This is a genomic window from Chitinophagales bacterium (genome assembly GCA_041392475.1).
GTDB lineage: Bacteria > Bacteroidota > Bacteroidia > Chitinophagales > UBA2359 > JAUHXA01.
Genome location: JAWKLZ010000003.1, coordinates 957,226 through 1,072,568, shown reverse-complemented (window position 1 = coordinate 1,072,568; position 115,343 = coordinate 957,226). Strand labels below are relative to the sequence as shown.

The following is a 115,343-nucleotide window of genomic DNA, read 5'->3' as shown; positions in this document are numbered from 1 at the left end:
TGCCTAAGTTGTTCGACCTATGTTCGACCTAAAAAATGCAAATCAACAATGGCAAGTATCAAAATAATCCAGAAAAATAGAATCTTAGCAAATGGTGAATCTCCTATCTATTTGAGGATTACCATTAATCGAAAGAAGAAACTTATCTCATTGGGTTTATCTTGTAAACAAAATCAATGGAATAGTTCAAGTGAGTCTTTTAGGAGAAATCACAAAAGCCACCAAGCAAGAAACACCTTACTCACCAATTACAAGAAAAAAGCATTAGACATCATTGATAGGTATGGATTGGATGGAAAAGAACTTACTTTGGTTCAGTTTGAAAATGAGTTTAGGGGGCAAAAAAAAACGGATGTAAGGAACGTTTACAGCTTTTGGAATGATAAGATTGAAGATTTGAAAAAGTCAGGGCAAACAGGTAATTCAACCGTCTATGATGAGACATTAAAATCATTCTTCAATTTCTATCCAAATAACAAAATAAAATTTGAGGATATTACAGCCACCATTTTAGAGAAGTATGAAATTCATTTGAGAAGTAGAGGAGGAACAGGAGGAGGCATAAGCGTAAAAATGCGAACTATTAGAGCCGTTTACAATGATGCTATCAAAAAGAAATTGGTCAAAAGGGAACATTATCCTTTTGAGGTTTACAAAATCTCCAAATTGAAAGGAGGCAACAATAAAAAGGCTTTGAGTCGTGAAGATGTTAGGAAGATTGAAAATTTAGACCTCCTCAATTATTCTCATTTGGTGGATGCTCGAAACTACTTTGTCTTTTCCTACTATACCAGAGGAATGAACTTTGTGGATATGATGAAATTGACTTGGAATAACCTCCACAATAATACCATCTTTTATACACGCTCCAAAACCAAAGGGAATTTTGTAATTAAGATACTACCACCTGTTCAAAAAATTATTGATTACTACCAATCACAAGAAAGACCTACTCAATATGTATTCCCAATATTGCTTCAAGATGATTTGAAACCCAATCAAATTGACAACCGAAAGAAAAAGACTTTGAAGCAGTATAACAAATACCTTAAAGAAATTGGTCAAATCATTGGTATATCTCAACCCCTAACAAGTTATGTTGCTCGACATAGCTTTGCAACCAACCTAAAACAAACAGGCATTTCTATTGCAGTCATTAGCGAAACATTAGGACATCAATCCCAAGAAATAACAGAAACTTACTTGAAAGCATTTGAAAATGATGTGTTGGATGAAGCAGTACAAGGATTACTTTAAAAGCATATTTTAGCTCTTTACTAAAAAAAAATGAATTATCAAAAAGCAAGCCTTTTGTTTTATCCACACAATGTTAGTAATTTCATAAAATATTTATTTCTTGTTTGGTTTATCTTTGCTTATAGTTAAATAAGGTAGGTTATTCTCTTACTTTAAAGTGGATGTAACTTGACAATATGAGCAAAACTATAAGGTAAGTCTCCAATATTATCGCTTTTGCTCTTATCCTTTCAAAACCTTGAAATTTATCAATAGATAATCATAGTAAAGTTCATACGAGCTATTAATTGTAAATAATTTTTAATTAAACCCTTGACCAATGAAATTACCATTCATTAATTTAAAAGTAACCAAAATTACCTCACCTTCATTTGAGCTTACCCCTCCCAAAGACTGTATTATTCCAAAGACTTTTCCAAACTGTTGTAAAAACCATAAAAGACTCCATAATGAGTTGAAATCTTGGATTAATGATTTTCCCAATTGTTGTGACTACCATAAAGAAATGTCAAAAAAAAGGACATTGAAAAAAGAAGATTTTCAGTATGTTCCTCAAAAAATATTGAAGCAGATAATGTTTACAAAGACACATATTGACCTATTCATTGATTCAAACAATTGGTATAAAGAAATCACTCATTACATTGATTTAAATAAAATAAGTTTTGGAAACCCTAATATTGGTTATGATAGATATATTGAAGGTGTAAAGCAGAATATAATAAGTAGAGATGAACAAATTATTTCTCCAGAGAAGAAAGAAAAACTGCTTAAATATATTACTCCTGATTTTTCTAATACTAAAGAAAAATGTAGTGTATCAGATTTGAACCTCCTCTATTTAGTTTTTCAAAAATGGTTAGAGACTTTTCCAGATTTGCAACACTTTAAAAAGCTGAAAATCAAATTTAAAAAGAAATTTCCTACATCAGTTATGTTTTATGACCATGATTATAATAGATATACTGGTTTTTCAACTTTTAAGGTTAGAACAAAGAGGGAACTTATTCAGATACTTAATGATGCAACTAAGCAACTTCTAATTGGATATAATAGCACCGAATTAATAAGAAAAAGAGTAATTGATGACGTTCATTCCCACAGAATTGATTTAGAAAATGAAAATCACAGGTTAATACAAAATAAACTTTTGAGAGGCTACTCCAATAAGGAAATGAAATACGTGCAACTGCTTGAAAAATGGCTTGATAATGAGTCAAGACATATAAATGAGATATGCAAAAAGATAGAGGTATTAAATAAATCGAAAAAGGTAGTAGCTAAGAGTAATGTCAGAAAAAAAGAAATGACCTTTTTAGAACTTTTCAGAAACAACCAAGATAGAGTAGATAAGTTTTTCAAAATTCTAAATAGTGAACGGATAGGTGCTTTGGATGAAAATAACAATTGGATTTACAAAAGTACCAAAAATAGTATAGTGGCTTGTTTTGAGGCTTTGGAGGATTTAGAAATAATTAGAAAGGGATTAACTAAAGCAAAACTTCAAAGAACAGTTAAAAGCGAAATTGATTTTGAAGGAAATGAAAAATTATTTAGAAATGGGTTTAAAAATGAGGATTATGAGGAGTTTAAAAGTGTATTTGAAGCCCATTTGATAAAAATTTAGTTCTTACTTGTCTTTTTTATTACCAATTATTACCGAAAGGTAAAAACGGTAAAGTGTGGTAATGGATGTTATGTTCTTTTGTATCAAATATTTTTTTTAAACGCATAAATATTTTGATACAATGCAAAACGTTATTTTATCTCCTATTTCAATAAGCGAAATTAGGAATCTACTAAAAGAAGTTGTCGAACAAGCCTTATTAGAACAATTCAAGCAACGACAAGACCAGACCAACCAAAAAACCATCTTCAATTTTATCGAAGGATGCCAATACATCGGTATCAGTAAATCACATGGTTATAAATTGACCAGTGGAGGATTAATACCTTTCAGTAAGAGAGGTAAAAGGATTTACTTTGATAAAGGGGAATTGGATAAATGGTTATTGGAGAATAAGGTAAAAGGAGTTGCAGAATTAGAGGCAGAAACCAATGATTATTTAACTAAAAAAAGGGGTGAATTATGAAAAACAGGAATTTAATCACCCCTTCTAAAAACACTAATTTCAATGGCAAAGATACTAAAAATGAAGGGATTAATCAAGTAGGTACAGATATATCTTTGCTCGAACTGGAACAGAATTTTGAACAAATAGAAAAAGAGTTTGAAACAATTGAACCTGTATATGGTATGTTCAAAATTCAATCAGCTAACAAATGGATGGAGGATGCAAATAAAAGACCTATTCCTAAAATGCTGTTTGATAGTTTTTGGTTTGAAGGAGAAATTTGCATCTTATTTGCAGATACCAATTTAGGAAAATCTATTGTGGGTGTTCAGATTGGAGATTCAATAAGTAGAGGTGAATATATCAGTGGTTTTAAACTTGAAGCTCAACAGCAGAAAGTCTTATACTTTGATTTTGAGTTATCGGATAAACAGTTTGAAAATCGTTATTCCATCAATTACCAAAATCATTACCAATTCCATCCCAACTTTGAACGTGCTGAAATCAATACAGACATAGAATTACCAGAACATTTTACCAATTTTGAAGCCTACCTTAGTTATAGTTTGGAGGAGGCTATCAAAAGAACAGGTGCAAAGGTTCTGATTATTGACAATATGACTTACCTCAAAACAGAAACCGAAAAAGCTAAAAATGCTTTACCTCTGATGAAGGAATTAAAGTCACTCAAATCTAAGTACAATCTTTCCTTATTGGTTTTGGCACATACTCCCAAACGTGACCTTTCCAAACCGATTACTCGAAACGATTTGCAGGGTAGTAAAATGCTTATCAATTTTTGTGATAGTTGTTTTTCTATTGGTGAAAGCACTAAGGACAAAGGTTTGAGGTATTTAAAACAAATCAAAGTAAGGAATACAGAACATACCTATGATACTGAAAATGTAATTGTTTGCCAAATAGACAAACCTGATAACTTTCTACGATTTGAGTTTCTTGATTATGGAACAGAAAGGGAACATTTGAAACAAATATCAGAAAGTGATAAAAAGGAGTTGGACAACCAAATTGTTGAATTAAAAAAAGACAATTCAAGTTTATCTAACAGACAGATAGCAAGGCAGTTGAATACAAACCATAATAGAGTTAAAAGGGCATGGGAAAGATATTTGAATGATACTGGTACATAATGGTACAAGTGGTACACCTGTACCAACTGTACCACCTTGTACCAATTTTGTTAATTTCAAATTCTTCAATCATGTATTCAACCCAACATAGATTTTCATTAGACCCAAGTTCCAAAAAATTCCTTTGTCCATCTTGTGAGAAAAAACGCTTTGTGAGGTATAGAGACAATGAGGAAAAAGACTATTTACCAGATTATGTAGGAAGATGTGACAGAGAACAAAGTTGTGGCTATCATTATACACCCAAACAGCTTTTAAATGATAATCCTGATTTCTTAAAAGGCATTGTGGAGGATTGGAGAAAACCCAACATTCCCAAGCCCAGAATATTGCCAAAACCCAAACCTCCAATCATCAACTATATTCCTCCTCCACTGATGCAAGGAACATTCAAACGATATGAGGAAAACCATTTTGTCCGATACTTGGAAAGTTTGTTTGAGAAACAAGTTACTCAACAATTGATAGAACGCTTCAATATTGGAACTGCAAGACGGTGGAGAGGTGCAACGGTATTTTGGCAAGTGGATATAAACGGCAATGTTCGACAAGCAAAGACAATGCTCTACAATCCAGATACAGGCAAAAGGATAAAGGAAGATGAACCTCCAAATATAGGACGTAGCAAGATATTTTTTGAAGGAAAAGGAATTTTGAAAAAGCAGGGTATAAAAGAACCCCATCTATCACAGTGTTTTTTTGGAGAGCATCAATTGAGCAAAGAACCTGATAAAATCATTGCCATTGTCGAAAGTGAGAAAACCGCTATCCTAATGACTGTAATCATGCCAAAATACCTATGGTTGGCAACAGGTGGTAAAAATGGTTGTAAATGGAAGAATATAAACGTTATAAAGCCACTAAATAGACGTAAGATTATCTTATATCCAGATTTGGGCTGTTATACTGATTGGAGTACAAAAGCCGACCAATTGCGTAAAATGGGCTTTAATATCCTTGTGTCGGATTTATTAGAAAAACGTGCTACCCAATCAGATATGAGTGGAGGTTTCGACCTTGCAGACTATTTTATCAAGCGAGATAGGGCTTTTGGTTGGGCCTTATCAGAAAATAACTACCCTTTGTTTTGGGATAAATAAATTTAAAGATAGCAAGGAATACTGTATAATGAATCTTCTAATAAGAAAGAGAGCAGCCTAATCACATACCTAAATTGCCATAGCAACCAAAAAAAACTGCCCCAGTTTGCTCCCTAAAATTGGAAAGGTCATAAATTAGGGGAATGAAAAAAATAATCTTGGTACTGCTCAATAACTACCTCATTCAAAATTTCACCTAAATCGGTTGGGTTAGCCTGTTTTGAATCATTATAGTTTGATATTGTCTATGATATGCGTGTAACTCATTTACCCTTAAATCGCTTTCTAAACCTGTGTAGTTTGTGACATTATATAAGGCATTGAGAATGTGAACTTGAAAACTGCTTTTACTGTTTTTTCTTTAATATTCATTGGACTAATTTTCAAATTTGTAAGGTTAATGAAAAAGACTTCAGTAATTTTTTGATTAAAAACCAATAAAAAAAAGACTTCTTATTGTCATAGTATTGCAATTTTGAATTAAATAGTTTATATTTACAATCATTCTTTAACAATAAAACATATACAGTATGGAAATTTTAGGAGTTGTTATAATCATAGGTCTTTATATCCTTTTTCGTGGTGGTGGAGGAAGCAACGAGAGTGATTTTCAAAAAGAACTCAGAAGAAGAGGTGATGGTGATTAATACCCCATTTCCATCCATTCAAATTATTTTTTATTGTTTAGCCAGTAAAAGGCTTTGACCAAAGCCTTGATTTTGTGCGCCTGTTTTACGCTTCATATCTGCAATCCCTCGCAATTCTCAAAGTGTATTCCTTTTCCTTACCATCTATTGCATTGATTCTTTTAATCTACCTCCCCTTACATTAAGCTTAATAACAAATAATTCAACTTTAGTTAAAAAATCCATCATGGTTGTATTTTAATGGTGTACGGTTCATTTGTCCAATTCTGCAATATCTTCTATTGTAATTTCTCTAAACTTACCTTGTCACTCATGTTTAAAAAGGAACGGTATATGCAATTCCTTAAAGATTTAGGTTATTTTTGTGCTTTGACTTCAAAAAAAACAACCATTACTCTATTGATATGCAGACCATTCAAAAATTCATCCAATATGTGAGCCGTTTGGACGGTGACGAAAAAGGAGAAGCACAGGTATTTTGTGATAGACTATTTCAAGCCTTTGGACACGAAGGATACAAAGAAGCAGGGGCAAGTCTTGAATTTAGAGTAAAAGGTAAGAAAAGTACCCGATTTGCAGATTTACTTTGGGGTGATAGGGTGATTATCGAAATGAAAAAAAGAGGTTCAAAATTGGATAGCCACCGTTCACAGGTGTTTGATTATTGGTGGAAATTGCGCCCCAATCAACCCCAATATTGTATCCTATGCAATTTTGATGAATTTTGGATTTATGACTTTAGCAAGCAAGACGAACCACTGGATAAAATCAAATTGGTCAATCTTGAAAAAAGACATTCTGCTCTAAACTTTCTTTTTCCTATTCCCAAAGAACCCATCTTTGAAAACAATCTGGTGGAAGTTACCAGAGATGCAGCCGACAAAGTGGCAAAGGTATTTTTTGCTTTGGTAGAACGTGGAGAAGATAGGCAGCGTTCACAGCGTTTTATATTGCAGTGTGTGTTCGCCATGTTTGCAGAGGATTATGAACTATTGCCAGAGGGCTTTTTTACCAACCTCCTCAATGAATGTTTAAACAATGGGGAAAGCTCTTATGACCTAATTGGTGGTCTGTTTCAACAAATGGCAAACCCCAAAGCTGCCAGAGGAGGTAGATACAAAGATATTGCTTACTTCAATGGTGGATTGTTCACCAATCCAGACCCAATCGAACTCAATAAAAAGGAACTATACGACCTACTGCAAGCAAGCAAAGCCTATTGGGGAAAGGTGCATCCTGCCATCTTTGGAACAATCTTTCAAAGTAGCATGGATGAAGGCAAAAGACACATCTTTGGCGCACACTTTACAGATGAATTAGACATTTACAAAATTGTTCACCCTACCATTATCCAACCGTGGAGAACCCGAATCAACAAAGCCGATTCGCTCACTGAATTGCTTCAATTGCGTAAAGAAATTACAGAATACCAAGTATTAGACCCTGCTTGTGGAAGTGGAAATTTCTTGTATATCGCTTATAGAGAATTGAAGCGTTTGGAAATGGACATCCTCAACAAAATTCACCTTGAATACCCCAAAAGTGCAAAAAAGGTAGGGATAATGAGTTTGGTCAGTCCAAAACAATTTCATGGTATTGACCTCAATCCTTTTGCCGTAGAATTGGCAAAGGTTACGCTGATGCTTGCCAAAGAAATTGCCATCAAAGAAACCCGAAACTGGATAGATACCCAACAAACTGAATTGGCTTTGGAGTTGGAAAAAGCTCTACCTTTGGACAATCTGGACAACAATATTATTTGTGCTGATGCTTTGTTTACCAAATGGCATGAAGCAGATGTAATTATAGGAAATCCACCGTATCAATCCAAAAACAAAATGCAAGAAGAATTTGGAGGCGAATATTTGAACAAACTTTGGAACGCTTATCCCGAAATTTCTGGTCATGCTGATTTTTGTGTCTATTGGTTTTACAAAGCACATAAAGTAATGAAAGAAGGTGCTTATGCAGGATTGGTAGGTACAAATACCATTCGTCAAAATTACAGTCGAGAAGGTGGTTTAGATTACATTGTAAACAACAATGGTACAATCTTCAATGCTGTTTCTTCACAAAGTTGGTCTGGTGATGCAGCAGTTAGCGTCTCTATTGTATGTTGGAATAAAGGAGAATATGAGGATAAGAAACTACTTTACATTGAAGGTGAAAAAGGCAAAATGAATGGTATAGAATTGGAGTACATCAATAGCAGCCTTAGTGTAAAAACAGATGTAACTAAAGCCAAAGTATTGAAGGTGAATAAAAATCCTAAAAGTGTATTTCAAGGTCAAACACATGGACACAATGGCTTTCTTTTATCCTCCAATAAAGCAATAGAGCTATTGAGCAAGGAAAAGAAAGCGAGTGAAGTAATGAAGCCTTTTTTAAATGGAAATGAGTTTGTTTCTAATTTCCAATCTCAACCTAAAAGATTTGTAATTGATTTCACACAAAAAGACCAGTTTGAGGCTGCATCTTACAAAATTCCTTATACAGTCGTAAGCCAAAGAGTTTTACCAGATAGGAAGAAAAAAGCAGAAGCACAAGCACTAAAAAATAAAACTCTATTAGAGAAGAATCCTAAAGCCAAGACCAATAAACACCACATTAATTTTTACAATAAATGGTGGCAAATATCCTATGGACGAAAGGATATGCTTCAATCTATTACAGATTTTAAAAGGTATATAGTTTGTTCAAGAATTTCATTAAGACCAATATTTGACTTTGTTTCAACAACAATAAATCCCAATGATGCTTTAATGGTGTTTGCCTTTGAAGATGATTTTACATTTGGTATCATTCAATCAAAATTACATTGGGAATGGTGGAAAGCTAAATGTTCAACGTTAGAAGGTCGTTATCGTTATACTACAAATACAGTATGGGATACCTTTCCTTTTCCTCAAAATCCTACCTTATCCCAAATCAAAAAAGTGGCAAAAGCTGCCAAAACATTGAGGGAAAAACGTACTGCCATTATGCAGAAATACCAATACAGTTTAAGGGATTTATACCGTATTGTCGAACAAGATGGAAGCAACCCTATCAAAACCCTGCATCAACAATTAGACAATGCAGTAATGGAGGCGTATGGTTTTGACAAAAGAAAAGATGTGCTTTCCCAATTGCTTGAACTCAATTTCAACGTTGCAGATAAGGAACTAAAAGGGGAACAGGTGCAAGCTCCTGGTCTGCCAGATTGGGTAGAAAACAAAGCGGAATTTGTGAGTGAGGATTGTGTAAAATTTTTGGGGTAGGTATTTCTTCAATCAGAAAATGACATCAATCCAATGAACCCGATATACCAGTTTGAAACAAACATTATCAGTCCACAGCAAGGGGCTATTTTTCGGATAACCCACATTGACAACCTACCATTCATTCTTGAACAGGGTTTGCATTGTCGATACTGCCAACCACAAGACCCCAATTTTGCGCCCATTGGTTCAGGCGACATCATTTCCAAACGTGATAAATTTCGTATTCCCATAGCTCCCAATGGTGTTTTGTCGGACTATGTGCCTTTTTACTTTGCTCCACGTTCCCCCATGTTGTACAATGTCTATTCCAAAAGTGACAGCCCTCCACTTCAAAGGGAAATCGTTTATTTGGTGAGCAAAGCCCAAATCATAGCAGATAGTTCCCTTCAATATGTGTTTACAGATGGTCATGCAATTATGAACTTTACCCAATATTACAACGATGTAAAGGATTTGGAAAGAATAGATTGGGATACCATGCGTTTGAAGTATTGGAACGATACACCAGAAGACAATGACCGAAAACGTAAGAGAATGGCAGAATTTTTAGTTTACAACCATCTGCCTATTGAGTGCGTTAAAATGATAGTGGTTTTGGATGAAAATATGAAAAACCATGTAGATAATTTGGTACAGAAAGCCAAAAGGAATATTATTGCACAAGTACGCAAAAAGTGGTTTTTTCCATAAGCCTAAGTATAAAGCCCACTGCCACCAACTAAAATCAACCTCCAACAATTTACACAATACAAACTTATGGCTATCAACTACAAAAAAGGCAACCTATTTGACGAAAAAGTACAAGCATTGGTAAACACCGTTAATACCGTTGGTGTAATGGGCAAAGGTATTGCCCTGCAATTCAAAGAACGCTATCCAAAGAATTTTGAAGCCTACCACAAGGCACACAAAAACGGAAAACTGCAAGTAGGCAAAATGTTGGTGACACCCACAATGGAACTCCAAAACCCCAAATACATTATCAATTTCCCCACAAAGCAACATTGGAGGGGGAAATCTCAAATGGTGTTTATTGAGGAAGGTTTGAAAGATTTGGTGGAGGTAATAAAGGCTAACAACATTCAATCTATTGCTATTCCTCCGCTTGGTTGTGGCAATGGTGGTTTGAAGTGGGAAGCCGTCAAACCATTGATGGAAAAGGTGCTATCTGAATTGACTATTGAGGTAGAAGAATCAACAATTGAAGTAGAGGTTATTCTTTTTGAACCTTCTGAAATAGCCTATACCTCCAAACGAAAGCGCACCAAAAAAGCCCCTGAATTAACCCAATTTAGGAGTTTGATTCTAAACAGTATCATTCGATACAAAGAACTGGAATACGACCTCACTATATTGGAGGTGCATAAATTAGCCTACTTACTACAAAGATTGGGTGCAAACTTAGGACTCCAATTTGAAAGACATCTATACGGGCCCTATGCCGATAATTTGCGCCATGCTTTAGATGATTTAGAAGGTTACTATTTAGACGGTACGAAATACAAAGAAGCAAAGGCATTTGATAGAATCAAGATAGAAGCCTCCAAGATTCCAGAAATAGAACAATCCCTTCAAAAAATCAAAAGGTCAGAAGATAAAGAAGCATTTGCCAAATTATCGGAATTGATAGATGGTTTTGAATCACCTTTGGGAATGGAACTGTTAGCCACTATTGATTATTTAGCCAATGAAGATAAAACTCTCCTACAAAATACGGACTTGCTTTTATCAGCAATTGCCAATTGGAGCAACCGAAAAGCAAAACTAATGAAACCTTACTATGTGGAGGCAACGGTAAGCCGATTGAAAGAGTTTGAAACGGCTTTATTGAACTAATTGATAGGTTTTGAAATTGCCGATTTCTTAAAGATTTAGGTCATTTTGAGAGTGTCTAAAAAATAAAATTATGGGATATTTTGGCACACATTCTACAAAAGTAGAAGATTGTTTGATACTATCTTTGAAAGACTTACGCAAATGGGGCTATTTAAAACCCGATAACTACAAATCTGGAATCATTACCGTTTCACGTAGAAAAACGGAAATTGCAAGGTATAATATTGCGGTTTCTACCTCAAAAGAGGATAGTTTCATTCAATTTCAATATACAGCGAGCCGTTTTAATGAAGTATTGAAGGAAATAGACTATCGAATACCATTAGTCACCGTACCTATGAACATTGGAAAAGGTGTTCGATATTACTTCCTTTGTCCAAATACAGGCAAACGCTGTTTGAAGCTCTACAAACCTCCACAAGAATATTATTTCTTACATCGTTCCTCCTTTCCTTATCTCATTTACGACAAGCAAACCCATACCAAAAAATTTAGGGCTTTGAATAGTGGGGTTATTGGAATGGGCATGAAGATAAGACGGTTGGAAAAAGAATTTATTTGGGATGCTCCCAAGTATCATCGAAACTATTACAATGGTGAACCTACTAAGAATTTTAAAAAGTTGTTGAAACTTAGGCATAGGTTAAATCAATATACAAGAGAGGATATGAGAGCGGAGTTGAAAAAAATATTTTAGGTTACTGCTATTTAGCCAGAGTATAGTTTTCCAAATCTTCTATGCTCATTTGAAAAGCATAGAAATAATGAAAGAAAGCAGCTTTGATTGGTTTGGTTAATTTGTATCCACCATTTACAATTAAACTCATCGTAGATTTATCCAAGCCCATTTGTTTGACCAAATCCTTGTTTTTGATTTCATACTTCTTTTTTTGTTCACGAATATAAGCAGCCGTAATTATATCAAAATTAGGTTGATAATCCAATGGTATCCAATTTGTCTTTTTATTACGGTCGATTTCTTCACCCCTCCTAAACTTTTCACTTCTTTCTAATGCTGCTTTTCCCGCTTGAATTGCTCTAAAACGGTCAAAAACTCTAAACAAATAAAAGTAAGCTGCCTTTGTATAGTTGGTCAAGCGTTCACCTTTTAAGTGGAGGCTTATAGTGGTTTTGTCTAAACCCATAAAATACACCAAATCAACTTGTTTTATATCATAGCGAGCTATTTTTTCTTTTATAAATGTAGAAGTAACTTTCGAGAAATCGGGTTTGAAAGTTAATGCTACAATATGAATCATTATTCCTCTTTCTCGAATTTTTTGAAAGAGTGACATAATACTTTCACAAATACGTTTAGAACTTCTAATTGTATTTTTTAATACTACTTGTTCTGCTCTTACCTTCAATATTTGTTTAGTATTATCATACTCTAAAATATCTACTCTTATGCCAGAAATAGCTGTGAACCTTCCCTTTACTATAACAAAAGACTTAGATTCTTCATCATTTGCAAATGGAATTAAGTTAAAGTTTGTCATTTTGTTTATATTTAATCGTTGTTCTAATAAAAAACTCCTAAACAATCAAAAAAGCAAAATAGTTTTCTATTTACAAACTTTTTATTCAAAGTGGTTTTTCAGAAAATTAGTTAGATGGTACTTCATTAGTAATGAGTAGCCCTCCCATTCAAATGATATATGAAAATGATGTTTGGTTTTAGCAAAACCATTAGGCAGATTTTTTTTTTCAAATATTGTGGGTGTTATTGATAGAGAGTAAAAAGCGAGTATAAGAGAAAAACAATAGTTGTTCGACCTATGTTCGACCCAACAAAAAAAGGAGCTACGAAAATGAATCGTAACTCCTTGATTATCTTGTGTCGGGGTAGCAGGATTCGAACCTGCGGCCCCCTGCTCCCAAAGCAGGTGCGCTAACCGGACTGCGCCACACCCCGAACTTTTTGTTTTTATTATCACTCACCATTAAATCAAGCGGTGAGGGCGGGATTCGAACCCGCGGTACCCTTTCGAGTACGTCAGTTTAGCAAACTGGTGGTTTCAGCCACTCACCCACCTCACCAAATTCTTAATGCGCCGCAAATATACACCAATACTTTTGATGTATCAAAAGTATTTTGAAAGTTTTTTTTCAAAAGATCAATTAATAGTGATGACTATGGCAAAATCCGCAAAATCTTAGTCACATCATAATCACCAGCCAGAATTGGAGTTTGTTCATTTTTAGTTACATACGACACCATCCCAAGCACATATTGATGCAGTTCGCCCAAAGTAATCGCTTTATCTCCATTATAATCTGCGCCTCCTTTCATACCTTGAAGCAAGTAGTAAGAAAAATAACCTTGCCCCACCTCCGACGATTCCTGTGAATATTGATTTGTAGTACTTGCCAAAAACAAAGCAATGCCGCTATTTTTGTAGCCATACAATAAATCCGATACAATCCCTATGTACCAAGATTCGTCCACTGCTCCCGCATGACAGGCATCTATTATACACGTTTTATTTTGAGAAGGGCTTTTTTTCAGAATGGATTTCACTTCCCAAAACTCCACTAAGTTTGTGACATTGTTGTGATCTATTGGCACCAAGCCTTGTTTGGCTCCATGACCTGCATAATAGAAAATAATTCGGTCAGTAGCTGTTGCAGCTCGTACTACCGCTTCCAAAGCAGCTATAATGTTGGCTTTTGTAGCCTCTCTATTCATCAACAAAATAATGTTTTCATCAGGTACACTGTATCCTGCCGAACTTCTCAAATGTCCATAGAACTTATAGGCATCATCGTCTGTGTAGTTCAACGAATTGGTAGGATAATCGGCCACTCCAACGATAACAGCATAAGTATTGGCAAATAATTCAGAAGGAGGCATTAATTTTATCTGTGCTTGAAGCAGACTACCAGTTAACAGAAAACTTAAAATGAACAATATTTTTCTCATGTAAAAGGTGATTAGTTAGGGGGATTGAAGTGTTCCTTATGGACGTTAGCTAAAATAAGGTTCCGATATAGACTCCCGAAATCTATTCACAAAAGATTGTGGATTATTCTTGACACCCAGTTCTTTTCAGAGCAAAAATTTAGGAAGTCTTTGTATTTTATTGGCAATCCTTATCTAACGCTAAAAGTATAAGAAAGCGTACCTGTTTGAACTTCAGGAGAATCATAAGATACATTGAATTTTGCTTTTTTGGCAGCATCAATGGCTTTGCGGCGAAGATTCGCATTAGCAGTTGTAGAACCAGATGATGTATAGGTGGCTTCCAATACATTTCCATTTCTATCTACTTTGATGGAAATTACTACCTTTCCTACTTCTTGTGAGTCATCTTGTGGCTTAGGGAGTGACAAAGCTCTACGTCCTGAAAGACTCACCCCTACCCCACCACTGCCTTCGCCAGAAGGAGTGTCTCCTGTGTTTGGGGTAATTTTCACATCTCCCATTTTAGAACCCAAATCTTCATCTTTAGAACCATCGGTTCCTTGACCACCAGAGCTGTTTTTACTGCCTTTAAACAATGCATCTGTATTGATGTCGGGTTTCGTTTCTACTGGCTCAGTAGGCTTTGGCGTGGGCTTATCTGCTTTTGGTGCGTCTGGTTTGGGCGTAGTTTTAGTAGGGGTAGGAGTTTTGGGTTTAGTAGGTGTAGGTTTCTTCTCTGTTTTTTTGGTTTCGGTCTTTTTGGGATCGGTTTTCTTATTTAAATCTTTCTCGGGAAGCGAAGGCGCATCCGTATTCTTAGCCGTTTGCGATTTATTTTCTGCAATAGGCTTAGGAGTTTGTTTTTCAGGAGTCTGTGGTTCAGGTGTAGATTCCTCTACATTTTCCGAAGTAGTTTCTTCTTCCACTACTGGAGGAGCATCTGTTGTTGGCTGTTCCTCACCAAATCCTTGGTCTGCATTGCCAAAATTAATCAACAAGCCTTGATGCTCTGGTTTTGGAGCAACGGCATTGAGGGTTAAAAAAAAGAACAACAATAGCAATAAGGCATGAATAATGGTCGTACCTATCACCCCCTTGGTGGAAATGCCTTCTTTATCTTGATCCAAATATTTCTGATTCATGGTACTGGGATTTTTTCAAAAAAAATTACGGTTATTTGACAAATATTGTGAAATAACCAAAATTACATAGGTATTGGACTTTGGACGAAGGAAGTAAGATGCGAAATATAAATGTTTACTTTTTGCATCTTTGCTCCTTGGTCCAAAGTCTAAATGTAAGTAGTTGGACAAGTTTAATTCGATCAAAGTTTAATGTGTTCACAATCAAAATATTAAAACTTTTCTTCTCTGTTCTGTCCTTCTACTTATATAGATGCATTTTACCTTTTTTTTGGTGTCTGGAACCTGCAAAAATTTTTTTTTTACAAGACTTACTCCTTTGGGCTGGTAGCCAGCAACATTCTCACATTCATTTCATTGGCAATATTCATCACCTGCACTACTTCATCAATCGGAACTGTTTTCTCGGCATTCAATACAACTGTCGTATTCTTGGGATCTTCTGAAGCTGCTACGGCTGCTGCAAGAGTTGCTCTCAAATCGGCAAAGTTCACCTTTTCCTGCCCCACATAGTATTCCAGATTCTGAGTGATAGAAACAGAAACCTTTCCCTGTACCATCGTCTGGCTGTTGGAACTTGGCAACAATAGGTTCAAGCCATTTGGCGTGACAAAGGTAGAAGTCAACATGAAGAAAATGAGCAATAAGAATATGATGTCGGTCAATGACGACATACTAAAATTGGGATTGATTTTGTTACTGGATTCCAGTTTCATTTGGCTATTTATATTTTATGGAAAAGAGAGTCTCTTTTCCGCTTATTGTTGTAGAAAATTCAAAACAGTTTCTTATTATTTTGCAGGCTCTTGCAGTAAATCCACAAATTCCACCGTAGTCGCTTCCATTTTATAAATCACTTTTTGCACCATAGCGACCAAGATATTGTAGCCAATAAAAGCTACAATCCCAATTGCCAAACCTGCTGCAGTAGTCACCAAAGCTTGGTAAATACCTCCCGCCAAAGCACCAGGATCCACATTATTAGAAGCCGTAGAAATTTGGAAAAAGGCACGAATCATCCCGACCACTGTTCCCAAAAATCCAATCATCGGTGCTGCACCTGCAATCGTAGCCAAACCTGCCAACCGTTTTTCAAGGTTTAACAATTCAAGTTTACCCACATTTTCAATTGCTACTTCAATATTACGCAAAGGTTTACCGATTCGGCGAATTCCCTTTTCTACCATGCGAGAAGTAGGCGTATTGGTCTGTTGACACAAATCCGCTGCTGCTCGAATATTTCCATTGAGCATGTGTTCACGAATACGAGTCATAAAATCTCTATCCACTTTTGAAGCAGATACAATAATAAAGTACCTTTCAATAAAAATGTAAATCGCTATAATAGAAAGAGCAAGAAGTATATACATAAATATACCTCCTTCCATCAATAACTCCAATACGGGTATTTCTTGAACGGTTTCGGCTGCATCCGCAGCATTGGTCGTAGCTTGCAATAAAAAACTGTGAATCATCGGATTAGTTATGCGTTTAAAAGGTTTTCGTAGTTAGAAATGACTGAAAGATACAAAATTTTGCATCAGTTTGACAAATTTAAAACTCTTTTTCATCGTATTAGATTGTTGAAGAAGATTATTTTTTAGAATGTTGTGAGTCTCGTGAGGTTTAGTACACAATAGAAATAATTATTTTTCGGTCTAATCAACACACTACAACATCAATACACCAATACTTCAACACTCCAAAACTTCAACTTATCAACACATTCTCCCCCAATCGATAACCTCTCAAAAAAGCATCCACCATCAACCGTTTTTTTCCCTGCAATTGAACCTCCTTCAAATCAATAAAGCCATCCAAAGTCGCTACCCGCAAAAAAGTCTTGCCATCCGACAGCCAAGTATCTGCCTCATAACCATGATTCTCCATAATTTTGGCACTGCTAAAAACCTTCAATGACTGCCCATCTAAATGCGTAAAAGCAGTAGGGTAAGGACTCATGCCACGAATAAAATTGTAAACAGTTTCGGTAGATTGCTTCCAATTAATTTCACAATCCTCTTTGAAGATTTTGGGAGCTTTTTTAGGCTCTCCTTCAAAGACTTGTTTCGTTTTGGGATAATCACCGTCTCGAATCGCATTCACCGTTTTCAAAAGCAATTTTGCGCCCACCTCTTGCAATGCATCGTGTAAATCTCCAGCAGTATCCGTTTCTGCAATCGGCACTTTGGCTTGAAAAATAATTTCCCCCGTATCTATTTTTTGCTCAATAAAAAAAGTCGTTACCCCCGATTCCTTGTCACCATTGATGACCGCCCAGTTAATTGGAGCAGCTCCTCGATACTGCGGCAACAAGGAACCATGCAAGTTAATCGTACCCTTTGGAGGCATTTCAAAAACAGAAGCAGGCAACATTCTAAAAGCCACCACTACTTGTAGATCAGCCTTCAATGCCTTCAATTCTGCCTGAAAATCTTCATTTTTTAAGTTTTTGGGCTGCAAAACATTCAAACCTTTTTCGAGGGCATATTTTTTTACCTCTGATTGCTGCAACTTATTTCCCCTTCCAGCCCTTTTATCCGTAGCCGTAATCACACCCACTATATCGTAACCGTTTTGAAGTAAAATATCCAAAGATGGCACAGCAAAATCAGGTGTACCCATAAAGACAATTCGCATATATTTAAGTCCTATTTTTTTGGCAAAAGTTAACAAAATCATTCCTGCCAAGTTTAATTTGAAGAAAAACACCACAAAAAAAATACTATTTTTTCAAAAAATAGTATTTTTCGCTTTCAATTATCCAATATACCAATTTCAATTTTACAATACCATGTTGCAAAAAACAAACCCTACTCAAACCAAAAGCTGGCAAAAATTGCAAGCACATTACAAGCAGATAAAAGACCTGAATATCCACGATTTATTTACCGCAGACTCCAAACGTTTTGGAGAGTTTTCGATTAAGTGGAAAGACTTTTTATTCGACTACTCCAAAAACCGCATTACCGTTGATACCCTGCAATTGTTCAATGACCTTGCCAAAGAACTGCATCTAGAGGATGCCATTAAGCAGATGTTTACAGGTAAATTTATCAACGAAACCGAAGGTAGAGCCGTATTGCATACAGCTCTACGCAATCGAAAAAACACGCCTATTGAAGTAGAAGGTAAAGATGTGATGCCCGATATCAATAAGGTATTGCAGCAGATGAAAAGTTTCACTAAAAAAGTGCGAAACGGCGAATGGCGAGGCTGTACCGACAAGCGCATTACCGACATTGTAAACATCGGAATTGGCGGTTCTGATTTGGGGCCACTAATGGTCGTTGAGGCATTGAAGCACTACCAACATCCCGAATTGACGGTGCATTTTGTATCGAATGTAGATGGCACACACATTGCCGAAACATTGAAGAAATTGAACCATGAAACAACTTTGTTTATCATTGCTTCAAAGACTTTCACCACACAAGAAACCATGACCAATGCAAGTACTGCAAGACTATGGTTTTTGAAGCAGTCAGGTACTGATTTGAAGGCCATCGCCAAACATTTTGTAGCCGTTTCTACCAACAAACAATCAGTAGGTGATTTTGGCATCAATACCGACAATATGTTTGCCTTTTGGGATTGGGTCGGCGGACGGTATTCGCTTTGGTCTGCTATTGGACTACCCATTGCTTGCAGCATTGGTTTTGAGCGTTTTGAAGAATTATTGGAGGGTGCACACGAAATGGACGAGCATTTCCAACACACACCTTTTAGCCAAAACATGCCTGTCATTTTAGCCTTATTGGGTGTTTGGTACAACAATTTTTTCGGTGCCGAAACCTATGCTATTTTGCCCTATGACCAATACTTACACCGTTTTGCAGCTCATTTTCAGCAAGTTGACATGGAGAGCAACGGTAAATCCATTGACCGCAGTGGCAATCGAGTAGGTTACGAAACGGGGCAAATTTTGTGGGGTGAACCTGGCACAAATGGACAACACGCTTTCTATCAATTGATTCACCAAGGAACAAAATTGATTCCCTGTGATTTCATTGCTCCCGCCCAAAGCCACAATCCCGAAGGAGATCACCACGAAAAATTACTCTCCAACTTTTTTGCACAGACAGAAGCCCTGATGTGTGGCAAAAGTGAGGAAGAAGTCATTGCAGAATTGAAGGCGGAGAAGAAATCGGCAGCCGAAATCAAAAAACTCACTCCCTTCAAGGTTTTTGAAGGGAACCATCCGACCAATTCTATTTTAATCAAAAAAATTACTCCCAAAAATCTGGGTAGTTTGATTGCACTTTACGAACACAAAATTTTCGTACAAGGCATTGTTTACAATGTCTTTAGCTTCGATCAGTGGGGTGTAGAACTGGGTAAAAAATTGGCAAAAAAGATTCTGGATGAATTGAAAACCAATCAACCCATCAGCAAACATGATTCTTCAACGAATGGATTAATCAACACCTATTTGGAGTGGAAATAAATTTAGATAGGGAAGTTTGAACTCTTTTGCAGTTACTTTTCACATTATCAACAGATTTACCAAAAATTTTCACTACCTTCCATAAGTTATTTTTCAAACACCATAAAGACATGAAATACAACCTAACTCTTTCTAATTCAATAATTTTTACACAAGGCACCTTTGCCCAATTCCTTCGATTTGCAACTTGTCAAATCACTTTGATACTGATATTGACGGGCTTTGCAACGCTGCCAACTTTCGCACAGACAATCGTTGAAGAAGGTACTTACGACCTTCAATTTGAAGAATTTGTGCAAGGTTGTGGAGCAGGCAACAACGACTATTGTATAAATCTACAAATCAAATCGGCTTCGGATGTTGAAAATTTTGCAATTGGGTCTTACACCTTTTACTTCACCTTCAATGAGAACGCTGTCAATAATCCAACTTACCAAGCTATCAACTTTGGCAACAATGGAACATGTGCAAGTGGCAATGCGGCTTATATGACTCCTGCTTTTTTTGCGGATACCTTCACGGGCGAAGCCAATGTTACCGCCATTATGGAACTCCCAAATCAGGGATGCCCGACTGTTGGCAGCAATTGGCAAAACATTGGTTTGGTTTGTTTTGAAGTGATAGACGACACCGAAAGCACACAGTTTGCTTTTGGTGCAAGTTTTACGGAAGTGAACAAAAACGACGACACACCTCGTCACAATCAAGGCACTTTCAGCGAATTAGATGTATTTCCTGTCGTATCCAACACACCTGCTAATGTGAACTTAGCCCCCAATGCACCCACCATTATAGCACTTTGTTCGGACGAAAGCCATAACCTTACTGCCAATGTGAACACTTTGAGTTTTGGCCCTCAAGAAGGCGAAAATCCTGTGGTCGGATGGGCCATCAGTACTACCAACCCTGACACTGCTTCTCCGTTGATTGCAGAGGGTTATACTGCGCTTGTATTGGCAGGAAATCCTCTTACAACAGTAGTCAATATTACAGGAACAGCCAATGGTTTAGACCCTTATGGCCTAGACGTTGCGACCCTTTGGTTTTCTCCCATTACTTATGTGAATTATGATGAAGATTCTGACACCTTCACACTCGATTTACAGTGTTTTGCTTGGGGAACAGCCGTTGAAGTCAATTATTTGGCAAATGGCACAGATGGTTGCCCTACAAGTTGCGCCGCAAATGTCGACCTCAGCGACCAAATTGGGCAAAATATTGGCATTTGTTCGGATGAAAGTGTGACACTTTTGGCGGATGTCAACACCTTAGATTTTGGTGAAAATGTAGGCGCAAACCCCGTTGTGGGATGGGCTATCTTTACCGACATTCCCGAAGGCGGCAATCCTTTGGACGATCCAAACTATACAGGGGGAATTGTAGCGGGAAATGCGATGACAACTGCATTTACTGTGAATGGAACCAACGACGGACTTGACCCTTTGGGCTTCAATAGCAGTTCACTCAGTTTTGTACCAATGACTTTTATCAACTACAACCCTGCTGCAATGCCCGCTCTTACATTGGACCAAACTTGTTTTGATTGGGGCGAAGCGGTCACGGTTAGTTTCTACGCAGATGGACAATTGGATTGTCCTTTGCCTTGCGATGCCAACGTTGAAGTAGCAGCAGATGTAAATTTGATGGCGAGTTTGTGTGTTGGAGATACATACATCTTGAAAGTCAATACGGTTACTTTGGATTTTGGAGTGACCGAAGGAGCAAACCCTATAGTTGGTTGGGTCATTTCTACGGCCAATCCTGGAGAACTTTCCCCTTTTGGTCAGGCAGGTTTTTCAGGTTTTGCACTTGCTGGCAATGGTACTAACAATTCGGTAACGATTGGAGGTACTGCCAATGGTTTAGACCCTTATGGTTTGGGAGTCTCTACAATTTGGCTAACACCTGTCACGTATATTGATTACAATACCAGTACACATACCTTCACCCTTGATGATGACTGTTTTGATTGGGGTGAGAATGTGCGAATAACCTTTGTGCAAGAAGGAACAGGCATCTGCAATCCTGAACCTGTATGTCCTTCAATGGCGGGAGATTTTTCGGCAAGTGAAGATTTATGTGATGGCGGCACACCTACTGTCCCCGGCAATGAAACGATTCTCAACAGTTTAGATGATGCGACCAATGCAGTCATCAATTGGTCTATTGATCCGACTTTGCCATTAACATATAGCGGAAATGGCTGCGAAATCCAAACAGTTGAATTTACGCTAACCATCACTTGCAGCGAAGACGAAACGGTAAATATTGAAGCGGGAACATTTACCATCAGTCTCTACCCTATTCCCGAAGCTCCAATAGTGGTTTTCAACAATGCCGAAATTTGCAGTTACACAGTCGTTCCCAACTGCCCCAATGACGTGGTTTCACCCGCTGAGGTTAGTGACCAAGTTCCTGGTTCAACCAATATTAGCCAGAGTTTTACGGTTACAAACGGAGGTTGTTCTGCTGTGGCTTTTAATGATATTTCGGTTCCTGATTGTCCCGAAATACCTATTGTTTGCCCTGCAAGTGTAGGCAATTTTAGTGGTTTGGAAAGTATCTGTGAAATGGGTTTGGCGAATGTACCAACAGATGAAACGATTTTGGCAAGTTTGGATGATCCTACAAATGCGGTGATTGACTGGTCTATTGACCCGACTGTGCCTTTGGTTTATGAGGGTGATGGTTGTACGCCTCAGCAAATTGACTATGTATTGACGATTCGTTGTACGGACAATATGGATGTGGTTTTGAATGGCGGTACTTACACGGTTTCTGTGTATCCCAGTCCGCAAGCTCCAACGGTGAATTTAGTTTCGGCTACCGAGTTTTGCAGCTATGAACTGATTACAAATTGTGAAAACGACATTTTAGACCCTTCAACGATTGAAAATCAAGTAGCTGGTTCGGGAGAATCGGTTCAAACTATAAAAGTAACGAACGGCGTTTGTTCAGACCCTATCTCATTCGATGTGACTGTTCCTGCTTGCCCTGCAATTTGTCCAACAAGTGCTGGATTTTTCAATACGACCGAAAACCTTTGTGATGGAAATAAGCCTAATTTACCAAGCAATGAAACAATTTTGGCAGGTGTAGATTTAGCTGAAAGGGCAACAATCAATTGGTCACCGAACCCAAATGATCCATTGATTTATACGGGTGACGGCTGCAATGCTCAAGCAATTATTTTTAATTTGACGATTGGCTGTCAAGTGGATGGCGGTGTTCAGATTGCAGGAGGTACACACATTGTGAACTTGTACCCCAATCCGCAAGCTCCAACGGTAGAACTGATTGAAAATGTGGATGGAATGTGCAGTTATTCGGTTGTTCCTGCTTGTACCAATGACATTGTAAATCCTTCAACTATCAGCGATTTACCTGCTGGATCCATGAGTGTTTTACTTTCCTTCAATGTTGCGAATGAAGGCTGTACAGGAAAATTGTTTGAAGAAATAGCAGTTCCCGACTGCATCCTAGACGATATTGATCCCATTAGCCTCCCCCACCAACTGCAAATGGAGGTTTCTCCTAATTTCTTGCAGATTGGAAGCAAGAGTAAAATTGAAGTGTATCTACCTCAAAGCAGTTTTATGGCTTTGGAGGTTTTAGACATCAGCGGTCGAAGAGTGAAACTATTGCAACAAGCTGAACTTCAACAGGGTGTTCATGGCTTTGAATGGAATGTGGAAGCGGTTTCGAGTGGGTTGTATTTTGTGCATTTGCAGACAGAATACGGACATGAGGTGAGGAAAGTGGTGGTTGAGTAAAAGCTGGTTTACTATCAATTTGAAATGAAAATGCCCCAAAGAAATCGATTTTTTGGGGCATTTTGTATTTTGAGAGATTCTCAACCTCTACCGATTCAACACCACCCTCAAACTCTTCACCTCGCCCTTATCCGTCACCATCCGCACCAAATAAACACCGTTCCGCAAACCTTCTGCATGGAAACCAAAACGTTGTTCCTCACCTGCCGAAAGATAACCTTCAAACAAAACGGCAATTTGCCGCCCATCCATTCCATACACTTCAATGGTGACGAAATCATCCGATGCCACTTGGAATTGAATATTGGTATGGTCGGTGAAAGGATTGGGAAATACAGTCAATTCTGTTGAGGTATTGAAGTCAAAGTCTTCTGCTTCCGCACTTTTTGCCGCATTATCTTCCAAATTTTCCTCCATTGAAGGCGTGAGTGTCACCAAAATTTCTTCTTCTGCAATCATTACAGGATTAATCGTCACCTGAACAGGTCTTGCAGTCGTACATCCCAAAATATTGTCGCTTGTTTGCACGTACAAAATATGCTCTCCCACGCCTAAATTTGGATTGAAAGTATTGTTGCCCGCAGTGTACGTTCCTGCCGAAGTAGAAAGGGTTTCGTCTGTAAACCAACCCAATATGGTGTAAATCATGTCGGGGTCATTGACGGCATTAGAGATAGGCTGACCGACTGTTCCAGTCAAAGGTTCGAGCAAATTGTAGTCCAAAATCGTTCCTTGGTCGTCAATGTTTTGAATGCCGTAAGTCTCGAAATATTCATCAGGGCGACCTTCAATGATGCCATTGTTGGTGAAGTTACCTTTGTTATCGTTGAAGCCATTGTAGGCGGTCATGATGATGCCGTTATTGACGAAATTGGCGTATTGGTGGTTTTTGATTTTGCCGTTGACTTGAATCACCGAACAAGTGCTGTTGGTAAAATTCAGAGGGCCGATTTTCAAAGCCGAGTTGTAAATATCTTCGTTTTTGGAATCCCACACTTGAATCGTTCCGTTGTTGGTGAAGTCAAAGGTGTCTCGATAATTTACATTTTCGATACCTTCTCGGTTGGCATTTCGAACCATCATCACACCACTGTTGTCGAAAGTCAAATCACCTCCATAATTGTTGGTTCTCAGTCCTTCTTGAAAAGTCGTATTGATGTCGATTTTACCCGAATTGTCAAAATCAAAGGTCACACTATAATCGTCGTTGTGTCGGAGGTTGAGGTTGCGGAGACCCTCTCCTTGTGCATTTTGAAGGTTAAGTGTTCCACTGTTGTTGAAGGTAAAATTCGTACCACTTCTATTGAAGTTGTGAATACCTGCGCCAGTCGAGTTGGTGGTGTTGATAGTACCTGTATTTACAAAATCAAGGCTGGTTGTGTCGCTTGAACTGTTGTTGTAGGTGTAATTGTAAATCCCATCTCGCCCTGTGAGGTTGGTATTGATTGTTCCTCCATTGCTGAAAGTCAATGCACTCCAATCATCGTAAGCATAGTTGAAAATACCTGAGGTGCCTGTATTGCTGACATTGATAGTACCGCCAGTGATGTTTACTTCAATGGTGTCTAAGTAAGCAAAATTATACATTCCTGCTTCAGTGATGTCGTCAATCGCAATCGTTCCTCCTTCCATATTGAAGTGAATTTTGGGAGAATAGCTACGATTGTATTGTAGGGTATAATTGACGATTCCATTGTCAAAAGAACGACTAATGTTGATGTCGCCTGCGTGTTGGTTGAAGTTGACTTCTTCCGATTGATAGCAGTAGTTTTGAATGCCTGCCAAGCCTGTGCTGTCAATGTTCACTGTTCCCCAATTGTGAAAATTGACGATGGGAGAATAGTCGGTGCTTGTATTGTAGGCATAATTGAAGATGCCGTATTCTTCGGCTTTGAAAATGTCAATCGTGCCATGATTGGTGAAGTTCAATATATTTCCACGATTGTTTTGGGCTTCAATGCTTCTAAATGGCACATTGTCAATGTCTATCAATCCGTGATTGGTGAAGTTGGTATTGGGTGAATAATTGGCGCTGTTGCCGTAGTTTTCGATTTCCAAACCTTTGTCACCTGTGTCTGCAATGCGAATAATACCCGAAGATTGGTTGACAAATTCATGGTTGTCAGCTCTATAATTGTAAACCTGCATTCCTGACCAGTCGGTATCTGCAATGTCAATCAATCCGTAGTTTTCTATTAGATTGTTGACCGTCATGGTGTCCTCGTTTTTGTAGAGATAACTGTGCCATCCAAATTCGCTGGTATTGCGGATGATGATTTCCCCATCTACTCCGTTGATTAAGTGGACATACCCTCGCTCACCATACGTTTGAAAACCTTCATGTCCCGTACTGTCAATGTTAATTGTTCCGTTGTTGACTATATTTAATTCGGTTGGAGGGGAATCTGCTGCTCCGCTTCTACGGGCTTGATTGTGCCAGCCTTCTTCGCCCGTAGTATCAATTTCAACAGTTCCATTGTTGATGAAGTAGAGCAAGGTATTGTTGTTGTCGGAGTAGAGATTCACTCCTCTCCAGCCTGTTTTGTTGATGGTGATTGCACCGTCGTTTACAAATTCAGTAGTATCTCGATAGGTGTAAAGATAGATTCCATCTTCGTTGATGTCGTTGAGTATCAAGTCACCTGTTGAAGTATTGGTGAAGTTGGATTGACATATTCGCTCACTATTTACTTGGCGGTTGTAGATATAAAGTCCTCTGTATAAGGTGTTCTTTACATCTATTGTTTGTGAATTGGTAGCATTGACTGTTCCGTTTGCAGTATTGAACATCAAACCATGTCCTTCCGTTTCTTCAATATTGATTATACCTGTATTGTTCAGTGTCAATTCGGTGGTATATTCATTTACTTGCTGTTCGGTGTAGTTGTAAAAGCCTCCTTCTGCATCGGCATTGAAAATGTCAATGGTGCCACTATTGTTGAAGTTTACAAAACCATCACGGGTATGGTTGTAAACGCCCACATTTCCTGTATTGTCAATATCAATTGTGCCATCGTTGGTGAAATTGACGGTAGATTCGTCGTTGGTGATGTTGTAAACTCCTCGGCTGCCGATGTTTTGGAGGGAAATGGTGTGGTTGGGGCGATTTTCAAAGGTAAACACACTTCCATAGTGTGAATTGTTTTGGATACCATGTGTAGTTGTTCCTTCAATGTTGATTGAGCCGTTGTTGAGGATATTGAAGGTGGCAGTCGAACCCGAACAATAACTATCTATTCCATGATTTCCAACATCTTGAATATTGATTGCTCCATTGTTGGTATAGTTGGTAGCAGTGCTGTATAAGTCAGTATTTGTGGTGGAACTGTAGGCAGCCAAACCATTGTATTGTTGGACGTTGGCAATGCTTATCGTACCATTGTTAAGCAAATTCAGTGTGCCGTTTTCATTGTTTGTCCACATTCCCGAATTATTGACAGTATTGATATCAAGTACATTGTTGTTGGTCAAATTAACTGTTCCTTCACTGCGAATCAAGTTGTACATTCCTTCAATGCCACAACTGTCTAAGTCCAATTCTTCTTCAAAGGTCAGATTGACAATAGCTGCCTCTGCCGCATAGTTGTAAAAACAACTTGAAGAAGTAGAATCTATCTTCAATGTTGCATTTTCTTGGTGGACGAAATCCAACTGACCTCCTCCATAACTATTTGTAGCCCAACCATTATTTCCTGTATGACTGATGTCTATGCTTGCTTCTGAAAAGTTGGTGAAGGTTCCAACCATATTGTTGGTGTGGGTATAAAACCCTTCATCTCCTGCGTGCCTGATGGCAATATTTCCACGATTCTCAAAAGTGAATGTACCAGAATAGGCATTGTCATAAATGTCGTTTTCATTGCTTACGCCATCTTCTCCAACATCGTCAATTGTGATGTTCTGGTGGTTGATAAAACTCAAGGTACCATTTTCGTTGTCGTTGATAATGCCGTGTGCTTGTGCTATATCAATGTCAATGGTGCTATTGTTGGTGAAATTGACAGTTCCACCTGAACGGGTGAGATTTCGCAAACCATCTGTCCCACAGCTGTCTATCGCCAAAATCTCATTGATAACCACATTGACGGTCGCACTATCGCTCGCATAGTTGTACATTCCTCTTTCGCCCACTGTATCAATTTTCAACAAAGAACCTGTCGCATACAAAAAATCCAGTTGTCCCTTGCCATACGAACGGTTGTAAAAACCATGTTCTCCTACATGACTGATATCGAAAGTTGCATTCGGATGATTTGTTACCGTTCCGTTAATGTTGCTCGTATGGGAACGAAAACCGTTGCTAAGTGTGTTTTCGATGCGAATCAAGCCGTAATTGTCAAAAGCAAAAGAACTGCTGAAGGCTTCATTGCCGTGGTCGTTTTCGTTGGTAATTCCACTTCCTCCTGCACCATTGATAAAGATTGCAGCATTGGCATTGTTGTTAAATTGAAGATTAGAGTTGTCGTTATTAGAAAAAATACCATTTGTTCCAACATTGTGGATGCTTATTGTACTGTTATTATTGAAATTCATTGTACTACTGCCATCTCGCAGTTCATTGTAAATGCCATTTGTACCGCAATTGTCAATATTCAAAGGGGCATTTAACTGCAAATGAATCGTGCCTCCATTGTTCAGATAATTGTACAGCCCTGTATAGCCTATGTCGTCAATGTCAATTATTGAATTGGCAGTATAATTGAAGGTCAAATCACCATTTTCTCCCTGACAATTGTTAATCCATCCATCATCACTACAATTGTTTATGTCAATGGTGGCATTTGGATGGTTGGTCACAGTTGCAGTATGGTTGTAGATATAGGTTCGGAATCCATCGTCACCACAATTGTTCAAGGAAATATTGCCATAATTGTCAAGCGTAAAAGCGGCGGTGTAATTTTCGGAGTCCAACAATTCACTGTCAGACGTAAAGCCATCGTAAAAAGTATCGTCAATGAAAATATTGCTGTTGTTGGTAAAAAACAAACTGCCATCTTCATTGTCGTTGTAAATTCCGTTTTGATTGGCGGTATTGATGTCAATTGTGTGGTTGTTGGTAAAATTCATCGTTGCGCCACTTCGAGTGCTGTTGTAAAAACCTTGGTTATTGACATTGTTAATGCCCAAATTGATGTTGTTCACAAAGTTGAGTAAACCACTGTTATAAGCACTGTTGCGAATTCCATCACTTCCGATATCCTGCAATGTCAGCACACTATTGGCATACAAGGTGAAGTCCAATTCTCCTGTATCACAATAATTGAAAAGCCCATGTTGCCCAGAATCGGTGATAAGGATAGTGCCATAATTATCAAATACAAAATCGTTGTTTGTATTGTAACTGCGTTCCAAACTATAATTGTAAAGCCCTCTTTCATTCGTGTTTTTGATGGCAATAGAAGCACTTGCATTGTTCGTAAAGGTCAAGTTTCCGCCATCCGCATTGTTGTATAACCCATGATAACTCGTGCTGTCAATCGAAATACTGCCATTGTTCACAAAGGTTAAAACCGAAGTAGTATCACCCTCTTGCGTCAACCTCGCCCGATTGTACAAACCCGAATTGTACCAATTGTTGAGCGTTCCTGTCGTATCCAAAATCATCGTACCATCGTTCACAAAGTTGAGTTCGGCATAGCCATTGTTGGCGTAATTGTACATCCCTGCTTCACCTGTCTGCGAAACATACAAAATGTGGTAATTGTTGAAATTGAAGGTACTGCCGTTGGTGTAATTTTGGATACCCCCATATTTCGTGTTTCGGATGTTGATGGTGCCATAGTTGTCAAAATTAGTTTCGGGCAAATACCCATCTGCTATGCGGTTGTAACTATACCAACCCCACGAATTGATGTTCTGCACATCAATGGTCGCATTCGTTTGGTTCGTAAAATTCAAATTTCCCTTATAATTGTCGTTGTACATACCATAGCTATAAGTGCTGTCAATCTCAATTATGCCATAATTGTCAAAATCCAATTGAACAGTTTCGCCGACCGTAGTTTGTTGGACTCGGTTGTAAATCCCTATTGCCCAAAGCCCTGTCGTATCTACCCTAATCGTTCCATGGTTGTCAATATCCACATACGAACTGTCTTGATAGGCATAGTTGTAGAAGGCATGAGATCTCGTATGCTTGAAATCCATCACCCCGTTGTTCTCCAACACCAGCGTATCTTTCCGAATTTCACTATAAAAACCATCGCTTCCTGTATTTTCAATGAGCAAGTTGCCGTTGTTCGTGAAATACATGATTTGGGAATTCGTGCCATTCGTGTAGTTGTAAATCCCTCGATAGGTCGTATCGTAAATGTGAATATCGCCGTTGTTGATTACCGAACCCTTCTCATTATAAATCCCTCCATTGGCGGTGGTATTAAGAATGTTCAAACTGCCATTGACTGCAATGGTCAAAACGGCATCTCGTTTAACATAAATCCCATTACACCATCCACAACCCGTTCCGTCAATAGTCAAATTACCATTGGCTGCAATGGTCAAGGTCGTTTCTGTTTGCAGTTCTACTGCCATCACCGTACCGACATTACTGTTAATAATCGGCATAACAGCAGCAGCATTGTCTATCAATGCGTAATCATCTGCATTGGGAACCGTATTCGTATCCCAATTTGCTGCCGTATTCCAGTTGCTGTTCACATCACCTTGCCAAGTAACCGTTTCGGCTTGCAGCAAGGAGGAAATGAGAAAGAAACAAAAGAAGAAATAAAATGAATACTTCAATGACCTTGAAGTAGATGTAATGGTATTCTGAAACAACATTTTTTGAAATTGGGTAGAAATAATGTTATTCATATTTTTTGGGGATTATTTTTATTCATTTAACTTGAAAACTATCGCTTCAAAACCTTCAAAACCTTCCTCAAACGACTCGTTTCCAGCACACACACATATACGCCCGACTGCAAATTGCAAGATTCATAGCGCACCTTGTAAGTACCAGCAACTTGCGGTTCATGTTCCAAAAGTTTTTTCACCTGTTTGCCCGATACATCATAGACCTTCAATGTCACCACATCCTCTTCCGCCAAATAATAGGCAATGGTCAAATCATCAAAAAATGGATTGGGGAAAACAATCAAATCTGTTTTGGCAGTAGTCAAATTTTTATCTAATTGGGCAGCCAAACTTTCATTCACTTCAATCGCTTCCCCTTCCGCAATTGCAGGAGGTTCTTCACACACTTCAATAGATGCACTGAAAATGCCCCCTGTTTCGGCTGAAAAACCAGGCTCCAAAATCACATATTCCCCCACTTCAAACCCCACATTTTGACCATTCAACACCTCCACACTTCCACCGCCTGTCAAATTTCCCGCCCGAATAAACGATTGCACTTGTGTTAATTCTGGAAGCGCATTGTCGTTTTCATATTCAATGAAAACCGTTTCGGGGCAGCAGTTTGCGCTTTCTACTACGCTAACAGTAGCCATTGAAGTACAGCCGTTTTCATCGGTAACGATTACCGTATAATCAGCTGCAATCGTAGCCGTAATTTCTTGTTGAGCAGAACCTGTATTCCATTCATAACTCACAAAACCAGCCGTAGCCGTCAAAATCGTTGTCCGTCCATTGCAGAGTTCTAATTCTCCTGCAATTTCTACACTCGGTTCAGGTTGTACAATCACTTGAATTTCGGCCCTTTCACTTTCACAACCATTCACCGTTTGGCTCACATAGAAATAAAAAGTTCCTGCAACGGATTGGTCGGGAATGGGTCTGATTGGAGAACCCACACCTCCCATTGCAGAATCGTACCAAAGCAAGTTTTCACCCATTGCCTCCAAATCACCGCTATCATTCATGACTTCAATCGTTCCTGTCATACCGAACTGTGCATGTGGAATACATTCATAAGGATATACTCCCTCCACCAAACCAGTTAGCGTATAAGTTGGATTGTTGCTGTCCAAAGGAAATGCGTCCCAAGCGATTGGGTCAGAAAGTGATTGTGTAGGATGGCTGCCTGCAATTTGCTGAAACAGTACATCGTCACCTTCTACAATCGTCAATTCACTGGGTTTATAAACTGGTCCGCCATCGCCCGCCGTAACGGTATGCGTCACTTTGTCTCGGCGGCAATAATAGGCAGGACTTGTGACCATCGGCATTTCAGGTGCAGCCGCTTGTGTAATTTCTACGCTAGTTCTCGCTATACAATTGCTACCATCTTCCACCGTCAAGGTATATGTTCCTGATTGATTTACTTCAATTTCTTGGGTGATTGCACCCGTATTCCAACTGTAAGAGGAGAAACCATTTGGGCCTGTCAATGTGGTCATATTGCCATCACATATCGCCAACTCGCCTGTGATTTGAATTTCTGCCAAACCGCCCGTTATTTCTATTTGATTGAAGGCAGTACATTGGTTGGCATCGGTGACAATGACTGTATAAGTGCCTGAAAACAAACTATTAGCAATGTTTCCTGTGGTTTCATTTGCATCATTCCACAAATAAGAATAAGGAGATAAACCTCCTGTGACACTTGCTTGAGCCGAGCCATCATCAAATCCCTGACAAGTGGCTTGATTGACATTCATGAACTCTACCGCAAAATTTACGTCGCAGCTACTCGGCTCTACCGAAATGCAAATATCACCATCCAAAGAATTGAAGAAACTACTGATTTGAAGATAGTAAGTTTGATTAGGAATTAAGTCTATTGCCGATAATACTTGCCCTTCGTCACTGCAAAACAATTCGGTCAAGTTGCCACAAGTACCTTCAAAAAGGGTGATGACATCCGAAAAATTGGCTTGGGTAAGAATCGTTGCGCCACCATCGGCAGGAGCTTCAAAAGAGTACCAAATTGAATGATCAGACTTGTCGTTGAGGCTTGGAATAGGGCCGTCAAAAGTTGCGCCTGTGTTCGTGCCAACCACACATTCAGCGTTGATAGTTAGCGGTATAGCATTGACACACAAATCGTTGGCAGGAGGTGCAGTTGGTGGATTGGTGGTTCGAATTTGCAGGCACAAATCCCCTTGCAGTTTGCCAAAAGAATTCCCTATACCACTGATTCTCAAGTAATAGGTTTCACCATTGTTCAAGCCAGATATTTCGGCATATTCTCCATCAAACCCGTAAATATCTTCATTGATGCAATGGATTTCGGTGAAATTGCCGCAAGTTCCCGAAAAAACATTCACTAAATCATCAAAATCAGCTTGAGTTTCAACAATCACACTGCCCGTTGCAGGGGCTACAAAAGTGTACCATATTGCCGACCAAGCACTATCAACGCAGGCTACCGTTGGACCTTGAAATATTGCTCCAATGTTGCTGCCCACAGTGCAAGGAATGTCTAAGGCAATCGGAGTGGCATTGCTGCAAAAGTCGTTGATGGGCTGCAATGCGCTGATTTTGAAGTTGTCAATTCCTGCCCAGTAGGTTCGGTAGCCATAGCCGTTTTCATTGCCGTCAATGGCATCGCCATCGCCATATTCAAAAATGACTCGCATGGTTTGGTCTCTGTATTCGCTGATGTCTATACTGGCGTGTACGTAGTCATTGAAGTAGTTGCCGCTGAAATTTTGGATTTGATAGGTAGCAATTGGCGTAATTTCGCTGCCGTGTTCGAGCAAGACATTCAGATAGTTGCGGTCGCCATAATCTCTGAAATGGATGTCGTATTGTAATTGCACATCCGAATAGTTGCGTCCGTCAAAAGAGGGAGAAAGCAATTGGTGAATCGAAGGTAGCTGATTCCAACCGATAGAATAATCGTCAAAATAGGCCATGTTGCTGCCTTCAATGCTGGTTTCGTCCGAAGCATTTGCAGGGCAAATTCCAAAGTTCCATTCTCCTGGCCCTGTTATTGCATTTTTACTCCAACCTATTGGTGTCGTACCATTGTTGTCATTGAAGTTTTCCAAAACGAGATAGGTTCGGTTGTCTGTGCCATCTATTTCGATATTGTCCAAACCAATTGACCCCGAATGAGTTCCTCCGTCATTGAAGTAAAAGCGAATGCTCATATTGGCATTGATATAGTCGCTTAAATCGACTTTGAAGTGTCTTGAAAGCGGATGATTACCTTCAAAACTATTTTCGTCAATGGTAAAAACGGTTTGAAAGGCTGTTCCGTCAAAAACTTGCAGTTCAAAAGTGGGTGTTCCCTGCGAAAAGTTGAAGAAATACGCATCAAAATCCAAATATACCGTAGAATAAGAGGATGCGTCAAAATTGGGAGAAGTGAATTGAACAGCAGATGCAGGGGCTGCTGCTCCCAGAGAGTCATCGCTAAAATAGGCGATACATTCTGGCACTATGGTTTCGATAAGATCGGGAAGACTATCGGTTTCCCAGTTGGCTGCGCCTGTGATAATTTCGGCGGTCCAACTATCGGGAAGTTCTTCGCAATTGTTAAAGTATTGACGTATAAGCGGATCGCTGTAAGCGGCTGTAGAATAGAAGAGAAGAGTTATGGTATATAGTAGGATTAGCGATTTACAAAGTACATTTTTGGGCTTCATACAGAGCTAATTTTATAGTTACTTGGGTGGTTGGTAAAGTCATCATTGCTGTTACTCCTATCAAATGACATGCTAAAAGATAACATTGTAGAAAAAAAATAGGTTTTACCTTCTTATATTCTCAAAATTCATTTGATTCATGATTTAAGAAGAGTTTAAAGATTTTGAAGGGAAAACCAAAATAAAAGCAATAAAAAAATAATTTGATTTTTTTCTATAATATTAACACTCAAATTAAAATTATCTTTTGTGTATTTTCTTTAAGTGCTTGATTTGCAATCACACGCAAATATACTATTTTTGTTCTAAAAATTGACTTTTTTCAACACAGACCCTTTTACTCTGTCACTGCAATGTCGAAATTTGATTTTTTCCACAGCATGACTGCAAAATAAGTAGTAAAATTGTGCTTCAAAATCTACTCAAATCAAATACAATATGATGCCAATAGACTGCATTAGAGATGGTATCGCCGAATATGCTCCAAGACCTTCAAAACCTTGGGACAGTCGGCGAATTGCTCACCTATACAATCGTATGGGATTCGGTGCCAATTACCAACAAATTACGGCTGCGCTTTCTATGAATCCCGCTGATTTGATTGACCAAATCATTGACAACGCGATTAAATTGCCTCTTGCGCCTAAGCCTTACTGGTCGGAATGGACTACAGACCCAGTGAATGATTATGCAGATGGGGAGACAATGGATATGAGTTTTTTTACACAAATTAGCAATCATCGCAAAGAATGGACAATTCAGTGGCTGAATGATATGTTAATCAATGGCTTTCGAGATAAGTTGATCCTGTTTTGGCACAATCATTTTGTCACCCAATTCAGCACCTATAATTGTTCGTCTTACCTCTACAAATACTACAAAGTGTTGGGGGATTATTCTTTAGGGAATTTTCGGGATTTTGTGTACGAAATCGGTAAAACACCTGCAATGGTGCAGTTCTTGAATGCTGACCAAAGCAATAAATACCACCCCAATGAAAACTATGCACGAGAGCTATTGGAGTTGTTCACCATGGGTGTGGACAATGGTTATACACAAGCCGACATTGTAGCCATTTCCAAGGCATTAACGGGTTTTCAGGCGAGAGGTTGCCGTGACACAGAGTTTCGCCCCGATTATTTTGATACGGACGACAAAACGATTTTTGGACACACAGGACCTTGGAACTACGACGATGTACATGATTTGATCTTTGAATACCGCCCCAACAATGTTGCCACCTATATCTGCACCAAGTTGTACCGCTATTTTATCAGTACAGACGTGGACACGACGATTGTAAATGAGTTGGCTACTACCTTCAAAAACAACAAGTTTGAACTGGCCCCTGTATTCAAACAACTTTTCAAAAGTGAGCATTTTTTTGACGACAAAAACATAGGTGTTCGGATCAAAAGTCCTACACAATATTTCATAAGTTTCATCCACCAAGGAGGTTTTGAATATGACGATAATCTGCTGAATGGCATACGAAGTGCCTGTGAAGTATTGGGGCAGTATTTATGGGAGCCAATTGACGTAGCAGGCTGGCAGGGGCAGCGTTCGTGGCTCAATGAAGATACTCTTACCCGACGTTGGGACTTATCAGAGCAATACCTGTTCAATGATATTTCCAGTATTTCATTGGACAATTTGGTAACTTTGGCAAAAGCTGTTTCAGGCAACTCCAATAACCCCGCTTATGTCACCCAAACATTTGTAGATCACTTTTTGCCTTTGGGCTTCAATGATGCCGAGGCTTACATCTCTGCAACAAATGTTTTCAAAGGTGAAATTCCTCAAAATTATTTCGATCAAGAATTTTGGAATTTGGATTGGTCAGTAGCTGGTGAACAGCTACTTGGTTTGCTTGTCTATTTGGTTCGACAGCCTGAGTTTCAGCTTTATTAAATTGTTTTATTGCTCAATGGCTATATTGTTGAATTGTTATTGTTTAAATCAATTCAGCAATGAAACAGTGAAACAATTCAACCATAAAACAATACAACAATGAAACAATCTAACAATAAGAATAAATCTCGTTTTGGCAGCAAATTAGAACACGGCAAAGCCCACGAACAAGAACACAAAAGTTGGAGTCGGCGTGATTTTTTGTATTTCACAGGCTTGGCAACGATTGGCGGTAGCATGATGCTCAACAACATTCCCGTTGAAGCTTTTGGACCATCCCCTTTGATGGGAGCATTGAGCAATGCCGAAACAGACCGAGCTTTGGTATTGCTGCGCTTCAAGGGCGGTTCGGATGGTCAAAACATCGTAGTGCCGATAGGTCAATATGATTTGTATTCGGCATTTCGCCCCAATATTGCCATTCCCAATGATAGTGACAACATGATTTCTTTGGGGGAAGGGGCTTTTGGCATTCCGAAAGTGAGCATGACCCCTGCTGGTGAATTGTGGGATGCGGGTAAAATGAAAATCGCTCACAGTGTGGGTTATCCGAATCAAAATCGTTCACATTTTCGCTCGACCGATATTTGGGCCTCGGCAAGTGACTACAATGAGTTTGTCAATTCGGGTTGGATAGGTCGCTATTTGGAGCAAGAATATCCCGCCTACTTCCTCGCACCTCCTAGTTTTCCCGCAGCCATCAAAATTGGCACACAAAACGACATGATTTTTAGAGGTGCGTCTAATCCTTTGGGTTTGGTATTCAATAATGTAGATGAGTTTTACCAAATCGCTCAAACGGGGCAACTCTATGGGACTGATAACCTGCCCGAATGTTTGTATGGCGAAGAGTTGGGTTTCATTCGTGAAATGTCCAACAATACTTTCCGCTATTCGCAAGCCCTCAAAGATGCCTACGATAGCTCTTCAACGGATGTGACCTATCCCAACAATGACTTGGCGAATCAATTGTTGATTGTTTCCCGATTGATCAAAGGGCGTTTGGGCGCAAAAGTGTATATGGTCGAAATTGGTGGATTCGATACACACTCCAACGAAATCAACGACTTACCCATTCTATTAGACCGTTTTTCTACTGCGGTCAAAGCATTTTATGATGATTTAGGTTCGGATTTTGAAAATGAGGTAATGACCATGACTTTCACCGAGTTTCACCGACGGATTGACGAGAATGGCTCAATGGGAACAGATCATGGTGAAGCTGGCCCAATCATGTTGTTTGGTGGCGGATTGCAGGGCAATGGCTTCATTGGTCAAGCTCCCAATTTGGAAAGTACCGAAAATGGCGGTGATGTGCGAAGTGGTGCGTATTTGGAACACCATACCGATTTCCGTTCGATTTATGCGACTTTGCTGCAAGATTGGTTGTGTATTGATCCTGTGATTGTGGATGCCGTTTTGATGGACAATTTTGCAAGGATTGAAAACATGGTGGATGCGTGTAGTCCTGGTGCAGGTTCTAACAATCAGGCGGTTTTGTTGGGCCATGAGCCTGTGAAGGGTGAAAACGGGGCAATTTATATCAAATATGCGATGCTTTCGGCGGGTACGGTTCGCCTCCATATTTTGGACAGTGCGGGTACAGAGATTGTATCGCTGCAAAATGGTTTTCAGGAGCGTGGCAGCTACAAGGCTTTGTTTAGACCGAGTGACCACGGATTGCCAAGTGGGGAATATGTGTATCAGTTGGATACGGGTGGTAGGCGAATGGTTAGGAGTGCTTTGGTGGTTTTTTAGGATTTTGATATTTGAACGCTACGAAAACACTTCTCTTAAAAAAACGAGGGATACCTACTCGATATCCCTCGCCAAAAAAATCAAATACAATTAATTACTTAAAGAGTTCATTTACTTCACAACCACCAACTGCTTCACAACCGTTACCCCTTCCGCAACCATTTGCACAAAATAATTTCCTGCAACCAAATCATTCGTTGACAACTCCAATGAATTTAAACCTCCCTTATAAGATTTATCCACAAGCGTTTGCACCATTTTCCCCGTTTGGTCAAAGAGCAAAATACGAACAGAAGAAGCATCTGAAAGATGGTACTTCAATGTGGCAGAACTATTCGTGAAATTCGGTTGAATAACCAAATCATTCTGTAAAATTGCTGAAACATCTGCATTGATAGGCAAGGCGATGTTGCCACCAGCATTGTTCACATAGGTAATGATAATCGGACTGCCATTGAATACACCATTTGTAGGAGCAGTGACAGAACCAGAATAGGAAGCACAGAAGCCAAAAGTTTTGTTGCCGCCTGCAGGAATATTGGCGTTCCAACTCAAATTGCTTGCCGTATAGTTATTCCCCGAATTGCTCCAATTGGCGTTCCAAAGATTGTTGATATTTGCATTCAAATTAAAGTTCAAAGTCCAACCGTTAATGTTTGCATTGGTATTGTTGATTATCTTTACAGTGGCACAATAGCCTGTATTCCAAACATTGTCGACTGTAAAAATCACTTCTACATCGCCACCACCTGTTGTTGGTTCATTCACCGTAATGACTTTGCTTTCTGTATCACTGCCTCCATTTCCATCATTGACGGTCAAGGTGACGGTGTAAGTTCCTACATTATTGAAGGTATGGCTTGGATTGCTGCCATTTCCTGAATTTCCATCGCCAAAATCCCAATTGTAAGTCAAACTTGCACCGGTTGGAGAACTGGAACAATTGGCATTGAAGTTAACAACCAAAGGTGCTGTTCCAGAAGTGGATGTTGCAGAAAAACAAGCAGTTGGAGTCGAGGAATTGACTACAATCGTTAAAGTAGTAGAGTCTGTGCCTCCATTTCCATCATTGACGGTCAAGGTGACGGTGTAAGTGCCGACATTATTGAAGGTGTGACTTGGATTACTGCCAGTACCTAAATTGCCATCCCCAAAATTCCAAGAGTAGGTCAAACTTGCACCTGTTGGAGAAATCGAGCAATTGGCATTGAAGTTCACAACTAAAGGTGCTGTTCCAGAAGTGGGTGTTGCAGAAAAACAAGCAGTTGGCGTGGAGGAATTGACGACAATCGTTAAAGTAGTAGAGTCTGTGCCTCCATTTCCATCATTGACGGTCAAGGTGACGGTGTAAGTGCCGACATTCGTGAAGGTGTGACTTGGATTACTGCCAATTCCTGAATTGCCATCCCCAAAATTCCAAGAGTAGGTCAATGCATCTCCGTCTGCATCACTCGAACCTGAGCCATCAAAAGCTACTGTCAAAGGTGCAAATCCCGATGTAGGTGTTGCCGTTGCAGCAGCTACGGGAGCGTTGTTGCCGCCTCCGCCAGTAGAACCGTTGGGTTCTGTTCCCCACGCCAAAACGCCATTGCAGTAAACGGTTACTTTGTCCCAAGTTTGGAAAGAGGAATGGTTCATATTATAGGAATAGTCGTCTGTTTCATCGTAGTTTGACCAATTCGTTTTTGCAAAACGGGTTTGCACTTCGCCGCTATTGCCGCCAGCCGAAATCGAACCTGCATTTGAAGTAAAACCGACTTCCAGATAGTGGTCTGCTCCTGTTGCAGGGGTTGCCATTTCCACAAAATTGGTCGTAATTTTACTGCTGCCAATTTGAGCATAATCAATCCAAACATTTTGATTTTGTGTGCCTTCTTTGGTGTACCAATAGCGAATGGTGATTTCTTGAAGTGAAATGGGGTCGCTGCCTAAATTCTCCACCAAAAAATGCGCTCGGATTTGATTGTCGGCTGCAGCACCCGAATTGGTGTCAGGCGTTTTGTACTTCAATGATAGATTGCAGGTTATCAGGCTAACATTGATACCCGTTGTAGCAGTATCTATTCCACCATTGCCATCATTGACCGTCAATGTTACCGTATAATTGCCCTCGCTATTGTAGGTATGATTGCTTGTAACACCAGTGCTTGAAGTACCATCTCCAAAATCCCAATTGTAGGTCAAATTGTCTCCATTGGCATCTATTGAAGCCGAAGCATCGAAGCTGACTGCGAGAGGAGGCTGCCCAGAACTTGGTGTAGCAGTGAAGCTGGCAGTTGGGGCAGTATTGGTGACGTTTATGATAGCAGTTTCGGAGTCTGTTCCGCCATTTCCATCATTGACTGTAAGGATTGCCGTATAAGTGCCAATTGCAGTATAGATATGATTGGTGCTTACACCTGTCGCTGAATTTCCATCTCCAAAATCCCAAGTGTAGGCGAGAGCATCGCCATTTGGGTCTGTCGAAGCAGAAGCATTAAAAGCAACATTCAAAGGAACGCCTCCACTTGTAGGATTGGCTGTGAAGTTAGCGGTTGGAGGTTGTGGTGTTGCGTCAATGGCAGTAATGTTCACCGTTTCAGTGTCTGTTCCGCCATTGCCATCGTTTACGGTCAGCATCACTGTGTAAACTCCTGAGTTGTTGAAGGTATGGTTGGTAATGGCATCTGTGGAAGTATTGCCATCTCCAAAATCCCAACTGTAAGTCAAAACATCGCCGTTTGCATCGCTTGAACCCGAAGCATTGAAGGCTACAACCAAAGGAGCATTTCCCGAAATTGGATTGGCTGCAATGACTGCAATGGGTGGAGTGTTTTGATTGCCGCCTGAAGGCAGTTCACCACAAAGCAATTGTCCATCATTGTAAAACGGAATGCGTGGATTGGTTTGCAGGCTGTTGTTCATTGGAGTGTTTTCTGCAATGTAATAAGACCAGTCGTTGGTAGCATCCCAAGCTGCGGAAGGTGCATTGTTGGGGAGTGCGATTCGCAATTGGGCTTCTTTGTGGGATTCGGATTGACCGCCTGGGTAAATGCTGACGTTGTTGAAACAAACTTCCACATAATAAACCGTTCCATCCCAAAGAATTAAATCGGAAACAGTTGTTCCATTTGGAGCGGTATTGATGGTGGTGGTGTAGTCGTTTGCAGCATATCCATTGGCAATTCCTTCGCTAATATCCACAAAGTAGCGGTAACAAACTTGGTCGGTTTCTGTGGCGTGCCAAGCAGAATGATTGGTTGCCCACACTGCAACTTCTGTAAAAGTGTTGCTCGAAGCGTTGATTTTCGACTCATTGAAGTATTCATCACAAAAATCATAGGTTTCGGGTTGTGGAAAATCTGCAAGGGCAGTGCCTCCAAGTTTTCCGAGCAAATTCGCAAGCGCTCCTGTAAAACCCGCATTGTAGTCACAAGCGACTTCATTGGCGATGTAATCCGTTCTGCTATCCGTGTATTGGTCGTTGGCAGAACTCGGTCCTCCTACCAATGCACCGTACAAAATGTGCCGATTGTTGGTGGGCGTGTTAATGTTGTTTGCCCAAGAACCATGTGCGGTTCGGTGGTGTGGATTGATGGGCGGATTGTTGCCAAATCCACAAACGTAACTGCGGTTGTTGGGATTGCTGCCCAAAGTGTAATTGATTTGATTGACTCCAAAATCAAAATAGGTTTGGCTTTTGCTGGGGTTCGTGTTGGCTATCAATTCACTGTACTGCAATGCGACAAAAGCGGTATTGGCTGCATAACGCAAAGAACCCCAAGTGTCTAAATGGGCTTGTCCTCCAGGAGAATACGAGATTTGTTGGCCATTGTAGCCTGTTGTCCAATAGTCCAACCAACGCTCAGTGTCATCTTTGTAGCTTTGTTGTCCTGTCAATTGTGCCATCAGTGCGTAGCAACCATAGGCTTTATCATCCCAAGCGAGTGTCCAATGGTAGGAAGGAATATTTGTTCCTTGTTCGGTGCTTAGATTTTGGTATTCGGTTTGGGCTTTTGTCAACCAAGTGACTTGATTGGTAGCACGATAGAGCCAAATCGCTCCCCAAACCAATTCGTCTTGATAACCACTCCATGAATTGTAAAAGGAGGCGGCATCGGTGATGGCATCGGAGTATTTTCCTTTGTAGGTGTCTGCAAAATTGTAGAGTGCAATGGCATTGTCCAACAACAAAGCACTGTAAGTTGGGTCGTTGTCTGCAAAAATCATGCTTGCGGCTGCAAGGGCTGCTGCGGTTTCACCTGTCAAATCGGAACCTGGGTGGGTAGCATCTACAAAATAGGCGGGGCGGTTCATTTGCATTACTTCGGCTGGTCCCCACCAAGCATGGTCAGCACCGCCATTGCCTACTTGACCGTAAAATTTGTTGGTAGAACCATCCGTATTGCGAATGTGGCACTTCAAAAAATAGTCGCAAACATGGCGCAGATTGTCCTGCAAAATTTCCCATTGTTCAATGGATTCGTAGGCTGTTTGGTCTTCAATGCCACTCCAAGCCAACATCGTTGCGGAGAATGCCATTGGGAAGCCAAATTTTACATGGTCACCTGCATCGTACCAACCTCCTGTCAAATCCAAACCCACATCTGAACCATCCTCCAATCCTGAATCTCCTCGCCAATGTACTCGGTTTTCCTCGGGTAAAGTTCCTGACTGTTGGGCTTCGTAGAAAAAGAGGGATTTCTGCAATACTTCTCCATAGTTGTAATCGGCAGTTGGTGGAGGGTCGTTGGAAATGGTGACAGTTGAAGTGGCTTCGGTGGTCATATTTTCATTGTCTGTTGCCGACACGCTGATGGTGTAAGTGCCTATTGCAGTGGGTGTCCAAGTAGCTGAATATATATTGCCGCTTGTATTGGAGGAGGAAATGGGCGTATTGTCAATGCTGATGATGACATTGGTAATTGTTCCATCATTGTCACTTGCTGTTGCGGTGATGTCAACATCGTTTCCCAATTGAAGGGTAATGCCGTCTGCAGGGCTGTTGATGGTGACAAAAGGGGCTTGTGGGCCTGGAGGGGCGACATTGAAGGGATTCCAAAAATTGCCTGTCAAGGCAAACAAACTAATGACTCTTAACGTATTGCCAAAATAATAAGGCGGAGAATCTTGTGTGGCTACTGTTTCGGTGTAAACGCTGTTCAACAAGGATTGGTAACTGTTGTTAGCTCCCATCAAGGCAACTGCCCAAGTCGAAACGAAAGCGGGACTGTGGTAGGCTCCGCCAGTTCCGTTTTGCGGCAATGGGCCTCGTAAGTTGCTCGCTCCAACACCCTGCATCCATGCCGCCATTTTGTTACACAAAGCAGCGGCATCGGAATCGTTGTGCCAAATCACATCTGTTCCCATTCGCCAAGGATTGCGGCAGGCATCCCAACCGTATTCATTTGCGCCATTGCAGCTATTGGGTGTACCGTTAGGGTCGCACCAATTGCTGACCAAGCCTGTTGTTGGATGGGCATTGGCATTGAGCAAAGTATAGCTTGCTTGTTCGCAATTGTCCCAAAAGGTGGATTGGGTGGGTAGAAATTCGCCAAAGGCTTTGTAAAAAGCGGGTGATTGATAGGACGGATTTCTGCAACTGTTTCCAAATCCCCAATTGTCGCCATTGTTGGTTTGATAAGGGCCTGTGGCTGTAGTGGGTTGGATTTCGTGGTCTTTGATGGCGTTGATGAGGTCTGTGGCATCTGATTCGTAGTCGTGGGGTGTGATGGAATTGGGCCATTGATGGTTGGCAACCAAAAGTGCCATTGCTGCATCGAGTTCGGCATCGGTTGCCCCTCCCGAACCAATGATTCCTGAGCAACCATTGATTTTCCAGTTCATGACTCCATTGCCGTTTGCAAAATTTTTGTAGTAGTCCCAAAGTCCGTCAAATAGGGCTTTGTCAGCTGCATAAGCGGCCAACAACATCCCATAAGCGATTCCTTCTGATACGGTTTCGGAAGGGTTGTCGAACTTGACACGAAAACGCTCGGGTGTGCCTCCACAAGATTGGACATAGTTGGATTTCCAAGTGTTGTAGGCATTGGCGGCATCTTGGGCTTGTGCATAAGTACCACTTGTCGGTAAATTGGTGGGCATGAGTCCGTTTGGATAGGTGGTGTTGCTACCAAAGGGCAATGCCGCAATTGAGGGTGTGTTGATTTGGGCATTTAGGTTTGAAGGAACAAATAACAATGTGAAAAGTAAAAATAAGAATATACTGTAGTTGAGGTAGGTGAAATTTCTGGGCATGTGACAATATTTTGTATGTTAAAAAAAGGATTCGTTGACTGTATTTTATAGTCATTCGATGGTAAGAAATATAACCTTCTTCCATATCAAAATCAATACGCCAAATAGCATATTAATTGAATGACACTATCATATACATAGCAAAGAATAAAAATTGACATAACATAATAGCCTTTCGTTACAACAAGAAAGACTAATTATTCGATGAAGATAGCGGGGGGCGTGCTACTTTAATCTTATATAGGAAAATGTTTGTTTTGATGAAGCTATAACGGGGTGTTGCACTTCATTGGTTGCGAATATAAGGTTTTTTTTTTTGATAATATGGAGTTTTGTGGTGGGATAAGAGATTTTTTTTTGAATGGAGATTGATGAAGAAAAAGTTTTTTATTGGATTATAATTGCTTCAATTGTCCTAATAGACTTGTTCAGCACGATAATCAATGAATAATGAATTGTTGATAATATCCAATGATTTATTTTTCATGTTCAAAATACTCATAAACAGAAATTTTGAAAAAAAATCTTATAATGTGGCTATAACAATTGTTTTTTTCTTGGAAAATAATTGCACACAACAAATTATTTTTCACATAACCATTTCATAATCAAATCCATGCAAATCTAATCTTCTTGAGCAATATTTTGTTGTTTTAATTCTTTTAGACTTTGGACGAGGGAGCAGAGATGCGGGAAGTGGGACATTAATCAATTGATAATGAATAACTTACGATTAAATAATGAAAACAAGCAAATCATTGATTACCAAATCTTTACATCTTGCTTCTCGCTTCTCACTTCTTTCGTCCAAAGTCCAAAATTCTTTGCAGATTAAGAAAAACACTGCAAGTGCTACCTGCATTGAGCCAGATTTCTTCTTGTTGGTAGGGAGGTAAATTAGTGCCAAATTGTTGGTTAGTCATTCCTATCAACCAATTGAAAAAAGGATATTGTACCATCAACAAGCCGATTGCAGACAGCATAAAACCCGATAAAGTCGCTACTGAAAAAAAAGCAAATCGCTCCCTTGTGTGTTTGACATAGCGGTAGTAAATCCAAACAATTACCGTGGCAAAAACGATGAGTAAGAAGATAATAGCAAAAAGGAAGGTAAAGATGTTTTCCATTGAAAAGAGCTTGTTGTTTGATGCTTAAAGATATGGAAAAATCTTTGATTTTATTTCAAAGCTTTTTTATAGTTTGGGAAAAATGGGTGGAGAGAATACTACAATATTTATTGTGCTGTCTTCCTTAGGCATTTTTGCCTATATTTGTAAGCAAAACCAACAAGAAATCTATGAAAACCTTCTACTTTTTGACACTCTTTTTCGTCCTTCAATTCCACAATTCTATGGCACAAAATCGAATGACCAGCAATCCTTATGCTACCCGCAGTGAGGTAATCGCACAGCAGGGTATGGCTGCAACAAGTCACCCTTTGGCGACTCAAGTAGCGATTGACATCCTCAAAAAAGGCGGCACAGCCGTAGATGCAGCCATTGCCGCCAATGCTTGTTTGGGTTTGATGGAGCCTGTTGGCTGCGGAATGGGTGGAGATTTGTTTGCCATCGTCTGGGATGCCAAAACCCAAAAACTCCATGCCCTCAATGCCAGTGGTCGCTCTCCCAAGAGCCTGACTTTGGACTACTTCAAAGAAAAAGGCATCGAAAAAATCCCATCATTAGGGCCTTTGCCTGTATCCGTTCCAGGATGTGTGGACGGCTGGTTCGAACTACATGGAAAATTTGGCAAGATGCCCATGAAAGACATTTTGCAGCCTGCCATTGACTATGCCCGAAATGGTTTTCCCTTGACCGAGTTAATTGCCTACTACTGGGGGCGTAATGTACCCTATATCTCTAAGTATCCGAATGTATTGGCAACTTATACCATTGAAGGAAAAACACCCCAAAAAGGGCAGATTTTCAAAAATCCAGACTTGGCGAATACCTTAGAGAAGGTCGCCAAAAAAGGCAGAGATGTTTTTTATAAGGGCGAAATTGCGAAAACCATTGATGCGTTTATGAAAGCCAATGGCGGATTTTTGAGCTATGAAGATATGGCGAGTCACCATTCAGATTGGGTAGAGCCTGTGTCGACCAATTATCGGAGTTATGATGTTTGGGAATTGCCGCCGAGTGGTCAGGGCATTGCAGCATTGCAGATACTCAATGTTTTGGAAGCGTATGACTTAAAAAGTATGGGCTTTGGCAGTCAAGAATATACACATTTGTTTATTGAAGCAAAAAAATTGGCCTTTGAAGACCGAGCGAAATACTACTGCGATATGGACTTCAACAATGTTCCTGTCCAACAATTGATTTCTAAGGAATACGCTGCCGAAAGACGCAAATTGATTGATGAAAAACGGGCAGCTCGTACCTTCAATGCGGGTGAATTGGAAACGGGTGAAACGATTTATCTCACCGTTGCAGACAAGGACGGCAATATGGTGTCTTTTATCCAAAGCAATTATCGGGGAATGGGTTCTGGAATGTTGCCTGATGGATTGGGTTTTATCCTACAAGATAGGGGTGAATTGTTCAGTTTGGAGGAAGGTCACTTCAATGTTTTTGAACCCAACAAAAGGCCCTTTCACACCATCATTCCTGCTTTTGTGACCAAAGACGGCAAACCCTTCATGAGTTTTGGAGTGATGGGTGGGGCTATGCAGCCGCAGGGTCATGCTCAAATTGTAATCAATATGATTGACTTTGGAATGAACCTACAAGAAGCAGGAGATGCACCTCGTATTCGTCATGAAGGTTCGTCACAACCTACTGGCGAACAGATGAAAGATGGAGGTACTGTGTATTTGGAGAATGGATTTTCGGAAGAGGTCATTCGAGAGTTGGCAAAAAAAGGGCATCAAATAAGTTATAGCGTTGGTGGATATGGGGGATATCAAGCTATCTTATTTGATGCCGAAAATGGGGTGTATTATGGAGCTTCCGAGTCGAGGAAGGATGGTTGTGCGATGGGGTATTAATACATCAAAAACGCATCGGTAAAACCTCTTTTGTGAATCTCCAATAACACATTGTAAGCAGCATCGTGATTGGCTAAGTTTTTGATAATCACCGTTTGGCTTCCATTTGACTGGTTATTTACCTGCAATTGCCCGAGGTCTTTGATCACATCTACATGGTCTTGGGTCAGCATGTAAAAATCGCCAACATTCACCTTCAACTCCCTGATGCTAGCACCATCAATGACCTGAGTGTTGGTGTTCGTATTCATAGTGTTTGCATTTGCGGCATACATATTGTTAGAAGACTGCGAAGAAACCATTGAATTGGAATAATTGGGATTGCTGTAATCAAATTGATTGTAGGTCATAAAATCTGCTGGTTTTTCGGTACTTGTGGTGTAAGTTTCCAAAGACGCACTACTTGAGGTATTGCTATTCCAAGTATTATACATGTTATTGTTCCAATCTTGATTGGCTTCAAAATTCTGATCAGGTGCAAGGCCTTCACTTGGATTCAAGACCACTGTTCTACCCAATTTTCTGGGGCCAGGCATATCACTTCTTTCGCTCAAAATAGCATCCATTTCGATCAATGAAGGATTTTTGGCAATGACCACGCCACGGGGATCAATGAGGTAAGCCGTAGGAACTGTACGCAAGTCCCACATCATCAATTCATTCTCACCATATTCGTCCTGAATTCGGGCATTGTTTTTCCAAACCATATTGTAGTCTTCCACAGCTTCATTCCAGTTGGCTTCTTTTTCATCGATTGAAACACTGTATATCTCAAAGCCATTCGCATCCACGAAATTTGCGTTTTGGTATTTGTCATACAAAAGTTTGTAGTTGGTAATGTGTGGCTGAGAGCAAGGACACCAAGATGCCCAATAATGCAGATAAACGTATTTATTGCCCATTGCATAGAGGTTGGAAGTTGTATTGTAGCGATTTTGAAGCACCAAGTTGGGAACTCTATCTCCAACTTGCAAACCACCTGCGTTTTCGTCCAAATGGATAGCCTCTACTATCTCTTGACTATTGGCATTTTGAGAAAAGAAAAACATCGAAAAACAAAGTGTTGAATAGAAAAAATAATTCTTTAGTTTAATGATATAACTCATGGATAAATATTGATTTGGGTGGATAAAAGAATTTTAATCAAGTTAGTTTTTAGAAAATATTCATGGTTTAAAAATGATTGGTGATAATAGCAGAGTTCATTTTAACTATTAAAATTAGGCTTTTTTTAATAACTCGCCAAATATTCATTTTGAAGTGAATGAACTGCAATAACAATTTAAGGATTGATTTATAAACTATTTTTTCTTTAAATTGTGTTTTATTTTATTATGCAGCCAATTGGATTACCATTGCATTTTTTGATAACAAAACTTTATTTATTAACTACCATTTTATTATACAACAAGACAATATTGTGTATGTATTACAAAATACTGGTTCAAATATTTTAACCATGTTTTAGCGTTTATTAAAATATAAAATAAAATTTATCTGCATTTTTTGATTACATTAAGTAGCTGTAAAATATGACGTTTCTGTGTCTTTATTCCTTTACAAACCGTTTGACGCTTCGTTTATTATGGCATGTAACTTGAAGTAAATAAATATCACTCGGTAATTGACTTATATCCAGATGTATGTTACTCTTTAGGCTATTTTGCAGAAGTACTTGTTTCCCTTCAATGGTGTAAATACGCCATTCGTATTGTGTACTTAAAGAACTGCTTGTTTCCTCCAATGTTGCTTCAATGAAAGACGTTGCAGGATTGGGTTTTATTTGCAGTTCATCATCCTTCTTATTTGGAAGTCCTGTATCTGCAATGTCCGTCAATAAGTTGTATTCAATAATGGAATCCAAAGGAAAGCTATACATAGAACGGGAATAAGTACCTGCAATGAGCTGATTATGAACAGGGTCGTAATCCATATCAAACACAAAACCATAAGGCATATTGCTGCCCAATCGTTGCCAATTTTCACCTGCATTCAAAGAAGCATACACCCCCGCATCTGTACCAGCAAAGAGAAAAACCTCTGCCGTATCTTCGGGCAAGGTCAAAATATCATTTACACCAATAGGTGGTAAATCACTTGAAATATCCTGCCATGTATCGCCATAATCCATCGAACGGTGAATGTGAGGTATAAAGCCATTTCCTTTGAATCCTGAGTGGGTAACATACAGGATATTGGGTTGGTGCAAGGAGGTTTTAATACTTGTCACATAACGTTCGGGCAAATTGTGGGTCACGTTTTCCCAAGTATCTCCGCCATCCAAAGTGCGCCAAACGTTTGCATCGGAAGTACCTACATACAGATGATCGGAATCAATGGGCGATTCGGCGATAGTAGTGATGGTGTGAAAATTCGGGCCAAAAATAATGCCGTCCGTCAAGTCGTTACTAATGGGTTGCCAATCTGCTTGTATTCCTTGTGTGTTTTTATACAGCCGATAAGTACCAGCATACAATACATCTGGATTATGTGCACTCATTATAAAAGGCATATCCCAATTGACCCTATCATTGTTGAAGTCAATTCCATTTATTGCAGGAAAAAAGTTGTGACCACCATCATTGCTCACAATCATTTTGCCATACTGCGTTTCTGCCCAAACAATGTTTTCATTTTCGGGATGAAAAACAACCTGAAACCCATCTCCGCCAAATGCCCTCTCCCATTCATTCATGCTCAAACTGTTGCCGTGAATCGTTCCATTATCTTGTGCCCCACCCCAATAGGTATCATTGTGAGGATTGTTGGCTACTCGGTAAAATTGGGTAATCGGAATGTTCTCAATGTCTTGCCACGAAAGTCCATTGTCGCTGCTTCGGTACAAACCACCATCCGTAGCCAATAAGAACGTGCTTTCGTCCACAAAAAAGAGGCTGTGTTTATCGGCATGAACAGATACTTCGTTTGCCTCTGAAATGGGTCTGTTCCAAATATTTCCACCATCTTTTGTTCGGTGTAAATCTACACCTAACAAGAAAATATCATCGTCACTTTGAGGACTGATACCTATCTTGGCAAAATACCACCCAAAACCGCCCAAGGGGTTATTGGGTAAGCCGAAGCCCTCGAATGTAGGAACAGTATTCCATGTCTCACCCTGATCTGTTGTTTTGAAAATACCGTGCAGTTCGTGCGAAGTATTCACATATACACTCACAATGACATTTGGATTGGTAGGTGAAATCGCTAGACCGATTCGAGACATATTTGCAGTCGGTAAACCTTCTGTCAAGGCAATCCAAGTATCTCCCCCGTCCATCGTGCGAAATATTTTGGCATCATCACCAGAGGTAACGCTTTCTTGATTGGTCCTGATACGGTTCCAAGCAGCAGCATAGATAATATCGGGATTCTCCCAATTCATCACCATGTCAATTACTCCTGCATCTTCTGCCACAAAAAGCACCTGTTTCCAAGTTTCTCCACCGTCTTTAGATTGGTAAACTCCTCTTTTGGTATTGCGCTCCAAAGGGTTGCCCATACAACTGGCATACAGGATATTGGAGTTATTGGGATGAATCAATATTTTGGAAACAATGCGTTCTTCGACCAAACCCAGATGTGTCCAAGTATTACCGCCGTCTTCACTCTTGTAAAGCCCATCTCCTACCGAAAAATTGCCCGAAATATTCAAATCCCCTGTACCGACATAAACAATATTCGAATCATTGGGATCTACTGCAATCGCTCCAATAGATAAGAACAATTGCTCATCAAAAATCGGAAACCAATTTTCACCAGCATCTATGGATTTGAAAACTCCTCCTTTTGCAGCACCTACATATAAAATATTAGAATTATTTGGATCAGCAATTACCACATTGATACGTCCGCCGATATTGCCGGGCCCTTCCAAGGACCAAGCAGTTGTAAACCCAACATTGTCTTTTTGTTGTAGCTGGATACCAGCCTGTTTTTTTGCCTTTTGCAGCACATTTGTATAGGCTTTCCAATCGAAGGTGAAATCGGGGTAAGTTCGTTGAAAATAAAAATTATCGTATGGAAAATGAATTGCCGCTTCTTTGTTTTCAAAGTGAGTATGTGTCGCTTCAATGGCTGTGTCCAACGCTTTTTCCTTCAAAATCAAAGCTGTAAATAAAATAATCAAACAAGAGCCAAAAAGTAGGTAAATACGTTTTTTCATCAATGCTAAATTTATACGTTTTGTGCTGATTTACTTCAAAAACTAAAATTACTAATTTTGCTCACTTCCTCATCAATAGCCTCTCGGCAATTTTAGCTAATGTCGGATGAGGTACATCTTTGAAGCACTACATTATAATCATGGGAGTAAACTCAAAAGAGTTGTTGCAATTATTTATTTTTTGCTTAACTTGACCTTCGTATTGCTAAAATGTAGAAAAAATTGCTCATACGAATCCACCATGTTATTGATTTAATTTTGATATTCTATGCTTACATTCGACTACACGTTTATTTTTGAAGACCAAAGCGAAAAGAAAGTCAGGGTTCAACTGGATGAAGAATCGCTCAATTTGGTAGAGGAAGAATTGTCCGAATATCCAGAATGGACAAATTTGGCATGCTCCAAACATCCACACTGCAAACACAATGGGGAAACCCTTCACCAATGCCCTGTGGGAAAGAGTTTGGTTGGCTTGATTGACAGTTTTGGCAACAAGCAGTCCTACGAAAAGGTGAAAGTGACCATCGAAACAGAAGAGCGAACTTTTCTACAGGATACGACCCTTCAAAGAGGATTGAGTTCATTGATAGGCATTTACATGGTCGCAAGCGGCTGTCCATTGATGGGAAAATTGAAGCCTATGGTGCGGCATCACCTGCCTTTTGCCACGATTGAGGAAACCATCTATCGGGTGATTTCTATGTATTTACTGGCGCAGTTTTTTCGGGCCAAAGAAGGGAAAAAACCAGATTGGGAATTGGCGCACCTTGTTTCGATGTACGATGACATTCAAGATGTAAACAAAAATCTATGTGATAAACTACTGAGTGCCACTACTAAAGACGCAAGCCTCAATGCAGTGGTTATCCTAAATAATTTTGCCAATATGGTTCCCTTTTCGATTGACGACGATGCTTTTGAAGAAATACAGCAATTGTTCAAATCTTATAGTGACTGCTCCCACCACTAACCTAACGGTATAGTGGGGGCATCATAGGCATATAGCCCTAAACTCTCCAGTCCGAGAGTCAATATGTTTATGGCTGCATTGTGGTCACGGTTTGCCGTAAAACCACACTCATTGCAGCTATGTGTTCTAACTGATAAGGCTTTCTTTACTGTTGCGCCACAACCACTACACTTCTGACTTGTGTACTGTGGCGCAATAGCTACGACTACCTTTCCAAGTTCCTTAGCCTTATTTTCCAAGATTACACGAAAGGAGTACCAACCTGCATTTGCAATAGATTTACTAAGTCCCGATTTCGCTTTTCTGCCGTTGCGAGTAAAATTACCTTCTTCGTCTTGCTTAGGCTTGGCTTTGCGAATCATGTTTTTAATAGCCAAATCTTCAATAGCTATCAAATCATAGTGTTTTAACAACCAATTCGCTACTTGATGATGAAACTCTTGCCGTTGCATTTTGACACGGTAATGCGCTTTCTGAACCGCTTTAAGTAGTTTGTAATATCTTGCGCTTCGTTTCTTAGCCTTGGATAACTTGCGCTGCACCTTAGCCAAATGCTTTTCTCGTTTTCGGTAAAACTTGGGTAGTGGTTCTGATAAACCGCCACTGGTATAAACAAAATCATTCAAACCCATGTCTATTCCTACTGAATGTGTTAGCAAGTCCTGTTTAGGCACTTCTTTAACAGCTTTTTCAAACTGAAAGGTGAAACAGGTAAACCACTTGCATCCATCCTTGATGATGGACATGGTTTTCACGACTGCTCCTTTGGGGAGTTCTCGGTGCCGTTTTATTTTGACAAAGCCTATTTTTGGAACAGGGATATGGTTATTCGCTTTTTCTTTACCGATTTTGCGATTCATGGTAGAAAAGTAACTTGGCATATTTCTGCCGTAATCGGTATAGTTCAAGCTATTCCACTGTCCTTTTTTCTTGTATTTAGGAAATCCTGTATCGGTGTTTCCCTCTTTCTTGGATTTAAAAAATGTAATGAGTGCTTTGTGTAGTCTTCTATTGGCGTCTTGCAGCACCATGGAATAAACATTCTTAAACCACGGCTTTTCTTCCTTTAGTTTAGGCAGTAGGTTTTGTTGTTCAATCATCGAAGGAAAGGTTTTGCTATCCTTGTACTGCTTCATCATTCCGCCTAAATGCCAATTCCAAACATACCGACTCATATTCATGTGGTTAGTCATCCTACTTTCTTGTTTTTGGGTAGGATAAATTCGGTATTTGTATGTTTTGGTGATTAGCATAAGATGGTGTAAATTTACATAAAATAGATGTTATTAAAAAATACATCCAATCACAAGGTCAATAATGACGTAGCTAAATTCCTCCCTCCACTAACCTTCGGTATAGTGGGGGAATCCTTTAGCTGTTTTGTTGAAGAAGAAGTTAGAAATCGTCAAAAAAGAACAAATAGAGTTTGAGAAAAGAGTTCAAATTGTACTCGAAGAAATGCAAATAAACAATTCAAACGAAATTGCTAAGTTGATGACAGGAAATGAACAGTAAAAGAAGATGCATACAATCGAGTAGACGGGCGACAAACTTATTAGTTATCAATGCAGGCTATGAATAGGTTTTCTCAATCCTCATAGTCTTCATCATCGTCAAAATCAAGGTCAAGATCGTCAAAATCAAAATCATCATCGTCATACTCCTCATCATCTAAATCAAGATCAAGGTCAAGGTCATCTAAATCTATATCAAAATCATCGTCTCCTGCCCCAAAATCAAATCCAAAGTCTTCTTCATCCAATCGTTCAATCGTAGGCTCAATCGAAGGTTTCGATTTATTTTTATCATCTTTTGGTGAATCCGCAGGTATTTGATCTTTCTGTTTTTCCTTCTCTTTTTTGCCATCACTCATTTCCTCCGAAAGTTTACCTCCGTCTTCAATGCCATCACGGAACAGGTCCTCGTCGCTTGTATCCAATTTTCTACTAGAAGGAAGACCTGCCTCTTCAAACAAATCCAATTGTCGAGAACCCTCTTTTTCGTTCTCCAATCTTCTGCCCCCCATTCCATCATCTTCCTCCTCATCGTCTTCATATTCATACATTTCATCATCGTCTAAGTCAAAATCCAATTCATCATCAAATTCTTCGTCTTCAAATAATTCTGACAATTCGGGTGCCAACACCTCTTCTATTTTTGGTTCAGGCAATGGAGCAGGACGACCGCCTTTTTCCATTTTCTTGGCAATCATATACATCACCAAAATAATTTTTTCAAACCGTCTTCTCTTAAAACCCATATTCAACACCGTCTGCTCAGTATAACTAAACACACCATTTTTGAACTCCAAATAACTATCTCGTGACAAAATGCCCTCGTTCAAAATTTCTCTCACAGCATCATCCAACAAACCACCAATATACTCCAAATCATCACTGTTCACATCAAATTTTCGATCAAAAGACCGATCTTCCGTCACCTTTTTTTTGTTATAAAAAAACTTGGTAAACTGCTTACCCAATGCCTCAGGACGAATGGCAAATGACCGCCCACCAAAAGGAGCATTGACGCTAATCGTCGTAAAAGGAACTTCACGTTTTCTATCCAAAACTGTCTGCGTAGTCGTATAAACCTGAATCCGACGTTGAAGATACTGCCCCTGCAAACTAGGATAAATCCATTCAAAGTTAAAAAGCCTCGTTTCAGGAATATCCAAATGAACCCGTAACTGCCGATTCAGGAAAGCAAATTGACGAATAACCCGGTTGTTGATGTAAGCAATAAATAAATTACTGATAAACAAACCCAACAATACCGAACTTACCAACACAATCAACCATCGTATATTGGCAAAGACGAACCAGAACACCAGCATAATAACTGCGATGCCTATCGTGATGAGGTAATCTTTTGAAATCTTTGGCATAATTTCAAAGATACAAATAGTTATTTTTTTTTGAAAGTTTCATTAAAATAGCTACATTTCCTTTTCGTTTATCACCATTAAAAAGAACCCATTGTATGGCAACATCAACCAAACACCATATCCTATCCATTTTGGCATTGCCCTTCAATGTGCTTATCACCATCCCCACACTGATACTCTATTTCTCACAAGACTTCAATTGGGGACTTGGCTTCAAAGGCAATCAAGCCTATTTTTTCTACTTACTCGCCATACTATTGATTTTTATTGGTTTGTATCTAATGTTAAGCACCATTCGATTGTTTGCCAATGTTGGAAAAGGAACACTTGCACCCTGGAATCCCACCCAGAAACTGGTTGTAAAAGGTGTCTATAAGCGTGTACGAAATCCAATGATTACAGGCGTATTGCTCATTCTATTGGGCGAAACTATTTTCTTTGGTTCCACATACTTACTTTTATGGTTTTTACTATTTTTCTTTGTCAAACACATTTATTTCCTTCTATCAGAAGAACCTGAACTTCAGAAGCGATTCGGTACAAGCTATGAACGCTACCGCCAAAATGTTCCTCGATGGTTGCCCAGATTGCAGCAATGGCAAGACGAAGCAAAGGAAGAAATGGAGTTGGAAAACAAAACGAATTGAAACACATCAAAACCCTAAAACATTAACACTTCAAAACACCAAAACTTCAAAACATTAACACAAAAAACATGCACTTAAACATAGACAAACAGTTATTCATAGTAGGCGGAGCCACCAGCGGCTTCGGATTAGCAGTCACCCAAGCACTCATTGCAGAAGGCGCAATCGTGATTGCAGTAGCAAGAGGCAAGGAGAAAATAGACGAATTGGTCGCTTATGCACCCAAACAAATAGAAGGCATTGTAGGCGATATTACCCAATCCGACACAATTCAACACATCCTCAACCAAGTTGGCGAACGTCATTTATCAGGTATGTTGGTCAATGCAGGGGGACCACCCGCCATGTCATTCCTCGAAACAACATTAGATGACTGGGACGATGCTTATCAGAAGGTCTTACGGTGGAAAGTAGAAATTACCCAAGCATTGGCTCCCAAACTCATCACCCAAAAATATGGCCGCTTGGTCTATGTAGAAAGTGTGTCGGTCAAACAACCTATTGAAAATTTAGTCTTGAGCAACTCCCTTCGATTGGGTGTAGTAGGTTTTGTGAAAACCCTCTCCGAAGAAATTGCCCATCATGGCGTAAACCTCAACATTCTCGCACCAGGCTACCACGCTACTCCAAGAATGGAAGAACTATTGAAGAAAAAAAGCGAAAATGAGGGAATCTCAATAGGTGATGCCCGTTCTACCTTTGAAGCCCAAACCAAAACGGGGCAAATGGGCGAAGCGGCTGATTTTGCATCATTGGCTTTGTGGCTGCTTTCACCTGTAAGTCGTTATATTACAGGTCAGACAATCAGTGTAGATGGAGGTTTGGTGAAGGGAACGATGGGGTAAATGGGAAGCAAAACATATTGGAAAAGGCTACAAAGATACGAAAACAAGCGATAGGTTTAAATACGATGATTCACAAAAATGAAAAAAAATCTGCCTGCATTAATGTTTTATCAAAAAAATCAACCTTTTTTTAATTAATTCTCAAAAAAGGAAAAATAATTTTGGTGGGTAAACAATTTTACTTTAGCTTTGCATTAATTTAGAGGTATATAAACACAAACCATCAATACCTAATTTACTATGAATATTTTTCAATATTTCCGACGGCATCGGTAACTCTATTTTTTTCTCATAACAAAGAGGTAGTTCCAATTACTCCTTTGATTCTCTATTCTTTTCATTCATTTTCAATTTTTTTTGCCATGTTATCAACAAATAATTGGTTAACAGAGCTTTACCCTTTCTTTTATCATGCCCATTTCTTTACATTAACAGACAATTATCGTCCTTATTATCGGCGGCTTCACTAATATTTTTTCTAAAAGAACTACAAACAATTACATTCTGATTCTCACAGAACTAACTGCAATTAAATGCCATTGGTTCTGTACAACTTACATCCTATTTTGACAAACAATCAAACCGAAACTTATCAGTAATCGGCAAAGGAAAGACTGTGTATTTTCGGTTTTGGCAAATAAAAAACTATGCAAACTATACATGTTGTAATAGCTGAAAATCATCATGCCTTATATGCACCTGCCATTTGCAAAATGATTGCAGAATCGGCTGCTCAAAGAGGTACAGGTATTGCGAAGCGATCTCCAGAAGAGATTGCGGCCAAAATCGAAGCGGGAAAGGCTGTTATCGCTCTCTGCGGAGAAGAATTGGTTGGTTTTTGTTATATACAAGAGTGGCAAGAAGGGGAGTTTAGTTCTAATTCAGCTTTGATTGTACATCCCCATTATAGAAGTAGGGGCATCGCCAAAGCCATCAAAGAAAAAGCCTTTGAATTGGCCCGTCAAAAATTTCCAAATGCCAAACTTTTCGGATTGACCACCAGTTTACCTGTCATGAAAATCAACTCAGAATTGGGTTACAAACCTGTTACCTTCAACCTGATACCATCAGATGACCAATTTTGGGAAGGCTGTAAAGGCTGCGTCAACCATGACATTTTGATCCGAATGAACAGAAAACACTGCCTGTGTAACGCTTTGCTGTTTGACCCCGAAAAAGAAGAACAAAAAAAGCTGGAAGAAGAAATTAAAAACCATCTTGAGTTTTTCAAACAAACAACAGAACAAAAAAAAACTGAACCATTATTGGTGTCATAACCTACATACAACTGCGCTTTATCTGCGTAATCAAATAAATCTGTAATATGAAAGTCGTATTAGCATTCAGTGGTGGATTGGACACTTCCTATTGTGTCAAATATTTGAGTCAAGAAAAAGGCTTAGAAGTACATTCTGCCATCGTAAATACAGGCGGTTTTTCAAAAACCGAATTGGAGGAAATTGAAGAAAGGGCATACAGTTTGGGCGTAGAAAGCCATGTCACTTTAGACGAAACCGAGAGTTACTACCAAAACTGCATCAAATACCTCATCTATGGCAATATTCTACGAAACGGGACCTACCCTTTATCTGTTAGTTCTGAGCGAATGTTTCAAGCAATCGCCACCATCAAATATGCCCAACTCATTGACGCAAAATACATTGCACACGGCAGCACAGGCGCAGGAAACGACCAAGTCCGCTTCGATATGGCTTTCCAAATTTTAGCTCCCGAAATCGAAATCCTTACCCCCATCCGTGACCAAAAACTCTCTCGTCAAGTCGAAATCGAATACCTTCAAAACTTGGAAGTAAAAGGTAATTGGGAAAAATCTCTCTACTCCATCAACAAAGGTTTGTGGGGAACAAGCGTAGGCGGCAAGGAAACTTTGACCTCCAATGAAGGACTGCCCAACGAAGCATTTCCGAGTCAACTGCAAGAAAATAAACCAAGTGATTTGGAATTGGAATTCGTAAAAGGAGAATTGAAGGGGGTAAATGGAACGTATTTTGAAGACTCCGTAGCTGCAATTCAAGAAGTCGAAAGATTGGGCAATGCCTATGCAATTGGGCGAGACATTCATGTTGGGGATACAATTATAGGCATCAAAGGTCGAGTTGGTTTTGAAGCTGCTGCTCCTGCATTGATTCTCAAAGCCCATCACCTGCTCGAAAAACACACGCTTACCAAATGGCAATTGTATTGGAAAGAACAGTTGGGCAATTGGTACGGAATGTTGCTACACGAAGGACAATATTTAGAACCTGTGATGCGAGACATTGAAGCCTTTCTCGACAATTCACAAGAAACGGTATCGGGTAAGGTTTTTATCAAACTCCTCCCCTATCGCTTTGAACTGCAAGGCATTGATTCACCGCATGATTTGATGAATGCCAAATTCGGAGCCTATGGAGAAATGAACAAGGCATGGACAGCAGACGATGCAAAGGGGTTTATTAAGATTTTGGGAACGCCATTGAAAATTCATCAGGCGGTGAATAAATTGAACGCTGAGACAGAGAGACGCTGAGATTTTTTCATTATCAACAACACTGAACGGAAACTTTGCCAACAATTTCCAATTTTGGCAACAGTTGAAGTGACTGCCGTTCAACTGTTGGCAAGGCGTGAAGCCGTTGCCAAAGTTTCACTCAATAAAACATCAATAGAAACAACAGTATCAACTAAGCATCCAAAGAAACCATAGAAATAATGAACATCAAAATAGGCATAGTAGGGGGAGCAGGTTACACAGCAGGAGAATTATTGCGCTTGCTATTGCAGCATCCATACGCACAAATCACTTGGATTCACAGCAATAGCCATGCAAACGAAGCAGTCTATTCTGTCCACGATGACCTATTGGGTGAAACTGATTTGAATTTTTCAAACACTGTTGACTTCAATATTGACGCATTATTTTTGTGTTCAGGGCATGGAAAATCCAAAGAATTTTTGGAGGCTAATCAAACTGCAATTGCAGCAAATAAAGAATTGAAGATTATTGATTTGAGCAGCGATTTTCGCCACAAAAGAGAAGGCAACGACTTTATCTATGGACTGCCAGAACTTCAAAAAGAGCAAATTCAACAACACTCAAAAGTTGCAAATCCAGGCTGTTTTGCAACTGCAATTCAGTTGGCATTGTTGCCTTTGGCAAAACAGCAATTATTGAAGAATTCGGTTCACATTCAAGCCATTACAGGCTCAACAGGTGCGGGGCAAAAACCAACTGCAACGGGGCATTTCAGTTGGAGAAACAACAACGTCTCGGTTTACAAAGCCTTTCAACACCAACACATTGCAGAAATCAAACAGAGTTTGCAGCAACTTCAATCCGCTTTTGACCAAGAACTCTACTTTATTCCCGTTCGTGGCAATTTTTCGAGGGGAATCATGGCAACGGTTTACACCGAATTTGAAGGAACATTGGAGGAGGCGAAAGCACTTTTTGAGAAATATTATGCAGACCATCCTTTTGTGTGGATAAGCGAATCGAATCCGCATTTGAAGCAGGTGGTGAATACCAATAAGGGCATTTTGTATTTGGAGAAGCACAACGGTATTTTGTTGATTATTAGCATGATTGACAACTTATTGAAGGGCGCATCTGGTCAGGCTGTTCAGAATATGAACTTGCTGTTTGGATTGGAGGAAACGGCGGGATTGGGATTGAAGGCGGTCGCTTTTTAAACAGGAACGGAAACTTTGCCAACAATTTCCAATTTTGGCAACAGTTGGAGTGAGCATCGTTCAACTGTTGGCAAGGTTTCCAACCGTTGCCAAAGTTTCACTAAAATAAATCAAAAAAGAAAACATGAATCTTTTCGACGTATATCCATTATTTGACATCGAACCCATCAAGGGAGAAGGTTGCTATGTCTTTGACAAAGAAGGCAATCAATACTTAGATTTTTATGGTGGTCATGCCGTTATTTCGATAGGACACAGCCATCCACACTATGTCCAAAAAATTTCGGAGCAAGTCGCCAAATTGGGATTTTACTCCAATTCAGTACAAAATCCGCTGCAAATAGAATTGGCAGAAAAACTGGGCGAACTATCAGGCTGCAATGACTACGATTTGTTTCTCTGCAATTCGGGTGCAGAAGCCAACGAAAATGCCTTAAAATTGGCTTCTTTTCAAACAGGCAAAACCAAAATCATTGCCTTTGAAAAAGCCTTTCATGGGCGAACTTCAGCGGCGGTCAATATTACCGACAACCCCAAAATCAAAGCTCCTATCAACAAAACCTTTGAAGCAGAACTCCATGAATGGGGCAATTTGGACACTGTTGCAGATAGTCTGTTGGAGGGCGATGTGTGTGCGGTGATTATTGAAGGGATTCAAGGAATTGGAGGGATTCAAGTCCCAAAACTTGATTTTTTGGTGGGCTTATCTCGCCTCTGTAAAATGCACGATGTGGTCTTGATTTTGGATGAAATTCAGTCGGGTTATGGTCGAAGCGGCAAATTCTTTGCGTATCAATATGCTGACATTCAGCCTGATTTGATAACGATTGCAAAGGGAATGGGCAACGGTTTTCCGATTGGAGGAGTTTTGATTCACCCAAAATTTGAAGCCAAATATGGTTTGCTCGGCACTACTTTTGGCGGCAATCACTTGGCTTGTGCCGCAGGGATTGCAGTTTTAGATGTGTTGAAGCAGGAAAATTTGGTGGAAAATGCGGCAAAAACTGGGGAATATTTGATGGTGCAATTGAAGGAAATTGAAGGAATAAAAGAGGTGAGAGGAAGAGGTTTGATGATTGGTTTGGAGTTCGATTATCCTGTTGGCGATTTGCGTAAGCAATTGTTATTTGAGGAAAAGTTGTTTACAGGTTCTGCCTCCAATCCAAATGTGATTCGTTTGTTGCCGCCTTTGACCATTACGGAGCGAGTGGCAGATATTTTTGTGGGGATTCTATCGAAAGTCTTGGAAACTTCTTTCGTGAATTGAACACAGAGACACAGTGACACGGAGTTTTTTCTCTTGGATTTTGACTACAGTAGTTTACAAAACTACGGGAGTCTTATAGGAATCAAAAAACATCAATCAAGCATCAAAATCAACAATAAAAACCATGAACCATTTCACTTCAATAAAAGACGTTCCCAACCTTCAAAACTTACTTCAAACGGCCTTTGAAGTCAAGCGAAGCCCTTTTGCTGACACCAATTTGGGATTTGGGCGCACACTCGGTTTGATATTTTTCAACTCCAGTTTGCGAACCCGATTGAGTACCCAAAAGGCAGCGCAGAATTTGGGATTGAATGCCATTGTTTTGAATATCAACGAAGATGCTTGGAAAATCGAGACGGAGGATGGGGTGATTATGGACGGTGACAAGGCAGAACACATCAAAGATGCAGCAGCAGTGATTGGAGGATATTGCGACATTATCGGGATTCGTTCTTTTGCGACTTTTGAAGACAAAACGAAGGATTACCAAGATTTTGTGCAATCACAGTTTCAGAAATATGCAGGTGTGCCGATTGTGAGTTTGGAGTCTGCAACTCGTCACCCACTGCAATCTTTTGCAGATTTAATCACCATTGAAGAACACAAAACGACCGCCAAACCCAAGGTGGTTTTGACTTGGGCTCCACATCCAAGAGCCTTGCCACAAGCCGTTGCCAATTCTTTTACGGAATGGATGAAAGTCGCAGATGTGGATTTGACGATTACGCATCCGCATGGCTATGAGTTGGCAAATGAATTTTCGGAGGGGGTGAAAGTGGAGTATGACCAAGCGAAGGTCTTTGAAGGTGCGGACTTTGTGTATGCCAAAAACTGGTCGTCTTATTCGGATTATGGCAAGATTCTGCATCGAGAATTGGATTGGACGGTGACGGCTGATAAAATGGCTTTGACCAACAATGGAAAATTCATGCACTGTCTGCCTGTTCGTAGGAATGTGGTGGTGGCGGATGCGGTGATTGACAGTGCCAATTCGCTGGTTTTGGCGCAGGCGAAAAATCGGGTGGTGTCGGCGCAGACGGTGTTGAAGACCATGCTGGAGGGGATGTTTTGAGAATTGGGGTTTGAACAAGAACTTCTAGATGAAAAGGAACTCTATCAAGTGAAACTTTGCCAACAATTTTCAATTTTGGCAACAGTTGAACGGAACAGTAATCGCTCAACTGTTGGCAAGGTTGAAACCGTTGCCAAAGTTTTGCTACAAAAACAAACCAAAAATGCAACAACTAAACATTCTTAAAATCGGTGGCAATATCATCAACAATCCTTCAAAATTGGGTGCTTTCCTTCAAAAATTTGCAGCAATCGAAGGTTTGAAAATCTTGGTGCATGGAGGTGGACGTTCTGCAACGGACATTGCCGAAAAGCTGGGGATTGAAACCCAGATGGTGGGTGGTCGTCGGATTACAAGTGCCGAAATGTTGGAGGTAGTGACAATGGTTTTTGCAGGGGTGAATAAAGGTATAGTTGCCAAATTGCAGGGAATGAACTGCAATGCTTTGGGCTTGACGGGTGCGGATTTGAATTTGATTCAGGCGGTGAAAAGACCTGTGAAAACGATTGACTATGGGTTTGTGGGCGATGTCATTGGAGTGAATAGTCTGCAATTGAACAACTTATTGAAGCTGAACATCAGCCCAATTGTTGCGCCTTTGACGCACGACCAAAATGGGCAATTACTCAATACGAATGCGGACACCGTTGCAGCGAGTTTGGCGAAAGCAATGGCGGATTCTTATGAGGTGCGTTTGATTTATTGCTTTGAAAAAAATGGGGTGTTGTTGGATGTGGAAGATGATGCTTCTTTTGTTCCAAAGCTATCGGTTGAAGATTTTGAGGCATATCAAGCAGATGGAATTGTGAAGGATGGGATGGTTCCGAAATTGACGACTGGTTTTGAGGCATTGAAGGAAGGAGTGGCGAAGGTGGTGATTTGTTCAGCGGAGGGGTTTGATGAAGGGGATTTGAAGGGGACGGAATTGGTTTTGGGGAAATTCAAATACAAGAATCAAATGCAAAATAATTAACACGTTCAAGTCTCATGTCTTGAACAGGCTTAAAATCAAAATACAAAAATGAACACCACAACATACCCAACAATTGCAGCAACAAACACAACTTCTCCAAAATTGAAACAGGAGGTCATAGACCTATTGCAGCAATTGATTTCGACACCTTCTTTTAGCCGAGAAGAAAACGAGGTTGCCAATTTAATGGAGGCTTTTCTATCTGAGAGAGGTCTGAAAATCAACCGAAAAGGCAACAATGTTTGGGTGCGGAATGATGGTTTTGAAGTAGGGAAATACACGATTTTGTTGAACTCACATTTGGATACAGTCAAACCTGTGAAAGCATGGACTTTAGACCCTTTTGAGGCAAAAATAGCTGATGGAAAACTGTATGGTTTGGGCAGCAATGATGCGGGCGGTGCTTTGGTGAGTTTGTTGGCAACTTTTCTGCACTTCAATGGCAAAGCCGAGCTTCCCTTCAATTTGGTTTTTGCGGCATCGGCGGAGGAGGAAATTTCGGGCAGCAATGGCGTGGCGAGCATCATTGAGGATTTGGGAAAAATTGACTTGGCGATTGTGGGCGAACCTACGCAGATGCAAATGGCGGTTGCCGAAAAAGGGTTGATGGTCTTGGATTGTATGGCGGAGGGCATTGCAGGTCATGCGGCAAGGGAGGAAGGGGTGAATGCGATTTACAAAGCAATGCAAGATATTGAGCGCATCCAAAATTTTGAATTTCCTAAAAAATCGAACTTGTTGGGCGTAGTCAAATTGTCTGTTACTCAAATCAATGCGGGCTATCAGCACAATGTCGTTCCTGACCAATGTTCTTTTGTCGTGGATGTTCGCACCAATGAATTTTACAGCAATGCAGTGGTTTTGGGGATGTTGAGTGAGGTCTTGGAGAGCAAGGTAACAGCTCGTTCTTTGCGGCTCAATTCATCGGGCATTTCTTTGACACATCCGATTGTGAAGGCGGGTAAAAAAATGGGATTGAGTCATTTTGGTTCTCCTACCCTTTCTGACCAAGCTTTGATGCCCTTCAAAAGTATCAAAATTGGGCCTGGTAAATCTGCAAGGTCGCATACGGCGAATGAGTTTATTTATTTGGAGGAGATTGAGGCAGGAATTGATATTTATATAGAGCTTTTGGAGACGATGGACGGTGGATGATAGACGGTGGACGGCTGACGGAAATTGAACACAGAGGCACGGAGACGCAGAGTTTTTTTGCGGTAGAGGAAACCTTGTCAACAGTTGCAAACTTTGACAACGGTTGGAATGGTGATGAACCACTGAAGATTTTGGCTTACTGGACTTAGAAGTTGAACGCAGAGACACGGAGACGCAGAGTTTTTTTACAAAATACTTGAACACCCAAAAACAATTATCAACACAAAAACAACATATAATGACAGCAAGATTAATATTTCCTGACGGCAAAATTTTCTACGGAAAGGTATTTGCAAAAGGCGAAAGCTGCACTGCTGAAGTAGTCTTCAATACGGCAATGGTCGGCTATCAAGAGGTGTTGACCGACCCTTCCTATCGTGGGCAAATGGTAGTGATGACCTATCCGATGATAGGGAATTATGGCATCAACGAGGAAGATGTGGAATCCAAAGAGATTCATGTCAAGGCTTTGTTGGTCAAAGAGTATATTGATTTTCCCTCCAATTGGCGAAGTACTCAAACCTTGAAGCAGTATCTTGAAACGCACAATATCATGGGTGTTGAAGGATTTGATACAAGGGCAATTACCAAATACTTGCGTCAATTTGGAGCTGCAAAAGCTATTCTGACGACCTCCAATTTGCCTGTTGAAGAATTGATAGCAGACTTGGATGCGGCAAATTTGGTGTCGGATTTGGTGGCAGAGGTGAGTTCTGCAACTGTTTACCAACACATTTCGCTTCAAAAGAAAGCCTTGAAGGTGGCGGTTATTGACGGTGGGGTGAAACAAAATATCTTGCGAATTTTGGCAGATTTTGGTTGCAGTTATACCGTTTTTCCTTATGATGTGGCGGCACACGAAATTTTACTGCAAAACTTTGATGGTGTCTTGTTATCAAATGGTCCTGGTGACCCCAGAAATTTGACCCATCTGGCTAAAACAGTGAAGCAATTGGTGGGTAAACTGCCGATTTTTGGGATTTGTTTGGGGCATCAAATTTTGGGTTTGGCTTTGGGTGCAAAAATCGAAAAACTCAAATTTGGGCATCACGGCATCAATCACCCCATCAAAAACCTGCAAACGCAAGCAGTGGAAATCACCTCACAAAACCACAATTATGTGATTGCACCCAATTCCTTCAATGAGGAAAAAGTGGTAATTACGCACATCAACTTATTAGACAACACAATAGCAGGAATTCGACATACAGAATATCCTGCTTTTTCGGTTCAGTACCATCCTGAATCGGCTCCTGGTCCTTTGGATTCTCGTTATTTGTTTGAGGAATTTGTGGGGATGATGGAAGCATTTAAGACAAACCAAAAGCAGAAAGGGAAATATTTGAAGAAGGAAATGATGGTTTTGGTATAATTATACCGCTTTGAACAGGAATCTGCTACTTAAAGGAATTTTCAGCACTGAACACGAAATACCAACACCAATTGAGATTCCTTTTCGTAATCCATTATTGTTCAAGGCTATACATCCACTCAACTGTTGGCAAGGTTTTCAACCGTTGCCAAAGTTTCGTTTATTCAACAATCATAATATCTCCATGAAACGAACCGACTTACATAAAATCCTAATTATTGGTGCAGGTCCCATTGTCATCGGACAAGCCTGCGAATTCGATTATTCTGGCACACAAGCCTGTCGTGCATTGAAGGAAGAAGGGTATGAAATTGTTTTGGTGAATTCCAATCCTGCGACCATCATGACCGACCCCGCAACTGCCGACCATATTTACATCGAACCTTTGGATGTGGAAGTTTTGACGAGCATCATTGACAAAGAACGCCCCGATGCGTTGTTGGCAACTTTGGGTGGGCAAACGGCATTGAACTTGGCGACCGAATTGTCGGAACAAGGCATTTTGGAGCGTTTTGATGTGGAGTTGATTGGCGCATCCGTTGAAGTGATTGAACGTGCCGAAAGTCGGGAAACGTTTAAGGTAATCGCTCAAAGTATTGGTTTGGAGGTCGCTAAGTCTTTTACGGTCAAGACGAGTGCAGAAGCCCAAAAAGCGGTGGCTAAATTGGGTTTTCCCTGTGTGATTCGCCCTTCTTATACGCTTGGTGGAACGGGTGGCGGAATTGCCTATAATCAGCAGCAATTCACCAAAATAGCTACACAAGGTTTGACGGATAGTTTGACCACAGAGGTATTGATTGAAGAATCGCTTTTGGGCTGGAAGGAGTACGAAATGGAGGTGATTCGGGACAGAAAGGACAATGTAATTATTGTTTGTTCGATGGAAAATGTGGACCCAATGGGCGTGCATACAGGCGACTCGATTACAGTTGCGCCTGCTCAAACTTTGACGAATCGGGAGTTTCAGAAAATGCGGACAGCTTCAATAGAAATCATTCGTGCGATTGGAGTAGAGACAGGTGGCTGCAATGTGCAATTTGCGGTGAATCCTGAAAATGGGCGAATGATTGTCATTGAAGTGAATCCTCGTGTGTCGAGAAGTTCGGCATTGGCTTCAAAGGCAACGGGTTATCCAATTGCCAAGTTTGCTGCAAAATTAGCGGTGGGTTATACTTTGGATGAACTGGAAAACGATATTACCCGAAAAAACGCTTGTTTTGAGCCTTCGATTGATTATTGTGTGGTCAAAATTCCTCGCTTCAATTTTGATAAATTTCCTGAAGCGGATACGACTTTGGGTACTGCAATGAAGGCGGTGGGTGAAATTATGGCGATTGGACGAACTTTTAAGGAGGCTTTGCAGAAGGGGATGCGGTCGATGGAGTTTGAGGTGAAAACGTCGCCGAATCCTTCGGATGTCAGCGAGTTTTCGGAAAGTGAATTTTTGGAGGTTTTGAAGGATAAATTGAAGCGTCCGAATGCGGAACGGTTGTGGTATGTTTTTAAGGCTTTTGAGTTTGGAGTGAGTTTGGAGGAAGTGTACGATTGGACGAGAATTGATAGGTGGTTTTTGTATCAGGTGAGGCAGTTGACCTCCCCTATCCCCTCCGAAAGAGGGGGACTTTCTCAATCTTTCATCTTTGATGAAAGTGAAGGAGGGGTATTAGAGATAGGATATGACACAATAGTTAAGGAGAATTTAAAAATAAAGTCCATTCGTGAGAATGGCGTAAAGCTCCCCTCTTGGGAGGGGCTGGGGGTGGATTACACACTTCGAGAACTCAAACAACTCGGTTTTTCTGACCTTCAAATTGCGAATCTTTTGAAGACAACGGAAGATGAAATTAGGAGTTTGCGAAAAGAATTGGGTATTCTGCCGACTTACAAATTGGTCGATACTTGTGCAGGAGAATTTGAAGCCTATACGCCTTACTACTATTCGACCTACGAAGACGAAGATGAATCGGTGGTGACGGACAAGAAAAAGGTAATGGTCATTGGAAGTGGTCCAAATCGAATTGGGCAGGGAATCGAGTTTGACTACTGTTGTGTTCATGCTGCAATGGCATCGAGGGCAGCGGGTTATGAGGTGATTATGGTCAATTCCAATCCCGAAACGGTGTCAACGGATTTTGATGTGTCGGACAAATTGTACTTTGAACCGATTACATTTGAGGATGTGCTGAACATCTATGAAAAGGAACAACCTGAGGGGATTATCCTGCAATTTGGGGGGCAAACTCCGCTGAACTTGGCTGCAAGATTGGCGGCTTCGGGGGCGAATGTGTTGGGGACAAGTCCGAAAAGTATTCACCAGGCGGAAGACCGAGATGCGTTTCAGGCTTTGTGTCGTGAACTGCAAATCAGGCAACCGCTCAATGGGATTGCCTATTCTTTTGAGGAAATGAAAGAGGCGGTGGTGAAATTGGGTTATCCTGTGATTGTGCGCCCATCGCATGTGTTGGGGGGCGCAAGGATGAAGGTGATTTACAATGACGAAGCTCTCGAAAAATACATTCAGCAGCAGGATGCGAGCTATCCTATTTTGGTGGAATCGTTTTTGGAGGATGCAGTGGAGATTGATGTGGATGCTCTGGGCGATGGCTCGGATTGTGTGATTGCAGCGATTATGGAGCATGTTGAACCTACGGGGATTCATTCGGGTGATTCGGCTTGTGTTTTGCCAACTTATTCGATTTCTGAGGAGATGCGTTCGCAAATTGAAGTGGCGACCAAACAGCTTGCCAAAAGTCTGCAAATCATTGGTTTGATGAACATACAGTTTGCGGTGAAAGACGAGGAATTGTACATTATTGAGGTAAATCCGAGGGCTTCAAGGACGGTGCCTTTTGTGAGCAAGGCGACGGGTATTCCGTGGGGGAAATTGGCTACGGAGGTGGTTTTGGGTAAAAAAGTAATGAATTTGGAGATTGGTGAAGATGGCTCAAATGGGCGTTGGGCGGTTAAGGAGGTGGTGTTTCCCTTCAATAAATTTGCGGGGGTGGACATTGCTTTGAGTCCTGAAATGAAGTCGACGGGTGAGGTGATGGGAACGGATGCAGATTTGGGTTTGGCGTTTTATAAGGCACAATTGGCGGCTTATACTCGTTTGCCGATTGAGGGGAAGGTGTTTGTGGATGTGCCTGTGCATAAACGGCTTGCGGCTGCTCCAATCGTGGAAAAATTGAAGGAATTGGGTTTTGAGGTTTTTGATGGAGATTTGCAGGTGGCTTTTGATTTGTTGGAAAATGGGGAGCTTGCTTTGTTGTTGCAATTGCCTTTTGATGGAGAATCGGAAGCAGCAGTTCGGTTGCGTAGAAAGGCGTTTGATGCGAGGGTGGCTGTGGTGACGACTTTGAGGGGGATGGAATTGGCGGTTTTGGGGATTGAAGCTTATCAAAAAAGAGGGGAATTGGGGGTAGTGAGTTTATAGAAATACATACTTTTCTACTGGATTTTGAGTTAGAATGGTTGTATGAAACCTTTAAAATCTCAAAATAGCACCAAATGAAAACGGCAATTCTTGGAGTCCTCATCGTACTGTGTTTTGGTTTTGGTCAAAACCAAAATGATACACCAACTAAAAGCGATTTTGACTGTGTTCTAACAGCTTCCAAACAAATCTATTCTTTGGAGGAAGTTCCTGAATTTCAGGTATCCATTGTTAATAATAGTGGTAAAGATGTCTATCTGATAGGGAGTTTGGATGGTTCTGATGTGAAATTCAGAATGCCTTTTTGTTATTTTACTTTGGAGAAGCCAAAGATAGATTCTATTCGTGATTTTGGGCGTTGCGGAATGGTGGATTTTTTATCAGAAAAGGATTTCATTTTTGTACCTTCTGGTAAATCATTTAATCCTTTTCACAATACAAATGGCAGTAGGTTTTGGTATCCATACGAAATAGGAAGACCAGAACATTTTAGAAATTTGGGAGTCTATCGGATTACTTTTCACTATACTAGCAATTCATCAGAATTGGAGGATTTTCTTGGAACACCTTTTTTTGGAGCAGGAGAAAAGACACCTTTGCGGAAATTGAGAAAGTTGTTTAAAAAAACGCCTAAAATTGAACTCCAAAGTAATACAGTTGAGATTGAGATAGTTGAATGAGTTGTTTATGGAGACCAACATTGTGATACTTAAAACCTCCTTATCCTCAGGACTCTCAAACTCCACCCAATCTGTCCAACCTCTAGAAATTTGACCATTTGAAGCTAAAATGTCGAAGGCATAAAACAAGCATTTTATTGGTGAACAAACCGTTTCCTAGCAACAACTCTATTTTTTTCATCATAAGCAACGATTTATCACAGAAATCATTCGGCTCATAGATATTTTTAGTGGAGGAGTTAAATATTTTTGTAGTTTACTTTTCAGAGCATACTAATTTCCAAACACTCCATATCTTCAAGCATAAACTACAAAAGTCTCATTCCACTAAAATCCTCGATGAACCAATAACATTCTTTAAAGAAATATTGTTTCTGCCAAAAATAAATGAACAAAACTTCTAATCAACCCCTTTACCCCAACCAATTCCAAACCATCTCCTTCCCAAATTTCGTCATAATAGATTCAGGGTGAAACTGTACACCTTTCACATCCAGCGTTCGGTGCGACAAAGCCATCACCACCCCATCCGTACTTTTCGCCGTCACCTCCAGACATTCGGGAAAACCCTCCGCTGCTACCGCCCAAGAATGATACAAACCCACCTCCACCACATTCGGCAAACCCCGAAACAAATAATCACCCTGCTGCAAAATCTCCATCGGCTTCACAATCCCGTGGATCACCCGTTCAAAATTGAACAAAGTCGCACCATAATATTCAGCAATCGCCTGATGCCCCAAACAAACACCCAAGATAGACTTCTCACCCTCAAACCGTTGCAAAATTTCATACATAATCGGAGCTTCCGAAGGTAAACCAGCACCAGGCGTAAAAAGCACCTTGTCATAGTCCGCTACTTCGTCCAGCGAACATTCATCATTTTTCACTACCTTCCACTGACATTTGCCAAATTGTTCAATTAGTTGAACCAAATTGAAGGTAAAAGAGTCATAATTGTCGACAATGAGAACTTTCATAGCAAGGAAATGAAAATCTAAATGAAAAATGCAGCACTTGTTCTAATTCAGTATAAACGCCAATAGAAATAGCACACAAAGATACATGATAAACAAAGCCATACAACAAATGAACGCTTACGGAGAAAGTCAAATCCCGTTTCTGTTCATCATTGACTTCGAACTGCAATGCCCCATTGTGTTGCCATTAGACGAGGTGAATCCCAAAGAGATACAATTCCATTTCCCCTTCCTCCTTCTAGCTCCTTCCGAAAGGAAGAGAGAGCTTTTTTCTGTCAAGAATTCCCCCTCCTTTTCGGAGGGGCTTAGGGGGAGATTGCAGTTCACCAAACATCCCATGCCCTTCTCCCAATACCAAAAAGCCTTCCACCAAGTCCAACAAGAAATCAACTTTGGCAATTCTTACCTGCTCAACCTCACCTTTCCAACACCCATTGAAACCAACTTAAGCCTTCAAGAAATATTCCAATATAGTCAAGCCAAATACAAACTCTATCTTCAAAATCAATTCGTTGTATTTTCACCCGAAACCTTTGTAAAAATCCAAAACGGTCAAATCGCCTCCTTTCCAATGAAAGGAACAATTGACGCAGCCATCCCCGATGCCATTGAGCAGATTTTGGCAGACGAAAAAGAAAAAGCCGAACACCACACCATCGTCGACCTCATCCGCAACGACCTCAGCATGGTTTCCAAAAACGTGCGGGTAGAATCTTTTCGCTACATTGAAGAAATCCAAACCCATGAAGGTACATTGCTGCAAGTCAGTTCCAAAATTGTTGGTGATTTAGCTCCAGATTACCCTTCAAAAATTGGCGACCTACTCTTTACCTTACTTCCCGCAGGTTCTATTAGCGGTGCACCCAAACGCAAAACCATCGAAATAATTCAAGCTGCCGAAAACTATACAAGGGGTTATTACACAGGCATTTTTGGGTATTTTGACGGGCAAAATCTGGACAGTGCGGTGATGATTCGTTTCATCGAAAAAGACAAAAATGGACAACTTTACTTCAAAAGCGGAGGCGGCATCACCAGCCTCAGTCAAGCCGAAACCGAATACCATGAACTCATCAAAAAAGTCTATGTACCCATCTCCCCTACTCCTCGAAACCATTCAGTTCAAGAACCGCCAATTACAGAATCTGCTCTTTCACAACCAACGCTTTAACCACAGTCGCAGTCAATTGTTGGGCCTTGAAGCAAAGGAAGATTTGGCAAATTTGATTGTCCTACCCGACTATTTAGACCAAAATCAAACCTATAAATGCCGCATTTTGTACGACACCCACATTCACCACATCGAATTTGTGCCTTATACCTTGCGGCAAATTCAAAGCCTTCAATTGGTTTATGCCAATGAACTTGATTATTCCTATAAATTTGCAGATAGAACTGCCCTGCAATCTTTACTGCAAAAAAAAGGCACAGCCGATGATATTTTAATCGTCAAAAATGGTTTGATTACCGATTCTTCCTATTCCAATGTCGCCTTCTTCGATGGGCTGCAATGGTTTACCCCTTCCCTCCCACTGCTTGCAGGCACTCGGCGTGCCTATTTATTGCAGCAAAATATCTTGACAATTGCAGACATTCGCCCAAGCGATTTGAAGAATTTTGAGAAAGTGAGGTTCATCAATGCCATGATGGATTGGGAGGAAAGCATTGAATTGAAGGTCGAAAAGATCTTCAATTAAGGCAAAAAATTGACATTCAAGTATTTTCACCACAAAAATTTCATTCTATAGAAAAGTGAACATTTTCATCATCAATTTGTTTATATTATGAAAACGCACTAAAATCAAAGTATTAGTTATTTATTCTTTAATCAAAGTATGCTTCGTCTTGCTGTGAAATAAATTTTGAAGTATTTTGTTTTTATGTGCTTATTATTTAACCTAAAAAACAAAATATGTTTAACAAAAAAGATTTTGACAAGCTCTCTAATTATACAAACGACTATCCTTTGATTTCTATCTATGTTCCAACTCATCGAGCAGGTGAAGCCACTTGGAACGGAAAAGATGCTTTAGTTCTAAAAAACAAAGTATTAGAGATAAAGAAAAAACTAAACTCTCCAAAATATGATTTAAATCATGCCAAAATAACTTCACTACTAGAACCAGTGGTAGAATTGTATGAAAACTCAGAGTTTTGGTTAAATCAGTCTGATGGGCTGGCTATTTTCTTGTCAAAAGATTTTTTCAAATATTACCACATACCCAAAAATTTCAATTCCAGCTTTTACATAGGTAAGGGATTTCACTTGACTTCATTGGTGTCTTTCATCAAACAAAAGAACCGATTTTTTCTATTGGATCTTAATCAAAAACACATTCGATTGTTTGAATGTATGGATTTTAGTATCACTGAAATTAAAGTAAAAGATGTCATGCCTATCAATATTGAAGAAGCACTTCCAGAAGAACATCATTCTACTACACTTCAATTTCATTCTACCAATGGAAATGGGCCGATTTATCACGGTCAAGGAGGACACAAATCAGAGCTACCCATAGACCTCGAAAAATTCTTTCGCCTAATTAATAAAGGGGTTGAGCAGTTGCTACATGATGAGAAAGTTCCTCTTTTATTGGCAGGAGTAGATTATCTGATACCTATTTACAAATCAGTCTCTACCTACAATTTCTTGATTGAAGATAGACATATAAGTGGCAATGTACAAGATGAAGATTTGGTGCTTCTGCACGAAAAAGCAATCTTGAAAATGCAGCCTACTTTTGAAGAAAATAAAAGAAACCTTATCAAAAAATATAATGAAGTTTCTAACAGCAATTTGGCTACCGATGAACTTCAAGAAACGGTGAAGGCAGCCTATAATGGAAGAGTTGATACGCTGTTTCTCAAAGAAAATGCACATTCTTGGGGAAGTTTTGATGAAAAAAAACAAAGTATCGTTTTTAGTGAAAGTCCAGACGATTCTTCTGATTTATTGAATTCTATTGCAATACAGTGCATAACAAACGGAGGAAATATTTACCTTTTAGAAGAAGAAGATATGCCGTGTGAAAACACAGATGCATGTGCCATTCTTAGGTACTAAAATGTAATCCATCATAGTAATTCTCATAAAAGAGGAAATAGCTTCGAGCTGTTTCCTCTTTTTTTTTTGGATTGACTGCTATTTTTTCCTTTTGCAAGAGTAAGTAAAATCAAACAACTTCTTAAAATTAGGGTGAATCACTATCTTGCAGCGTCTAATACAAACAAAAACCAAGTATCTAAAAATGCAGTTTTACAGTACAAAACACGAATCTCCCAACGTAGATTTAGAAGAAGCGGTCATGAAATCCCAGCCTGCTGATAAAGGCTTGTATATGCCCGAAGTGATTACACCACTTCCCGCCTCTTTTTTTGAAGAAATTGAAAATCTTTCCTTTGCGGAAATGGCGTATCAAGTAGCACACACTTTACTGCAAGACAGCATTGAAGCCGATGCCCTGCAAAAAATCGTGGCGGATACCCTTCAATTTGACGCGCCTTTGCAACCTGTTCATGACAACATTGCTTGTTTGGAACTCTTTCATGGGCCAACCCTGGCCTTCAAAGACTTTGGGGCGCAATTCATGGCACGTTTGATGGGTCATTTTGTACAAGGCAATACAGAAAAACAGTATGTTTTGGTCGCAACATCGGGTGATACAGGAGGAGCTGTTGCCAGAGGCTTTTACCAAGTTCCCAATATCGAAGTCATCATTTTGTATCCAAGCGGCAAAGTGAGTGACCTGCAAGAAAAACAACTCACTACATTAGGACACAATATTTCTGCCTTAGAAATCAACGGCACATTTGATAACTGTCAAGCTCTCGTCAAAACTGCCTTCAATGATGCAGATTTGAACCAAAAAATGAAGTTGGCCTCTGCCAATTCCATCAGTCTTGCCCGCTTGATTCCGCAAATGTTCTACTATTTTCGAGCCTATCAACTATTGAAAGACAAAAGCAAGCCGATGATTGTGTGTGTTCCGAGTGGTAATTTTGGCAACATCACCGCAGGTTTGATTGCCAAACGAATGGGGCTTCCAATCGCCAAATTTATTGCAGCAACCAACGCCAACAGGGTTTTCCCCGATTTCCTTCAAACCGAAGAATATACGCCTATCAATCCTTCTATTGCCACCTACTCCAATGCAATGGACGTGGGAAATCCGAGCAATTTTCAGCGCATCATAGATTTGTATGGCGGTGATATTGAAGCGATTCGCAAAGATATTTTTGCTTGTAGCTACAATGATGATGAAACTTTGGAAACATTGAAGGCGGTACATGATGAGTATGGCTATGAAATGTGTCCACATACTGCTATTGCCTATCGAGGCTTGATGGAATATTTGAACGCCAATGCGCTGACCGATAACTGCAATGGCATCTTTTTGGCTACGGCACACCCGTCTAAATTTTTGGATATTGTAGAACAAACGATTGGCACTTCAATCGAAATTCCGCACGATTTGGCCGTATTGAAGGACAAAGAAAAGGTGGCGAGGAAAATGGAGGTGGATTTTGAAGCGTTTAAGGAGTATCTGATGAATTGTATTATCTCATGATTGAAGAAGGAGGTTTTGCGGTGCAGAAATGGGAAAAGGAATAATACTTTTTGCGGTTCTTTGACAATTTTTGCTTTATAGGAATGTTGTAGTTATTTGATTTCCATAAGTAAAGGATTTTTATTAAATTTACAATTGCGACCTAAACTATAACTATATCCTAATTTATGGCATACCTTTACCTGACCAAAAACTATGAGCGCAAGTACCATGCAAAATACGGTAAGATGCTTGAACCTCATTTTGAAAAGATTAGAAATTCAGAAAACCCTCAATCTTTTATCGAGCAGTACGAACATTCTCCAATCTGGAAAATGAATGTGGGTGAACGCACCAAATACAGGTTGATTCTACAAAAGGTGACTATTCTAATTGAAGGAGTGAATTATGAGGTTTTTTGCATGAAAGGGGTCATATTGAGAGGGGCAAAAGACTATAAGGAAAAAAATTGGAAATATACCATCCATAAATGGATGCAAAAAGATCCAATTGATGAGGATACATTGGTTCTGATTAATGAATGGTTAAAACAACAAATTGCAGATGCTTATACTCCTCCGCCACCGCCACCTGATTCATTGATTATTTATACGACTCCTATTAATAACATTCACCTTTCGAAATCAGATATATATGAATCTCAAGAATGGATTACATCAGTCAAACAAGAAAACATACATCCACACTATGAAGAAATTCGTGAATTGATTGACACGATTCATGAAGACAGTCCTTGCTGCGAAACCATTGAAGATGAAGGAGTTTTTAAGCTCTCGAAAACCGAAAATCTTTACATAGTCCATGCTCAGTTTGAGTTGCCAGCAGACGAAGAAAACCAGGCGCAGAAAATAGCCTTTTTGTTGGATGTATTTACAGACGATAGCAAAGTGACTACTGCTCTATACCAAACACAGCAAAAATATCCCTATACATACGACACACCAAGAGAAAGATTGATGCAGGATTGTAAACGAGCGTATGATAGTTACTTAGTTTGTAGCAAGGATTTGTGGGCAAAAATCGAACAAGATGAGAAAGCCAATTTGGTACTTTCTCATGAAGAACGAACCATTCTGAGAAACCCTACTTTTCCCTTGTTTATCAACGGTCAAGCGGGAAGTGGCAAATCTACTGTCTTGTACTATATTTTTGCTCACTTCTATGCCATGAGTCATGACTACGGACTGCCTACGACCAATTGTTTGTTTTTTACATACAATAAGGATTTATTGAAGCGGGCAAGGAAAAACATTCGAGCCATTTTACAGCACAATTACAAATATGTAGAAAAAAACATTGATGTAAGCAGTCTTAAAAATTCTTTTTATACACTAAAAGACTTCATAACAAAAGAGTTGATTTCGGAAGATGACAAGCTACTGTTTCCCGAAAATAATTATATGTCTTTCAGCAAGTTCAAACAGTGTTACTTGGGCAAACACGAGAAAAAAGAGTTGCATTGTGCCCCTGCCAATCGAAAAAAATCCCCTGATTTGGTATGGCACATCATCCGAACCTATATCAAAGGATACCACCTAAACAAAGAGTTCTCGCTGGAAGAATACAAAAATCTGTTGCCGAGGGATAAAATTGTGGATAGTGAAGTTTTTGAAGATGTGGTCAATACCATTTGGAAGAATTGGTACAGTAAGTTTTTCAAGGACTTTCAATATTGGGATGACCAAGATTTGATTCACCATGTGCTGCAAAATATCCGAAATCATCCACAATCGCCTGTTATATTTTGTGACGAGATTCAGGACTTTACCCGAATTGAGCTGGATTTGATTTGGCGATTATCCAGTTTTACAGACTATGATTTGAGTAGTCAATCCAACATTCCTTTTGTATTTGCAGGAGATCCCAATCAAACCGTACACCCCACAGGTTTCCATTGGGATAGTTTGGAGGACATCTTCAAAAATAGGTTTGCAGAATTGAACCTGTCCGACTTATCCGTCAAAAAGACACAACTTTTACAAAATTACCGTTCCAAAGCTGCCATTATCAAGTTTTCCAACCTTATACAAAGGTTTCGACAAGAATATTTGGGTATCAATGAATTAACTCCTCAAATACCGTGGCAAAAAATCGAAGGCTTTTCGCCATTTCTATTGATTTTGAACGAAGACATCTACCTCCATGACCTGAAAGAAATTCTGCAAAAAAACCAAATTTTACTTCCTACAAGTAGAAGCGAAAAAAATTACATTAAAAAAAATCATTTTTTGTCACAACTTGACCTCATTCCAAAAGAAGAAAAACTGCCTGTTCCAAATATCATGAACGCCGCTTCTGTAAAGGGATTGGAATACGACAAGGTAGTATTGTTCAATTTTGGAGACCATGTTTCCGATGCTTTTCAAAAATGCACTGTACAGCAAGCACTAAATGACGATGAAAAAATTGAGCTGATTCACTTCTTCAACAAACTCTATGTAGCCATCTCACGAGCCAGTAGTGTTCTGTGCATCATTGATACACGAAGAGGTTACGACAATTTTTGGAAGTATTTTATGGATTCCGATTTACTCCCCTTCACCAATACGGTTTGGAAATCCAACCAACTCCTTCCATTGTCCAAAGGGATAAAAGCGGATATAGAAAACATCAAAAATCACGACCCACTAAAAACAGCAAAATCCCTCCACAAAAGCGGAATGGGGCAAGAAAACGATGACCTATTGCTCAGAGCGCAACAATACTACCAAAGTCTTTTTTTGGAACAAGAGGCGTTGGAGTGTGAAGCTTGGGCAAATTGGTACAGAGAAGATTGGCTCGAAGCAGGTGAGTCATTTGCCAAACTAAATGACTTTCCCAAGGCCTGTGATGCTTTTTGGAAAGTCCAACAATGGCAAAGACTGAAAGAAATCTATGGAAATCACAATCCTACACATCCACATTTACTATTTGCGAAGTACATGCTTGGAGAAAGTGATTTCGGGAAACTTTTGGACAACTCTTATTTTGAAGAAAACTGTTCGGCGACCAATGAAAGTTGGAAATCCATTGTGAGTCAATTACAAGAAGATTTTGAAGAAAAAATCAAAATTGGCTTTGAAGCGTATGCGCCTTACGCCGAAAACATAGGCAACAAAGGCTTCAAGGTATTTTTCGACCTTGCAGGAACTTTCTACTTCAAAGACGAAATCTACGACAAAGCGGCAAAGGCTTGGGAACAAAACCACGACCTCAGCCAAGAAAACAACTACACCAAAACAAGAAAACACTATTTACCCACCAACTATTACACAGCCAAAATAAACGCTGCAAAAGGCAGTAAGGAAAAAATATTTTGGTTGGATAAATTGAAGAACTACGAACAAATCACCATCTTTTTTGACACTACGAGCAACAAACAAACCCAGCAGTTTGACCTCCATACCTATCGCCTTGTCTTCAATGCCTATCTAAAAACTAAGAAATTTGATACGGCTCTTCAATATACCTTCCTTTCACTCGAAGAAAAAGTCGAAAAACTCTTAGCCCAAATAGACACTTTGGGACCAAGAAGGGAAACAGACGACCGCAAGAAAAAAATATTCCAGCTACTATTGAAGAAGAACACCAAGGGTGCAAAAATCCTTTTGTCCCATATCCAACTCTTCAAGCGTTGTTTTGATGAAAGAAATGCGATTGCCAAAATCTTAAAAAACGAAGAATGGAAGAACATATTAGAGGCATACCAAAGCTCTGTAAAACCCTATCTACCAGAAGACTTATCCAAAGGATTGCTCTCTCACATCATCAGGCTGCAATGGACAAAAAATGCTGCTGCCAACGAAACTATACGAGCAAAATTTGACTATACACTTCAATTGATACACAAAGGCAACCAAATAAATGCCAATAAAATTCACTACGAAAAACTTTTCCGCAATTTTATCCTACATCCATTTGGAATTGAATTACTGCGGCAGTATGACGAGTTGTTTAGGGTCTTGTTCAACGAAAAAACCAGCTTGCGAACGGTACTAGAAAACCCTAAATGGGAAGATTTACTGACCCAATTTGAGCAAGACTTCCAAACAGAATTACCCGAACGATACACCGAATATTTCGTTGACATCGTATGCGAAAAACTAAACAACCGTAATGCATCATACTTATCTTATACCTTCCAACTGTTGAGCCAGTTGAGTGAAGCCGACAAACTACTCCAATACATCAAACTCATCAATGCCGTTCCGATTCCAGATTCAGAGGAGTCAACAACAGAGGTATTTTCTGACACATTGAAAAATCACCTCCTTACCATAGTAGAGAAATCTATAAATTCTTCAACACAGGCACTTTCTCCCGATTCATCCAAACCAGAATAGCACAACAAATAAACACAACGACTGCCAGCATAAACAAAGCACCTCCATCCCCTTGTACTTCAATACCTAAGATGGTGAAATGTGACATAATCGCTCCTCCAATAACACCCAATCCCAACAAAGCACCGAGCCAAGTCGTGCGTGGAATGACCAGCAAAATAGCTGCAATGAGTTCTGCAATGCCTGAGCCAAAACGTCCAATAGGCTCTAAACCAAGCGTCTCAAAAATATACACTGATTCAGGCGCACCTGTAAATTTGAAGTACAAAGTTTGAAGGAAAATAAGGGCGGGAATAATTCTCAAGGCCCAAGTACCAATTGTTTTTGCGTTCATTAGAATGAATTTTGGTTTTTGATTGTGATGTTTCAAAAATACTCTCTAATTTTCACAAAACAATCACAGAGTTGTATAGATTCTATATAACAATTGATCCCATTTTAAGGCAGAATGAAAGGATAGACATTGAACGAAACCATACTTTCATTGTTTGTACAAACTATAATAACTTTGAAAACCAATTTCTTTTATAACCACCTTCAAAACCTACATACAACATGAAGAAATTTTATGCCATCACCAATTTATTCATCACTGTTTTCCTCATCGCTTGGAACTACATCAGCAATGCCGTTGGCATCAATGGCAATACAATCAGCAAATTGAGTGCTGAATACTTCAATCTGTTTACGCCCGCAGGATATGCCTTTTCGATTTGGGGATTGATATTCTTATCACTACTAGCACACAGTATTTTTCAAGTTAAGAGTGTTTTTGATGATAAAATGCCAGATGACTTTGTTCTGCAAATAGGACCTTGGTTGATTATTGCCAATCTTGCAAACGGCGCATGGCTTTGGTTTTGGCTTAGTGAATACACAGGATTCTCTGTATGCATCATGCTTACCATTCTGACTGCTCTGCTTACCATCGTAGTTCGGTTGAATATGGAACGTTGGGACGCATCCAAAAACATCAAACGTTGGGTTTGGATACCTATTTCGCTGTACAGTGGATGGATTGCCGTTGCTACCATTGCCAATATTTCAGCCTACTTAGCCAAAATAGAATGGCAAGTAGTATTTAGCGAAACCGTTTGGACGGTTATTATGATTGTCATTGCAGCCTTGGTCAATCTGTGGATGCTGAAGTTCCGAAATATGCGAGTCTTTTCAGGCGTTGGAGTATGGGCAATCACGGCGATTGCAGTCAGACATTGGAGCAATATCCCTACCCTTCAATGGACAGCTTTGGCTTGTGTGGTTATGCTGGTAGTGGCCAATATTCTGCACCATTATACATACCCAAATGCAATAGTAGAATAAAGATAGGCTATGGTGAAAAAATAACTTTCCATTTTTTAGCTTCCTTCCCCTTCGCCCCTTCCAAAAGGGGAATAAAGGTTGTAAAGTTATTTTTTCCTTGTTTCTATGAGGATTATGAATCATTACTTATTGAACCACTTCAATAGTAGTGGTTACGATTGAGAATCGTTAGTGAGAGATTTTTTTATTTGCTAAACTGGTTAATTTTAGCGAATTTTGAACGGAAACTACAAATGTGGTAACCCCACTCCAACCCAAAAAAATCTTAATGCCTAACTCGATATGAAAAAATATTTTTTTACACTACTCTCCATTATTATCTGCAATGTTTTCTCTACTCAAATAATATTTGCTCAAAAAGCAGTTATTATAGGACTAAACCATGAAGCACCTGACGGGATAGCTTTTGTAGCAGGTGAAGACATTTTAAGTGGTACGGCTATTTATTTTACCGAAAATGAATACGATAGCAGTACACATAGTTTTATTGACGTAACATCAGAATCTGTCATAAAATGGACTGCTCCCAGTGGAGGTGTCAACAAAGGAGATGTCATATTTGTGAAAGAAATTTCCACAAATACTTTCTCCATCGCCTGCACAAATGGTTCTGGTGCATCCACTTGCGGCACAATTCAACATTTAGGAGGTACATTTGGAATTTCTGCTACTGGAGAAGTGTATTATGCTTATGCAGATACTGACGATAATCTTGCGAACGGATTTACAGAAATTTATTCCGTTATATTCACAGGTGAAGCTTTTGTCAGCAGCACTGGAGGAAATATTCCTTCGAGCCTTAGCCCTGCCTCTGACTATCCCGATGCCATTATTGTAGATGGATTCCCTGTAATAGCTAATGATGAATTTCATAATCGAGTAGAATACAACCCAATCAATAGGACTGCAACTATTGGCGTAACAGAACTCGAAGATCCCAGCAATTACCTTCATGGCGAAGCGAATGCAGATTTATCCACCAATCCTTTTACCAATCTTACCATAGGCTCAGTTACACCAAGTGTTTCAATAGATAACGTAAGCATTGAAGAAGGAAATGGCAGTGGAAATACTGTTTTTACCTTCACAGTTTCTCGAAATGAAAACACTACTGCTTTTAGTGTTAATTATGCTACTTCAAATGGTAATGCCATTGCAGGTACAGATTATACTGCAAAAAGTGGCACAATTAATTTCACCTCAGGAGGTTCTTTGTCCGCTAGTATCACAATAAATGTCAGTCGAGACGATGATTTTGAAGTCCACGAAACGTTTTCTGTAACTTTATCCAATGTTACGAATGGCGTTGAGATTGCGAATGCAGTAGGGCAAGGTACTATATTGAACGATGATACTTCAAATTCCCAACCTAAAATAGCTATCATAGGGTTAAACCATGAAAATCCCGACGGATTTTCTTTTGTTGCCACTGAAGATTTATGTTCTGGTACAACAATTTATTTCACTGATCGAGATTTTGATAAAGCCAATTTACAATTTAACGTCACTATAGAATCAATATTGAAATGGGAGGCTCCCAGTTCTGGCATTACCAAAGGAGATGTAGTCTATATTGAAGAAACAGGAACGAATGTTTTCAGTGTAGCTTGTACGGATGGCTCAGGGACATGTGGAACAGTGACATATATTGGAGGAACTTTTGGTATTTCGGCAGAGGGAGAGGCATTTTATGCTTATGCAGACACGAATGATGACCCCAATGATGGTTTTATTGATTTGTATGCTGTCTTGTATTCTGGTGACAACGATAGTGGCACACCTGGCGGAAATCTTACTTCAAATGAAAATCCCAGTTCCATTTTTACCAATGCAATCGTTATACAAGGTTTTCCAAATACCAACGCAAATAGAATGGAATTTGACCCTACTAAAAGAAGTCAAGCAATAGGAAAATCTGCCCTTGAAACTACTTCCAATTGGTTACACGCTCAGGCTAATCAAGACCTGTCTGTAGTAGCTTTTACCAACCTAACTTATACGAGTTCGAGTCCCGAAGCAACCATTGCAGTAAGCAATTCGCCTTTAAACGAAGATGCATCTGGAACCATCAATTTCACCATTACTTTGAGCAGCAACGCTATCACGAATATTGATATTGGTTTTACAATTAGTGGCACTGCAAATGATGTAACAGATTATTCGGTTGGAGGAAGCGGAGTATCTTACAATACTACTTCAAATACAGGCATTGCTACTATTCCTACAAATAGCAATTCAGTTCTAATTACCATTGACCCTACTGCCAATTCTACAATGGAAGCAGATAAAACCATTGTTTTGACCATTAATGCAGGAACTTGCTACGATATAGGAACTCCAAACACTGTATCGGGTACTATTGCAGATGATGATGTTCCTGTGGTTAGCATTGCACCAATCACTTCTACAGTCAGCGAAAACAGTGGTAGCAATCTTGTTTACCGCTTTACCAGAACTGGATTGACGACTACTACACTAATGGTCAATTTCAGCATTGCTGGCACTGCTGCTGACGGAGATTATTCGGTGGCAACAGATGGAACGGGGCTTGTCACCTATTCGGTAGGCACCAACACAGGTACAATTACCTTTCCAGTCAATTCCTCAACCGTAGATTTGACAGTGACACCAGCAGGAGATACCGATATTGAAGCAGATGAAACGGTGGTGGTGAATATTGAGAATCCTTAGTGATTAAATATTATGCACAATTATGCACAAGACGGTAGCCAATCAATTTGATTGCAAAAGCAAAAAATTATAAATTGAAAGTATAAATCAACACAATTCACAAATGAAGATTTTCAAAACAATTCAAATTCTAACACTCTTCCTATTTTTTAGCCTATCTGTCTTTGCACAATTAGGTATTAACACAGATGGCACAGACCCCAATTCTTCTGCAATGTTGGATGTAAAATCCACTGACAAAGGAGTACTCATACCGAGGATGACGGAAACTCAAAAAAATGGAATTTCAGTTGCTGCTGCACAAGAAGGATTGATGGTTTATCAGACAGATGGCACCAAAGGCTTTTATTACTATGATGGCACTTCTTGGCAGCAAGTCGGAGGCAGTGGTGGAAGTGGAGATAATTTAGGAAACCATGTTGCTACACAACCACTTACTTTGGTAAATATGACAACTACACAGAGAGATGCTATCTCCAATCCTCAACCAGGAATGCAAATTTATAATTCAACAATAGGAAGACTCGAATTTTTTCAAGAACTACCTCCGACAACCTTTCTTAATATTACCAACAATGGAAATACTGAAAATGGTTGTACTTCTATTGCCCAATCTTTCAAAGTCAATAGTTCCTTTTTTATCAATGAAATCCTTGCAAAAGTTGATTTTGGTGGGAACACAGGAGATGTCACCTTGAAGATTTTTAATAGCGATGGAACTGGTGGGGCAGAATTATTTTCAGAAACCTTTTCTTTTGCCAGCATCCCCGTTCAAAATGGCAACGAATATAATTTTGTGTTATCGAACCCATATCTTACCAATTGTTGCCCAACCATTACTTTTGAAATCACCCAAGTTGGAAATACCAATATGACTGCACATATTGACTTTCAAAATATGGTTTCTTTCGATTTATTCGATGATCCTAATCCTGACGCTTATGTTGAGGGAAAATTCTATAAAAATGGAGTCAATTCTGATGCAACAGATCAGTCTAATTTTCCTACGGTTATTTTTACTCGTCGGGATTTGCATTTTAAGATAACAACTCAAAGAAAGCAGTGGACGCAATAATACAGGCAGGAAAGTAATTGTTGAAGTACAATTGTTACTTAATTTCTTCAATTCAATTTATCATGAAATACAAATTATTTACAATATTATTTCTACTTTCCTTCTCCTTGAATGCTCAGACACACCTCGTTCTTAGTGGTGGTCAAGCAACCCAAACAGGCGGAAATTTAGTGGTGAAAAATGCCAATTTCACAGTAAATGGAACTTTTGCAGCTTCTGCGGGAAAGGTCGAAATAACTGGTGCAGCTGTTGCAGCAAGTTCAAAAATTGGAGGCACAGGAACTGCTACTTTCTATAATGTAGAAATTGACAAAAGCAGCAATAATGCCCAATTAGGGGGAAACATCACCATAGCCAATCAACTCACTTTGACCAATGGCAACTTGGATGTATCTTCCAATACTTGCACGATTGGCAGTAGTGGAACGATTACAGGGGCAACTTCTGCGAAGTATGTCAAAACGAGTAGTACAGGTACGCTTGCTCAAACAGTTGCTGGTTCCAATGTCGTTTTCCCTGTAGGAAACAGTGCTTTCAATCCGATGACTTTATCGAATGGCGGGACTTCTGATGTTTATCATATTAGAGTGACAGACGATGTTTTGGATGGAGGTACTTCGGGAATATCTGAAACAGCAGATGTCGTAGATCGAACTTGGTTGGTCACTGAAAATGTTGGAGGTGGAAGTGATTTAACCATGACTGCCCAATGGAACGTAGGAGAAGAGTTGAGTTTTGTTAGGAATTTGGCTGTCCTTTCACACTATACTTCCAGTTGGGACGCACCAGAATTTGTAGGTGCAAGTGGCAGCAATCCTTACACGGTTAGTCGAGCAGGAATCACAAGTTTGTCTCCTTTTTCCGTTCGTGAAGGTTCTATTTTACTTTCGGTAGCGGTTTTACCTTCTTCTTCTATTGAAAGTGTGGGTACTCAACTTGTTTACACCTTTACCCGTTCAGGAAATTATACCACTGGAAATGTAATGGTAAGTTTTTCTGTTGGAGGAACGGCAGAATTTGGAACAGATTATAGTCAATCTGGTGCAGCTACTTTCAATACAACGACTGGCACTGTGCTGATTCCAAATGGGGTCTCTTCCGCTACTGTGATACTCACCCCAACTGGAGATACTGATATTGAAGCAGATGAAACAATTGTTTTAACAGTAACTGGAGGGAGTTAAATTTAAATAATCGTAGTATAAAGTTTATTGATTTGATAAAATAGAACAGATGATGACAAACAAAATCAATTATTTTCATTTTGAGAAGTTAAAAAAGCATGTTTTTCTTATTCTGCTAATGATTTATGTGTTGTTATTTGGAGTTAAATTACATGCACAAGAAGATGGGGTGATAGATGATGTAGGTGACATTATGATTGTTGGTACATTTGAAGCAGGACCAGGAGACGGTATTGCCTTTTTAGCACTGGATGAAATTCCCAATAACCAAATTATTCGATTCACAGATAAGGAATGGGATGGTAGTAGCTTTGAAACAGGAGAGGGCTATGTAGAGTGGATCAACAATACAGGAAATGAACTTCCAAAAGGCACAGTAGTAATATTGGAAGGGGCAGATGATGGCAATGGAACTTTAGGCTCGGTAAGTGCCAATATCGGGCAAGCTTGTGAATGTGACTCTGGTTTTAACTTTACCCAATTTGAGCAGTTTGTTGCTTTTACGGGTGATATTTCAACTCCAAATTTTATCACCGCCTTTTCATTTGGAGGAGGAGATGCAACCCATTCTTATGCAAATATGAATCTTACACTTGGTTCTACTCGTTTTGATGCAGCTTCAGAAGAAAGTCCTTTTCCAGTTACATGGATTTACAATGGTAGTACAGAGTGTTTTTCTGGTAATGCAGCTTGTCAAACTCAAATTTATACTCCTTCAAATTGGACTAATAACTTAACATATCCAGATGATGTGCCTACTTCTTGGAGTTTTGTGGAATCTATTCCTGAGATTATTATTAATCCCATTACGCCTACTGTAAGTGAAAATGGAGCTTCAAGTCTGCTATTTAGATTCACACGGAATGGAGATACTTCAAGTTCTTTGATGGTTAACTTCAGCATCAGCGGAACGGCTGCTGATGCTGATTATACGGTTGTCACAGGGGGAACAGGATTGGTTACTTATAGTGCTGGTACCAATACAGGAACGATTACTTTCCCTGCCAATTCATCAACCGTAGATTTGTCAGTCACACCAGCAGGAGATACCGATATTGAAGCAGATGAAACGGTGGTTATTAATGTTCTATAACCTTAAATACATTTAAAATATGAAATCAATATTAATTCAATCTATTTTTTGGACGCTTATTTTTTCAGTTGATTGCTTTTGTCAACTAGAGACATTTGAAGACGACACTGCAAATACTTTGAGTTTTTCAACCGATGGTTTTGTTTTTAATACAACAGGTGATATGTTCGTAGAGTTTTATGAAGATTTGGGATGTAATTCAGACCAATGGCTTGGTTCGGGGTTTGGCGATGGAGGAACAACAAGCACCTCTTTTGGCAGTATTGAAGTGGGAACTGTTGGACATAGATTTGTGCTATCTACTTCCACTGCTTTGTGTGCATGGACAAGTAATGATGATGGTAACAATTTTGCAGTAGGGGATGTACAATTTGTAGGTACACTTGCTGCGGGTGGAACGATTTCTGAAACTTTCACTATAACTCCTCCTGATAACTTTAACTTTGATATGATTACTTTTTCAAATGCAATTTGGGGAGGACAAGAGTTAACGAGGTTGACTTTTAATATCATTTCAGGAGTGAATTATTTAGCTCTTGACAACATCACTTTTGATGATTTGATAACAACTCCCATCGTAAGCATCTCAACAATTACTAATTCTACTATCGAAAATAGTGGAACAAACCTTGTATATCGTTTTACACGAACTGGCAACAACTCTAGTACTTTGACAGTCAATTTCAGTATCAGTGGCACAGCTGCCGATGCAGATTATAACGTTGTGACTGGAGGAACAGAATTGGTCACTTACAATGTGGGTACCAATACAGGAACGATTACTTTCCCCGTCAATTCTACAACGGTGGATTTAACAGTGACTCCTGCTGGAGACACAGAGATTGAAGCAGATGAAACGGTGTTGGTGATGGTAGAGAATCCATAGCATTTCAATATTATTTAGGAGAACACTCCAAATACAAATACTGTTAATGGATGTTTAATTCAAAATTTATTTTAAAGTCAAGATAAAAAGTTTTATATTAGATAATAATTTACAAGTTTACCGAAAAAGAAAAAAAAATTACACTTACCTCATGAATCATTACCTTTTCAAATTTTTGGTTGGCTGCTCTTTTCTACTTTTTATTTGCAGCAATATGTATGCAGTAGATGCGCTGTTTTTTGTTCAAAACGGCACACTTTATCGTTATGAATTGCCTTCAGGCCCAGAAGTTTCCCGAGATTTTTCTTCCGAGGAAAATAATACCAATTCCGATCTTGTCTTTGATGAAGTAAATCAAAAATTGTATTGGGTTGCCAATAATGATGTGAGAAGTATCCCCGCAGACTTTAATTCTACTACTCCTTTTACAACTGAATTTTCAGCAAACAATGGTTCAAATGGTACTCCATTAGGAGCAAGAGGACTCTCTATTGATGGAGTAAATAATAAGGCCTATATTGGAGAAATTAGCTCCTCAGATTTTATTAATTACACACAAGAACTCGTCTCTTATGACATGAACAATGCCAACCCAGTATCTACTAGAACAGTATTGCACAGTTTCAGCAGTAATAAAGACATCAGTTCAACAGTAGTTGATGCAGACAATAACAGAGTGTATTGGGTACAATTAGGAACCGAAATCGGATACGTTGATTTGAATGGCAATAGTCCTACTACTTTGCTTTCTTTACCCAGCAGTGACTTATTTACGATACGAAAAGACCCGACCAGTGAGCGAATTATTTTTACGAATGCCAATAATACAACCCCAGGAATTATTGGAGCAATTTCCACCAGTGGAGGGTCGGTTACAACGCTATATACTACTAACCCGCCAGCCAGTTCGTTTATAGAGGTAAGGGCTTTAGCTATTTTAGGAAATGGAGATACCTATTTCACACCCGCCACTATTTCCTTTTCAGGCACTCAATCAATTGTGTTTTTAAAAGGCAATAATAGTAGTGCTCCTATGAGTACATCTTCGGTTATAGGAACTTCCTTCTCATCCTCTTCTCTCGTGTATTTTTTGGCAGCAGGGAGTTTTGGAACAGTAGTACCTTCTGTTACAATTTCCGCTACTACTGCTTCTGTCTCAGAAAATAGTGGAACAAGTCTTGTTTATCGTCTAACCCGAACGGAAGATAATTCTGCTACACTAACAGTCAATTTCAGCATCAGTGGCACGTCTGCCGATAATGACTATACAGTAGTAGCAGGTGGAACAGGAAGTGTAACGTATAATTCAACCAACAATACAGGTACAATCACCTTTCCTGCCAATTCTGCAACAGTAGATTTGACCGTGACACCAACAGCAGATGTTGGCATTGAAGCTGACGAAACGGTGATTGTGACTGTTGATAATCCTTAATTATAGTAAATCAAAATCAAACAAAATAATATTTTTCAACATGAAAAAAATAAACATTACACTTTATCTAAAATTTTTAGTTGTGTTTTTATGTATTGGCTTCAATCTGGGGGAAATCAATGCACAAACCTACACAGTTGGCACACCCAGCTCTGCAACGGGAACCATCACCAATGATGATTTCCCAAGTGTCAGTTCTATCGTAAGAGCAGATGCCAATCCCACCAATGCGACTACCATCAACTTTACGGTTACTTTTAGTCATGCAGTGTCAGGAGTAGATGCCACAGATTTTGTATTGACCACAACAGGTTCTGCTTCTGGCACGGTTGGAACACCTACCACAAGTGACAATATAGTTTACAATGTACCAGTCAGTTCTGTCACTGGAAATGGAACTATTAGATTGGATGTAGTAGATAATAATACGATTGTCAACACTGGGCAGCCCATTGGAGGAAATGCTGCAAATGATGGAGATTTTACCACAGGAGAGGTTTATACGATAGACAATACTGCTCCAACAGTCACCATTAATCAAGGTTCGAGTCAGTCCGACCCTACGAATACTTCTCCCATTGTATTTGATGTGGTGTTCAGTGAATCAGTTACAGGTTTTGCCACAGGCGATGTGACTCTTGGAGGAACAGCAGGGGCAACAACAGCAACAGTATCGGGAAGCGGTACAACTTATACCGTGAGTGTAACAGGCATGACAGGCGACGGAACAGTAACAGCAAGCATCGCCGCAAATGTGGCTACGGATGCTGCGGGCAACAACAATACTTCCAGTACGAGTACCGACAATTCTGTTACCTATGATACAAATGCCCCAACAGTCACTATCAATCAAGGTAGCGGTCAGTCCGATCCTACGAATACTTCTCCCATCGTATTTGATGTGGTATTCAGTGAAACGGTTACAGGCTTTGCAACAGGTGATGTGACACTTGGCGGAACAGCCCCAGGTACTTTGACGGGCACAGTTGCAGGAAGTGGCACAACTTATACGGTAAGCGTAACAGGTATGACAGGTGATGGAACAGTCATTGCCACAATTGCTGCTAATGTAGCGATTGATGTGGTAGGCAACAACAATACTGCGAGTACAAGTACCGACAATTCTGTTACCTATGACACGACTGCACCAACTGTTACCATCAATCAAGGTTCGAGTCAATCAGACCCAACCAATAGTTCTACTATTGTATTTGATGTAGTCTTTAGTGAAACGGTCGCAGACTTTGCCACAGGGGATGTGACGCTTGGCGGAACAGCAGGGGCAACAACAGCGACAGTTTCAGGAAGTGGCACAACTTATACGGTTAGTGTAACGGGTATGACAGGGGATGGAACAGTAACAGCAAGCATTGACGCAAGTGTGGCAACAGATGCCGCAGGCAACAACAATTCAGCGAGTACGAGTACTGACAATTCTGTAACCTATGATGGAACTGCTCCAACAGTCACCATCAATCAAGGTTCGAGTCAATCAGATCCAACTAATAGTTCTACTATTGTATTTGATGTGGTATTCAGTGAAACTGTCACAGGTTTTGCCACAGGGGATGTGACACTTGGCGGAACAGCAGGAGCAACAACTGCCACCGTTACAGGTAGTGGCACAACTTATACCGTGAGTGTAACAGGTATGACAGGGGATGGAACGGTAATAGCCAGCATTGCCGCAAGTGTGGCAACAGATGCTGTGGGTAACAACAATACTGCCAGCACAAGTACTGACAATTCTGTTACCTATGACACGACTGCCCCAACAGTCACCATCAATCAAGGTTCGAGTCAATCCGATCCAACCAATAGCTCTACCATTGTATTTGATGTAGTTTTTAGTGAAACGGTCGCAGACTTTGCCACAGGGGATGTGACGCTTGGCGGAACAGCAGGAGCAACAACAGCGACAGTTTCAGGAAGTGGCACAACCTACACCGTGAGTGTAACAGGCATGACTGGTGATGGAACAGTAACAGCGAGTATTGCGGCAAGTGTGGCAACAGATGCCGCAGGCAACAACAATGCCGCCAGTACAAGCACTGACAATTCTGTTACTTATGATGTAACTGCTCCAACAGTCACCATCAATCAAGGTTCGAGTCAATCAGACCCAACTAATAGTTCTACTATTGTATTTGATGTGGTCTTTAGTGAAACGGTCGCAGACTTTGCCACAGGGGATGTGACACTTGGCGGAACAGCAGGAGCAACAACAGCGACAGTTTCAGGAAGTGGCACAACCTACACCGTGAGTGTAACAGGCATGACTGGTGATGGAACAGTAACAGCGAGTATTGCGGCAAGTGTGGCAACAGATGCCGCAGGCAACAATAATGCCGCCAGTACAAGCACTGACAATGAAGTTACCTATGATGGAACTGCTCCAACAGTCACCATCAATCAAGGTTCGAGTCAATCCGATCCAACCAATAGTTCTACCATTGTTTTTGATGTGGTATTCAGTGAAACGGTCGCAGACTTTGCCACAGGGGATGTGACGCTTGGCGGAACAGCAGGAGCAACAACAGCAACAGTTTCAGGAAGTGGCACAACTTATACCGTGAGTGTAACAGGCATGACAGGGGATGGAACAGTCACTGCAAGCATTGCCGCAAGTGTGGCAACAGATGCTGTAGGCAACAACAATGCTGCCAGTACAAGTACCGACAATTCTGTTACCTATGACACGACTGCCCCAACAGTCACCATCAATCAAGGTTCGAGTCAATCCGATCCAACCAATAGTTCTACTATTGTATTTGATGTAGTTTTTAGTGAATCGGTCGCAGACTTTGCCACAGGGGATGTGACGCTTGGCGGAACAGCAGGAGCAACAACAGCGACAGTTTCAGGAAGTGGCACAACCTATACCGTAAGTGTAACAGGCATGACAAGCGATGGAACGGTAATAGCTAGCATTGCCGCAAGTGTGGCTACGGATGCTGCAGGCAACAACAATGCTGCCAGTACAAGTACCGACAATTCTGTTACCTATGACACGACTGCCCCAACAGTCACCACCTTCTCCCCAGCCGATGGTGCTGAAAGTGTTCTACTTGGTAGTAATTTGGTGATTACTTTCAGCGAAAATGTAGTGGTAGGGACAGGCAACATCACCATTCATTTGGTTAGTAATAACAATACAGAACAAACCTTGGATGTCACAAATGGATCTTTGGTGTCAATCAGCAACAATGTGGTGACCATCAATCCTCCAACTGACTTCAATCCCAATACCCAATATTATGTAAACATTCCCAACACCGCTTTTGTAGATGCTGCAAGCAATGCTTTTGCAGGAATTTCTAATAACTCCGATTGGAATTTTACTTCTTGTGCATGTTTGCCGATTTGCAGCCCACTGCCAACTGCAACAGGTACTTATACGGGTTCGTTTTCGGAAACAGACGGAGCGGGTTACACGCATTTTTGTGATGCTTTGGGGAATTTGTTGTTGTCGGTGAAAATTCCTGCTGGGGGAAGTATTGCTGATAATGCGGTATCTTTAAAAATTAATAGTCCTTTGGTTTCATTTGAGAGTATATATTGTGGAGTAGGAAATCCTTTCACAGGTTGTTTTGTGAGTAATGCAAATGGAGCAGCTATCTTAGACAAACAATGGGATATTAATGAAGGAATGACATCTAGTTTAACTTTCCCTTTTAATATTGTTAATTATTTTACAATGAATGATATAACTGCAATTCAAGCAGTTGAACCAGGTGGGTATCCTACCCCTGTTGGTGGAATGTCTGACATTCAGTTCTTTAAGATAAATGATAATAATAATTCAATACCTCAATTCCCTGACCCAAGCACAGTTAGCGGGCTTAAAGTGATTGTTGTAAAAAATGGAGGCTTAAGTACTGGAACATGGCAATTAGCTCCATTTTTAGTAGTGAATGGAATTGGTGCAGAATACAAAATTGGAAATATTGCTGGAGGTGCAGGTATTGGAGGAAAAATAAAAACAAATTAAAAGTATATAAATCAAATTTTACAAAAAAAAAAAATTATTCGAGTATGAAGTTATTCACCATTATTTTATTTTTTATATCCACTACTTTAATAGTGGCACAATGCCCTTCTAATTTAGAAGACCCTTCTCCTGATGGGATTGGCACGGCAGGTCTTAACATAGGTTTTCCAAATGCTACTTGTTCAGGTTTTACACTTGGGACTTCGTTAACTACAGGAAGCATTTTTATCAATGGAATCGAATTTGTTTCTAGCGGATTTTGTGATGGCAATGGATTTGAAACATATAACTCATCAAGTACAACACCTATTGTTACTACTAATGGTTATTTCGTCGATTTTGACGGAGGAGAAGTGGACTGTAAATATAGCCCAGCAGGTACTTTAATTCCAAATGTGCCCACCCTTTCCGAATGGGGTTTACTTATCCTTGCTTTGTTGTTGATGACGATGGGTACTTTGTATCTTATCAACAACAAGGTAGTTACTGCGAAGGAACAATAAAAAACACTTCTTTTTTTAAGCACAAAAGATTTTCTTGCTCCCACTGTCCTCTTTATTTTGAAAGGGCAGTGGGAGTTTTTTTTAGGTTAAAATTAAAATTTGCTGTATCTTCATGGACTATGAAAAAATTACCTTTAGGCTTACAGAGCTTCAAGAATATCAGAGAAGAAGGCTTCTTGTATGTGGATAAAACCCGTCAAATTCATCAACTTATCAGCGAAGCCTCCTTGTATTTTTTATCTCGCCCTCGACGTTTTGGGAAGACCTTGCTCTTGTCGACTATTCGAGAAATATTTGCAGGGAAAAAAGGACTTTTTGAAGGTCTATACATCGCCGAAAAGACAGATTGGCAATGGAAAAAGCATCCTGTTCTTCACTTCAATTTTGCAGCTTTTGGACACAAAGTAACCCACCTCGAAGAAAGTCTTAAAAATTTGATAGCAAGCCATGCGGCAAATTTTGAAGTGCCTATTAACGCCAATTTTATATCCGAACAATTGAAGGAATTGGTCGTTGGAATAGCTGTCAAAGACAAACCTGTGGTTTTTTTGGTAGATGAATACGACAAACCCATTGTGGATTTTATGACTCACAAGGTACAGGCAAAAAAAAATCGGGATATTTTGAGGGATTTTTTTTCTCCTTTGAAGGATTTGGAGGAACAAGGACACTTGCGCTTGTTGTTGATTACAGGAGTTTCCAAATTTTCTAAGGTGTCGCTTTTCTCTGATTTGAATCACTTAACAGATTTAACCATTCATGAAAATGCGGTGGATTTGGTGGGAATGACGGGAGAAGAATTGCAACAATACTTTCATCCATATATTGCCATTACGATGCAAAAACTAAAAATGGACAAGGAGGAATTGTTAACGGGGCTTAAATTGTGGTACGATGGTTATTCTTGGGATGGGAAAACGTTTGTCTATAACCCTTTTTCTTTGCTCAACTTTTTTAGTGCCAGTCGGTTTGGCAATTTTTGGTTCAGTACAGGGACACCTACTTTCTTGGTGCATGAGCTGCAAAAGCAGAAAACAAAGCCCAAAGAGATGGAAGAAATCACCGTTACTGAAACATCTTTTGACAAGTTTGACCTCGATAATTTGGATATGTATATGCTGTTGTTTCAAACGGGGTATTTGACCATCAAAAAAACCGAGCGAAAGCGTTATCGAGTGCGCTATACACTTGGTTATCCCAATCAAGAAGTCAAAGAGGCTTTCACGCACAATCTTTTAGAAGTTTACACCCACCAAACGCCAACGATAGTAAGCCAAGCGATGATAAAAATAGAAGATGCGCTGCAAGACAATAATTTGGAGGAGTTCGTTCTTCAATTGAAGGTGTTGTTCTCCAATATTTCTTACCACCTATTGCCCAGAACCAAGCACAAAGATGCGACAGAAGTAGATGAGGAAAAAGCATTTGAGGTGTGGGAAGGATATTTTCAAACGGTAATCTATTTGGTGACTTCCTTTTTGGGTTTGGCTGTTCAGTCCGAAATTACCCACCACAAAGGGCGTTTGGATTTGCTCATTGAAGCAGACGAGTATCTGTACATCATGGAGTTCAAACTGGAAGAAGATGCTGCGGATGCTATCCAACAAATCAAAAGTAGGGAATACATTGCCCCTTACCGCAATTCTACTAAAACCGTCATATTGTTGGGTGTGAGTTTTGACAAGGAAGAACGGAATGTAAAAAGTTGGCAGGCAGAAGAATGGCAGCGTTAAAACTCCAAATCCTCCTTCAAATCCTTCATCATCACATACTGCGAAATGGCCAAGCCCACACTTGAGGCAAAACTTTTAGCTTGTTTTCGGTTTTTGCGGCTGATAGAAATGTGAATTTCTCCTCCCTTGGTAGTTGGGAAATCTTGTGCTGCTTGAAGGGTTTTGAGTTGTATGCGAAGTTTTGCGGTAAATAAATTGCTGTCAAACAAAAGGTCTTGAATATCATCAAATGGAATATCAAGCGTTTTTAGGCCTGATTTGAAATAACCCACAAGAGCATCTTTGGTCTGATACTCAATGCGAATAACTTCTTTACCTGCCTGTATTACGCCTTCGGTTTCGGCAAAACCTTGGTAAGCATCCATTTTGAAGGAAACCGTTTCCATATATGTTGATTGAAAGTTTGGTGAGCAAAAGTGTTATTAAAGGTAACTACTAAGCCCCAAAATAAGTTCCGAAAACACAAAAGACGTGAAACGAATCATCGCCTCACGTCTTTTGTCTATCCTTAGGGACAAATGAAAATTAAAAATACACTTTGTAAAGTTATTTTTGAAGCGTTCCTTATTCGATAATATATTCAACTTCAACAAATACTAATTTTTAGCACTTGCTCTGTTTTGTGGGTAATTTTGAAGCGTTCATCAGGTCGGTAGCCCACCACCCAAACGATGTGTTTTTTGTCATCAGCCAGTACCCACACCCTTTCTTTATCAATGCGAGGCATTTTGAGGTCAATAAAAAAGCGGCTGAGTTTCTTCTTTTTGCGCTTCATGCCGAGCGGGTAGAAATAATCACCGTCTTTCCACCTTCGCAGCATGAGCGGAAATTGCAGCCTATCGAAATCCAAACAAGCGATGTTGGCATCTGTAGGAATAACAAAATTTTCGGCAGAAATTTCCTCCAATTGCAGTGATACATCCATTTTTTCTACCACCGTTTGCCCTTTTTCAATTAGAGCAAAACCACTGTTCCTATCGTTTTTTTCCGAAAGGATAAAATGCTTACGATCCTTGATAATTTGGTGTGTTTCAGAATAAAAAATCTTTCCTGCCTCCGCTTCAAAAGCTGCTGCAATTTGGTCGGTTTGTGCCGCATTGAAGCCGTATTCCTTCAATATTTCATACAAGACCGTTCGCACTGAAGGAATTTTTTGCAGCTTGCCAATCGAAATCAACGTATCATTTTTTTTGCGCTCCAACAGTTTTTTGCGGTAAGCGGCAATGCCCTCCCGATAGATTTGCTCTACTTCAATGAATCGCTGTGCATTGTCATAAAAAGTCTGTACTACATTGGGATTCAACTCCGCCAAAACAGGCAATACCAAGTGCCGAATTTTGTTCCGAGCATATTTGGTACTATCATTGCTGGCATCTGTTCGATAAGAAAGCCCTTGTGCGGCGCAGTATGTTTCAATATCTTGTTTAGAAGCAAATAAAAATGGACGGATGAGTTTGCCGTTTTTGGGCAAAATTCCATGCAGCCCTGCAATGCCTGTACCTTTGGTGAGGTTGTAAAGCATGGTTTCCGCTAAGTCATTTTGATGGTGTGCCGTAGCAATGAATACGTAGTCGTTTTGGCTGCGAATCTGCTCCAACCATTCGTAGCGCAATTCTCTGGCAGCCATCTGAATGGACAGTTGATGCTCAGTAGCATACGCATTGGTATCGAAGCGGGTGGTAAAAACAGGCATTTTGTACTTTTCTGCCAAGTGTTTCACAAATTCTTCATCTCCATCAGATTCTATTCCCCGAAGCGAAAAATTGCAGTGCGCCAATCCTATTTCAAAACCTGCCCGATGCAATACATCACACAGCACCACTGAATCTATTCCGCCGCTGATAGCCAACAAAATACGGTCTTTTTTTTGGAGGAGGTTGTTTTGGTTGATGTATTGACTGAAGTTTTTTAGTAGCATTTTTCGTAATTGCTTAATGGTTGAATGGTTATATGGTTATGTGGTTGAATGGTTATATGGTTGAATGGTTATATGGTTGAATGGTTATATGGTTGAATTGCTGAATGGTTGAATGGTTATATGGTTATATGGTTGAATTGCTGAATGGTTATATAGTTGAAATGTAGAATAGTATGTAATATTTCAGCAGCATCGCTGCGACACTATTTGTAGAAATAACCCACAAAAACTATACTTCAAGGGGCATAGCCCCGACACCATCACCCCACTTTTGCGGTTTCATCCTACAAGCCAAACCGATTATTCACAGGATTCGCATACATTTCCAACATCAATTGTCGAATTGCAGCCTTATCCATCCCCTCTTCCAATGTAGCGATTTTCTCCTCAATGTACGATACAAAATAATCGTAGTAATATTTGGGATACAAATTGGCGTAGGTTTTCGTTTCGTGCAACAAATCAAAAGCGATGTAATTGGAGAACCAAAGGTGGTAATTTTGGTGAATTTGGCGGTCAATCAAATCGGTCAAAGCCTGTATTTGGTCATTCTTTTTTGGCATTTCCTTCACTGCCTTCAATTCCTCCTTCAATACCGTACCAATCGCCAAGTGTATCCTCCCTTTGTCGCCTGTCAATCCGATAGCCATACTTTTGAGGTCGTCTTGTGGCGTTTTTTGATACGTACCTTGTGCCTTGAGATAACGTTCCTTTGCCTTCATCAAGTCGCACGGATCGTATTCATACGAAATCGCCATTGGCACAATTTGCAGGGCTTCAAAATGCTCTATGTAGTCACCTTTTGCACTCAATCCCAACATTTTGAGTAGAGCAGGGTGGGTATGGTCGTTGCCATCTTTGGCACGTCCTTCTCGCTGTGCAATCCAAACAGAAGTATTGTTTTCGAGAATCGTCTGTTGGATATAAGCAGACAAACGCTGCGATTGAAACACAAAATCTCGTCCGACTGCATCCCGAATCACCGCAAAATTTTTGTTGAGTTTCACCAAAGCTTCAATCCACGGCATCACAAAAAGATTGTTCCCAATCGCAATAGCAGCCGTAGGTCTGCCGATTTCGTGCAAGGATACATTCAAAGAAGCAGGATCAAAAATAATATCACGATGATTGGAAATGTAGAGATAGTTGCCATCTTTGGGCAGTTCCTCCAATCCCGAAACACTCAGCCCATTGCTACTTTTGGAGAGCATATTTTGAAGGTTGGGGTAGATGATTTCTTTTTGGAAAGCATGAACAGATTGCAAACTGTGCAAACAATCAACGAATTGCTGCTCTGTCCAATTGGGCATATACATTCTACCATATTGCAGAAACATCGGATTTTTTGCGAGTTCCTTCAATACATCTGCTACTTCGGTATCTGCATAAAAACGTATGTCGTCAAATTGAAATGTACTCATTTAAAAAATTAAAAGTTGAGGGTTAAAAATTGAAAATTCAAACATTGCAGGGTAAGCATACTGTTTTTTAAATTTCTTTATATTTCAGCAGCATCGCTGCGACCCTATTTGTAGAAATAAGGATAAAGAGTTTTTTATATGGGGCGTAACCTCGACACCACACACAATCAAGTGCTTAGTTGTGCCGAAGCTACGCTCCTAATTGCTTCGATTCCATCTGTTTTTCTACAAATAGGGGCAAGGCTAAAGCCCTTTTTAATGTCAAAAAACTTCCGAAACAGTGTAATAATTAGTTTTTCATATCAGCATTATGCATCATCTTTCTTGTGCCAACCACTCCAATCCCCAAAGCCACCAACCCCAGTGCAATATACTGAGAAAAAGACAGTTCAATACCGAGAATCGTATGGCGGTCATTGATGCGAACAAACTCAATCAGGAACCGTTCGATACCGTTGAGAATTAGAAAAATGCCAAATAGAATGCCCGCTGTGCTAATGCGTTTTCGGAGCAGCCACAAAACCCCAAAAATAGCCATTGCCATCAAAAATTCATACACAGAAGTCGGAAAAACACCTTCGGGCAATACTTTGCAGTAGCGAGTAGCGCATCCAGGAATGTCAACACAACAAGGCATGGAACAATTTACCAACGCAATTCCTTCATTGATAACGTTGTGCGGATAAGTATAAGCCCAAGCCCAATCGGGTAGCCAAGATAGCCAATTGGGGCGGGTCAAAGTATTGGCAATGCCCCAATCTCCATCTCCTGCAAAATGACACCCCAAACGCCCAATACCATAACCGACAATAACCGCCATTCCTGCGGCATCGGTCATCCGCCAAATGGGAATTTTCACCATTTTGGCATAGACTATTAGCGCAATCGAACCGCAAATCAAACCGCCATAAAACATCAGCCCACTGAAAGAAAGCAGCGCACCAATTGGGTCACGCATAAAGTTTTCCCAATCCTCCATCCATGTAAAAACCTTGGAACCGAGAATCCCCGCAATTGCGGCAATCACAATCAAATCGCCAATGCGTTGATGCGGAAAAATGGTCTCTTCAATAGTTTGAGGAACAGGGAGTTGGTCTTTCTTTTTTTCGTACCACCGCAACCCCACCAATACCACAGCCAAAACAATACCGCCTACAATACTGCCCTCTGGCGACACAATAAAATCTTGTGGATTGTCGGCAAAATATTTCCAGTCCATTGCAGCCGCCACTATTTTGTAACCCAACAAAAAGCCTATTATTCCATTCACTATCAACTCAGAAGCCGTTGCAGGAGTACCTACAATGCGTGAAACATTTACTCCTTGCATCAAACCCGCTCTTTCCATTCGTCTAAATTCGGCATACAAGATCATACCCGCAGCCACAAAACCCAGTGCCAAAAAGAAGCCATAAGTTTGTATCGGCAAACAGGGAAAATAGCCTGTGAGGTCGTAAATAAGGTCAGAAAGTCGAGGGTACATAAACAGTGTTTTTTGGAACGGTCAAAGATAGTACGATTTTTCCAAATAAAATATGAGGATTTATTTACTATTTTGTAACAAATATTTTATATGATGCTTCAAGATATTCCTGTGTCCGAATAATGCAATTCCCCAAATAATTGTTAGATTTACCCAAATTCGTGTAAACGAAAAAAAAATGGGAAAAATTTTTAAATTCCCTTCAATTTTTGGTCCTTTGAAGATTTGGTTGGTAAGGAGTAAAAAACTTAAAAAGTCTATAGCCAACCTTTTTTACAGAGAATCCAATTTGTTAAAAAGAACAGAGCCTGAAAATAGACGATTTTTTAAACCATAAGACATGAAAAGGGTATTTTACCTATTGATAATCCTATTTTTAACAACTTCAAATATGTATGGTCAGTTTTTGGAGAATGACAAAAAAATACTGGGAAAAAATAAGGTTCGATCACTTACCATAGTAGAATTGTTTGCTGATGATGCTTGTTTGCATCAGGTAACGGAATACGACAAACGGGGCAATGAAACAAAATACGATTTACTTCGCTTGGACCATTATTACCGAAGTGTATATGACAGTTTGAATCAGAAGGTGCAGGAATTAAAGGTGGATAGAAAGAATGAACAGCAAGTGGACAGCACTTTTTTTGAGTATGACAAACAGGGTAGCGTGGTCAAGGAAAAAAGCGTATATTATTACGGAAATGAACGTAATGAGCATGTCATGTTTTACAGCTATGACTATAATGAATCTGGAAAGCCTATCAAACAATGTCAGTTGATAGAAGAGGAGGAAGTTTGGCAAGAGATTTTGCTCAATGAATATGTCTATGACGAAAATGGACAGTTGGAGAAATTACTGCAATATTTAGATGGAGAAGCGGCGATTACCGAGTTTTATCAGTACAATGAGGACAGTCTATTGGTCCGAAAAGATGTAGATGATCCGACTTGGTTTGAACGGGTGAACATGATGAAAATCAAGCAGCGACCCAATATCACCGAACAATACACGACTTATACTTACAATGAACAACTGCAAATCATTGAAGTATATCAATATTTTTCAGATCCATGCCTTTCTATGGATGACTATTATGCTTACCGCTATACTTACCTTCCGAATGGTTTGATTGAAGGAGTGGAAGTCTGGGAAAAAAGACAAAAAATGGTGTCAAAAGTGCGCTTTGACTACGGTTTTCACCTATAACTGTTAGCAACGAAATACCTCAAAAAGCGTTAGTAGTATGAACCTTTAATGGTAATTTTGCACACGCATTTTTAAAAAAAATCAAATTAAAAATTCCTTGCCTTATGACTACCTTAACAACTGAAATACCAAAAGTTTACGAACAAGCGGCTGATTTTATGCCATTAAATGGTACAGATTACCTAGAACTGTATGTCAGCAACGCCAAACAAGCAGCACATTTCTACAAGTCTGCCTTTGGTTTTAGTTCCTTGGCTTATGCGGGCTTGGAGACAGGACTACAAGACAGAGAATCGTATGTAGTAGTACAAGATAAAATCCGTTTGGTGCTGACTTCTCCGCTTAGAAGTGGAACAGATATTGGCAGACACATTGACCAACATGGTGATGGCGTGAAAGTGACAGCGCTGTGGGTAGATGATGCGACTTATGCCTACAATGAGGCGATGAAGCGTGGCGCAAAACACTATATGCACCCAACGGTAGAAGAAGATAAAGATGGGAAAGTGGTTCGGTCAGGTATTTATACGTATGGTGAGGTCGTGCATGTTTTTGTGGAGCGAAAAGACTACAATGGCATTTTCCTGCCGAAATACAGAAAATGGGAGACCCGCTACAATCCTGAGTCAGTCGGATTGAAGTTTGTGGACCATATGGTGGGCAATGTACACTTGGGACGAATGGATTATTGGGTCAATTTTTACAAAGAGGTGATGGGCTTTACCCAAATCCTTTCTTTTGACGACAAAGATATTTCTACGGAATATACTGCCTTGATGAGCAAGGTAATGAGCAATGGTAACGGCCGTATCAAGTTCCCTATCAATGAACCTGCGGCAGGTTTGAAAAAATCGCAAGTAGACGAATATTTGGAGTTTTACGAAGGCGAAGGGGTACAGCACATTGCAGTAGCGACCGACAACATTATCGAAACGGTGACAGCATTGCGAAATAGAGGCATTGAGTTTTTGCAAGTCCCTAAAAGTTACTACGATGTATTGTTGGATAGAGTAGGCGACATTGACGAAGATGTGGCAGCTTTGCGTGATTTGGGTGTGTTGGTAGATAGAGATGAGGAAGGTTATTTACTTCAAATTTTCACCAAAACAGTTCAGGCTCGCCCGACCATGTTTTTTGAAATCATCCAGCGCAAAGGCGCACGTTCTTTTGGCAAGGGCAACTTCAAAGCATTGTTTGAAGCATTGGAGCGTGAACAAGAATTGAGAGGGACTTTGTGAGGAAGAAGACGTAAGATGCAAGATGGGAGATGAATGATGGAAAACAGCATAGCTGTGGCACTATTTGTAGAAATGGATAGCTAAGAAATTATTTTTAAGGGGCATAGCCTCGACACGCTGACTTTCGAAACAAAAATTTCAGAAGTCTTTGTTTCACAATAGAAACCTTCAAAAGGTTTATTCTACTAAAATAATCAATTTTTTGCTTCAAAACGCATTGATATGCCTCATAGTTCCACCATTCAAGCCCTTCAAGAACTTCTTAAAGAGCGCATTACTCTACAATCGGACATTCTAATCACCCATAGTAAAGATTTATCTTGGCATCCTGCTTACCTACCCGATGCAGTTTGTTATCCTATTAACAACGAAGAAGTTGCAGCAATTCTAAAAATCTGCAATGCCCACAAAACACCAGTCATTCCTTTCGGCACAGGTACTTCTTTAGAAGGACATATTCTACCCATATCGGGAGGCATCACCGTCAATCTCTCCAAAATGAACCGTATTTTGGACTTCAATGAAATAGATCAAGATTGTAGGGTTGAAGCGGGTGTCACCAAATTTCAGTTGAATAGTTTTCTGAAAGACAAAGGTTTGTTTTTTGCTGCTGGACCTGGGATTGATGCTTCAATGGGGGGCATGATGGCGAGTGGTGCGAGTGGCGCAAATGCGGTAATGTATGGCACGGTGAAGGAAAATGTGCGGTCATTGAAGGTGGTAATGGCAGATGGCAAAATCGTGACGACTCGGCGGCGGGTGCGAAAATCGTCGGCAGGCTATGATTTGACTCAGTTGTTTGTAGGTTCGGAAGGTACTTTGGGCATTATTACGGAAGTGACGGCGGTTCTACATTCTTTGCCCCAATTTGTGGCCGTTGCAGTTGTGCCTTTTCCTTCTATTGAAGAAGCCATTGAAGCGGCTATTCAATTGAATCAAAGCGATTTGCAACTTGCTATGTTGGAATTGATGGATGAGGTAATCATGGATGCCATCAACCGATATTCTCAAACCGACTATCCTGTTCAGCCCACTTTGTTTTTGGAGTTGCACAGCAGGAATGAAAGGTTTGAAAATCAATACTCGATTATCCAAAAAATCACGCAGCAACACCAAGCCATTGAATGTAAATGGGCAACAGAACCTGCTGCAAAAGAACAACTCTTCAAAGCCCGCTACGATGCGGTGTATGCCATAAAAGCATTGCAGCCCGAAGCTGTTTTTTGGTCTTCTGACGTGACTGTACCTATTTCTCGTCTGGCAGAAATCATCCTCAAAACCAAAATAGAATTGGAGAAATTACCACTTCATGCTTCTTTGTTTGGGCATGTGGGAGACGGCAATTTTCACACATTGTTGCTCTTTAAGCCTGACAATGAAGAAGAACTGAATATGGTCAAAGCCATCAACCACCAAATTGTGTTGTGGGCTTTGGAAATGGAAGGCACTTGTACGGGTGAGCATGGAATTGGTATCGGCAAAAAGGACTATTTGCAGATGGAATTTGGGGAGAGTGGGATGGAATTGATGAAAACGGTTAAGAAAGCTTTTGACCCAAATGGAATTATGAATCCTGGGAAGATTGTGTAATTGATTTTTTCTTCTAACTTAGCAACACATTGCAGTCATCACAAACTTCAATAGTCTTGTAAGCTTTTGAAGTTCAGCCAACAAAACCAACATTTTCAGCCATGCGACAATTGCACCTAAAATTACCAAGCATATTTATACTAATCCTCACCTTTTTTTGGGGTACTCCTCTCCTATCCCAATCTCCTCAAAAAGCTTCAAGTATTACACTAAGTGGCTATATCAAAGACCAACAAAGTCTTGAAACGCTCATTGGTGCAAATGTCTATATCAAAGAACTTCAAACAGGTGCAACAACCAATTTGTATGGTTATTATGCCTTGAAAATACCACAATCCAATGACTCCATTACCCTGATAATTAGCTACATTGGTTATCAAAACCTGCAAAAGCGAATCCTCCCCAACAAAGATCAAGAACTGACCCTTCTGCTCGATGTCAACTCCGAACTATTGCAGGAAATCGTGGTGACAGAAGATGCGAACCGCCAACTCATTGAAGAAGTGCAGATGGGTAAACAGAAAATTACGGCGAAAAGCATCAAGGCGATTCCGATGGTGTTGGGTGAAACCGATTTGTTGAAGGTCGTGCAGTTGTCGGCGGGTGTGCAAGGTGGTTCGGAGGGAACGAGTGGCATTTTTGTGAGGGGGGGCGGATATGACCAAAATTTGATTTTGTTGGATGAAGCAACGGTTTACAATCCCGAACACTTTTTTGGTTTTTTCAGCACCTTCAATTCCGATATAGTCAAAAATCTCGAAATCTATAAGAGCGACTTTCCCGCACGTTATGGAGGACGTTTGTCGTCGGTCATTGACATTCAGATGCGAGAGGGCAATATGAAAGAGTTTAAAGGACAGGGTGGTATTGGATTGATTGCTTCGAGGTTGTCTTTGGAGGGGCCGATAGTGAAAGACAAATCTTCTTTCGTAATCAGCGCACGTCGGACTTATGCGGATTTGTTTATTCCTGCTGTAAACAAACAACTACCCGACGATCAACAAATTCCGAACTACTTCTTTTATGACCTCAATGCGAAAGTCAATTTTATTCTTGGCGACAAAGACCGTGTGTATTTGAGTGGTTATTTTGGACGGGACAAACTCAATGTGGTTTTTGATGAAAACAGTGGTTCTTCCGCCAATAGTACCTATGATTTGGATTGGGGAAACCTCACGGGTACGCTTCGATGGAACCATGTCTTCAATCCACGATTGTTCTCCAATACGGCACTGATAGCCAGTAAATTTGACTACAAAGACCGCTTCAATTTCAACGATTTCTTCTTTTTTCGCAGTGCTGCCAACACTTATACCTATAGCCTGAAGCAAGATTTTGACTACTTTCTTAGCAACAAACACCACCTTCAATTTGGCGCACAATTGACGCACAACGACATTCAACCGACCGAATTTAGTTCGGGAACAGTGGTGGCAGATGAAGAATTGGCAACGAGCAGCATCAGCAAAGAGCAAAAATACGATGCGGAAGAAATTGCAGTTTATGCGCTCGATAAATGGAAACTGAACAGCAAGCTAACTGCAAAAATTGGATTGCGTTATTCGACTTTCATCACCGAAGAACGCACAACTTTTCACAACATCGAACCCCGCCTTGCCTTGAGCTATCAACTTGATGAGCGCACTGCCATCAAAAGCAGCTACGCACGCATGGCGCAATATCTGCATCAGGTCAAATTCAGTCATTTGAGTTTTTTAGACCCCATTTTCCCTTCCAACAAAAACATTGCCCCTCAGCTATCCGACCAAGTTTCGGTGGGATGGAACCGCTTGATTTTGAACGATCAATTCAGTTTGACCAACGAATATTACTACAAATGGCTGGACAATCAGTTGGACTACAAAAACGGTGCGCCTTTCTTGTTTATTGACGAAAATTACCACGAACGTTTGACAGTCGGCAAAGGTTGGACCTATGGAGCAGAGTTCCAATTGCAGAAAACGAAAGGCAAAACAACAGGCTGGTTGGCTTATACTTTGTCTTGGTCTAAGCGACAATTTGACGAACTCAACGGAGGCATCGCTTTCCCGTTTACCTACGATCGCCGCCATGTCCTCAATGCTGTTGCACAACATCAATTGAAAAACAACTGGTCGCTGAGTGTTAATTTCACCTATCAAACGGGTGTAACCTATGACTTACCCGTAGGGCGTTTTTTCAATTACGGCATTCGTGGTGCTGACCCCGAAATCATTCCGATTTATGAGGAGAGAAATGCTTTTCGCATGGCTCCCTATCACCGTTTGGATGTGGGTTTGATTAAAAAATACGAGAGCAAAAAACGCTGGAAATCCGAATTGGTCTTCAATGTTTACAACCTCTACAGCCGTCGCAATCCGTTTTTTATTTACTTCGACAATGAAGTGGAAACCTATATCAACAGTCAAGGAAATGAGGCGCAAAGGGTAAAATATGTTGCCAAACAAACTTCTTTGTTTCCGATTATTCCATCGGTGACATATAATTTTCGGTTCTAAATCGCAGATTTTTGAGGATTTTAGGATGGCGCAGATTTTCTTGTACAGTGTAGTTTTTGGAGGATTTTGCAGATTTTCTATTCAGAAAACCATTTCCTCCCACCTCAATATGGTCTCAAAGCCTTTTCTTTCAAAGTAAGCCAACGTTTTTTCTTCAGATAGGCGTGAAGTCGCCAATACGAAATCACCTCCCCAAGCTCCCAATGATTTAACAGTTCCCCAATAATCTGCAAAATACAGGTCTTTTACCATTTTGAGCTGCAAACTTTTGGCAACGATTAGTTCGTGCATTTGTAGAAAGATTTCAAAATCAAACAAATGCTCTGTTTTTAGCATATCCTCGGTAATACCGTTCATCACTTCAATATTTTTTTGGCGAGTAGTGGAATCTTGTTCGTAAAAATAGCGGATGGCATCTCTTGAGTTTTGTTTTTTGTTGAGGTGAACGAAGTAGAGTTGGTCGTGAAAGGGTGGGTGAAAATCTGTTTTTTGAAATTGAAGTGTGGGCTTTTTTTGGTACAAAATGGCTCGGTCGCTTTGGGCGCAAGCGATGTCGTAACCCGACCCTCCAAAGGTGTTTTCCAACAATTCAAAGGCATCAATATTAGCCCATCGTGCAATATTGCTAATCAAGGTAGAACTGCTTCCCAAACCCCAATTTCGAGGGAATTGTAGCTTTGTTTTTACTTCAATGTTTGTCTTTGATTGAAGGAAATTGGGGTTTTGCTTTCGGGCTTGTTGGAGTATTTGTTGCAGCCTTTCTGCGCCTTCTCCAATTGCAGTAAGGATTTGAAGATCAATCAAATTGAAGGTGGCATTTAACCACACATTTCCCTCTACATCATAGCTTTTCCACTGCAAGCTAGGTGTTTCTCCTGCTTCAATTGCCCTATTTTCGACCTCCAATGTTTGCCCAAATTTGGTGGGGATAGCGAGGGCTTTTGCACCTTCTAAGACGTAGTATTCGCCAGTGAGTAAAAGTTTACCGTTGGAATGGAATTGAAGCATGTTTTTTTTGCTTATTTGGAGTGGGATTTTGAACGCTGAGGCACGGAGTTTTTTTGGCTAACTAAGCGAAACTTTGGCAACGGTTGAAGACCTTGCCAACAGTTGAAGCGGAATTGTGAAAAAAAAACTTTCGTTATACGGTACTAATAAACCAATCACCAACTTACCAAGCAATCTGCTGCGACCGATATTCCACCAAAAACTCTCGAACAGCTGTAAACGAAATCAACTTATCGCTAAAGTGCGCTACTGCAAATTCTCGTTCTTTGGGAGTTGCGGCAAAGTGAGAGAGAATGTTGTTGAGGTGCATTTTCATGTGTCCTTTTTGAATGCCCGTAGTCACCAAAGAACGCACTGCTGCAAAGTTTTGTGCCAAACCAGCAGTTGCCACAATGCTCATCAATTCCTCCGCCGATGGATTGCCGAGCAATTCCAAGGAACGCCTTGCAAGTGGATGAATTTTGGTCAAGCCGCCGATTGTACCGATTGCCAACGGAATTTCGATGGAAAACCGAAACATGCCATCTTCAAGGATGCAATTAGACAAAGAACGATAGTGACCATCTTTGGAAGCATAGGCATGACCACAGGCTTCAACGGCTCTAAAATCGTTTCCCGTAGCGATTACAACAGCATCTATTCCGTTGAAAATGCCTTTATTATGGGTTGTTGCTCTGAATCGGTCATTTCGAGCAATGTGAATAGCTTGGTTAAATTTGTAGGCAAATTCGGCTGCTGAGATATTATTGGGAAAGTCTCCGAGATCTTCAATGGGACATTCTACCCAAGCCCGCACCAAACATTCGGGCGTGTAATTGGACAAAATAGCCATAATGACATTCACTTCTTTTTCTTTGCCTTTAAAGTGGGCCTCGGCTTTTTCCTTCAATATGCTGCCAAATTCTTCTAAGACTGAGTTGATAAAATTGGCTCCCATCGCATCGCAGGTTTCAAAATCAACCCTGATTTGGTAGTAGCCTTCTTCAATTTCGGGGCAATGCAGCAACTCAATGGTTTTTATACCTCCTCCTCTTTTCTCCATATTGCAGGTCATATCCTTCACGCCAAAACGTAAATCGGCTCGGATACTGTCAAAAAATTGGAACATTTTGTACGGCTCTCCTTTCCACATAAAATGTACGTGACCAGGCTTAATGGTCGAAACAATGTCGGTGTGAAAACCACCTCTATCGAGCCAAAATTTTGCGCCACTAGAAGCAGCTGCAACGACTGAACTTTCTTCAATGACCATCGGCACACAATACAACTTGCCGTCTATCAAAAAGTTGGGAGCTACGCCAAAAGGCATGTAGAAGTTGGTGATGGTGTTTTCACTGATGCCATCAAACATGTTTTGGGCTTCCTCGTTGGTATGCCAAAAGCTGGCAAATTCTCTGGTGACTTCGATTGGATTGGAGGTGAAAAAGTGCTTCAATAGCCAAGCAATTTTTTCTCTTTTGCCCAACTTAGAAAAACCCGAAATCATTTTGTCTTTGCTTCTCATGGATGTTGAATTAAAATTAAAATCAAGCTATTTATGGCGTAAAATAATTGGTGGTAATAAATTTGAGAATGTTGAGTAAATGAATTTGCAGAGTGCAAAAATAAACAAGTATTTCAAAAATTATGGAAGAATTGGTATTGACCATTTTTTTAATTGATAATCAATATTTTGTAAAAAATAAAAAAGGCAAACCGATTGCTCATTTGCCATTTATCTCTTCAATACTGCTTATTAATACAACCACAATATACGATGGTTCATTTTAATTTTCAAAATTTTCTGAAAATTAAATAAATGATTTCCTTTTTCGGGTATGCAGATTTTGGTAATGTATTTCAATAAAGTTGTAAGACGGAAAACTAACATATTCTCGCCTGAAAAGTTGAAAGTAATTTAACAAATTTTAGCCTTCGATTCTAAACATTTGTAAACCAATTTATTATTAACGAATTCAGATTGAAAAAAATGGCAAAATAGCAGAAGTACGAAATTTTTCGTAAAAAAGATTTGCTATTACGAAATACTTCGTATATCTTTGAGGTACGAAAGTAATCGTAGATGAATTGACCTGATTATTTTGCGAAATACAATTATCCAAAAATATAGTATTTCTAATCACGATTTCTATTGGTTAGGTGTCGGAAAGCAAGCAAAAAATCACTCCGACACCTTTTTTCAGAAATGTACTCAAATGAATTTTTATTTATGAAATCAAAACCCACCGAAGCAGAATTGGAAATCCTACAAATCTTGTGGGAACAAGGAGCATGTACTGTGAGACAGGTCAATGACTTGTTGAACGATAAGCGACCCAATGATAAGAAAGAAATTGGTTATACGACTACGCTAAAAATCATGCAATTGATGAATGAAAAGGATTTGGTTGTACGAGATGATTCGAGTCGCACGCATATTTACCAAGCCAATGTGAGTGAAAAAGTGGCCCAAAATTCTCTTTTAGAGCGTTTTTTGGATACGACCTTCAAAGGTTCTGCCATGAAACTGGTGATGCAAGCATTGGGTAGGAGCGAAACGACTTCTGAGGAATTGCAGCAAATACGTGAATTTTTAGACGAATTGGAAGATAAGACGGGTGATTAAGATTCTACATCCCTTTATTTTTCAGGTTCTGTGACAATTTTTGTGGAAGCAATAAAGACTTCGGAAGTTTCATTTTATAAGAGGTTAATTTTTAGCGAAATAGTTTTTTGATTTTGTAAGCGGCAAACTTCCGAAGTCTCAAATCACAGATTTTGTCAACGAACCATTTTTCATTTATTTTTTATCACCAAACCCCAAAAAACATGAATTACCTTCAAAATATATTCAATGAATCTTTGGTCAATGCGATTGGCTGGACGATTCTTCATTCGATTTGGCAGGGTGCTGTTGTCGTAGTTGTGGTGGCTTTTGTATTGTCTTTGCTCAAAAATCCCAGCTCCAAATTGAAATACAATCTTTATACGACTGCCTTGTTTGCAGTGCTGGGCTGTAGTGTGGCTACTTTCTTTTATTTGAAGCACAACAATTCTCCGAACCCTTCGAAGGTGGAGTGGATTGTTCCTGCCAAAACACAACACGAACAAAATGATATCGTAGAATTGGTTTTTTTAGATGAAAACATTGCAAGCGAAATTCGGAAGGCGGACACTTCGGTGTCTGCCTTTTTTACAGATTTATCTGCAATGGCGAATGACTACATGGCTTGGATTGTGGTGGTGTGGATGATGGGGTGTGTGTTGTTTAGCATCCGATTCATTGGAGGTTTTGTGTATATTCATCGGCTTCGAAGCCGCAATGTATCACCTGTTGAAGCGCATTGGCAGCAAAAATTGGTGGTTATTTGTGAGAAAATTGGTGTTAAAAAAACGATTCGCTTGTTGGAGTCAACGGCTATTTCTACACCTATGGTGATTGGTCACTTCAAACCAATTGTTCTGTTTCCGATAGGGGCTATGACGGGTTTGAATCCATTGCAGGTAGAGGCTATTTTGGCACATGAATTGGCGCATATTTACCGCAATGATTATCTGGTGAATATTCTTCAATCTGTGGCAGAAATAGTGTTGTTTTACCACCCTGCTTCGTGGTGGCTGTCTGGCAAAATGCAGGCTACTCGTGAGCATTGCTGCGATGATTTGGCGATTCGTTTGTGTGGCGACCGCATGGTATATGCCAAAGCATTGACAGAAATAGAATATTTGAGGGTCCAGCAACAAACGCCTTATTTGGCGGCTGCTTTTGCAGGAAATGGCAATGCAAACAATTTGATGGCACGTATTCAACGACTTTTTAGCCCTAGCGAAAAACAGTTTAACTCTGTGGATGGTTGGGTAGCTTCAATGATGTTGGTCATCGCAGTTTTGGCGATTTCTTGGACTTCTCATACCAAGATTGAAGCGGCCGAAAAAGAGGTGAGTATTTTTATTGGTTCGGTGATGGACGACTTGAAATGGGTGGCTGAGGATGTCGGAGATGTGTTTGTAGAACTTACTGCGGATTCTACCAAAAGAGCTGAAAAAAGAATTAAACGCTTAGAAAAACAGCAGCGCAAGGCAGAGGAAAAAATTGAGAAACAGGTGCAGAAAATTGAAAAGAATGTGGAAAAATTGGTGGTAAAAACCAAAGATGGCTATGTTGTTGTTCCTTCCATTCCGCCTGTCCCGCCTGTCCCGCCTGTCCCTCCCATTCACACAGTGCTTCCAACTCCGCCTATACCGCCAACTGTTCCTTTCTATACATTGCCCAATTCCGATATATTGGTTTTGCCGAAAACACCCGCAAGCCCCAAAGCACCTTTGTTTCCAAATGCGCCAAGTCCTCCTCAAGCACCTGTTTTCCCAAAAATGAATGGCTTTTATAATTTTAATGGGGTGTTTGAAGTTCATCCAGATGTCACCGCATTTATTCACGGTGGTCCAGACCTTAGGGTATTGATTGCAGAACAGCCTGATGTATGGAAGTTTATAGCCAGTGAAAAACCAGATATTTTCTATGTGGATAAAGACAAAGTAAAATTTAAAAACAAAGCTCCTAAAAGGGTTATCAGGCTAAAAATTCCGATGAGCTTGGATTCTATCAAAAACCAAGAACTGAGGGCAAAGTTGAAGCCGCTTAGAGATTCTTTGGTGGCTCAACAGAAAAAATTGAGAGAGTCCCTTCAAAACGTGGAGAATGTAGATAAAGTGGAGTTAGAACGAATTATGAGAGATTATGAGGAGACTTTGGAGAGGTATGAGGATGAATTGGAAGAATGGCAAGACGAATTGGAGGAAGTGCATGAACGTCATTTTGAATGGAATGAGAAAGAACGTGATGCTTTTGAGGAGAATATGGAAGAATGGGCGGATAAATGGGAAGGATGGAGTGAAAAGTGGGAACAAAGCTGGGATGAAGACAAACAAAAAGAATGGGCGAATAAATGGAAAGAGTGGGGTGAAAAATGGGAGCAAAATTGGGATGAAGACAAACAAAAGGAATGGACTGAAAAGTGGGAAGAGTGGGGTGAAAAATGGGAGCAAAATTGGGATGAAGACAAACAAAAGGAATGGGCTGAAAAGTGGGAAGAGTGGGGTGAAAAATGGGAGCAAAAGTGGGGTCAGGAGTGGCAACAAGAATGGCAGCAACATCAAAAGGAGTATGAACAAAAAATGAGGGAGTGGGAGAAAAATTTTGAAGGAGAAATGAAGGAGTTTGAATTTAACTTCAAAGAGTATGAGGACAACATGAGAGAGTATGAAAAGGAACTTCACCAGTTTGAGAATGTCTATGAAGATGCCATGGAACTGGAAATAGAAGGAAACGAGAAAATGTCGGAATCAAACTTGAAAACGATGACCTCCAAACTCCGAAAAATGCTGCAACAGGATGGTTTGGTTGACAAAAATGATGACCAAATTAAAATCAAATACGATGGCAAAAATGCGAAAGTAAATGGCAAAACGATTCCTGCGGATAAGTTCAACAAATACAAAGAAACCATTAGAGAATACTTAGATGAAAGTGGGCCTTTTACTCTATCTTTCAGCGACAAACATACACACATCAGCATATCAGGAAAAAATATTGACATCCAAAATTTTTAAACCCTTAATACCCTTCCCTTCAATAAAAAATTGGTTAATAAGGACGTAAAATCAAGGAGTAGTCGACCGTTTTGTTTCAGAACAACGCGGTGGCTACTCCTTTTTTTTTGTTAGAGGGGGTGATGTTACTGATTTTGTTGTGGTAGATGTTGAGGGGTAATTGATTAGAAATAGCCTTTTAACAAAATGATAAAACGCTATTTGTCCAGTCCTTACCTCCAATTCTAAAAATAAAGCAATTTCTACATACATTTTTTGCCCCAAAACAAAATTTGGCTATATTTACAAAGCATAAAAGGCAGTCCGAATTTAGAGCCTTTCCCCTATACACCAATTTCGTTCAACTGAAATGTCTGCACTTTGAAAGTTGATTGATTGAACTTTTACTATATTTGACACCGAATAAACAAAACTTGGGTTTCAAATGAACCGAATAAAAGAAATTTTAAAGGACAAAGGAATTTCGCAGACTTGGCTTGCCAAACAGATAGGAAAGAGTTACAACACGATTAACGAATATGCTCGTAACGTGAGATAACCGAGTTTGGAAGACTTGTACACAATTGCCGAAACACTAAATGTGAAAGTCAAAGATTTACTAATTGAAAGAAAAAAATAATGGCACAATCAATAGAACCGAATATTGCAGATTTAGCCAACGGATGGATGAAATCCTATAAGCTACCTTACAAATTAGAGCAGGAATCAGTTAATGCAGAAATTGATAAAGCCCTTTCCGATTATCACACTAAAGCAGGAAATTATGGCGGAAATCGCCCTGATGCAAAGTTGATTGGCTACGACAAATACAATAATCCATACCCTGTACTTATTGAGTACAAAGGTTATAAAGACAAACTTGTAAAACTTGACAAAGACGGACAAGTTGAAAACCGAACTTCTAAAAACGAACCCAATTTTAAAAACATAAACTCTTTTGCGGTAAACGGTGCTGTTCATTACGCAAATGCTTTGCTTCATCATACAAGCTATACCGATATTATCGCAATCGGAATGACAGGCTACAAAGATGAAACAGGTAAAATTCATCACGAAATTGGCGTTTATTATGTTTCAAAAAGCAATTTAGGAGCAGGACAGAAAATTGGCGACTTTACCGACTTTTCATTTTTAGCACTGAAAAATTTTGACGGTTTTATTGAGACAGTAAAAACACTTCAACTTTCACAGGAAGAACTTGACAAACTAAAAGAACAAAGAGAAAGAGAAATAGACCAAAGCTTAAAAAACCTAAACCAACATATCTATGATGAGGAACAAGGTCTTGATGTTAATGATAGAGTTCATTTGGTTTCTGCTTCCATAATTGCAACGCTTGGAATTCCAGGAAAAGTTGTACCATTAGAAAAATTAGACCTAAAATCATCATCTGAGATTGGTTATCGAGATGGTGATGAAATGGTAAAAAAAATAAAATCTTTTTTGAATCAT

73 protein-coding genes and 2 tRNA genes (1 of these 75 running past the window's edge) are annotated in these 115,343 nt (G+C 39.9%); 51 read left to right on the top strand and 24 right to left on the bottom strand.

The window, feature by feature from the left end:
- Positions 1–48: 48 nt before the first annotated feature.
- The 9 genes from R3E32_26970 (at position 49) to R3E32_26930 (ending at position 12,026) form a co-directional block, all read left to right on the top strand.
- Positions 49–1,257: a site-specific integrase gene (locus R3E32_26970; GenBank protein MEZ4888399.1), complete on the top strand. Its 1,209-nt coding sequence runs from the start codon at positions 49–51 to the stop codon at positions 1,255–1,257.
- 319 nt (positions 1,258–1,576) lie between these two features.
- Positions 1,577–2,884, top strand: a complete 1,308-nt coding sequence (locus R3E32_26965; GenBank protein ID MEZ4888398.1) for a hypothetical protein — start codon at positions 1,577–1,579, stop codon at positions 2,882–2,884.
- Positions 2,885–3,005: 121 nt separating this feature from the next.
- Positions 3,006–3,350 carry a helix-turn-helix domain-containing protein gene (locus R3E32_26960; GenBank protein MEZ4888397.1) on the top strand — a complete coding sequence of 115 codons (345 nt, stop codon included), beginning with the start codon at positions 3,006–3,008 and terminating at the stop codon, positions 3,348–3,350.
- Positions 3,347–4,483, top strand: coding sequence for an AAA family ATPase (locus R3E32_26955; protein MEZ4888396.1), 1,137 nt, complete (start codon positions 3,347–3,349; stop codon positions 4,481–4,483). Before R3E32_26960 ends, R3E32_26955 begins: the two co-directional genes overlap by 4 nt.
- Before the next feature lie 71 nt (positions 4,484–4,554).
- The gene (locus R3E32_26950) at positions 4,555–5,583 is read left to right on the top strand and encodes a DUF6371 domain-containing protein (protein ID MEZ4888395.1); all 1,029 of its coding nucleotides are present in this window, start codon (positions 4,555–4,557) and stop codon (positions 5,581–5,583) included.
- 1,051 nt (positions 5,584–6,634) lie between these two features.
- Complete coding sequence (locus R3E32_26945; protein ID MEZ4888394.1) at positions 6,635–9,490, top strand: DNA methyltransferase; 2,856 nt, start codon at positions 6,635–6,637, stop codon at positions 9,488–9,490.
- Positions 9,491–9,523: 33 nt separating this feature from the next.
- Entirely contained in the window at positions 9,524–10,183 is a 660-nt protein-coding gene (locus R3E32_26940; protein MEZ4888393.1) for a DUF4433 domain-containing protein, read from the top strand.
- 66 nt (positions 10,184–10,249) lie between these two features.
- Entirely contained in the window at positions 10,250–11,329 is a 1,080-nt protein-coding gene (locus R3E32_26935) for a macro domain-containing protein (GenBank protein ID MEZ4888392.1), read from the top strand.
- A 70-nt stretch (positions 11,330–11,399) separates the two neighbouring features.
- Positions 11,400–12,026, top strand: coding sequence for a hypothetical protein (locus R3E32_26930; GenBank protein MEZ4888391.1), 627 nt, complete (start codon positions 11,400–11,402; stop codon positions 12,024–12,026).
- A gap of 7 nt (positions 12,027–12,033) precedes the next feature.
- Here the strand turns inward: R3E32_26930 and R3E32_26925 are convergent, their stop codons facing one another.
- The 8 genes from R3E32_26925 to fmt all read right to left on the bottom strand — a co-directional run bounded on the left by R3E32_26925 (position 12,034) and on the right by fmt (position 18,016).
- Positions 12,034–12,828: a hypothetical protein gene (locus R3E32_26925; GenBank protein MEZ4888390.1), complete on the bottom strand. Its 795-nt coding sequence runs from the start codon at positions 12,826–12,828 to the stop codon at positions 12,034–12,036.
- Positions 12,829–13,169: 341 nt separating this feature from the next.
- Positions 13,170–13,244, bottom strand: a tRNA-Pro gene (locus R3E32_26920).
- A 38-nt stretch (positions 13,245–13,282) separates the two neighbouring features.
- Positions 13,283–13,369, bottom strand: a tRNA-Ser gene (locus tag R3E32_26915).
- Between the two features lie 94 nt (positions 13,370–13,463).
- On the bottom strand, positions 13,464–14,252 hold the full coding sequence (locus R3E32_26910; protein MEZ4888389.1) for a caspase family protein: 789 nt from the start codon (positions 14,250–14,252) through the stop codon (positions 13,464–13,466).
- A 170-nt stretch (positions 14,253–14,422) separates the two neighbouring features.
- Positions 14,423–15,376 (bottom strand): hypothetical protein, encoded by a 954-nt coding sequence (locus R3E32_26905; GenBank protein MEZ4888388.1) that lies wholly within the window; start codon positions 15,374–15,376, stop codon positions 14,423–14,425.
- A 311-nt stretch (positions 15,377–15,687) separates the two neighbouring features.
- Entirely contained in the window at positions 15,688–16,092 is a 405-nt protein-coding gene (locus R3E32_26900) for a biopolymer transporter ExbD (protein MEZ4888387.1), read from the bottom strand.
- Between the two features lie 75 nt (positions 16,093–16,167).
- Entirely contained in the window at positions 16,168–16,851 is a 684-nt protein-coding gene (locus tag R3E32_26895; protein MEZ4888386.1) for a MotA/TolQ/ExbB proton channel family protein, read from the bottom strand.
- 235 nt (positions 16,852–17,086) lie between these two features.
- Positions 17,087–18,016: a methionyl-tRNA formyltransferase gene (gene fmt / locus R3E32_26890; GenBank protein MEZ4888385.1), complete on the bottom strand. Its 930-nt coding sequence runs from the start codon at positions 18,014–18,016 to the stop codon at positions 17,087–17,089.
- Positions 18,017–18,170: 154 nt separating this feature from the next.
- Here fmt and pgi point away from each other — a divergent pair, with 154 nt between their 5' ends.
- On the top strand, positions 18,171–19,823 hold the full coding sequence (pgi, locus tag R3E32_26885; protein MEZ4888384.1) for a glucose-6-phosphate isomerase: 1,653 nt from the start codon (positions 18,171–18,173) through the stop codon (positions 19,821–19,823).
- A gap of 110 nt (positions 19,824–19,933) precedes the next feature.
- Positions 19,934–23,596, top strand: coding sequence for a T9SS type A sorting domain-containing protein (locus R3E32_26880; GenBank protein ID MEZ4888383.1), 3,663 nt, complete (start codon positions 19,934–19,936; stop codon positions 23,594–23,596).
- Between the two features lie 87 nt (positions 23,597–23,683).
- On the opposite strand, the gene R3E32_26875 is transcribed toward R3E32_26880, so the two are convergent.
- Positions 23,684–30,409: a T9SS type A sorting domain-containing protein gene (locus tag R3E32_26875; GenBank protein ID MEZ4888382.1), complete on the bottom strand. Its 6,726-nt coding sequence runs from the start codon at positions 30,407–30,409 to the stop codon at positions 23,684–23,686.
- 38 nt (positions 30,410–30,447) lie between these two features.
- Positions 30,448–34,092, bottom strand: a complete 3,645-nt coding sequence (locus R3E32_26870) for a T9SS type A sorting domain-containing protein (protein ID MEZ4888381.1) — start codon at positions 34,090–34,092, stop codon at positions 30,448–30,450.
- A gap of 438 nt (positions 34,093–34,530) precedes the next feature.
- Here R3E32_26870 and R3E32_26865 point away from each other — a divergent pair, with 438 nt between their 5' ends.
- Positions 34,531–36,003 carry a DUF1800 domain-containing protein gene (locus R3E32_26865; GenBank protein MEZ4888380.1) on the top strand — a complete coding sequence of 491 codons (1,473 nt, stop codon included), beginning with the start codon at positions 34,531–34,533 and terminating at the stop codon, positions 36,001–36,003.
- A 99-nt stretch (positions 36,004–36,102) separates the two neighbouring features.
- A complete protein-coding gene (locus R3E32_26860; protein ID MEZ4888379.1) occupies positions 36,103–37,761 on the top strand; it encodes a DUF1501 domain-containing protein in 1,659 nt (552 codons plus the stop codon).
- A gap of 111 nt (positions 37,762–37,872) precedes the next feature.
- Here R3E32_26860 and R3E32_26855 read toward each other — a convergent pair whose 3' ends face one another.
- Both R3E32_26855 and R3E32_26850 read right to left on the bottom strand, forming a co-directional pair.
- Positions 37,873–43,998 (bottom strand): glycosyl hydrolase family 8, encoded by a 6,126-nt coding sequence (locus R3E32_26855; GenBank protein ID MEZ4888378.1) that lies wholly within the window; start codon positions 43,996–43,998, stop codon positions 37,873–37,875.
- Between the two features lie 794 nt (positions 43,999–44,792).
- Positions 44,793–45,125: a hypothetical protein gene (locus R3E32_26850; GenBank protein MEZ4888377.1), complete on the bottom strand. Its 333-nt coding sequence runs from the start codon at positions 45,123–45,125 to the stop codon at positions 44,793–44,795.
- 170 nt (positions 45,126–45,295) lie between these two features.
- On the opposite strand from R3E32_26850, the gene ggt reads away from it, so the two are divergent.
- Positions 45,296–46,987 carry a gamma-glutamyltransferase gene (gene ggt, locus R3E32_26845; GenBank protein MEZ4888376.1) on the top strand — a complete coding sequence of 564 codons (1,692 nt, stop codon included), beginning with the start codon at positions 45,296–45,298 and terminating at the stop codon, positions 46,985–46,987.
- On the opposite strand, the gene R3E32_26840 is transcribed toward ggt, so the two are convergent.
- Together R3E32_26840 and R3E32_26835 are read right to left on the bottom strand one after the other, a co-directional pair.
- On the bottom strand, positions 46,984–48,093 hold the full coding sequence (locus R3E32_26840; protein MEZ4888375.1) for a TlpA disulfide reductase family protein: 1,110 nt from the start codon (positions 48,091–48,093) through the stop codon (positions 46,984–46,986). The two genes, ggt and R3E32_26840, sit on opposite strands and share 4 nt — an antisense overlap.
- 443 nt (positions 48,094–48,536) lie before the next feature.
- Positions 48,537–51,152: a T9SS type A sorting domain-containing protein gene (locus R3E32_26835; protein ID MEZ4888374.1), complete on the bottom strand. Its 2,616-nt coding sequence runs from the start codon at positions 51,150–51,152 to the stop codon at positions 48,537–48,539.
- 268 nt (positions 51,153–51,420) lie between these two features.
- Between R3E32_26835 and R3E32_26830 the strand changes: the two genes are divergently transcribed.
- A complete protein-coding gene (locus R3E32_26830; protein MEZ4888373.1) occupies positions 51,421–52,125 on the top strand; it encodes a hypothetical protein in 705 nt (234 codons plus the stop codon).
- On the opposite strand, the gene R3E32_26825 is transcribed toward R3E32_26830, so the two are convergent.
- Both R3E32_26825 and R3E32_26820 read right to left on the bottom strand, forming a co-directional pair.
- Positions 52,122–53,378, bottom strand: coding sequence for a transposase (locus R3E32_26825; protein ID MEZ4888372.1), 1,257 nt, complete (start codon positions 53,376–53,378; stop codon positions 52,122–52,124). The two genes, R3E32_26830 and R3E32_26825, sit on opposite strands and share 4 nt — an antisense overlap.
- Before the next feature lie 335 nt (positions 53,379–53,713).
- Positions 53,714–55,012, bottom strand: a complete 1,299-nt coding sequence (locus R3E32_26820) for a hypothetical protein (protein ID MEZ4888371.1) — start codon at positions 55,010–55,012, stop codon at positions 53,714–53,716.
- A 95-nt stretch (positions 55,013–55,107) separates the two neighbouring features.
- Here R3E32_26820 and R3E32_26815 point away from each other — a divergent pair, with 95 nt between their 5' ends.
- From R3E32_26815 to R3E32_26755, 13 genes are all read left to right on the top strand, one after another.
- Positions 55,108–55,659, top strand: a complete 552-nt coding sequence (locus tag R3E32_26815; GenBank protein ID MEZ4888370.1) for an isoprenylcysteine carboxylmethyltransferase family protein — start codon at positions 55,108–55,110, stop codon at positions 55,657–55,659.
- 68 nt (positions 55,660–55,727) lie between these two features.
- A complete protein-coding gene (locus R3E32_26810; GenBank protein ID MEZ4888369.1) occupies positions 55,728–56,504 on the top strand; it encodes an SDR family oxidoreductase in 777 nt (258 codons plus the stop codon).
- 647 nt (positions 56,505–57,151) lie between these two features.
- Positions 57,152–57,781: a GNAT family N-acetyltransferase gene (locus R3E32_26805; protein ID MEZ4888368.1), complete on the top strand. Its 630-nt coding sequence runs from the start codon at positions 57,152–57,154 to the stop codon at positions 57,779–57,781.
- A 47-nt stretch (positions 57,782–57,828) separates the two neighbouring features.
- Positions 57,829–59,034 carry an argininosuccinate synthase gene (locus R3E32_26800; GenBank protein ID MEZ4888367.1) on the top strand — a complete coding sequence of 402 codons (1,206 nt, stop codon included), beginning with the start codon at positions 57,829–57,831 and terminating at the stop codon, positions 59,032–59,034.
- A 182-nt stretch (positions 59,035–59,216) separates the two neighbouring features.
- A complete protein-coding gene (argC, locus tag R3E32_26795) occupies positions 59,217–60,197 on the top strand; it encodes an N-acetyl-gamma-glutamyl-phosphate reductase (protein ID MEZ4888366.1) in 981 nt (326 codons plus the stop codon).
- 124 nt (positions 60,198–60,321) lie between these two features.
- The gene (locus tag R3E32_26790; protein MEZ4888365.1) at positions 60,322–61,464 is read left to right on the top strand and encodes an aminotransferase class III-fold pyridoxal phosphate-dependent enzyme; all 1,143 of its coding nucleotides are present in this window, start codon (positions 60,322–60,324) and stop codon (positions 61,462–61,464) included.
- 124 nt (positions 61,465–61,588) lie between these two features.
- Positions 61,589–62,539, top strand: a complete 951-nt coding sequence (locus R3E32_26785) for an N-acetylornithine carbamoyltransferase (GenBank protein ID MEZ4888364.1) — start codon at positions 61,589–61,591, stop codon at positions 62,537–62,539.
- Between the two features lie 163 nt (positions 62,540–62,702).
- Positions 62,703–63,512: an acetylglutamate kinase gene (gene argB, locus R3E32_26780; protein MEZ4888363.1), complete on the top strand. Its 810-nt coding sequence runs from the start codon at positions 62,703–62,705 to the stop codon at positions 63,510–63,512.
- Between the two features lie 48 nt (positions 63,513–63,560).
- A complete protein-coding gene (locus R3E32_26775) occupies positions 63,561–64,667 on the top strand; it encodes a M20 family metallo-hydrolase (protein ID MEZ4888362.1) in 1,107 nt (368 codons plus the stop codon).
- Positions 64,664–64,816, top strand: a complete 153-nt coding sequence (locus R3E32_26770; protein MEZ4888361.1) for a hypothetical protein — start codon at positions 64,664–64,666, stop codon at positions 64,814–64,816. Before R3E32_26775 ends, R3E32_26770 begins: the two co-directional genes overlap by 4 nt.
- Before the next feature lie 89 nt (positions 64,817–64,905).
- Positions 64,906–66,039 (top strand): glutamine-hydrolyzing carbamoyl-phosphate synthase small subunit, encoded by a 1,134-nt coding sequence (gene carA / locus R3E32_26765; GenBank protein MEZ4888360.1) that lies wholly within the window; start codon positions 64,906–64,908, stop codon positions 66,037–66,039.
- A 184-nt stretch (positions 66,040–66,223) separates the two neighbouring features.
- The gene (carB, locus tag R3E32_26760) at positions 66,224–69,472 is read left to right on the top strand and encodes a carbamoyl-phosphate synthase large subunit (protein MEZ4888359.1); all 3,249 of its coding nucleotides are present in this window, start codon (positions 66,224–66,226) and stop codon (positions 69,470–69,472) included.
- 74 nt (positions 69,473–69,546) lie between these two features.
- Entirely contained in the window at positions 69,547–70,152 is a 606-nt protein-coding gene (locus R3E32_26755; protein ID MEZ4888358.1) for a hypothetical protein, read from the top strand.
- 413 nt (positions 70,153–70,565) lie between these two features.
- On the opposite strand, the gene R3E32_26750 is transcribed toward R3E32_26755, so the two are convergent.
- The gene (locus R3E32_26750) at positions 70,566–71,132 is read right to left on the bottom strand and encodes an aminodeoxychorismate/anthranilate synthase component II (protein ID MEZ4888357.1); all 567 of its coding nucleotides are present in this window, start codon (positions 71,130–71,132) and stop codon (positions 70,566–70,568) included.
- Positions 71,133–71,241: 109 nt separating this feature from the next.
- Between R3E32_26750 and R3E32_26745 the strand changes: the two genes are divergently transcribed.
- The 5 genes from R3E32_26745 (at position 71,242) to R3E32_26725 (ending at position 80,022) form a co-directional block, all read left to right on the top strand.
- Entirely contained in the window at positions 71,242–72,303 is a 1,062-nt protein-coding gene (locus R3E32_26745) for an aminodeoxychorismate synthase component I (protein MEZ4888356.1), read from the top strand.
- Positions 72,218–72,829, top strand: coding sequence for an aminotransferase class IV (locus R3E32_26740; protein ID MEZ4888355.1), 612 nt, complete (start codon positions 72,218–72,220; stop codon positions 72,827–72,829). The genes R3E32_26745 and R3E32_26740 overlap by 86 nt, the downstream gene beginning before the upstream one ends.
- A gap of 215 nt (positions 72,830–73,044) precedes the next feature.
- Entirely contained in the window at positions 73,045–74,196 is a 1,152-nt protein-coding gene (locus tag R3E32_26735; GenBank protein MEZ4888354.1) for a hypothetical protein, read from the top strand.
- A 184-nt stretch (positions 74,197–74,380) separates the two neighbouring features.
- The gene (gene thrC, locus R3E32_26730; GenBank protein ID MEZ4888353.1) at positions 74,381–75,700 is read left to right on the top strand and encodes a threonine synthase; all 1,320 of its coding nucleotides are present in this window, start codon (positions 74,381–74,383) and stop codon (positions 75,698–75,700) included.
- Positions 75,701–75,867: 167 nt separating this feature from the next.
- On the top strand, positions 75,868–80,022 hold the full coding sequence (locus R3E32_26725) for a hypothetical protein (GenBank protein ID MEZ4888352.1): 4,155 nt from the start codon (positions 75,868–75,870) through the stop codon (positions 80,020–80,022).
- On the opposite strand, the gene R3E32_26720 is transcribed toward R3E32_26725, so the two are convergent.
- The gene (locus R3E32_26720; GenBank protein ID MEZ4888351.1) at positions 79,970–80,356 is read right to left on the bottom strand and encodes a DoxX family protein; all 387 of its coding nucleotides are present in this window, start codon (positions 80,354–80,356) and stop codon (positions 79,970–79,972) included. The two genes, R3E32_26725 and R3E32_26720, sit on opposite strands and share 53 nt — an antisense overlap.
- Before the next feature lie 221 nt (positions 80,357–80,577).
- On the opposite strand from R3E32_26720, the gene R3E32_26715 reads away from it, so the two are divergent.
- From R3E32_26715 to R3E32_26670, 10 genes are all read left to right on the top strand, one after another.
- Positions 80,578–81,345 carry a hypothetical protein gene (locus R3E32_26715; GenBank protein MEZ4888350.1) on the top strand — a complete coding sequence of 256 codons (768 nt, stop codon included), beginning with the start codon at positions 80,578–80,580 and terminating at the stop codon, positions 81,343–81,345.
- A gap of 282 nt (positions 81,346–81,627) precedes the next feature.
- Entirely contained in the window at positions 81,628–84,036 is a 2,409-nt protein-coding gene (locus R3E32_26710) for a Calx-beta domain-containing protein (protein MEZ4888349.1), read from the top strand.
- Between the two features lie 103 nt (positions 84,037–84,139).
- Positions 84,140–85,111, top strand: coding sequence for a hypothetical protein (locus tag R3E32_26705; protein MEZ4888348.1), 972 nt, complete (start codon positions 84,140–84,142; stop codon positions 85,109–85,111).
- A gap of 62 nt (positions 85,112–85,173) precedes the next feature.
- Entirely contained in the window at positions 85,174–86,295 is a 1,122-nt protein-coding gene (locus R3E32_26700; protein ID MEZ4888347.1) for a hypothetical protein, read from the top strand.
- Positions 86,296–86,344: 49 nt separating this feature from the next.
- Entirely contained in the window at positions 86,345–87,388 is a 1,044-nt protein-coding gene (locus R3E32_26695; GenBank protein ID MEZ4888346.1) for a hypothetical protein, read from the top strand.
- Between the two features lie 19 nt (positions 87,389–87,407).
- Positions 87,408–88,274 (top strand): hypothetical protein, encoded by an 867-nt coding sequence (locus R3E32_26690; GenBank protein ID MEZ4888345.1) that lies wholly within the window; start codon positions 87,408–87,410, stop codon positions 88,272–88,274.
- Between the two features lie 151 nt (positions 88,275–88,425).
- Positions 88,426–89,709: a hypothetical protein gene (locus R3E32_26685; GenBank protein ID MEZ4888344.1), complete on the top strand. Its 1,284-nt coding sequence runs from the start codon at positions 88,426–88,428 to the stop codon at positions 89,707–89,709.
- 40 nt (positions 89,710–89,749) lie between these two features.
- Positions 89,750–93,700, top strand: a complete 3,951-nt coding sequence (locus R3E32_26680; protein ID MEZ4888343.1) for an Ig-like domain-containing protein — start codon at positions 89,750–89,752, stop codon at positions 93,698–93,700.
- Positions 93,701–93,744: 44 nt separating this feature from the next.
- Positions 93,745–94,203, top strand: coding sequence for an IPTL-CTERM sorting domain-containing protein (locus R3E32_26675; GenBank protein MEZ4888342.1), 459 nt, complete (start codon positions 93,745–93,747; stop codon positions 94,201–94,203).
- Positions 94,204–94,322: 119 nt separating this feature from the next.
- The gene (locus R3E32_26670; protein ID MEZ4888341.1) at positions 94,323–95,936 is read left to right on the top strand and encodes an AAA family ATPase; all 1,614 of its coding nucleotides are present in this window, start codon (positions 94,323–94,325) and stop codon (positions 95,934–95,936) included.
- Here the strand turns inward: R3E32_26670 and R3E32_26665 are convergent.
- The 4 genes from R3E32_26665 to R3E32_26650 form a co-directional block, all read right to left on the bottom strand.
- Entirely contained in the window at positions 95,933–96,322 is a 390-nt protein-coding gene (locus R3E32_26665; GenBank protein ID MEZ4888340.1) for a hypothetical protein, read from the bottom strand. The two genes, R3E32_26670 and R3E32_26665, sit on opposite strands and share 4 nt — an antisense overlap.
- A 200-nt stretch (positions 96,323–96,522) precedes the next feature.
- The gene (tilS, locus tag R3E32_26660; GenBank protein ID MEZ4888339.1) at positions 96,523–97,854 is read right to left on the bottom strand and encodes a tRNA lysidine(34) synthetase TilS; all 1,332 of its coding nucleotides are present in this window, start codon (positions 97,852–97,854) and stop codon (positions 96,523–96,525) included.
- Between the two features lie 284 nt (positions 97,855–98,138).
- Complete coding sequence (locus R3E32_26655) at positions 98,139–99,275, bottom strand: 1-acyl-sn-glycerol-3-phosphate acyltransferase (GenBank protein MEZ4888338.1); 1,137 nt, start codon at positions 99,273–99,275, stop codon at positions 98,139–98,141.
- Between the two features lie 289 nt (positions 99,276–99,564).
- On the bottom strand, positions 99,565–100,758 hold the full coding sequence (locus R3E32_26650) for a prolipoprotein diacylglyceryl transferase (GenBank protein MEZ4888337.1): 1,194 nt from the start codon (positions 100,756–100,758) through the stop codon (positions 99,565–99,567).
- A gap of 340 nt (positions 100,759–101,098) precedes the next feature.
- On the opposite strand from R3E32_26650, the gene R3E32_26645 reads away from it, so the two are divergent.
- The 4 genes from R3E32_26645 to R3E32_26630 all read left to right on the top strand — a co-directional run bounded on the left by R3E32_26645 (position 101,099) and on the right by R3E32_26630 (position 107,294).
- Positions 101,099–101,968, top strand: coding sequence for a hypothetical protein (locus tag R3E32_26645; GenBank protein ID MEZ4888336.1), 870 nt, complete (start codon positions 101,099–101,101; stop codon positions 101,966–101,968).
- A gap of 104 nt (positions 101,969–102,072) precedes the next feature.
- Positions 102,073–103,206 (top strand): 4-hydroxyphenylpyruvate dioxygenase, encoded by a 1,134-nt coding sequence (gene hppD, locus R3E32_26640; protein MEZ4888335.1) that lies wholly within the window; start codon positions 102,073–102,075, stop codon positions 103,204–103,206.
- Between the two features lie 222 nt (positions 103,207–103,428).
- Positions 103,429–104,796 carry an FAD-linked oxidase C-terminal domain-containing protein gene (locus R3E32_26635; protein ID MEZ4888334.1) on the top strand — a complete coding sequence of 456 codons (1,368 nt, stop codon included), beginning with the start codon at positions 103,429–103,431 and terminating at the stop codon, positions 104,794–104,796.
- A 101-nt stretch (positions 104,797–104,897) separates the two neighbouring features.
- A complete protein-coding gene (locus R3E32_26630) occupies positions 104,898–107,294 on the top strand; it encodes a TonB-dependent receptor (GenBank protein MEZ4888333.1) in 2,397 nt (798 codons plus the stop codon).
- A gap of 81 nt (positions 107,295–107,375) precedes the next feature.
- Here the strand turns inward: R3E32_26630 and R3E32_26625 are convergent, their stop codons facing one another.
- Entirely contained in the window at positions 107,376–108,302 is a 927-nt protein-coding gene (locus R3E32_26625; protein MEZ4888332.1) for a GYDIA family GHMP kinase, read from the bottom strand.
- Between the two features lie 163 nt (positions 108,303–108,465).
- Positions 108,466–109,806, bottom strand: coding sequence for a hydroxymethylglutaryl-CoA reductase, degradative (locus R3E32_26620; GenBank protein MEZ4888331.1), 1,341 nt, complete (start codon positions 109,804–109,806; stop codon positions 108,466–108,468).
- Positions 109,807–110,511: 705 nt separating this feature from the next.
- Here R3E32_26620 and R3E32_26615 point away from each other — a divergent pair.
- From R3E32_26615 to R3E32_26600, 4 genes are all read left to right on the top strand, one after another.
- A complete protein-coding gene (locus tag R3E32_26615; protein MEZ4888330.1) occupies positions 110,512–110,907 on the top strand; it encodes a BlaI/MecI/CopY family transcriptional regulator in 396 nt (131 codons plus the stop codon).
- Between the two features lie 203 nt (positions 110,908–111,110).
- Positions 111,111–113,891, top strand: a complete 2,781-nt coding sequence (locus R3E32_26610) for a M56 family metallopeptidase (GenBank protein MEZ4888329.1) — start codon at positions 111,111–111,113, stop codon at positions 113,889–113,891.
- A 424-nt stretch (positions 113,892–114,315) separates the two neighbouring features.
- Positions 114,316–114,429, top strand: a complete 114-nt coding sequence (locus R3E32_26605; protein ID MEZ4888328.1) for a helix-turn-helix transcriptional regulator — start codon at positions 114,316–114,318, stop codon at positions 114,427–114,429.
- Positions 114,430–114,509: 80 nt separating this feature from the next.
- Positions 114,510–115,343, top strand: the 5' end (the start) of a protein-coding gene (locus R3E32_26600) for an N-6 DNA methylase (protein MEZ4888327.1). The gene runs 1,203 nt beyond the window's last position; only the first 834 of its 2,037 coding nucleotides appear in the window; its start codon is at positions 114,510–114,512; its stop codon lies beyond the right edge, outside the window.

What these genes read in the sequence shown, in the direction of transcription:
- R3E32_26970 (MEZ4888399.1), top strand. Translation starts at nt 49, where the DNA reads ATGGCAAGTATCAAAATAATCCAGAAAAATAGAATCTTAGCAAATGGT.
- R3E32_26965 (MEZ4888398.1), top strand. Translation starts at nt 1,577, where the DNA reads ATGAAATTACCATTCATTAATTTAAAAGTAACCAAAATTACCTCACCT.
- R3E32_26960 (MEZ4888397.1), top strand. Translation starts at nt 3,006, where the DNA reads ATGCAAAACGTTATTTTATCTCCTATTTCAATAAGCGAAATTAGGAAT.
- R3E32_26955 (MEZ4888396.1), top strand. Translation starts at nt 3,347, where the DNA reads ATGAAAAACAGGAATTTAATCACCCCTTCTAAAAACACTAATTTCAAT.
- R3E32_26950 (MEZ4888395.1), top strand. Translation starts at nt 4,555, where the DNA reads ATGTATTCAACCCAACATAGATTTTCATTAGACCCAAGTTCCAAAAAA.
- R3E32_26945 (MEZ4888394.1), top strand. Translation starts at nt 6,635, where the DNA reads ATGCAGACCATTCAAAAATTCATCCAATATGTGAGCCGTTTGGACGGT.
- R3E32_26940 (MEZ4888393.1), top strand. Translation starts at nt 9,524, where the DNA reads ATGAACCCGATATACCAGTTTGAAACAAACATTATCAGTCCACAGCAA.
- R3E32_26935 (MEZ4888392.1), top strand. Translation starts at nt 10,250, where the DNA reads ATGGCTATCAACTACAAAAAAGGCAACCTATTTGACGAAAAAGTACAA.
- R3E32_26930 (MEZ4888391.1), top strand. Translation starts at nt 11,400, where the DNA reads ATGGGATATTTTGGCACACATTCTACAAAAGTAGAAGATTGTTTGATA.
- R3E32_26925 (MEZ4888390.1), bottom strand. Translation starts at nt 12,828, where the DNA reads ATGACAAACTTTAACTTAATTCCATTTGCAAATGATGAAGAATCTAAG.
- R3E32_26910 (MEZ4888389.1), bottom strand. Translation starts at nt 14,252, where the DNA reads ATGAGAAAAATATTGTTCATTTTAAGTTTTCTGTTAACTGGTAGTCTG.
- R3E32_26905 (MEZ4888388.1), bottom strand. Translation starts at nt 15,376, where the DNA reads ATGAATCAGAAATATTTGGATCAAGATAAAGAAGGCATTTCCACCAAG.
- R3E32_26900 (MEZ4888387.1), bottom strand. Translation starts at nt 16,092, where the DNA reads ATGAAACTGGAATCCAGTAACAAAATCAATCCCAATTTTAGTATGTCG.
- R3E32_26895 (MEZ4888386.1), bottom strand. Translation starts at nt 16,851, where the DNA reads ATGATTCACAGTTTTTTATTGCAAGCTACGACCAATGCTGCGGATGCA.
- fmt (MEZ4888385.1), bottom strand. Translation starts at nt 18,016, where the DNA reads ATGCGAATTGTCTTTATGGGTACACCTGATTTTGCTGTGCCATCTTTG.
- pgi (MEZ4888384.1), top strand. Translation starts at nt 18,171, where the DNA reads ATGTTGCAAAAAACAAACCCTACTCAAACCAAAAGCTGGCAAAAATTG.
- R3E32_26880 (MEZ4888383.1), top strand. Translation starts at nt 19,934, where the DNA reads ATGAAATACAACCTAACTCTTTCTAATTCAATAATTTTTACACAAGGC.
- R3E32_26875 (MEZ4888382.1), bottom strand. Translation starts at nt 30,409, where the DNA reads ATGAATAACATTATTTCTACCCAATTTCAAAAAATGTTGTTTCAGAAT.
- R3E32_26870 (MEZ4888381.1), bottom strand. Translation starts at nt 34,092, where the DNA reads ATGAAGCCCAAAAATGTACTTTGTAAATCGCTAATCCTACTATATACC.
- R3E32_26865 (MEZ4888380.1), top strand. Translation starts at nt 34,531, where the DNA reads ATGATGCCAATAGACTGCATTAGAGATGGTATCGCCGAATATGCTCCA.
- R3E32_26860 (MEZ4888379.1), top strand. Translation starts at nt 36,103, where the DNA reads ATGAAACAATCTAACAATAAGAATAAATCTCGTTTTGGCAGCAAATTA.
- R3E32_26855 (MEZ4888378.1), bottom strand. Translation starts at nt 43,998, where the DNA reads ATGCCCAGAAATTTCACCTACCTCAACTACAGTATATTCTTATTTTTA.
- R3E32_26850 (MEZ4888377.1), bottom strand. Translation starts at nt 45,125, where the DNA reads ATGGAAAACATCTTTACCTTCCTTTTTGCTATTATCTTCTTACTCATC.
- ggt (MEZ4888376.1), top strand. Translation starts at nt 45,296, where the DNA reads ATGAAAACCTTCTACTTTTTGACACTCTTTTTCGTCCTTCAATTCCAC.
- R3E32_26840 (MEZ4888375.1), bottom strand. Translation starts at nt 48,093, where the DNA reads ATGAGTTATATCATTAAACTAAAGAATTATTTTTTCTATTCAACACTT.
- R3E32_26835 (MEZ4888374.1), bottom strand. Translation starts at nt 51,152, where the DNA reads ATGAAAAAACGTATTTACCTACTTTTTGGCTCTTGTTTGATTATTTTA.
- R3E32_26830 (MEZ4888373.1), top strand. Translation starts at nt 51,421, where the DNA reads ATGCTTACATTCGACTACACGTTTATTTTTGAAGACCAAAGCGAAAAG.
- R3E32_26825 (MEZ4888372.1), bottom strand. Translation starts at nt 53,378, where the DNA reads ATGCTAATCACCAAAACATACAAATACCGAATTTATCCTACCCAAAAA.
- R3E32_26820 (MEZ4888371.1), bottom strand. Translation starts at nt 55,012, where the DNA reads ATGCCAAAGATTTCAAAAGATTACCTCATCACGATAGGCATCGCAGTT.
- R3E32_26815 (MEZ4888370.1), top strand. Translation starts at nt 55,108, where the DNA reads ATGGCAACATCAACCAAACACCATATCCTATCCATTTTGGCATTGCCC.
- R3E32_26810 (MEZ4888369.1), top strand. Translation starts at nt 55,728, where the DNA reads ATGCACTTAAACATAGACAAACAGTTATTCATAGTAGGCGGAGCCACC.
- R3E32_26805 (MEZ4888368.1), top strand. Translation starts at nt 57,152, where the DNA reads ATGCAAACTATACATGTTGTAATAGCTGAAAATCATCATGCCTTATAT.
- R3E32_26800 (MEZ4888367.1), top strand. Translation starts at nt 57,829, where the DNA reads ATGAAAGTCGTATTAGCATTCAGTGGTGGATTGGACACTTCCTATTGT.
- argC (MEZ4888366.1), top strand. Translation starts at nt 59,217, where the DNA reads ATGAACATCAAAATAGGCATAGTAGGGGGAGCAGGTTACACAGCAGGA.
- R3E32_26790 (MEZ4888365.1), top strand. Translation starts at nt 60,322, where the DNA reads ATGAATCTTTTCGACGTATATCCATTATTTGACATCGAACCCATCAAG.
- R3E32_26785 (MEZ4888364.1), top strand. Translation starts at nt 61,589, where the DNA reads ATGAACCATTTCACTTCAATAAAAGACGTTCCCAACCTTCAAAACTTA.
- argB (MEZ4888363.1), top strand. Translation starts at nt 62,703, where the DNA reads ATGCAACAACTAAACATTCTTAAAATCGGTGGCAATATCATCAACAAT.
- R3E32_26775 (MEZ4888362.1), top strand. Translation starts at nt 63,561, where the DNA reads ATGAACACCACAACATACCCAACAATTGCAGCAACAAACACAACTTCT.
- R3E32_26770 (MEZ4888361.1), top strand. Translation starts at nt 64,664, where the DNA reads ATGATAGACGGTGGACGGCTGACGGAAATTGAACACAGAGGCACGGAG.
- carA (MEZ4888360.1), top strand. Translation starts at nt 64,906, where the DNA reads ATGACAGCAAGATTAATATTTCCTGACGGCAAAATTTTCTACGGAAAG.
- carB (MEZ4888359.1), top strand. Translation starts at nt 66,224, where the DNA reads ATGAAACGAACCGACTTACATAAAATCCTAATTATTGGTGCAGGTCCC.
- R3E32_26755 (MEZ4888358.1), top strand. Translation starts at nt 69,547, where the DNA reads ATGAAAACGGCAATTCTTGGAGTCCTCATCGTACTGTGTTTTGGTTTT.
- R3E32_26750 (MEZ4888357.1), bottom strand. Translation starts at nt 71,132, where the DNA reads ATGAAAGTTCTCATTGTCGACAATTATGACTCTTTTACCTTCAATTTG.
- R3E32_26745 (MEZ4888356.1), top strand. Translation starts at nt 71,242, where the DNA reads ATGAACGCTTACGGAGAAAGTCAAATCCCGTTTCTGTTCATCATTGAC.
- R3E32_26740 (MEZ4888355.1), top strand. Translation starts at nt 72,218, where the DNA reads ATGTACCCATCTCCCCTACTCCTCGAAACCATTCAGTTCAAGAACCGC.
- R3E32_26735 (MEZ4888354.1), top strand. Translation starts at nt 73,045, where the DNA reads ATGTTTAACAAAAAAGATTTTGACAAGCTCTCTAATTATACAAACGAC.
- thrC (MEZ4888353.1), top strand. Translation starts at nt 74,381, where the DNA reads ATGCAGTTTTACAGTACAAAACACGAATCTCCCAACGTAGATTTAGAA.
- R3E32_26725 (MEZ4888352.1), top strand. Translation starts at nt 75,868, where the DNA reads ATGGCATACCTTTACCTGACCAAAAACTATGAGCGCAAGTACCATGCA.
- R3E32_26720 (MEZ4888351.1), bottom strand. Translation starts at nt 80,356, where the DNA reads ATGAACGCAAAAACAATTGGTACTTGGGCCTTGAGAATTATTCCCGCC.
- R3E32_26715 (MEZ4888350.1), top strand. Translation starts at nt 80,578, where the DNA reads ATGAAGAAATTTTATGCCATCACCAATTTATTCATCACTGTTTTCCTC.
- R3E32_26710 (MEZ4888349.1), top strand. Translation starts at nt 81,628, where the DNA reads ATGAAAAAATATTTTTTTACACTACTCTCCATTATTATCTGCAATGTT.
- R3E32_26705 (MEZ4888348.1), top strand. Translation starts at nt 84,140, where the DNA reads ATGAAGATTTTCAAAACAATTCAAATTCTAACACTCTTCCTATTTTTT.
- R3E32_26700 (MEZ4888347.1), top strand. Translation starts at nt 85,174, where the DNA reads ATGAAATACAAATTATTTACAATATTATTTCTACTTTCCTTCTCCTTG.
- R3E32_26695 (MEZ4888346.1), top strand. Translation starts at nt 86,345, where the DNA reads ATGATGACAAACAAAATCAATTATTTTCATTTTGAGAAGTTAAAAAAG.
- R3E32_26690 (MEZ4888345.1), top strand. Translation starts at nt 87,408, where the DNA reads ATGAAATCAATATTAATTCAATCTATTTTTTGGACGCTTATTTTTTCA.
- R3E32_26685 (MEZ4888344.1), top strand. Translation starts at nt 88,426, where the DNA reads ATGAATCATTACCTTTTCAAATTTTTGGTTGGCTGCTCTTTTCTACTT.
- R3E32_26680 (MEZ4888343.1), top strand. Translation starts at nt 89,750, where the DNA reads ATGAAAAAAATAAACATTACACTTTATCTAAAATTTTTAGTTGTGTTT.
- R3E32_26675 (MEZ4888342.1), top strand. Translation starts at nt 93,745, where the DNA reads ATGAAGTTATTCACCATTATTTTATTTTTTATATCCACTACTTTAATA.
- R3E32_26670 (MEZ4888341.1), top strand. Translation starts at nt 94,323, where the DNA reads ATGAAAAAATTACCTTTAGGCTTACAGAGCTTCAAGAATATCAGAGAA.
- R3E32_26665 (MEZ4888340.1), bottom strand. Translation starts at nt 96,322, where the DNA reads ATGGAAACGGTTTCCTTCAAAATGGATGCTTACCAAGGTTTTGCCGAA.
- tilS (MEZ4888339.1), bottom strand. Translation starts at nt 97,854, where the DNA reads ATGCTACTAAAAAACTTCAGTCAATACATCAACCAAAACAACCTCCTC.
- R3E32_26655 (MEZ4888338.1), bottom strand. Translation starts at nt 99,275, where the DNA reads ATGAGTACATTTCAATTTGACGACATACGTTTTTATGCAGATACCGAA.
- R3E32_26650 (MEZ4888337.1), bottom strand. Translation starts at nt 100,758, where the DNA reads ATGTACCCTCGACTTTCTGACCTTATTTACGACCTCACAGGCTATTTT.
- R3E32_26645 (MEZ4888336.1), top strand. Translation starts at nt 101,099, where the DNA reads ATGAAAAGGGTATTTTACCTATTGATAATCCTATTTTTAACAACTTCA.
- hppD (MEZ4888335.1), top strand. Translation starts at nt 102,073, where the DNA reads ATGACTACCTTAACAACTGAAATACCAAAAGTTTACGAACAAGCGGCT.
- R3E32_26635 (MEZ4888334.1), top strand. Translation starts at nt 103,429, where the DNA reads ATGCCTCATAGTTCCACCATTCAAGCCCTTCAAGAACTTCTTAAAGAG.
- R3E32_26630 (MEZ4888333.1), top strand. Translation starts at nt 104,898, where the DNA reads ATGCGACAATTGCACCTAAAATTACCAAGCATATTTATACTAATCCTC.
- R3E32_26625 (MEZ4888332.1), bottom strand. Translation starts at nt 108,302, where the DNA reads ATGCTTCAATTCCATTCCAACGGTAAACTTTTACTCACTGGCGAATAC.
- R3E32_26620 (MEZ4888331.1), bottom strand. Translation starts at nt 109,806, where the DNA reads ATGAGAAGCAAAGACAAAATGATTTCGGGTTTTTCTAAGTTGGGCAAA.
- R3E32_26615 (MEZ4888330.1), top strand. Translation starts at nt 110,512, where the DNA reads ATGAAATCAAAACCCACCGAAGCAGAATTGGAAATCCTACAAATCTTG.
- R3E32_26610 (MEZ4888329.1), top strand. Translation starts at nt 111,111, where the DNA reads ATGAATTACCTTCAAAATATATTCAATGAATCTTTGGTCAATGCGATT.
- R3E32_26605 (MEZ4888328.1), top strand. Translation starts at nt 114,316, where the DNA reads ATGAACCGAATAAAAGAAATTTTAAAGGACAAAGGAATTTCGCAGACT.